Source organism: Lederbergia wuyishanensis, assembly GCF_022900255.1.
Classification (GTDB): Bacteria; Bacillota; Bacilli; order Bacillales; family Bacillaceae_C; genus Lederbergia; species Lederbergia wuyishanensis.
The window spans coordinates 115,344-213,830 of record NZ_JALIRM010000012.1 but is presented as its reverse complement, the minus strand read 5'-3'; the positions used below and the strand labels follow the sequence as shown (position 1 = coordinate 213,830).

The following is a 98,487-nucleotide window of genomic DNA, read 5'->3' as shown; positions in this document are numbered from 1 at the left end:
TCCCATCCATTCGCTCGACTTGCATGTATTAGGCACGCCGCCAGCGTTCGTCCTGAGCCAGGATCAAACTCTCATTGAAGTTTGTAGCTCATTTGCTGGCAATGGTTTAAAACCATTGTGTTTAAAAATAATTTAACGTTCGTTTCGTTCAGTTTTCAAAGATCAAACTCGCTTGCTTTCTGACAGCGACTTTTTAATACTATCATTTCGCGAAGCGAAAGTCAATCATTTTTTTATCGCTTTTTTCTAGCGTTTTTTCCTTCTCGCTAGCAGCGACGTTTACTACTATAACAAGATTTTTCAAACTCGTCAATAGAATTTTTAATAAAAATTTAAAAACTATTTTTCGATTCGATAGCAACGTTGAAATAACCCCGGTCCTTTAGTTTCAATCTCTACAACCTGAATAAAGTCTTTTTCAATTAAGTATTCTAATAAAAGACTAAAATCTACTCCATAATTAACTATTTCAGGGTGATTCGATATTTCATCCATGCTCCATTGATCCTTTGTTTCCATAACTTCAATTAAATGAGCAGCTCCTACTGCAGTTCTTGAAAATATTAAAAATTCACTAGCAAGGAATAAAAGTTCCAATCTTTTCTCTATAGACTCTTCACTTTTAATCAATTCCTCGTACAATTTGAAAATTTCCGGCTCTATCTGCTTTACTTGATTCCAAACTGTAAGTTCCGGATGAAAGCCGTTCTCAATAATTGATAGTCTGCCAAGATGATGCAGCGAATGTACAATATGGTTGAAAGCATCTAAATATTGACCCGTTTCAAAAAAGGCTTTTCCGTCCATATACCTTCTAATTAACTTAGCAAATTCCAATCCAATTTTAATTTTCCTTCCATAGAAAGGAAAGTCTCGTAGTTCATTTCTTAAGTTTTCCAAATAATCATTTCTATCAAATAAAATTCTTCCTTCATATATCCACTCAACAATTTTGCGGTTGGAACCAAGCAGCAGCCATTCTTCAAGTTGATGCTTTTTCACAATATGTAGTGCGGCTTTTTTATCCTCATATTGATAATGCTTAATATAAATTGGTTGTGTTTGCTCTTTTACTATCATTAATAAAATTACATCAAATGTATCAGTTAAAGTAGTCGCTTTACGTTTTTTTTCGATTTTTAAAATACCTAATGTATTATCATGACTTGCTCTTTCTTGATAGATTGGCCGTAAGATGTCTTCCATGTTAAACTCCTCCAATATATTTTCCTTATTTCATTTCGACAGTTCTTTCTTGAATTCCTGCAAGTTCAATTTATCGCCTTAATATTGTAAGATGTTTTCTGATGATTGTGGTATAGTTTTTTCAGGAGGGCTTAACATGGCTAGAAAATATTCAAATAAAATTAATAAAATACGTACTTTTGCGTTGTCACTCGTTTTTATCGGTTTTGTGATTATGTACTTAGGGATTTTCTTTAAAACAAACGTCGTGGTTATGACTATATTTATGCTTCTAGGATTATTGGCTATTGTAGCAAGCACCCTAGTTTATTTTTGGATAGGGATGCTATCAACCAAAGCGTTGCAGGTCATATGTCCAAATTGTGGTAAACCTACAAAGATTTTAGGACGTGTCGATATGTGCATGTATTGTCGTGAACCACTTACTGTCGATCCTAACTTAGAAGGAAAAGAATTTGATGAAAAATATAATAGGAAAAGAAATACTAATGATTAATTTAATTTAACTAATCTAAACATACAATTAAACTTTTTGGTGGGACGCAATGAATATATTAAATAGCAGATTGTACAGTATACTTGAAGTTTTATCTTTTTTCTTCTTATTAAATATTATATGGGTTTTGATGTGCTTACCTATCATTACTATTTTTCCCGCTACTGCAGCAATGTTTGGGGTAATTAGACAATGGGTGATGAAAAAAGATACAGCTATATTCATACCTTTTTTCCGGTTCTTTAAAGAAAATTTCAAACAAAGTTTTATTGTAGGTATCATTTTCTTTATCTTCGCTAGCATCTTTTATATTGATTTCATGCTGGTGAATACATTTAATCCAAAATTGCATACTTTATTATTTGCTTCTTTGTTTTTATTAGGATTAATTGTTACTTTTACATTAGTGTATGTTTTTCCGATGATGGTTCACTATCGATTAACCTTATGGCAAGTCATAAAAAACTCGTTTTTCTTTTCTATACGATATGCTCTTTCAACAATTCTCTGTGTAATTTTATTAGTGGCAATGGTTTCATTATTGTTTCTAATTCCAGTTACATTTTTGGTTATTTTCAGTATTACCGCTTATCTAATTTTTACTATTTGCTACAGTAGATTTCGTAAAGAAGAAGTATTAGTAACAGGGCAAAATGAAGAAAATATCGAATAATTGACACAACAAAAAAAGCAAGCAACCGAAATTAGTTGCTTGCTTTTACATTTTTTAGTGTGTTCCTTTATCACATTCAGGGCATATACCATATATTTCCATGCGATGATGTCCTACCTTAAAACCAGTGACACTAGAAGCAAGGTGTTCAACTTCATCCAATCCAGGATAATGGAAATCGACAATCTTACCGCAATTTTCACAAATAATATGATAATGATCTGAAGTAACAAAATCGAAACGACTAGAAGCATCTCCATATGTGAGTTCTTTTACTAGTCCGGCTTCTCGAAATACGCGTAAGTTATTATAAACAGTGGCAACGCTCATATTTGGAAATTTACCTTCAAGTGATTTATATATTTCATCTGCAGTTGGATGAGACATGGATTGAATCAAATATTCCAAAATTGCATGACGTTGAGGTGTAATCCGGACTCCCGTCTCTTTCAATGTATGGATAGCTTCTTTTAATTGAATTTCTGACACCGCCATGCACCTCTTTTCTAAAGTAAAATTGATTATCTATTTATAATTCTTATAATTAGTGTACTAACAAATTGGTTTATTTGTCAATGATTTCACATCATTCATGCAGCTTTAATTCTTCAGCACCTAGTTTATGGTTTACATATCGTGCGGCCACAAATAGGAAGTCTGAGAGTCGATTTAAATAAGAAAGTACTAATGGATTAACCTCTTCAATAGAGACGGTTATTCTTTCAGCTCTTCGGACAACAGTTCTCGCCAAATGGAGAGTTGCCCCGGCAGGATGTCCTCCTGGCAAGATAAAGTTACTTAATGGTGGTAACGCTCCATCCAATTGATCAATTACCATTTCCAGTTCTTTTAAGTCTTCCTCACTTAGCTTCCATTTGACTTCTTTCCCGGTAGGTGTAGACAATTCTGCTCCTACATGGAATAAAGCCGTTTGTACTTTATGAAAAAATGAACGCACTTCTTTAATATCAGTATTATTGGTATTTTCTACATGACTTAATGCAAGTCCAATCATTGAATTTGCTTCGTCACATGTACCATAAGCTTCGACTCTAACATCATTTTTGGAAACTCTGTCTCCATAAACTAATGATGTCGTTCCTTTATCTCCAGTTTTAGTATAAATTTTCAAATTTGGCCCTCCAATAAATAATTATTACATATATATTATCATTAACTGCTTATATATTCTCATTTATGAAATCGCTATTAAGAAAAAAAAATAGGGCTGTATATCACAGCCCACAATGTATTTTCCTATTGAGGAGGTATGCCCTAATATACATTATGCAGACTGTCATTTTTAGAATGGACAACAGCCAAGATATGTAATAAATAGGCCAATTTTTTTATGAATATTCTTCCCTTAAAAACTGAAGTGCTTCTTCAACATGCCCCTTTACCCTTACTTTCCTCCATTCTTTTACAATTATCCCTTCTTTATTAATGATAAAGGTTGATCGCTCAATCCCCATATATTCTTTTCCAAACATTGATTTTAATTTCCACACTCCATACTTTTCTGCCACTTCATGATTTTCGTCTACTAGCAATAGAAAAGGTAGCTTGTACTTTTCAACGAATTTTTCATGTTTTGTCAAAGGGTCGGGGCTTACTCCCAAAATGACGGCATCCAAATCTGAAAAATCCTTATGAAAATCACGAAAATCACATGCTTGGGTCGTGCATCCAGGTGTCATATCTTTTGGATAAAAATAAAGGATCACATGTTTTTTACCTTGAAAGTCACTAAGTTTTACTTGTTCGCCATTTCTAGCAGGCAGACTAAATTCTGGTGCTTTAACTTTTGTTTTATCCGTCATGATTTACGCCTCCCTTACATACTTATTATATCTAGCTTATCAAATAGGAGCATTTATTTCCGCTTCCGAGGTTCATATTCAAGAAAGGAGCGTACCACAAAAGCAGCGGGAATCGTATATCCAAGAAGAGCTTCCAACATGACAAGTAAACGACCCACTCCTATAGGAACAACGTCGCCATATCCAACTGAAAAAAGTGTAATCGCACTTAAATATACGGAAGTTGCAAGTCTTTCGCTCCAGCCTTTATCTTGTACAGCTGTTGTATCAATAATAATGGTCATTCCTCTAAGTTCAAGTAATAAAAACAAGAGACCAAATCCAATCATAATAATGGCATACGTACAAGCAAGGAATACAAAGTTTTCAAAGGACACTTGTTTAAATTTGAATCTATCGGGAATAAACAATATTCTTAATGCCATGAGAAGGCAAAGAATAACTGCAAAAAAGAGGATATACCAAATGTGACATCACCTCTTAAGTTTCTTGTCCATTTAGTTTACGTTATGTAAATTCTACATAGACCATGCTTTTAAGCGCACAGTCAATAATTGCGAAGAATTCATTGAAGGACTACAATGAATAGAAGCTGATATTAATAAGGAGAGTCGTTTTATATGAATTTTACACATTCAGAAGAAATACATAAGGAAGCATTGAAACATATTGTTGGGGGTGTAAATAGTCCTTCTAGATCATATAAAGCGGTTGGCGGTGGCTCTCCAGTAACGATGGAAAGAGCGAAGGGTGCCTATTTGTACGACGTGGATGGAAACCGATATATTGACTATTTGGCAGCATATGGCCCTATTATTACAGGACATGCTCATCCACATATTACTGAAGCTATTAAGAAAGCAGCGGAAACAGGAGTGTTATACGGAACTCCTACCCCACATGAAGTAAAATTCGCAAAAATGATTAAGGAAGCTATTCCTTCACTAGATAAAGTCAGATTCGTTAATTCCGGAACGGAAGCAGTTATGACAACGATACGTGTGGCAAGAGCATATACCGGCAGAGATAAAATCCTTAAATTCGCTGGGTGTTACCATGGGCACTCGGACTTAGTTTTAGTTGCAGCTGGATCAGGTCCTTCCCAATTAGGTATGCCCGATTCTGCAGGAGTACCCGTGAGCATTGCACAAGAAGTCATTACAGTTCCATATAATGATATCGAATCCTTTATTGAGGCGATGGATAAATGGGGTAATGAAATTGCAGCTGTACTAACTGAACCGATTGTTGGGAATTTTGGAATTGTCGAACCGCTTCCGGGATATCTGGAAAAAGTTAAAGAAATTACTCATGAAAAAGGGGCACTTCTTATTTTCGATGAAGTTATAACTGCGTTTCGGTTTATGTATGGAGGGGCTCAAAATTTACTTGGTGTTACACCTGATTTAACAGCACTAGGTAAAATTATTGGCGGCGGACTTCCAATAGGGGCATATGGAGGGCGTAATGACATCATGGAAAAAGTTGCTCCACTTGGTCCTGCATATCAAGCAGGAACGATGGCTGGAAATCCCGCTTCTATGCTATCTGGTATTGCTTGCCTTGAAGTACTGCAGGAGCCTGGTATATATGAACGCCTTGACAAACTAGGGGCAATGCTTGAAGAAGGAATATTAAAAGCTGCTGAAAAATATAACGCACCTATAACAACCAATCGTTTAAAAGGAGCATTAACTGTTTATTTTACAGAGGAAAAAGTTATAAACTATGAACAAGCTGAGGCGACAGACGGGGAATTATTTGCAACATTTTTCAAAAAGATGCTGCATCAAGGGATCAACCTTGCCCCATCTAAATACGAAGCTTGGTTTATTACAACAGCACATTCCGAAGAAGATATTTTACAAACAATACGAGCAGTTGAAAATGCATTTAAATAGAAAAGCTGAAAGCGCCTATTAATAGATATTTGCAAATGTTGACTTAAGATAACAAAAAGTTTACTAGTGGAAAGGCGCTATAGCTATATAAAAGATTTTAGGAAAGGACTTAAAACCCATGAAGCTTGGTGCCCGCATGCTAAAAACGGGAATAGCCATTATTTTAGCACTTTATGTTGCAGAGCTTCTCCAAATACCTTCACCTGTTTTCGCTGGGATTGCGGCGGTATTTGCTATTCAGCCAACGATTTATCGCTCCTACTTAACGTTACTTGAACAAGTTCAAGGTAATATTATAGGGGCAATCATTGCCATTATTTTCGTATTATCCTTTGGAAATCACTTTTTAATTATAGGCTTTGCCGCAATCATTACTATAGGTATCATGGTAAAGGTGAAATTGGAGAATGCAATTAGGCTTGCACTTGTAACAATTATAGCAGTCATGTCGGCTCCTGCCGAAGACTTTCTTCAATTTTCTGTCGTTCGATCGGCAACCATTTTACTTGGAATATTAGCTTCGTTTGCAGTCAACTTTATCTTTCTGCCACCAAAATACGAAACAAAGCTTTTCCAAGGTATTTCCGATGTATCAGAAGATATTATTAAATGGATAAGGCTGACATCTAGATTTGCATCGGAAGATAGATTGTTGAAAAAAGAACTTGGTACAATTAAAGAGCGAATTGGCAGCACGAATCAGTTATACAGTATGTATAAAGAGGAACGGAGATATTTAAAAAAATCCGAGTATTCTAATGCCAGAAAGTTAGTCATTTATAGACAGATGATTCAAGTTAATCAAAAAAGTTTTGAAATCTTAAAACTACAACACCGACATAAAAACATCTTGTACGAACTTCCTATTGCATTACAAAATGATACACGTGAAAGACTTGATTACTTGTTAAGTTACCATGAACAACTGCTTCAAAAATTTATTGGGCGAGTACCTCAAGATTTTGAATTATTTAATGAGAACATTTTTAACAGAGAACAGTTAATGAACGCTTTTCTACAAGAAATCAAAAATAGCGAAACGGAAGATGAATTTCAACCTTTTCATTTAATGCACATTCTTTCCGATATCATTGAATATGAAGAACAACTTGAACATTTAGATAAAGTCATTCGTACTTATCAAAAATTCCATCTTAAAAAGCTCTGAGTACTTTTGTGAACTCAGAGCTTTTCTATTATTCTTTAATTATCTAGTTGTTGTACTTGGAATAACTGATGGTATTTTCCCTGCTTCTTCATTAATTCTTCATGTGTTCCTACTTCTTTAATTTCACCATGTTCAACTAATACAATTCTATCGGCATGTGTAATGGTCGATAATCTATGTGCAATAATAAACGTAGTTCGATCTTTAGCGAGCTTTTCGAGTGCCTCTTGAATAAGGTGTTCACTTTCGAGATCGAGTGCTGAAGTTGCTTCATCCAATATAAGAATTGGCGGGTTTTTCAAAAATACTCGAGCAATCGCAACACGTTGCTTTTGTCCCCCAGAAAGTTTTACTCCACGCTCCCCGACTTTCGTATCGTAGCCAAATGGCAAATCCATAATAAAATCATGAGCATTTGCCGCGTCAGCTGCTAAGCGAACCTCTTCATCAGAACTATTAGGCTTTCCTAGTAAAATATTGGATTTAACAGAATCACTAAATAAAATATTATCTTGAAGAACCATACCGATTTTATCTCGAAGGCTCCTTACTTTAAACTTCCGAATATCAACGCCATCTAACAATACCCTACCTTCATTAACATCATAAAATCTCGGAATAAGGCTGACAAGTGAGGATTTTCCACCACCGCTCATACCTACAAATGCGATTGTTTCCCCTGCTTTTACATCGAGATTGATATTACGAAGAATCGGTTCCTCTTTCTCATCATATGCGAACGTTACGTTTTCTAGTTTAATATTCCCTACTACAGACTTTAATTCTATTGCGTCAGGAGCATCATCGATATCATACTTCTCATCTATTAAACCAAAAACGCGATCCATAGATGCAATTGATTGTGTGAGAGTAGTAGATGAATTTACAAGACGTCGTAACGGATTATATAATCTTTCCACATAACCCATAAATGCGACCAATGTACCAATGGAAAGATTTTCATGAATAACTTGATACCCTGCATAAGTAATTACAATTAGCGGTGCAAGGTCGGTAATCGTATTGACAACGGAAAAAGCCTTCGCAGTCCAGCTTGTATGAGTTAACGCCTTATCTAAAAAATTGGCATTGTTTTTATCAAATTGTTTCTGCTCATGGTCTTCAATTGCAAAACTTTTAATAATAGACATTCCCGCTACACGTTCATGTAAATAGCTTTGAACTTCTGCAAGAGCTTGAGAACGAGCACGAGTTAACTTTCGCAAATTCCCAAAAAAATAGCGTACTGAAAACATGTACAGTGGAAATACAGCAAGCGATACAATCGTAAGAGGGATATCTAATGTAATCATAATTATAATGGCGATAATCACAGTCGTTACATCAAGCCAAAGATTCATTAATCCAGTAATGACGAATTCTTTCGTTTGCTCAACGTCATTTATGATTCTTGAAATGACTTCCCCTGCACGCGTATTTGAATAAAATTTAAAACTCAATTTCTGAATATGAGTAAACATCCTATCACGGATATCGTACAAAATTTTACTAGCGGTCCACTGAGCAAAATATTGGCGATAATATTCTACAGGCGGCCTTACTACTACAAACAAAAGAAGCATTATCCCCATTGTCATCAGCAATTGTGAAGTTTTTTCATCTGCTGACAATCCCTTCGCTCCTATTACATCATCAATAACATATTTCATCAAAATAGGAATTAGGAGAGGAATCGCAAATTTAATGACTCCAATAAACAATGTCCCAACAATTCGCCATTTATAAGGTTTTACAAATTCCATATATCTTCGTATAATTCCCAACTTAAACCAGCATCCTTTCTTATGAGAAAACACAATGCAATGCAGTCGTAGGTGACGCAAAAAGGCGTACTTATGGCCTTGAGCTCCATGAATGAAATAAACCTGTTGAAATAAGATCAACAGGTCATTCCTGTATTAATTTATCGCCTATACATTAAATATCGATCATACCAAGTATCTATAAAATCCGGTGAAAATGGACCTTTTCTTGTTCTGATCCAGCGTACCAACTTATCTACATTCCGTTTTAATATATGGTCAATTACGTCTGGATACCCCATTTGAGTGCGGTGATATTCATATTCATCTTCATCAAGAAGCGTAAACGTCATATCTGGGTACACTTTTACATCTAAATCATAATCGATATATTTTAAAGCTTCTTGGTCATACACATATGGTGAGCCAAGATTGCAATAGTAATATATACCGTCTTCGCGAATCATCGCGATAATGTTGAACCAAATATCTGTATGGAAATAACAAATAGCGGGTTCACGTGTAATCCACGTTCTACCATCCGATTCTGTTACCAATGTTCGATCATTTGCACCAATAACGAGATGTTTAGTTGCTTTTAAAATTTTGGTTTCATCCCAAATTCGGTGTATATGTCCATTATGTTTATAACTATGAATTTGAATGTTATCGCCTTCAACGGGAATACCCATCTCTTTCCCTACTTTCTTTAGAAAAACGCAAGACGCCTCCTACCTTCATCATGTAAATGTGGAGGAGAAAAAATAGCTCTTTGACTTTTGAAGTCGCGGGTTTATATCTCGAATCGATAGCGTCAGAAGCCTAAGACAAACAGCATTTTAAAAATAAAGTCTGTGAAAAATTATACGCTTTCCTATAATGAATCAGACAAACCTTTTAAAGTTCTTTTACCATTATAACGTTCTTTTACCGTTTTTTAAACATTTGAGTTTCGTACTTAACGAATAATAAAAAAATAAGGACCCAACCTTCGCCATGTGAAAGTTAGATCCTTATTATTTCATTACTGTTGACCGAAATTACCTGAGTTTTGACCTTTTTTTGCTTCAGCTTGTTGATTTTGCTGTCTTACTTGTTGTGCATCAGTTTCGCTTGCAAACTCAGTTCCAAAGTTTTGGCCAGTAGCAGATGCTGCGTTTTGTTGTCTTACTTTTTGAACGTTAGTTTGAGATTGTTGTGATTTCTTGTTCATTTTTCTCACCTCCACGTTTGTTAATGTAACCAGAGGGTGAGAATGTTATCCAAAAAATTTAATTATTTTTTGATCGTTTTATTAAACTAAGATTGAGCGTCCACCATCGACTATGATTGTCTGCCCTCTAATCATAGAAGAATCTTCCGATACAAGGAACATAATTGTTTTTACAATATCTTCAATTTCCACCATACGTCCAGCTGGAGTATTTTTTCTTGCATCTTCAAGCAATTCCTCACGATTTGGAAAATGTTTCAAAGCATCCGTATCAATCGCTCCGCCAGACACTGCATTCACAACGATATTTTTTGGAGAAAGTTCTACAGCTAAATAGCGTGTTAATGCTTCAACAGCAGCCTTTGATACTCCAACTGTAGTATAGTTTTCCAAGTAGCGTATTGAACCAAGGGAACTAAGACTTACTATTTTCCCTCCGCCATTTCGCTCCATTAATTTAGCTGCTTCTTGAGCGCAAAATAACAAAGCCTTACTATTAATATTCATCGTCCAGTCCCAATGAGATTCCTCAAGTTCCATAGCTGGTCTTAATACTCCTGATGCAGCATTATTTATTAGGACATCAAGACGACCAAATTCATTATCAATTTCAGCGAACATATTTTTTATTTTTTCGACATCACCTACATTTGCACGAACGAGGAATGCCTTCCTACCTAGTTTTTCAATTTCCTCCACAGTTTCAAGTGCACCTTTCTTGCTGCGCGCATAGTTGACTACAATATCGTAGCCTTCCTTCGCTAGCGCAATCGCAGCAGCTTTTCCTACTCCCCTGCTGCTCCCTGTTACTAGTGCTACTTTATTACTCATAAAAAATCCACCTTTCAAAATTCAATATGTCTATTTTACATTTTCAGAACAAAAGCGCAAAGTGCATAGCCTTAGGAGACAAACAAAATGTTCTGAGACGCAAAAATCTGTTCTTTGACTTTTAGCATATCAGGTTATTTAACCTAGAGCTGTTGGCGCTTGGAGCTAGACAATAAAATACTTAGCTCAAATTAAAGACCGAATAAAATTTTATACTTTCTCATCTACGAACAAAAGCGAAAAGCTTCCGTTCTTTGCCTTTTAGCGAAGAAGGTTTCTGACTCCTAACCGATGCCACTTAAGGCCAGCTGGGTAAAATCTTTATAAAATAAACTCATTTATTTCCCTTTTTCGTGATTTTATGAAGATTTTACAAATGATATTTTTCCTTATACGTTTTCCAAATCGTTTGATGGGATACTGGAAATGCATATTCTTCAAGCTCCTCTTTTGTAACAAGGAGGTAATTGTCTTCAAGTTTAATATCACCCGAAACAGTCCCAGCGAAAACATTAATTGCCCAAGTTAAATGTGAAAAAACATGATCAACCTTAGTAAAAGTTCCTGTTTCCAGTTGTGTATTAACTTTGATTTCCTTTTCTAAGTAGTTCGTTAATGCCGTACGCATTTGCATAAAATTCCCATCTTCAACCATTGGAAATTCCCATAGATTGGCTAGCAGTCCTTTACTAGGTCGTTTACGAATTAAATATTTTCCATTATCCGTCTTTAAAACTGCTGCAATTAAATCTACATGTTTCGTCGATTTTTTGCGTGTTTTAATGGGTAAATCTTTTTCAGCCCCAACTGAAAAAGCAATGCAATGTTCCCTTACTGGACATAATAAACAAGATGGAGACGTTGGAGTGCATATAAGCGCACCTAGCTCCATTAATGCTTGATTAAAATAGGATGGATGATCACGATCAATAATTTCCCTTACTGCATCTTCAAAAATTTTACGTGTTGATTGTTTTGCAATATCTTCATATATAAGTAAAATTCGTGAAAGAACACGCATGACATTGCCATCCACAGCAGGTTCTGGAACACCATAAGCGATGCTTAATACCGCTCCCGCCGTATATGGACCTACTCCTTTTAACTTTGAAATGTCCTTTAGCGTATTGGGAACCTTTCCATTGTATTGTGAAACAACTTCCTTAACAGCAGAATGAAGATTTCGAACTCGTGAATAATAACCTAATCCCTCCCAAATTTTCAGGACAGATTCATCATCTGCATCAGCGAATGCCTCAATAGTAGGAAACTTTTCGAGAAAACGTTCATAATAAGGTATAACAGTGTCAACTCTCGTTTGTTGAAGCATAATTTCCGAAACCCAGATCTTATAAGGATCTGAATCTTTCCTCCATGGAAGATCACGTTGCTCACGAATAAACCATTGGACTAAATCATTTTGAAATTTCGATATTTCCATTTGTTTTAAATTTTGTTGTAACTGTTCGTTCATTTTTATTAATCCCCCTGATGTTAATCAATATGAATTTTAGGGAATGATTCAAATATAAAGGCACTATATTTATAAGCCTTAAAGTTATCCCAAATGATTGCAATTTATTTTTTTATAAAATATGATGGTAAAAATAACTATAGCCATCCCTTCTTGAGGAGGATTTAGATTGGATACAGCTACACACGTCGTTATGGGAATCGCGATAGGCGGACTTGCTACGTTAGACCCAGTAGTGGCTGAAAGTACAGTTAACAGTCACAGTGTACTGGTAGCGGCTATGATTGGCTCCCAAATTCCTGATATTGATACATTTTTAAAATTACGCAATAATGCAGTTTATTTAAGAAACCATAGAGGAGTAACACATTCGATTCCTGCGGTATTATTTTGGCCGATTCTTGTAACAGCTTTTGTCAGTTTATTTTTCCCTGAAGCAAATATACTCCATTTATGGATATGGTCTTTTATCGCTGTGTTTCTTCATGTTTTTGTTGATATTTTTAATGCTTATGGGACACAGGCGTTACGCCCATTTTCAAATAAATGGGTTGCATTTGGCATAATTAATACCTTTGACCCAATCATCTTTAGCATACATGTGATTGGAATTATCATTTGGATTTTCGGTTCACCACCTGGATATACATTTTTAATCATGTATATCGTGATTGTTTTATATTATATTCTTCGATTTATCATGCAAAGAACAGTCAGGTCAGCACTATTAAAAACAATACCTGATGCTGAAGAAATTATCATTGCCCCTACAATGCGCTTTAATCAATGGAGGCTTGCAATTACATCAAAAGATAACTTTTATGTAGGACGCGCATACAAACGATCCATTACAATCTTTGATAAATTTAAACGATTGCCCGTTCCGGAATCTCCTATCATTAAAGCAGCGAGTAAAGATAAAAATATATCAGCATTTTTATCTTTCTCCCCCGTTTATCGATGGGAGATAGGTGAATATGATCAGTATTATGAAGTACGGTATATTGATTTGCGTTATCGAAGCAATGGACATTATCCTTTTGTCGCCATCGTTCAACTGGATCTGAATTTAGACATTATAGCTTCATATACGGGCTGGATTTATAGCGAAGAAAAATTAAGAAAAAAATTAAATATTTTGACAGAATAACTCTGTGAAGCCAAAAGCTTCATGGAGTTTTTTACGTTTAACCTCATAATTTCATCATGAAAAAACCATAATAAACATGCGAGATGGATTTTCTCGCTTGTAAAGGAGGCAGCCTATATGCGAAATAAAGCAAAAGATTTCCCTTACAAAAATGACAACAAATTTGAGGGAGAGCCGAGAGCTAAACCTGAATTTGCCTCGAAACGAGCTAATGGTACAACGAACACTCGTCCTCAAGAACGAATGCGCGCTTCCGGTGCTAGAGAAGATGAAGACCCAAACTAAATTAATAGAGGGGGAACATCATGGCTAACAAAAATGAGAATTCTCACTTAAATCGGCAGCTCAGTGCATTTAATAAGGCTCATTACAACCCGAAAAGAATGTTTAACCAGGTAAATGGTCAAACAGAGCAATCTCAATCACAAATTATTCTTGAGAATATGGTTGTCCAATTTCAAAAAAGATAGAGACAATTGAAGGTTAGCGGGAATACATGTATTTCCGCTAACCTATTTTAGTAAAGAAATCGGCAATGCTTCTTCCTTACCTGAACCATTTAGTCGATAACCCCACGCAAAAACACCTTTCAAATAATCAACTTTGAAATATGTACCTGGTGCTCCTTCAACCGCATATATTTCTCCAGGTGTAAAATCTGCTGGATCTAATAAATATGCTTGCGCCATAACCGCTTTTCTTTCCAACACAGCAAATTCATTTACAATGCCCAATTGTTCCGCTTTTCGAGCTTTTTCCTTCAATTGAGCAATCTCTTGTTTAAGCTCTGCTTCTGTCATTTCACTGTATTTTTTTTCTCTCTCCATATAGGTACCGCCTTTTTCAATTGATATTAGCAATTTGTATGATTGCAGTATTAGAGCCTTCGTATCTTGATAATGAACACAACTAGTTAAAATTTTATATATTTTTTGCCTTCGTCAAAGTGCAGAAAATCAAATTACTCTTTATTCTCATGCAAATAACGGTCAATCAATTCGATAGGAAATCCTTTGCGAAATAAAGTTTGTTTCATTTTTTGTTCGTATTCGAAGCCAGTTAAATTATTGTATTTTCTATGGGCTTTTTCGGCTTGAATTTGGAGGGCACCATACTCATCATCTTCATCTTTTTCATATTCGATTTCTTCAAGAGCGACCCAAATTATACCAAAAGGAAAACCTTTAGTTAATAAAAATTGTTCAATTTTTTGCTTGAGAAATATTTCGGAAAGTTTGCTGTTTTGTTTTGCAACTTTATTTCCGAGCTGAACGGCATGTTCAATTTGTTGAGATTCGCTATATTCGTCTATTGCCTGTTCAATTAATTGGTCCTTAATTCCTTTTTGTTTTAATTCTTTCTTAATGGTTATTGGACCTTTTTTTCCTCCATTTACTTGGGTGCGAACATAGGCTAAGGCAAATTCTAAATCATTAATATATTTTCGATTTACTAATTCCAGCAAAACAGCTTGAATAACGGGCTCTTCCCATTCCTTTTTCTTTAAATGCTGACGAATTTCGTCCTCTGATCTCATCCTGTAAGATAAAAAAACGATAGCTGCATTTAATGCTTTCCTTATTTCATCTTCATATTGAATTTGTGTAATGTCAAATTCAGTTAGCTCTTTGCCCTTCGTCAAGTTATAGCGGATTAAAATCTCTTCATCCACACCGAAAGCAAAAGCTTCGTCTAAATAAATATTATATCGATCAGTACTATTTTTCTGAGTAGTAATTTTCGTGATGATAGGCATTCTACATCATCCTTTTAACGCTTAATAAAAACATTTTATCATATTATCTTCTTTGTATGTTTGAGCAGTGAATGGGCAAAACATTAAAAGAGGAGGTGAAACGAATGAGCAAGCGAAAAGAAATGCAAACGAAAAGCACATTATCAACAACACAGGAAGTATTATACCAAAGAGAATTTAAGAGAGCGGATAAAGCAGGCGGTTACACAGGTGAACGCAAAAAAATCTAATACAGTTTTATAAATACATAACTATTTAAGGAGGTTTTTTACATGGGTCGTGACGATCGAAGAAGTGCTCGAGATAAGAATAAACAGAAACTACCACAAGTACCGAAAAATATGAAATCCGATGGACGAGATGTGGAATTTTCCGAGGAACTAGCAGACCAGGATGACAAGGTAGCAATGGAAAGATCGAAAGCTGCTGATAAAAGAGCGAAAGAAAATAACTAACCATTAATTTAAATCGGGAGGAACACTGCCTCCCGATGTTTTATTCAATCATTTCCCTCAACAAAACCATAGATATCATGCGTACCATAATCAATTTGATGTTTCTTCTTTAACTTATCTATTAATTCTAATGTTTCAATAGTATGTGGACTTGCGCTTGCTTGTCCCTCAAGCCCTTCCAAAGGTTCAAATGAATGCATGATGATTTCTTCAAGCAACTCTCCAACACTACGCTCTGTCTCTCTCGCTAAATCCTCCATTAGCGCTGCTAGTCTATTTTCTAATTTTGCCTTAATTTCAGTTCTATGTATCATTTTTTCTTCAGCCGAAGCCGTTTCAGTAAAACGGAGAATATGCCCATCTGGATCTTTTACACGTAATTCTTTTCCCCATTGCATCATTTTAGGTTCCACCATTATTACGGCATCATTTTTCTTCGCTTCTTTATATAAAGCTTCAACATCTCTAACAAATACATTGATGGAAGTTCCAAAGTTCCCATCGTCTTCTTGATTTAGGAAAATTTCAACCTGATCTCGACTTACTGACCCAAAGCCTGCGGGATTACCCCACTCCCAATTTTTTCTAAAACCTAATGTTTCTGTATAAAATTTCATGCTCTCTTCATAATTTACTACATCTAAAATAGGTACAGCACGACTAAATACATTCATTGATTTTTGTTCATTCATTATAATCACCTCTATCGTATCAAAAAAATCTTGTAAAGAAACATGTTTATAAGAAGAAAACTTTTCTGAAAGAAACTCTAACCTTTGTAATAATGCCTTTTGTTTATGAAAACTATCTTGGACTCGCCGCAAATGCATATTCGTAATTTCAAGCGGAGATAAAGCACTTCCATCCAAAACTTCTTTTATTTCTTCTAAAGTAAAACCAATATTCCGAAGTGACAGGATTTGCTGCAAACGACTAATATCATTTTTTGTATACAAACGATGCCCTGAATCAGAATACTGAGACGGAACGAGCAATCCAATATGATCATAATGGTGCAACGTTCTTACGGAAATATAAACAAGATTTGCAAGTTCACCAATTTTAAAATGCTTTTTTTCCAAAATATTTCCCCTTTACTCATTGATAAGGTCTTGTATCAAATGTACAACATGACGTAACGTTAGTTGCAATATTTTTTTACACATTTACAACCATTCCATCGTAAGCCACTTCAATTCCGAATGGGTTCAAAAGACTTTTTAACTCAGCATGAGAAAGCTTGGTATTATGTGAGAAATGGGTAGCGACCACTTTTGATGTTTCATCGATAATCCCTTTCGCATTAAAAATAGCTTTAATTTCTTTAACGCCCTCAATATTAAGATGATTTCTTTTTTCAGGAATCAATCCGTGTGTACAATCTAGTAAAACAAAATCCAATTTCTTATACTCTAACCATGACCATGTTTGGGGTGGAAACCAACCTGTGTCATGACCATATAGCATACTTTTATTTCCCTTCTCAATATAAAAAATAAAGCAAGTTTCATTTTTATCATGGTCAGCAAGTAGTGGCGTCACTTGAAAAGATCCAATCGTATATGTAATAAACGGAGCGATTCGACGCAATTTAAACGCTTCTTTAGAAAATTGGATTACCTGATTACATTTGTAAATGACTACATCATTTCCATAAATATATAGAGGGTAGTCAATATCATGGGCAAAAACGGGTGCTCTCATCGTAAGATCTTCCGGATAAAAATGATCATGGTGTGAATGGGTACAAAGAAGATGCTGAATTCTTCCAAGATCTAAATTGTATGTAAGTACATGGTGGAAAGAATCTGGGGGAAAATCAATCTTCAGCTCATCATCTATGATAGCAGATGTTCTCGTACGAATATCCTTTCCTCCCAGTTGTCTCGCTCTTATACATGCTTCACATTTACAAAAAATCGCAGGATATCCTTCTGCTGCCGCAGTACCAAGTAATTGAATTTTCATCCATACCTCTCCTTTAAAAATTATTAATCTAGAATAACTTGTTTATGAGGGTCTCTTAAAAATTCAAACAGCATTTTAATCTGTGACTCTGTATTTCTATTTAATGAAAGTGGCGGTAAATGATTCTCTGAAAAAAATTGCACATCATTCGTTTCTATTCCTATGTTTGCTTCTCCCCCAATTATTTCACATAAAATAAAAATTTTATAATAATGATACGGTTGCGGCGGATGTGGGTGCAGATTGGAATCTAATAATGCAAGCAACCTTTCCGCACGGACATCAAAACCAGATTCTTCTTTAATTTCTTTGATGATATTTTCTTTAGGTGAGAAGCCAATATCACAAAATCCTCCCGGCAGAGACCATTTATCATCATAATTTTCTTTAACCATTAATATTTTTTCATTTCTAAATACAACACCACGTATATCAACTTTGGGAGTCTGATAACCAGTTTCATTCGTAAATAAATCTTCTATAATATCTATTTCTAAGTTTGTATGTACAGCCATAATCTCGGCACTAATAGTTCGTAATTCTTCGAAGCGTTCAATATCGTATATATCTTTAGAAAATTCTAGTCCTGCTTGGGCCAAGGCTTGTATTCTCTTAGCCCAGTCGAGCCATTGATAGTTCATCGCCAACATCCTTTACTGGAAGTTTATTCTTTCTTCACTTCCATCATAACATCAATAAAAAAACAGGAGAGCAATTTTTACGCTCCCCTGATTTAAAGATTATTTAATGTGCTGCTGCACCTCGAATTTTTTTAAAGAAGTTTGTATTTTTAAACTTGTTGATTGTTTCTTTTGTTAGTAAGTGATCAATTCCATAATATGTTGTTCCTTTTAGTACGAAGAGAAGAATGACTGCTAATGCTAGTAAAATCGGATTAGTGCTTACAGTTCCGGCAAGCAAGAAGTTCAAGTTCATGAATGCACCAGCGATTAATGCGGGTAGTGTTAATGCACCAACGATAAGTCCTAAGCCTACTAGAATTTCTCCCCAAGGGATGAGGACGTTAATGATTTTTACGTTTGGCAATGCTACATTTTGTAAAAAGTCTGCGTACCAACCTTGAACTGCTGGAAATTCTCCCCCTGCTTTTTCAATTGCTCCTTGTAAGAATCCTGCTGCATCAAAAGCTCCTAACTTGTGCCAACCAGCTTCTATCCATTGTACTCCTAACCAGATTCTTAATGCTGCCCAAATGATTGCGACAAAACGATTTTCATACCATCTTTTCATTGTTCTCACTCCTAATTTTTTATGAACAATTGTGAAGTTCCTCACAAATTTTATTGAAAAAATATTAGTTCTTGATCGGGAAAGATTTATTTATGTCCTTCCTTTTTAACCTGATCAGTGTGCTGCTGCACCTTGAATTTTTTTAAAGAAGTTTGTGTTTTTAAACTTGTTGATTGTTTCTTTTGTTAGTAAGTGATCAATTCCATAATATGTTGTTCCTTTTATTACGAAGAGAAGAATGACTGCTAATGCTAGTAAAATCGGATTAGTGCTTACAGTTCCGGCAAGCAAGAAGTTCAAGTTCATGAATGCGCCAGCGATTAATGCAGGTAGTGTTAATGCACCAACGATAAGTCCTAAGCCTACTAGAATTTCTCCCCAAGGGATGAGGACGTTAATGATTTTTACGTTTGGCAATGCTACATTTTGTAAAAAGTCTGCGTACCAACCTTGAACTGCTGGAAATTCTCCACCTGCTTTTGCGATAGCCCCTTGTAAGAATCCTGCTGCATCAAAAGCTCCTAACTTATGCCAACCAGCTTCTATCCATTGTACTCCTAACCAAATTCTTAATGCTGCCCATATTATTGCGACAAAACGATTTTCATACCATCTTTTCATTGTTCTCACTCCTAAATTTTTTTGAAGTTATTGTGAAATCATTCACATACCATTTTAAAAAAATATTAGTTCTTTAATCAGCTGATATTGCTTCTTTTATTTGTGAATTATTTCACATTTCCTTTACACTCTTAATATACAATGCTTTCTATATTTTAGCAATACCTTTTTTGCATTGTCACGAGGTTGCCACAATAAGGAATTAGTTATGATTTCTTGCCATAAATCCCATTCGTTGGCAATTATATACTTCATACCCCATTTTTCCATACCAGTTTTCAAGATAGGTGTAACCGATATATGAATGAGTATAACCCAGTTTTTTTAACTCTTTATTAACTGCATTTACTAATGATGCACCTATCCCCTGTTCCCTATATTTTTTTCCTACTCCGAGGCATCCGACTCCCCCTACTTTTCCTTCAATCATGCTCTTCCATCGGATTTCTTCCTCATGAAGAACCATTGCACAACCGACAATCGTATCATAAGAACGTGCAACAATAATTTTATCAAAGGACGAATTATCGATCATATTTTGGTAATAACGAACCCATCCAGATAGCTCAGCTTCACTTTGGAGTAATCCAATTAATTCGATATTTTCATGTGGTATCAGGCTTCCAATATTGATGTTTGTTTCTAGATCTGGCACCTGCCATTTCTTCAAGCTCATCAACATATCAATACTCGTCCACGTCCAATGAAAACCTTTTTTCTCAAGAAAATGATCACCACATCCTAACGGAACTCCTTGCCACCAGTATCCCGAACCTATTCCGGCTGTCCATTGATCTCCTGCATTTTTTAAAGCACACTCAAAAAGAATAGTGCCGATGCCGTTGTTTCGATATTCCTCTTTCACATGGAATAACCACAAAGCACTTTTTTCCGTTTCTTCACTTACGAGTATTCCACAAACATCGTTTTCTTTAAAAGCAATATAAATCCATATTTGTTCAGCTGCTTCTTTTGCAAAATATAATATGCTGGTTGCTTCCATTTTCCATTCAGGAATGTGATTTTTCCAATACTCCGTTAATATCGTTTCGTTTCCAATGAACGGTAAACGGTCTATACGAAAATTCAATATTTCATCCTCCAAAATCATTATTTTAAGCAGGTTTGTCCCAACTCTTGCATACAGTTTTAATGTAAGGATACAAAGACTCCAGGAGGGAAAAAATTGATTATATCTTACAAATTAATTCGATATGTAATAGCTTATGTGTTTATCATATCTGGTTTATTGAAATTAATAAATGAAGATCTTGGAAGTACATTTGTTAATTTAGGACTTCCGTTCCCACTCTATTTAATGTATGCAGTTGCACTTATTGAAATCATTTGTGGAGTCCTTATTCTTGCCGATAAAATGGTTCACCAAGCTGTCATTCCGTTGATTGGAATAATGATCGCAGCCATTTTATTAACAAAAGTTCCTTCATTAAATATTGGTTTCATGCAATTTGCGTTTAATGCAAGATTGGATATTGTGATGTTGGTTTTGTTGTGGGTGGTGTATAAGTGGAAGTAGGATTAATTCGTTATTTTCCTTAATACAGTACCAATTTTAGAGTCTTTCTTTTTAAAATAGGAAACATGAATAATGTACCAAATCACATAAACTCCTAAAACATCCTTCATTAAATCTACTATTGAAAAAGAGCGAAATGGCACAAAATGTTGGTGAACTTCATCTACAATTCCATACAAAACAGCAATGGCAAAACAGATAGCTTCTATTCTAGAATCAAGTCTTCGAAATGTAAGAACAGCTAAAATAAGAAACAAATACAAGAAACCAAATTCAACTAAATGAGCGAGTTCAAAACAAATACCTAAAAATAAAATTAAGCTGCTACTAATATAGTTTGAAAGATTTTGTACAGACTCAGGATCAAAGGAACTTGATTGAATCCAAATAAATGTCATGTAAATAATGGGGAGAATTCTCAAGATTAACTTCATGAAGGCACCTTCTAGGAATATTATTAGTTCAAAAATAACTAGTTTTAGCTTGCTAGGGTTTGTATTCGAAACATTCCCACATAAAACAGAAAAGAGAAGGCTATGAAACCTTCTCTTTTCTTAAATACTTGCGTTTTTCAAAATTCTGCTCATTGTCTCTGCATTAGGATAGTTAACATCGTGATACTGCTGAATAACTTTATTCGTATCAAATGGAACTCTAACGATAGAAGCTTGAAAACTATTATCTTGAATATTTACGAGTGCGTAGGATGACTTTTTCATGCCATCAAACGGAAGCCCTACGCTTCCAATGTTAATTACACATTTACCGTTAATGTACCTAATATATGGCTTGTGAATATGGGCGTAAATATACAGGTTCGCTTCTTTTGCCATCAATTTATCACTTATTCTTTCATCACTTTCAGCTGGTGGAACAATCTCAAATAAACTATTGGGCGTTGCGTGAAACGCATGGATTTTCATACCTTCTGCTTCAATTGTTAATTCAGTTGGCAGTTGCTCCAAGTAAGTTACGCTTTCTTGGTTCAAATGGGAATAAATCCAATCCCTCTCTCGATTCATCATATCCAAAGCTTGGTCTGGGACCTCACCTTTATGTACACCACGGACAACCCATTCGTCCGCATTTCCTTTGATGACATCGCAATTTAATGATTGAACTAATTCCAACGAACGCTGCGGTTCAGGACCGCGGTAGCAAATATCTCCGAGAACATAAATTTTGTCTACGTTTTTTTCTTTAATATCCTGAAGAACGGCATCCAATGCAATAGCGATGCCGTGGATATCGGAGAGGAAGGCTAGTTTCAAAATAAAACACCCCGCTAATTTATGTATTTACTTTAAAAGCTTATAGGAAATTGAGGGAATTTTCAATTAGTATCATTGATATTATATTTTTTCTAAATATCATAACCAATTTTTACAAATATAGAGGGAGGAATTTTAGTTTCTAATAACATAGCTACTGCCTTTCCATTTATCACTCTTTTCTTAACATCAAAACGAAAGGTACAAGTGCCGTAGGAAAAGTTGAATGAAATGGTATACTTTTGAAAAAAACTAAAAAACTTGCGATAGAAGAGTTCCCTATTTCCAAATTTAATATGCCAGTCATACAATTATGGGAATTAAAAGTACAACCACGTCAAAAGACCAAAAACCGTCATTGCTAATAGATTTATATAAAGGATCCCTTCCCGGTAAAGAATGAAGTCGTTTAAGACAAACTATCAAGCAAACTTCTATTTAATCCTTTGTACTTCTTGAAATAATAATGATTACCACTATACGTTTTATCCCTCGATTCGCTTTAGGCGATTAATATTCGCAACAGACATTTTATCAATTTGTATACTAATTGGGTTGAAAATCACTTTAATCAGGTATGAAGACATGAGACAAAGTACTATTAACCATGCATATATAAATATTGGATATTTAGGAGCAAAAGTTAATTCACTGAACATCGTCATGTAAAAAAACATATGTGTTAACCATATGTTTGTTGAATGGTTTCCAAAATAGTTTAGTACCTTTTTGATTCTATCTTTTTTATTCATAACATTAAAAAAGCAAATAAATATAATTCCCGTTATAGGAGCAATTATCATGGATTCGTAAATAGAATGAATAACTATTAGTAGTAATATTCCAATAACTGAGATGGTATTTTTGTGTGGAAGTCCGTTCATCTTTTGATGAAATTTAGAATAAATTTTTTCTTTGGCAAAAATTGAACCGATTATAAAAGGTAAAAGCGAAGTCCCAACCAATACTGTTGCATTTACAATTGATAATACTACTGGGTAGTCACTAAAATCTAAAATGTGTTTAATTCTTTGAACATAAGACACGAAATAAATAAAACCAACTATTATAAGTAACAGAAATGAATTGTATTTTATAATCATTTTAAAAATTAAAGGTGATACGAGAACAAGAATAATATAGGTTTGTAAAAACCACCAAGCGCCATTATAAGAATTGGATAAAACAAAAAAATTAAGTGAAAATTCTGTAATGCTACCAGGATATTTTTCGGCGTTTCCGGCAAAGAATCCTATAGCTACAAAAAGAAATAAAATGATCCAAAAATTTGTAAGAAGTTTTGTAATTCTAAACAAGTTTTTCTTTACATTGTAATTTTCTGTCTTTTTATAACTGGTATACAATCCGTAACCACTTGCAAAACAATACATCGGAACACAAGCATCACCAAATAATGAAAAATAATAAAGCAAAGGTACATCGTTAATGTAAATGAAGGTTTCGTACAATCCATTGATTTCTTTTCTACAAAATAAATGAAGGAGTAGCATAAATAAAATGGCTACTCCTTTCGTCATGTTCATATCTGATTTCGTAAATTCCAAATGAGCAACTCCTTATTTATTGTAATATACATATTCCTATCGCTCTTATACCTAGAATTTTTTCCTGTATCCTCTCCTTAGGAAACTCTCATGTTATACTAGCACGATCTTCCCCTTCACATTTTTACTTAAATAACAAATTTCTTCACTTATATTCTGCTAATTATTTGTTTTGCTTTATTATATCCACTTTATTCAAGTTATTTAAAATCAAGCTCTTTCTTAGATATTAGTTTTTCTCAATTTTAGTAAAAGTTTTAATAGACTCATTCATCCTTAATATACCTTCCTCAATTCTATACTTGTTGGTTATTACATCTATTCTATTTTCAATATCTAAATAAATAGATTCCAAGTAAAATAACTTTCTATATAAGTTAAGATCTAAATTAGATTCATTAAATAAATTTTTAATTTTTAATAATATTATTGATTCTAATTTATTTAGTTCAATTAAAAATTTTTTATCGATACCTCTTCCAAGCATCTTATGAATTAACAAATAATAAAAATCATGTAATAAGGACCTTTCTTTGACAGTATCCCAATCTATTACTTTCGAATTGTTACTATATATAAGAATATTCCATGCGTGAAGGTCTCCATGTGTTAATGTCAAATAAATATATGTTTTCTTGTTTTTTTCAATCAAATTATGATAGATATTATCTACAAAAGTGGAAATAGTCCTAAGTTGACATATATCAAATCCTTGCCTCTCAAGATCATTAATTTTATTTAAAATATAATCCCTTTGATTCGTAATGTATTCAATTAAATAGATTGTAGTGAAGGGAGTATTTCTCGTAATTTCCTCCCATACAGGTAAAATCTTATCCATTAAATAATTCGATCCTAGTTCAAAACGTTCCGCTTTATAAAAATTTACAAACTCTTCATAGATACATTTATTTGGAAAATCAACCTCGATTATTTTTGGAGAAATATTATATTTTTGAATAGCCTCAAGCCTTCTTACTAAACTAATAAAAGCTTCTTTTTTATATACTGATGTGTATTGAGAGGCTACTATTTCATTTTTTAAATCAAATACTTTTAAGCCACCTGAAGTTTTTAAAAGTATATGCCCATCTAAATCAACACTTATTGTTGGATAATTTTTTACACCAATAAATTTTTTTATTAACATTAGTTTTCTAATAATATTTAATACTCTTAGGAACTTTAATAAACATGAAGGAAAAAGTTGAAAATATCTTTTTGATGCGGCTACATGTAAATTAAACGGATTTGTTTTATTTAAAAGTAACCATAATAAAATTATTAAATTTTTATCTAAGCTTATAAAAAGCCCATATAATTTCACATAAATTATTTTTTTTTCTACCCTCAAGATATTCACTCACTTTATTTTAATTCATTGAAAATTAAATTACAGATTTATTTACTTCGTTACAAATTGATTTTAACCTACCATTACTAATTTCATAAACTATATCACAGTTTTCTATAGTACTTAGTCGATGAGCAATAATGATTAATGTTTTTTCTCCTTTTAAACCATCAATTGCCAACATAATTTCTTTTTCTGTATCATTATCCAAGGCTGACGTAGCCTCATCCATAAATAGTATTTCCGGATTATGATATAAAGCTCTTGCAATTCCTATACGTTGACGCTGACCACCCGAAAGCCGCACTCCCCTTTCACCTACAGTAGTGTCTAATTTATCAGGGAGACTTTCAACAAATTCTTTAAGTTGAGCTTGCTCTAATGCTCTCCATACTTCTTTTTCATCGATTAAATCGTTTTCTACACCAAAAGCAATATTCCCTTTGATAGAATCATCAGAGAGAAATATAGATTGTGGAATATATCCAATTTTCTTCTGCCAGAGTTTCTTTTGATTGGAGAGGTCTTTTCCGTCAACTAGAACTCTTCCTTGTTCAGGTTCAAATAAACCTAAAATTATATCTACTATTGTTGTTTTTCCCGCACCTGATTCACCTATAAATGCTACTGATTTCCCTATTGGAATAGTAAGAGAGATATTTTTAACTGAGTATTTCTTTTGATTTGGATATCGAAAAGATACATTAGTCAATTGTATTGAATTATTAAATATTCTTTCTCCTTTGTTAACTAAGAAAATTTCATCTTCTTTTACATTCGTTATTTTGCCAGTCTTATCTCGATTATTAAATAAGTCTTCATAGATCACAGTTAAAGCGGGTTGACTATAACGAATTGTTGTAATCATTCCCACTACACGATTTATAGAAGGCATCAATCTGAATGCTGCCATAGAGAATAAAGCCATTGTTGATATTAGTTGCGATGTATTAGTATCTTGAAGAATGATCATTAACATAGTAATAAGTACTACAGACACTAGCAACGTTTCAATAAAAAGCCGTGGAACATTTTCAAGCATTTTTATATATCGACTATTGTTGGCTCTAACTTGACTATGTTTCGTATAAGCTTTAACAAAAAAGTTTTCTTTTCCTGCTACCTTTACCTCTTTACTTGCTCCCAGTCCTTGATTCACCCATTTGATCATCGTACCATTTACTTTTTGTTGCTCAATACCTAATTGACTAATTTTCTTACGAAATATCTTAAAAAATAAAAAAACACTTCCACCTAAAAGGATAGAAGCTGTTAATGTTGCTAAAGGAGCTGTCATTAATAGTAGGATACTAATACATATAATTACAAGAATTTCTGTGAATAATTGGAAGCCAGACAAAATAATTCCTTGAAATACTTTTGAAACCTCACTATTTACATTTCTTAATAAATCTGCAGAGTTTCGTTGTATATGAAAACTAAATGGTTTAGTTAAATATTCTCTAAATAAATCCTGAGAAAGTCTAACTTGTTGATTTAAGATTACTTTATATTGAGCATATTGAAAGAATAGTAGATAAATATTTTTAAAGACAAAAATTAAAAGTAATGTTATTACAGAAAAAATCATAAAAGTAGTAGCCGTTTCAAATCCAAGTAAATTATAAAAAAATGATAGTATTTCCTGTTCTTTAATTATTTTGGGATTAGTAAGTATACCTACAAAGGGAACAATAAGCCCTATACCAACCGTTTCAAACAGCGCTGCTATTATCATCAAAAAAAACAAAAATATTAAATTTTTCTTTTCTCTTTCATTAAACAGAATTATTAGTCTTTTCATTGACTCTTTCAATCTTCTCACACCTTTTTAATTATGTCTGTTAGCTATGATTTCCCTTCCAACCTAAACTTTTCGAACCACATCATCATCTAAGAAATTCTGCCTCTTTAATTTTCTTTCATAATTATCTTTTCATGTTTTTAGGAATGGGTCGAGAAAGCAGTTTAATGTCCTGAAAAACCATTATACTTTCCATTATTGATTTTCTTTATAACTCATTTCAACTTTCTTAAGATAATTCTTATAAATTTTAAAGACCTGCTATTTTAATTAACTTGTCAATTTCATATATATTTGTTTCAATATCTTCTTCTAGATTCTCTCTAATCTTTTTCCTTAAGCTTTGATTATCAATTAATGTTTTAATTCCCTGATACAACTGCGTTTCATCGAAGTTGACAATAATGCCAGTTTGATAATTTTTAATTTGTTCATTTGCTCCATTAAAATTAGTTGTTAGGATCGGCTTATTTAGACATTTTGCTTCTAATATAGTCATACAATATCCCTCATACCTAGACGGCTGGACATATATATCACATTGTTTTATAAACGGATAGGGATTAGTATGGGTTCCTAATAAAATGAAATGTTTTTCCAAGTTGTATTGTGTTATTAATTTTTCATATTCATCTTTTGAACTTCCATCTCCGATACAATACCACCTAATCTTATACCCATCACGTATTAATTTTGAGACAGCTTTAATTGCTAAATCTTGACCCTTTTCCAATGAAAGTCTTCCGACAGTCAATATTCTGTAGCCTTCAAAGCTATCGTTAAATCCCTCTCCAATAATTGATAATTCTTTAATATTTGTTGAAGATATAATATTCAAAAACACATCTATTCGATTTTTTAATGAAGGTAAGAAATCAATCAATTTATCTTTTGCTTCCTTTGAAACAGCAAAGAGCTGATCATATTTCTTAAATGTCTTTATTGAAAATCGTTTATTAAAACCTATTTTTGTAACATCAAAATGAATCCACTGGATTTTCTTTTTCGCTCTAACTTTATGTGCAATAAAATAGCTTATGAAGTCCATTGGGCCAGCATAAGCTACAGCAATATCATATTCAATTTTTTCAACTGGATAATCCTTTAATAAATATTTATAAAAAAGACTCTTTTCGCCAATTATTTTTGTAAGAAAATAAAATAAAAGGAATGTAAATCCTTTTATTACATTTCTCTTTTTTAGAAAGCCTATACCCGTAATATGCAAAGGATGTGTAATCAATTCTTTAATTTTTTTATAGTCATTATAAACCTTTACATTAACATGGATTGGAATTGAGTCTATAAAACCCCCATACCTTTCTAGCATTAATATTGTAATATCAAACTTATCTTTCGGCATTTCTGAAATCATGTTGAGAAGTGCCTTTTCAGTTCCGCCAACATTCATATTAATAACCATGAAGAAGATTTTCTTTTTCATTAGAATCACAAACTTTCTTATCCTATTAATCAATAATATTAATCCATGCCTTAAATAGCATAGATTATAAAACTATAAAATGATCATATCTAACCATTGTTTTGCCTTCTACGTACTCACCTAAATATGACTCATATGGAAGATTCGAAATACCTTTTAAATTACTTATAATACTTTTAATAAAGTTTTCCCCCATTGCATAAGCATATGGATACCCGCCACCAAATCTAGGGTTAATTTCAGAAATGATATATTTTCCATCCACTGTTTTAAAATAATCAATATCAATAGGTCCGCTGGGTTTTAACGTATAGATTAGCCTATAAGTAAGATCGTTCAAAACAGGGTCCTTAATAGCAATTGATTTATCCGTTTCACCTGCTCTCATATTAATTTTCCTTTTACTAAATAAATTTACTGTATCGTTAGTTAATAAGTCTATATAACACTCTACGCAATATTCATCTCCTTCAATGAAAGGTTGTATAATTAAATCATTATCTTCACTCCAAAAAAGCTGAAGGTCATGAAGATTCTCTACAATAAATACTCCTTTACTTCCACTCCCTTTTCTAGGTTTAATAATTAATGGAAATGTTAAAACTCCGTTATTTAAATCTTGTTTTACCAGTTCAAAATCTCTGTATGAAGGAACAAATGGAAGGTTATTTTTTTGTAAATATTTTGACGTTTTGTACTTGTCATAGCATAAGTCAATTACCTCTTTATCAGAAATAATGATACGAATATTATCTTTTTCAAATTCTTCCTTAATACTAGCCAATAGCGTTAATTCAGGATCAATTAATGATAAAACACCGTTTATTTCATACTTCAGACAGATACTTTTGAGTACGGAAATATATTCTGGATGGTCTATTCGTGGAACTATTTCAAAATAATCAGCATGGTAAAGAGCTGGTGCAGTGGGATCACAATCTACAGCAATTACTTTTCCTTCAATCTTATTAAATTCTTTTTTAAAGTATTCTATTAATTGAACTCGTCTTCCTACACTACATATTAAAATGTTCATTTCGTATCACGTCTCCAAAAAAATTTTATACTACTACATTTCTCTACGGAAAACTTATATTGCCGCATTTTTCCTTAGCAAATATATAATTGTTTATTTTCTGTACTTCTAAATTTTTCAAATCAATATATTAGACTTATCTTGGAATATGTCTATTTCAGTAAAACAACAAAGATTAGTCATAATTAAATTTATTTAATACTAATCAACAATTTTTTGAAAGATAAAGAACTAATAATTTTCCGTCTTCATTTACTCTATTATGTACAAGAAAATAGCTTATGAAGTCCTATAGACTTGCATAAGCTACATTTTAGTAATAAGTACTTATATATCTTTTATACTCTCACAAATTATCATTCATTAAATCAGATTTTCAATTACAGTGAATAACTAAATTATGATCCTATCCAATTAATCTATAAAATTTATCAATTTCTTCAATATTTCCTTTTTGTTCAGTTTTTAAGTACTCAATTATATTATTTTTTAGCTTTACATCATTTATCAGTTTTATTATTCCTTCAGAAATAGCATTTGGTTCCATATCAACTACAAGACCATTCTTTCCATCCTTCATTTGATTAAATACAGCATCAAAATTCGTAGTTACTACAGGAATATTAAGCATTCTGGCTTCCGCAATAGCTAGACCAAATCCCTCAAACCTTGAAGTTTGTACGTAAATATCGGAGTCTCTAATATAAGGATAAGGATTTGCTCTAACACCTAACAATTTAAAGTTCTCAGTTAGATCATATTTAACTATTTTATCTTTAATCTCTTCTTCTAATGGTCCTTTTCCCAATGCATACCATCTAAAATTTATTCCCTTTTCTTTAAGGATGGCGCATGTCTCTAAGGCAAGATCATATCCTTTTTGTAGTGCAAGTCTTCCTATCGTAAGAATTCTTAGGCCATTAAACCCATCTTCATAACTATCACCTATTTTTGACATTTCGAAGATAAATTTCGGATTATTAATATCGTAAATTACATCCATTTTATTTACGTACTCAGGAAACGTTTCTAAAAATATATCTTTTGTTGAATCAGAAACGGCAACAATTTTATCATACTGGTCATAATATTTTTTTTGAAACTCTTTTTCTTTTCCACCTAATCGATAACTAACGTTTACCCAGGCAAATTTTTTCTTAGCTTTTACTTTTTCGGCAACATAAAATGTCGGAACACCTTGTGCATAACTAATTGCAATATCGTACTGTTTAGGATTATTTTCTATTACTTTTGAAACATTTTCCCAATAAACCCTTGCTTTCTGTGAGTTTCTTAAGCGTTGCAAACGAATTGCAATTGAATATTTTATCCTAGAGTAAAACATATTAAAATTAGCTTTTTTTATTGAAAGTAAAAAAGCTTCGTTAATACTTAGTGAGGAATATTTTGTATAAGAGAGTGGACTTAAAATATTTACTTTATTTGGTACCAATTTTTCCAAAATATTCCCATGTGCAAATAAAAGAAGATCAACCGAATACTTCGAATAATCCAAAAGAGATAGTAATGTTACTAGACTTTTTTCTGCTCCAGCACAATCTAATGAATCTATAACAAACAATATATTCTCTTTCTTTTTTTGTTCCATTCTATTATCCAATTTTTTTCTCCTTATAAGTACTATTTATCTTTATTTCATCTTCAAATTTACATATGTTTAATATAATATGTTTAGAAAAGTCATTTGCAAACTTTCTTGATTCAAATTGAGTTAATCTTAAATATATATCTTCTAAATAAAATAATAATAAATTTTCAAAGTGAAAGTTTTGGAGATAAATATATAATTGATACTGTTTTTGGTTTCATTTGTAACAGCAAATAAGGTTTTATCTTTAATAAATTGGGGTGATGTCCATTATAAAACTTCCCTTTAATTACTCCGTTTTTTTAACAATATTTAATTTTTCTTCATACGTTTTAGTAAATTTTCGATAATTGAGTTTTTTATACAGCTGCTTATCATAAGTGATTAAAACTGTATAAATAACATCCTTTTTAAAAGAAATAATTTTATAATTGGAATCTCCCACTTTAAAATAAATATCACCATTTACCGGGAGGAAATATTCCTCATGATCTTTCTTCTTATTATTAAATTTAAGATAGTTAAAAATAACTAAAAACCTTTTCAAAGGGTTTTTTGGCATCAATGGTTTACAATGAAACAATAAAATAAAGCTCTTTATTTTTGATATGTTTTCATTAAATCCCAATGAATTAGTGAATGAAATATATCTATTCATGATTTTAGATATTGATTTTCTCCTTCACAATCGTAGAAGAAACTCCTATAGTATACGGGAAATAAACAATATCTACCCCTACATTTTTAAACTTTATTTCAAGTTTGTTAAAAAGTGCATTGCCTTTCCAATCATCTCCAACAAACATGACATTAAATTGAAGATTTTCCCAAGCCAAAAACTTATCTCTATTTGTTTGTGGTACAACCATATCGACGTATTTAATTCCTTTTACAATTTCAAATCTTTCCTGATGAGGGATAACTGGCAATTTATTTTTATATTCCATCACTAATTCATCCGTACTAACTCCTACAATCAGATATTCACATTGTTCCTTTGCTCTTTTTAAAATATTTAAATGTCCTACATGAAATAAATCAAAAACTCCAGTTGTATATCCTATTTTATACGGCTTCATTCATAATCTCCCTACTTTCACCAAAACAGATATTATTAATTCTGCGAACTAAATTTTCACTTGCCTTTCCATCTTCATAGGACCCGATTTTAAAGAAAAAGTGATTTAAATCCCGAGAATAGGCATTGGAATCAAAAGTATTAATTCTAAATAAGAGTTCTTCCTTATTCGTTGCAACTCTAAATGGTAAATCCAAAATATTAAAATATAGGTTTCTATCTTTCTCGACGTAATCTTCATAATCAGGAACATATAAAAAACATGCTTTTCGTGTCATTGCATAGTCAAACATTAAAGAAGAATAGTCCGTAATCAATACATCAGATATTTTTAGTAATTCTTGAATATCGTTATATCTTGTTACATCTTTAACTTGGTTGCCTTGAATGACCTTATTAGATACTGGGATTAAATGTGGATGTAATTTAACTAAAAATATCCACTTCCCACCAAATGTATTTGCTAGAGTATCAATAATTTTTTCATATTCTAATTCATAAACCGTGTAATCTTGATGATTCCTAAAAGTAGGGGCATATAAAATCACTTTAGAACCACTAGGTATGTTCAATGAATTAAATACCTTTGATTTTAATTCTCCTGAATGGCTAAAAAACACGTCATTTCTAGGTGTACCATGTTCAAAAATTTCACCCTCATACCAAAAAGACCTCTTAAAAATATCTGTAGTGTATTTACTTCCAGATAGTAAGAGGTCACATTTTTTAGAATCACGTTTAGCCATTTCAATATAAGATTGTGGAATTTTATCTTCTGCATCTTTTTCAATTTGTTTTAACCTTAATGAACTATGCCATGTTTGAATATAGTATTGATCTTTTCTTTTTATAAACAAATCAGTCGTTCTATAATTTGTAATCACTACTTTTGAAGTGCATAATTCATAAAAGTACTTTAATGACATGTTCTTAACTTTCCTAATATACGGTATGTGTTCAAACTGTTTAATATCATTAAAAGCCCATACGATATCATACTGTTCTTTAACATTCTGAATAATATACTCCGTTATATATTTTGGGTTACATCCATACTGACTCCCATAATAACTTGTCATAATAATTTTATTGTTTTTTATAGGAAAACAATTGAATACTTGAATAATTATGAGGCTAAATATAATTTTTAGTTTACCTATTAGCCGATTCATATATATAATCCCCTTTTTACACTTTAAAACTAAGATTTTTTTTCTCTAATCCAATAGGTTGAGGTAGAAGCTTTATTTTTCTAAATAATTTCCTAATCGCCAAAAAGCAAATATTTATTATGGGATGGACACTGAAAAATTGAAGCTGTATTTTTAGTTCTTTATTTCCCTCTACGGCAAGCTGAAATTCCTTATATTTCAGCTTGATAAATGACCTAATCAATTTCTTACTATTTCCGTCTTTATCAATTCCCCGATTCAAAAGAAGCAAATTATAATGGATTAAGCAATTTGATAAGATAACCTTAAAGGACTCATTAATCAAATTCGGATAATATTGTTCAACAAATTTATGTCTTTCCTTTAATCCCTCAATAATATCCAAGTTCCTCAGTGAATAATTGAATACAATACTCTCACTTCGTTGAAAATAATAATACATTGGTATATGCGTTATCACGTATGTATGAACCCTTTGCATTACAAGATGTGACCAAAATACATCTTCAAACAGAACACCTTTTTTAAACTGGAGATCTTTTATAAGATTCGTTTTATAAAGTTTTCCCCAAGCAAAGTTTTTAACTTTTTCATTACATATCAATTCATACATAAGTTCATGATTATTCAATAATTTGTTAGGATGATTCTTTGAAAAGTAACGATTATCATAGAGCAAATAATCATGATAGGCATAATAAAAAGACGATTGAACAACATCGGCTTGATTATCTAAACTTATTTTTACTAATTCCTCAATCATATTCCTTTCTATCCAATCATCACTATCTACAAAAAGTGTATATTCTCCAGTTACGTATTCCATCCCTTTATTTCTGGCATCTGATAATCCGCCATTTTCCTTATGAACAACTTTAATTCTATGATCTTTTTTTGCATATTCATCTATTATTTGTCCACAATTGTCTGGAGAACCATCGTTAACTAATATGATTTCAACATTTGGAAACGTTTGTTCTACAATGCTATCTATACATCTACGAATATACTTTTGAACCTTATATATTGGGACTACTACACTTACCTTTGGCAACATACAATCCCCTACTTTTACTCTTTACCTTAATTATTTTCATCATTTCTATTTTTCCACTTAATAAATTCCAACAGTGTTTTGTACTCAGCAAATTGTTCCTTGTCGACTCCAGATTCCTTAAGTTCACGAGCAAAATTAACCCACTCCTCATCTAGTTGGATAGACTTTTGATCTACACTGGAATTTAATAACATCCTTACATCAATATCTAATACATTAGCAATTTTTTCTACCACATTAATTGAAGGATTTTTATTTACACTTCTTTCAATATTACTTAAATATGATTTTGCTATTCCCGCTCGATCGGCTAGTTCGGTTAAAGTTAGACCCTTACTTTTTCTAATTTCATAAATATATTTTCCTATCATATATTTTTACCTCTCTCATCCCGTTATAGGATGGGTCATCTCAGTTCTTTGTCTAATTGCTATTTTAAGACTCTCGATCACCCTCATTTGTTCTTGATCATTAATATTAGATCCGGAAGGTAGACATATGCCGGTTTTAAATAACTTTTCAGAAATATTTTTGTATTCTTGATGCGGGTAATATTTCGCTCCATTAAATAGAGGTTGTAAATGGAGTGGTTTCCAAACATGACGAGCTTCAATATGTTTATCCGTAAAAGCTTGAATTATTTCTGCTGCTGATATCCCACTCTTTATCGAGTCTACGGTAAAAGTAGTCAACCATCTATTTGATAATGTACCTTCTAATTCAGGCATAAATTGAATACCAGGCAATTCCGATAATTCTTCATAGTACTTTGAAAATATCTTCCTTTTGGATAGAACTCTTTCATCTAAAACCTGAAGTTGTGCTCTTCCAATGCCAGCTAAAACATTACTCATGCGATAGTTATATCCCAATATGCTATGTTGATAGTATGGTGCAGGGTCCTTAGCTTGAGTTGCTAAAAACCGTGCTTTTTGAATCGCTTCAACATTATCGGATACAAGCATTCCACCACCTGATGTAGTTACAATCTTGTTTCCATTAAATGAAAAAATACCAAATTCCCCTAAAGTGCCACTCTTTCTACCTTGATATTCGGATCCGAGGGATTCCGCAGCATCTTCTATAATTGGTACATTATACCGATTGCAAATAGCTAAAATTTCTTGCATTTTAGCACTTTGCCCGTATAAATTGACAACAATAACAGCCTTTGGTAACTTTCCTGATAAAGCAGCATCGCAAAAAGCCTTTTCCAATGCTGATGGTGACATATTCCATGTTTCAGGCTCCGAGTCAATAAAAACAGGAATAGCACCTTGATAAAGAATTGGATTTGCACTAGCAACAAAAGTAAGAGTCGAGCAAAATACAATGTCACCCGAACTGACTTCTAGCAAAGAAAGAGCTAAATGAATAGCTGCAGTTCCTGAGCTGACAGCAATTGCATCTTTCACTCCTAAATAGTTTGCCATTTCCTTCTCAAATCCATCCACATGTGGTCCTAGAGGGGCAATCCAATTTGTATCAATTGCCTCTTGTATAAATTTCCATTCATTCCCGGACAAATGTGGTGGAGAAAGTAAAACTTTTTCATTTTTCACAGGGTTTTTCATCAATTCCTCCTCCAATTATGTTTTATTCTTATAATTATGAGAATCAATTTTCAATACATTTTTCAAATTTCCAATTGGCTATTTTGTTTATCTTTTTTAGTTATTCAATAATTAAAGTTTCTTACTGTCCCTCTTTTACCAACGATGTTGTTCCTTTGAAACCTTCCATTGTAACTTGTTCACTTTGATTAATTCCTTCCGAAGACAAAACCTTTTTTATCGTCAAAAATAATATCTTTATATCAAGAAGGAATGTTTGATTGTTGACATACCATAAATCTAATTCAAATTTCTTTTCCCAACTTATTGTATTTCGACCGTTTATTTGAGCCCATCCAGTAATACCAGGCTTAACAAGATGCCTTTTTGCTTGTTCTTCTGTATACAATGACAAATATTCCATTAAAAGAGGCCGTGGACCTACTAAACTTAACTCACCTTTTAAAACATTAATAAGTTGTGGCAGCTCATCAAGACTATATTTCCTTAAAAACTTTCCAAACGAAGTCAATCTGATTACATCCGGCTTAAGTTTTCCATCTTCATCCATTTCATCGGTCATTGTACGAAACTTATATAAATAAAATGGTTTACCATTTAAACCTGGGCGTTGTTGTTTAAAAAAAATAGGACTGCCAAGTTTCATTTTAACTAGCAGTCCAATGCAAATTATAAGTGGAAAAAATGTTATTAGCATACATACGGAACATAAAAAATCTAAGAGTCTTTTCATCTATTCACAACTCCTAGCCATTAATTTGCTATTTCTAGCAACATTATTAGTTTTGTTTCTATTTCATCCATAACATCTTCAAATAATAAGGATTCGGTTTCTTGTCCCTTTGTGTATATATCTTCCAACAATTCTCTGAATTGCTTTTGAAACTCCCCTTCACACAAACTCATCTCTATATCTTCCTCACTTTATTCCTTAGCTATATCTTTTATTTTGATAAAACTTCTTGGTTTACTGTGTATCCATTTGGATTTTTACATTGCCATCGCCAAGAGTCCATGCACATTTCTTCGATACCTTTTTCAGCAATCCACCCTAGCTCCTTCAACGCTTTAGACGGGTCTGCATAACTAATGGCAATATCTCCTTTTCGAGGTTCTGTAATTTTATATGGTATTTTGATTTTTGAAGCTTTTTCAAATGCCTCCACTATTTCTAGGACGCTATATCCTTTCCCAGTTCCAAGATTATATGCTTCCACTCCTGTCGATTTGGACACTTTTTCTAATGCTTTTAAATGGCCTTTTGCTAGATCGACTACGTGAATATAATCTCTTACACCCGTACCATCTTTTGTTGGATAATTGTTGCCAAAGATAGTAAGTTCCTCTAAGTTTCCAATCGCAACCTGAGTGATATAAGGCATTAAATTATTCGGGATTCCACTAGGAGCTTCTCCAATTAGACCACTTTCATGGGCTCCGATTGGGTTAAAATATCGTAATAATGCAATACTCCAGTCCTGATCTGATGTATAAAGATCACGTAATATGTCTTCAAGCATTTGCTTCGTTCGACCATAGGGACTCATTGCTTTTATCCGTGAGTCTTCAGAAATTGGAATACTTTCCGGTACTCCATATACGGTTGCCGATGAACTAAAAACTAGATTTTTAATATTATACTTTTTCATAACGTTACATAAATACACGGTGCCAAGTATATTACATTCATAGTATTTAAGGGGAATTTGAACCGATTCTCCTACCGCTTTTAAACCAGCAAAATGGATAACTGCATTAATATTATTTTTCTCGAACACTTTTTCAATTGTCTTTTCATCTAGTAAATCACATTGATACACTTTAAAGTCTTTACCCGTAATTTGCCTTACACGGTTGAGAGACTCAGGATGACTATTCTTGTAGTTATCAAGTACGATAATGTCATAACCTGCTTTTAATAACTCCACACATGTGTGACTTCCTATATAGCCTGCCCCTCCTGTGATTAGTACTGCCATTTTAATCTCCCCCCTTTTTTTACCCCCCGATTAATCGATACAACTTTTCAATTTCTTTTTCATTTCCATAATTACTTTTGCTTACATTTGAAATTAGTTGCCCTTTTAAGTCCAAATCGTCAATTAATCTTTGAACCCCATTTACAATACCTTCAACATTATCGGGTGTAATCAATGCATCATATTCATCCTGTGCTTGGCTTCGTGCGGTAGGAAAATTCGTAATGACTACAGGTTTTTCTAAAATTTGTGCCTCACGGACGGTTACTGCTTTTCCTTCATATCTAGAAGGCTGAACGTAAATATCACATGCTTTAATATATGGATATGGATTAACCTTCTTGCCCAATAAAAAAAATCTCTGATTTAGTCCTAAATCATTTATTGATTTATGAAGTTCATTTTCAAGCGGGCCAAATCCAATAACATACCAAGTGATGTCGTATCCCTTTGTTAACAATTCACTACATGCTTTAATTGCCCGATCAATTCCTTTTGCATGTGAGAGTCGACCAACTGTCACTATTACCGTTTTGCCGGTTGATTTTTCAATTTCTAGTGCTTCCCCACTTTTTGCTTGTTCGTGCACAATTATTGGTGAAAGAATGTTTTCAATAACAACGGTTTTTTCTCTATTATTAGGAAAGAAATTCAAAAAAGTTTCCGAACAATCTTCGGAAACTGCCACAATTTGATTTAACTGATTCCACATTCGATTTTCCAACTTTTTATTTACATGAATATTAGAATAATCTGTATGAATCCAACCAATTTTTTTCTTAGCTTTTACTTTTCGCCCTATAAAATGATGTGGCCATAGGAATCCTATGGCCACATCGTATTCTTTATGTAATTTTGGAAGAAACGCTTGAGCCATTTCCCAACCATATTGGATATTTAAATATCCAGGTTCGTCTATTTTTAATAATTTTCCTTGCATAGTGCTTAAAGTTCTAGCTAGTATTCTTGAAATCCCTATATTGTAGTGACCTTCTTCAATCGTTTCTTTAATCGATTTTCTAAATGTACTATATTGGGGAACTTCGCCTAATAAGTTTGGTCCTGGTGGTAAGAATGAAAGAAACTCACCTTCATGTTTAAAAAGCATTAAATCGACATCATACTTACTATAATCAATTGCTTGTAATAATCCGATTAAACTTCGCTCAACACCACCTACTCCCAGATCAAAGGAAGATATAAGAATATTTTTCTTCATTGTTATTAACCTCTCGTCATGTACTACCTAATCCGTATAATTTTATCCATTCATTCACATTGTCTTTAATATCAAATCCGAGATTTGAAACATTTTTAAAAATGATGTTTCTATTTGGCTTTTTAATGCTTAAAGAATGCAGCAAGCTATCACACCATTTATCTTCACTATCCTCGATTGGTAAATAGGTTACGAGCCCTAGTCCCATATCTGTAGCTTTAGGAACATTATTTGCTACTAGGCAAGGTGTTCCAGCACATTGAGCCTCCAAAAGAACAATGCCGAATCCTTCAAATTTAGATGGAAATAGAAAGATATCGAAGGTTTTCATTAATTTGGGGATATCAGATCTAACTCCTAAAAATTTCACATGCTTTTGTAAGTTTAATCGTTCCGCTTCCAATTCAATTGTATGTCTTAAAGGCCCTTCACCAACTAAGAGTACAATAAAATTAGGATCTCTCTTAATCATCTTTTTTAGCACTTTTAACAGGAATAGATGATTCTTTGATTCAGAAAAGCGTCCAATATGACCGATGATCTTAGAACTAGACGGTATAGATAATTCTTCTAGAACTCTCTCCCTGCTGTCCGTCTCAGCTTGTAAAAATTCATTAATATTAACTCCATTTTTTAGAATTTCTACTTTATTAAAATGTTTGCCGAACAAAAAAGTTGCTGCTTCTTCACTACAGCTACACAATTTTGTTGCAGAAATTTTTATTAATAATTGAAGTGCTTTTAATATTACATATCCTTTAAACCCTTTTTTCATCCAATTATTACTGTGTGAGTGACAGATTCTATGATTGATTTTGCATATTTTCGCCGCCAGAGCTGGAAAACCGCTTTGAAAATCAGTATGTGCATGTACCGCAACATATTTATTTAAAGACATAACTTTTATTAAATCTCTTAAATAGCGAATTGGTCCCGATGTTCCAAGACTAGGAATCTTATAAACATTTCCACCTAATTCGATAATTTCTTGATCAAAATCATCCGTTTTATCACTGTGAGTAATGAAATCAAATTGGACTTTTTGACGATCTAAATGTCTATAAACATTCATAATAAGTGTTTCTGCACCGCCACGATCCATCGAACTGACAACATGCAACACCCTCTTTGGTACATCCATTTATATTCTCCTAACTGCCGAAGTAATTACTTCTATACACTATATTAAGCGTCATGACATTCTCATAAAAAAAATAAAGTAAATAACAAATCACTAATGCAAAGTAGATTAGCCTTTGATCCTGTTTACGAAATAGTAATACTATCCAAGAAATTAAAATTAACTGATATAAAGTAAAGTAAATGCTAAACCTGGCAAATATCCAATTTTGGGTTGAGATAATCATAAACATAAAACCGATTAGAGCCATATTAACGATATAATCACTGCTCGGAAAAATTGTTCTTAGTTTTTCCCTTCCAAGATATGCAATGAATAAAGGCACTCCATGAACGGCAACTCTGACTATATTTGCCCCTCCCTCATCGAAATCTGAATAATGGCCATATTGAGTTTTCTCAATTGCCGCAAATAAAAATGAAGAAAAATACTCATATCCTATAACAATGATAATGGAACTACTTAATAGAATCATGGTAGTTTTCGACCAAGCTCTATATCTAACTATAAAGTAAATAGGTATTAATATTAGTGCGCTTTCATGAAACAATGATGCAAATAGAACAATTAAAATATATTTAATCCAGTTGCCTTCAATTAGAAATTTTGTTGCCGTGAACAGTATGGTAGCAGTCATTACCTGCCTTATACCATTCATTGAGACTAAATATAAACCTCCACAAATATAAACATAAATGCTTAATTCAATCATTTTTGAATATTTATATAAAACAAGAATTATTAAGATATTTGTAATTAAAGCAGCTGTAAAAATTAGTATTTGCGGATCATCAGAAAAGTTTTTCAAGAATTTTTGAAATAACCAAAAGCCAATATTTTCTTGGTTTTTCCAATCACTCCAACTGAAATCATTAATTTTAAATGCATGCTTATAAAAATAAGTATCTCCAATATTTGATCTCAGACCTGAAACCAAAACTAATACTATCATTGTGCAAAACACTAATATTTTATTAGGCTTTGATTGAACTATTGCCCCAGTAGATAATGAAGGAGTAGATGAGTATCTTGCAAAAAAAGCACATATATATACAATAGCAAGATTAAACCATAAAATAGTCATTTGCTATACCATCCTAATAAAACTAAATTAGTTAAACATAATTTTCCCTCTTGTTTTAAGTAAAATGAAACAATACAATAGTACCCCTAATGGACTTGCCAAAATAGTAATCCACTTATTTGGGGAATCTTTTAAAAAATTATTTTTCATTAACATATTGCTAGATACAAAATGGATGGCTTGCCTAAATTTAAATGAAGTAGTTGCAAAAGGTAAATTCATTAATTCCTTTCGATAAAATGCGAATCCTTTGGGATTTCTTCGATATTGCTGGAGCATATTTAGGGATGAACCATCTGGAAGATACTCTACACAACATAGAACTTCATTCATCAAGAGTAATTCAAAATTCTTATCAAGCATATAATATTTGTAATTGAGACCTACATATTTTTCATTTATAAATACTGGGTACTGATACATCTTTGTCAATTCTGTACGATATACAAGTTTTTTATCTCCAGTTACTCTATATTTATTGTAAAGGTCGAACAATGTGGAGCTTTTAATATTTGTTGGTAATTTGGTTCCAATAACTTTTCCATTAGAATATGAATCGAGACCAATTATCCCACTCACATTTTTGTTACCATTTAGTCTCCAAAAATTAACAATATTTTCAACAGCTTTTTCCGGCATGTAGTCATCAGAATCTATACAAACATTCAGTTCTGTTTGAATCATCTCATAAGCCGTATTATGCGCCCCGTGCATTCCTTTATTTTCCTGCCAATGGTAAACTATTTCAATGAGGTCCTCGTATTGCCATGATTCTACTAATTCTTTAGTCTTATCCGTTGATCCATCATCAATGATTAACCAGCTAAAATCCTTGCAAGTTTGGTTGACTAGACTTTTATAACAGACTTCTAAGCAATATGCTCGATTATATGTCGGCGTAAATATAGTTAGTATTTTCAAGTGTACTCACCTCATTACATTTAAAATAGTAGTCTGTCATATGTTTCGCTGTACTTTTAATATCAAATCCTTTATTCAAAAAAACATTTGAGTCAAACGATGCTCTTTGTATAACTGAAACCTTCTCCATTATCCTATCAACCCATATGATAGGATCATTTAAGGGGACAAAATTTATTAAATTTAAGTCTAAATCGATATCTCGAGTAATTTGATCTGAGATAATACAAGGTAATCCAGCAGCTTGAGCTTCAATTAATGAAACAGGAACACCTTCATAAAAAGATGGAAAAACAAATACATCAAGGGCTTGAAGAATTCTTTCGATATCGTTACGGATTCCGATAAATTTAACATTTTTATGTAAATTCAATTCTTTAACCCTTTTTTGAATAGAGGATTTTAATGGTCCGTCTCCAGCAAGTATTAAAATAGAATTTTGGTTGTTTTTATGAAGTTTTGCAAATACCTCAATTAATAAACGATGATTTTTTACATGTGAAAATCTTCCGACATGGCCAATTACGAAGAAATTATCTTCTATCTCTAATTCTTTTCTAACTATCTTTCTCATCTCTTTTGAAAAAGCAAACTTACTAGTATCAATGCCATTTTTTAAAACCTTGGCATTTTTATAATCTCTTGGGAATAACCATTTAGCAGCATGCTCGGAACATGCTATTAAATGAGTAGCACTTTTCTGTAATAACTTCCCTGAAAACCATTTATATAATCGTGCGATATATCCTCCTTCACTTCTTGTACTATGACTATGAGATATTCTAACTGGAATACATGCCTTTTTGGCTGCATTTAAAACAAAACCACTCATCTTATCTAGATGGGAATGAACAATTGTATATTGACTATTTTTTAAGAAAAAATGATTTAACTCCTTTTTGTATTTAAAGTGGCCAACCTCGGAAATGTATGGAATACGATGAATTCTGCCTCCCAAGCTTATTATTTCCTTATCATAGTCACCTTGCTTACATGTCAAAAAATCAAATTGAATCTTGGATCTATCTATATTTCGGTATAAATTCATGATTAAAGTTTCAGCTCCACCTCGATTCATATTGACCGCTACATGTAATACCCTTAATGGACCGCCCACTGAACTTCCTCCACCTCATTCATTACATTTTTATAAATGACTCTTTTTTCTTCCAATACATTATTCAAGCTATATTTTGAAACAATTATTTTTCTACTTTGCGCTCCAAAGCGTTTTCGAATCTCTTTATTACTTGCAAGCTGAATAATTCTATTAGCCATTTCTACTTTATTTTTTCCAACTAGCCAGCCGTTTATATTATGGGAAATGAGCTCCCGATGTCCCCGATTATCAACCGCTACAATAGGAAGTCCACAAGCCATTGCTTCCATAACATTGACTGGCAATCCCTCTCTGATGCTAGAAGCAGCTGTAATATCACTCATTTTCAACAGGAAATCGATGTCGTCGCGCTTTCCTAAGAAGTCGACTAATGCCTCAACTTCAAGTTGTTTGGTAAGCTGTTTACAATGCTCAAGCAGCGGTCCATCACCTGCAAATAATAACTTTATTTTAGGAACATGATTTTTTATTAAGGGCAGCGATTCAATTAACAATTGTTGGTTTTTATTTTTATTAAATTCAGCTGCGTAAAACAATAAAAAAGCATCATTTTGATAATGATACTGTGCTCTTAATACTGATTTATGAAATTCCAATACCGGGGCGAATCGTTCTGTATTCACTCCAACCCCGTGAATATGTTCAATTCTTTTAGCTTTTATATGTTTTTTTGCTAAGTCGAAATCCTCTTCGTTTATAGTCAATAAGCAATCCGTAAAATACGCAAGTGTTTTTTCTATTGGATAATAAAGAAACCAATTAATCAGTGGAGCACCTTTGCAAAAGTGAAACCCATGTGCAGTATAAATAACTTTTGTTCCTTGCCTTCTTGCCTTTATTGCAGCTAACCTAGTTAATACTCCACCCATTGGTGTATGACAATGTATGATATCATAATGATTTTGATTAATGATATTTTTTAATTCCTTATATGCTTTAATGTTCTGATATTTCATTGGTGATCTTTGTATAGATATATTGTATTTCTTATCTACATAAGGGATGTTAGTATATCCCGCCGCGGCAACATGTACTTCCCACCCTTGTTCCTTAAACCACTTTAAGTAAGGAATATGGAAGGAGGTAAAATGTCCATCAATTGTAGCGCAAAATAACACCTTTTTATTCATTATTTTCACCCAATTAATTGACCATCGAGCCTAGTTGTTAAGTATTCCAAAACATCTTTTCTTAAATCTTCTCTTTGTAAAGCAAATTCAATAGTCGTTTTAATAAAACCCATTTTATCTCCGACATCATACCTAGTCCCTTTAAAATCATAGGCATAGACTGCTTCATAATGATTAAGTTCTGCAATGGCATCTGTTAATTGGATTTCTCCACCAGCACCCGGCTTTTGAGTTGCCAATACTTCAAAAATTCTTGGATTTAAAATATACCTACCCATAATAGCAAGATTAGAAGGAGCTTCCTCTCTACTTGGTTTTTCAATTAAGTTATTAACATTGTAAAAACGCTCACCTATCATTTTTCCATTCACAATACCGTATCTCGAAACCTCATTTTTTGGAACGGTTTGGACTCCAAGTATAGAGGCGTTATATCTTTCATATTGTTCAATCATTTGCTTTAAACAAGGCTTTTCTGCTTGAACAATATCATCCCCAAGTAATACGGCAAATGGTTCATTTCCTACAAACTTCCGTGCACACCAGATAGCGTGACCTAAGCCCTTTGGTTCCTTTTGACGAATATAATGGATATCGACTAATTGCGAAGACCTTTGCACCTCATTTAACAGATCAAATTTCCCTTTTTCAAATAAATTTTGTTCCAGCTCAAAAGAATGATCGAAGTGGTCTTCAATGGCTCTCTTTCCTTTTCCCGTAACAATTATAATATCCTCTATTCCCGATTCGATTGCTTCTTCCACTATATATTGAATTGTAGGTTTATCTACAATTGGCAACATTTCTTTCGGCATTGCCTTTGTTGCAGGAAGAAACCTAGTACCTAGACCAGCTGCAGGAATAATCGCTTTCCTTACCTTCATCTATATTTTCCCCCTTATCCTGAAGCCTGCATAATTGGTTTTGTTAGTACTCTGACTTTTCCGTTTGCAAGGCTTATTAATGTTTCTCTTAGCATTTCATTATCTAGTATTTGATATGTTTCAATAATATCTTCAATTTCTTCCGGATATAGCCTTCCGACCCTCCCGATATAAATATTAGGATAAACTTGTTTTTCTATTACTTCTTCATCTTTTAATAATTCTTCGTAAAGTTTTTCGCCAGGTCTAATTCCTGTGAATTCAATTCCAATATCATCCACCGAGTGTCCCGATAATTTTATTAAGTTCGTTGCCAAGTCTATGATTTTTACAGGCTCTCCCATATCTAAAACAAATATCTCTCCACCTTCAGCCAACGCCCCAGCCTGAATCACTAATCTAGAAGCTTCTGGAATCGTCATAAAATAACGAACCATATCTTTATGAGTTACAGTAACTGGCCCACCTTTTTCAATTTGTTTTTTAAATAAAGGAATAACACTCCCTCGACTTCCCAACACATTGCCAAACCTAACAGCAACAAATTTTGTTTGACTTTTTCCATTCATATTTTGAATAATCATTTCCGCTAATCGTTTTGAAGCTCCCATAACACTTGTTGGATTGACTGCTTTGTCCGTTGAAATCATGACAAACGTCTTTACTCCATGCCAACTAGCAGCCTCAGCCACATTTCTCGTACCAATAATATTGTTTTTAACCGCTTCATCGGGATTCCGTTCCATTAAGGGAACATGTTTGTGTGCAGCAGCATGATATACTACATCGGGCTTATACTTATTCATGACAAACATCATTTTATTAGCATCCTGTGTATCTGCAATTTCAGTAATTATTTCAATCGGTAAATGACCAAAGTTTTCATTTAATTCCAATTGGATGGAATAAATACTATTTTCTCCATGACCTAATAGGATTAATTTTTGTGGATTAAATTGTGATATTTGCCTACAAATTTCTGAACCTATTGAACCTCCTGCTCCTGTAACCATCACAACTTTGTTAGTTATGTATTCTGAAATAATTTCAATATCTAATTCAATTGGTTCCCTTCCAAGAAGATCCTCAACTCGAACATCACGAAACTCATTTACAGCTATTTTTCCCGTAACTAAATCCTCCAATAGTGGAAGGATTTGCGTTTTAGCTTTCGTTTTTGCACACTCCAAAAAAATTGCATTTAATTTTCTCTTTGATAAAGAGGGTATTGCAATAACGATATGATCTATATTTAACTCACTTACAGCATTAGCAATTCTATTTATTCCACCAAATACCGGAATACCAAGAATGTCTAAACTATGTTTTTTGTTATCATCATCGATAAAGGCAACGGGTAAAAGGTCAGTGTCATTACTTTTTAATAATTGTCTTGCTACCATTGTTCCCGCGGACCCAGCTCCAATTATTAAAGTCCGTTTTTTGTAACCTTTCCTATTTACATAGTTATCTAGGTAAATTCTCCAACAAAATCTTGATCCTCCAATAAAAAGCATGTGAAGCAGCCAAGTAACAAACAATAATCTAAAATAAATTTCATTCATCATGGTCTTCTGCACAACTGCAGCAACGAATATCGTCAAGGTGACGACTTTAAAAATAATGATTAACTCTCCTATACTCGCATATTCCCATGCTTTTTTATACACTTTAAAAATAAGTGAAAAAATATGATGACTTAGGATGATCGCGAAACAAATGATAATAACTGGTAATTGAATTACATCAAGACTCGCATTAACTAAAAAACGTCCAAAAAATATTGCAGTCAAAACAATAAATGAATCAACAACAATAAATAAAGAAAGTCTTTGTCGATATGTCATTATAAACCCGCCTTTAATAAAATTTTAACTACCTCAAAATATTAAAGATTTTAATGATAAGGTCTTTAGTGCAAAACCTTATCATTAAAATCTTTAAATCATTTTTAAAGAAACTGCTTTATTAATAATAAATTTTTATAACCAAAACTGATTTAAGGTTAGAAAATAGTAATTTAGTACTATTTTAGGAGACCTAAGGAACTCAAGGGCATGATTGGTTGTCTACGATAAGTTCGCAAATAGATGCTATTTTCCTACCAAAATTAAAACTGGGGCATCTAACCCCTCCTCACACCATACTACTGACGACTTGCGTCTAAGGTCACGGACCCACAGCATGATCGAGTGCCTCCTTTGATATTGGCAAGGAGACATCACCGATATTCTTTTAAAACGCATTTAGCATTCTTAATAACGAACATAATTTCAAAAATTTTTTACCTCTTTTCGTTTAAAATTACACCAACTATTTTAGCTTTTGCATATTCCAAAACTTTTTTTGACTCAAATGCACTTTCTATATTGGTTTTTTCCTGCCTTACTACTAGAATGACTCCATCACTAATGTTTGCTATAATTTTTGTATCCGTCACTTCCAATAGTGAGGTTGAATCTATCAATATAAAGTCATAAAAGGAATTTATATTTTTCAAAAAGCTTTTCATTGTTTGAGATGCTAATAATTCAACAGGATTAGTTGGAATTGACCCGCTTGTTAATACATCCAATCCATCGATAACGGAAATATTTACAGCTTCTTGAAAAGTTGCCTTATCCGTTAGAATATCTGTTAATCCTAATGTATTAGGTACTTTAAAAATATTATGAATACTCGGATCCCTAAAGTTTCCATCTATTAGTAGAACCTTCTCTTTTTGCTGGGCCATTGATATAGCAAGATTGGCAGTTGTTGTAGATTTACCTTCATTTTTACCTGGAGAAGTAATAAGAAGAGTATTATTTGTCTTATCCCCAATTAGGAAGTGTATATTGGTTCTAATCATACGATATTGTTCGGAAATAATTGAATCTGGACTAGAAAAAGCAATAAGATTTCTCCTTTTATTCGACTTCGATCGTTTTCTTTTATTTAGAACCAATTGTCTCACCTCTTATAGTAAACTCCGATCTTTTACTTTTTCTTTTTTGCAAATTTTTTTTATTCATTGTTGAGATGCTACCTAAAACATGAACACCCAGTATTGTTTCAATTTCCCTTTCTGATTTTATTGAATCATCAAGTGAATCAATTAAAAATATTAAACCTAAACCAACAAGGATTCCCAAAATAAAGGCAGCAATTATTATCTTATTCCCGTTATCTACTGTAATAGGAGTCTCATTAAGTTTTGCTTCCGATAAGAATTTTACTTCCTCAAGGTCAATAATTTTAGGAACCGTGTCAATAAACACCGTGGCTGTAGTGTTGGCAATATTTACGGCCCTTTGCGGGTTTGAATCAACTACACTTATACTAACAACCTGGGAGCTATCAATACTTGAAACAGTGATTTGTGACGCCAATGAACTAGGAGACCTCTCCAAACCAAGTTCCTTTATAACTTTTTCCAAGACAATTGTATCCTTAATGATTACTTGTAAAGTTTTTCGATACTCTGCATTGGCATTAATAATAATATTTGCAGAAGTTTCGTATAATGGTATGGTTTTATTTTGTTGGCTATAGATCCAGCCAGCAATAGTAGTTATGACTGCGAGCAGCAATACTACCCACCAGCGCTTAAGAATAACTTTATAAACTTCTTTTAAATTTATTTCCTTTACAATGACTTGCTCACCATTATACATTTGATTTAAACGATTCATTTTATCACCCTTAGATATGACCTTTCCTTAATAAAGAACAAATTTTTAAATATTGCAACTCTCGTTTCCTATTTTAGTTCTTTATAAAGAACAAGTCAACACCTTTTTTACATCTTTATAAAACGGCTTCCATCTGTTTTCCAAGAAGGTTGCGAAACATGCCACTTTTTTCTCTTGCTAAATGTCCAAACTCCCCGATTTGTATTATTTCACCTTTATCCAGCACTATGACTTGATCAGCATTCCTAATGGTCGAAAGACGATGTGCAATAACAACAATTGTCATCCTGCCTTTTAATCTTTCGAGTGCTTCTTGAATCTTCGCTTCATTCTCTGTATCTAGTGAACTAGTTGCTTCATCTAATACAAGTATAGATGGCTTTCTTAAGACAGCACGTGCCAGTACTAACCTTTGCCGCTCTCCACCTGAAAGTCGAATTCCTCTATCGCCAATAAGAGTGTCTAGTTGTTGAGGGAGCTTTCTTACAAATTCATCAGCTGCTGCAAATTGCAAAGCTTCCCACATCTGATCCTCGGTTGCATCAGGATAAATCAATTGCAAATTTTCCTTTATAGTAGTATTAAATAAAAAAGGATCTTGTGGTACATAACTAACTGAACGCCTTAATGACAATAAATTATCCTTTGACAACCGAACACCATCTAGTAGTATTTCTCCTTTTTCTGGTTGGTTTAGACCCATCAATAAATCAATTAACGTACTTTTACCAGCACCAGATTTTCCGACTACAGCAGACATACGATTAGACGGAAAAAATACATTTATTCCGTTTAAAGCATAGTTATTTTCATTTGTGTTATATCGAAAAAAAACGTTCTTACATTCAATTCCATCTCTAATATTAATTGGCTGAATTGTTTGGTAATCTAATTCATAAATTTCTTTTGCATTTTTTGATTCATTTATCAATTTGATAACAGATTTTAATGCAGGTACAGTTGTGGCAATTTGTTCTAAACTAGCTTGAATCCCTGTAACCCTTGGCCATAAACGAGTAAATATAATTATAATTAACATTAATTGTGCTGCCTGTGAATTAAAAAGGTTTACAGATAAAAAGATAAAGATTGAGATCAATACAGCGGATGCCATTTTATAATAAAACTGAGAAGCTGTTTTTATTGTTATATATTCCATCTGCTCGTTATACATACGTTGAGAGATGGAGCGAAACCAATTCATACGTGATTGTTCTAATGTATTGCTTTTTATATCTTTAATCCCATTAAAATTATCTGTTATTCCCGCTAAAAAGCTTTGAGCTATTTCGGAAGTTCTACTTCCTAATTTCTGGGATCTTTTAATGAATCCCCGTGAAAACAGAGATAATACCAGCCCACTTAATAATACGAACATAGTTATTTGTGGTGACAATAACAAAGCAATACCAATTTGTATAAAGGTAAAAATAATTCCTGTTATAAATTGAAGAAACGTATTTGTTCCAGCGCTTACACGTGCCAATTCGGCCGTTATCGTATTAATAAGATCCGACTTTCTTCTTTTTATATAAAAGTCCCAATTTGCACATAGCAAATCACGATAAATTTCCAATCGCAAGTGTCGAGCGAAGCCATGCTGAATTTTAACATTTTCAATAGTTATATAACGAGTAATCAAGTTTTGAATAATATTAATCATTAGAAACATTAATAAAATAATTGTTAATCCACCAAACGTAGGGATTTGTTGAAGAAAACCGAACACCTTAGAAATATTGGAATTTCCTGTTTCAAAGTTTGCAATCCCGCTATAGCTTATGACCGGAATTAATAGTAATAACCCTATTCCGTCTAAAAAACTAATAAGAACCATACCAATCAGATTTATATGCAGTTTTTTCCCCGAATAGGCATATAATTGTTTAAAAAAATATAAAACCGGCTTCATCGCAAAATCCTCCTAAGGAGTACATAATTCTTCGTTTTTCTCCAAATCCATAAAAAAGGACGAAGAGGAAAATAAAGAAAGTGAAGTTTTTTAGGTAAAGACAATGTCTCGACATCAGTATGAAATGGATGGAGAATGCTTAAGAAGTAAACTCCTTTTTGTTGTATAGACATTAATGAAAACAAGTGATTCGAATGGTATTTTGCAATATCTTCAGGCACGGGCTCATTATGCAAATTCACCATTTGTTCCAAATAATAAATCGCCGCTTTTGCTAATTTTTTGGGGCGTTTTCTGAGTAGTGGTATAAGTTCTTCATTAATTTGTGTATTAAAAAGAGCGGATGCTAGAATAAGAGATTGCCCCCCTATATGACTACTTTGGGTTTGATTTAAAAGTTGCTTGACAAATGTCCAACTTATTTCTTTTTGCATAATCTGGTTAATATCCTGAAGCCAACGTAAACGTGACCATCCATGCCGTGCCCCATGAGTGATAAGAAAATAAAATAAGTCTTCATATCCCATATAATAGGTTGGATAGCTTGTAAGTGAACTTACTCTCTTTCTTTCCCATAATTCATCAAATGAGGGCTCTTTACTTGGAGATGGATGTAATCTCCAATGAATTTCTATTTTTGTTCCCTTCATAGGATGGAAATAAGTAAAATGATGATGCCTCCATTTCCAATCGTTTAGTACTGTTTGGATATATTCATCTTTATTGTATCCTTGTGCAATAAGCAGCTCATTTGCCTTATCTAAATCATTAATAGGTACAAGAATATCTAGATCGCCGGATGTTCTCTTTGAAATATCTCCATATAGAGTTTCAGCAAGAATAGGACCTTTTAAAAATAGGGGACGAATTTTATTTTCGGTAAACAATTTACATAGCTTTTCCATTTCTCCACTTAAATGGAGCATCCTGAATGTGTTTTGTTGATAATAAATATGTAAAGATTTAATAACTTTTTTTGGAATCCAACTATAATCCAATTTTGCTATTTTTGTATATAACAAAGGATAAAGTCGGTGATGTAATGCTAATTCAAGAAATAGATCCCAATCTGGTTTACTAAAATGTTCGTTATCAACTTCGCTCTCACTCTTAATAATTTCTAATAAAAGTTTGAGTTCATTTGGAATTTTAGACATGTTTAGTTCATGTGTTACATTCATCAACTTCACCTTCTTATTCGTTTGGCAAACATACTTACGATTGTAAATTGCTCCATACCTTCTGCCCCTGAAATATACAATGGTCCACTCCGAAGCCAAGCGTGCGCAATCATTTTTCCATCATTATCACGACCTGTACCTAAATATAGGGTACTGTCAATTCCACGTCTTTCAAGCATTTTCATCCCTGCTATCGCCTTAACAAGACATTGGCTTTCCCAAAATGTATATTTACTCGCAATATGGATAGCGTTTGAAATGTTTTTTATTGATTTATTATTTCCTTCTATCAAAAACTGAGATGTCTCTTTCATATGCTCACCTAATGAAGGTGCAATCTTATTAAATGGGAGTTTTTTTAATATTCTTGCCCAGCCTAAAAAGAAAAAAGCTTCGATTAATAGCAACAAAGTTGCTGGTTTTAATTTTAAAAAAGTCACAAGTTTTGTAAAAGCCTTCATTATTAAGTCACCTAATTTTAATTAAATCTTCTTTATATAAATCCTTCAAAAACGAGATAACCTGATCCTCACATTCTTCCTTTTCGACTTGGAAAACAAATAATAATTTTTGAATTAGTTGATTCACTTCAATTGGCTCCCTTATTAAATCCCAAATTTCTCCACCTATTTCACCTAGATTGTAATACTTTCCATTTTCGATGCTTAACATCACCTTTTCCCCGCCCATATCACTGACGATATTTCCTTCTCCTTGAACAACGATGTTATTAACAAGAACAGTCATTTTTCATTCACCCTTTTTAATTGTATTAAGTATAAGTGATGCTAAATCATTGGCTGAAAAACTATCTATTGGTCTTTGCAATCTATAAATTGGTACGTTATTTGCTATACCTGCTGTTATTTGAAAATGCCATTCTCTCAATCCTAAATCTGAAATGAAAAAGTTGCGATATGTATGATAGAACAACGTATGCAATCTTTCTAGTTTTAAAATTGGGTCTATAATTATTTCGTCGTGATTTGTTTTGATTAATTCAAATACTCCGGCCAATGGAAGTGCTTCTGTTGAAAATTTCGAGGATACTGGAATAGCAAACTTTGATTCCCTCTCAATAATTGGCCGATAATCAGTTGAGGTCATCCCAAAAGCATCTAAGCTTTCCTGCCAAAGTTTTTGTTGCGGATAAGCTGGAGTAACAATAGGAAATCCCTTTTGTGAAATAGTTACCGGAATCACGTCGTCACTTAATAATTGGTAACCCTTATTTAATAATGAAGAAGCAAGAGTCGATTTACCTGCACCTGAATCTCCTACTATTGCATAGGCTTTCCCATTAATTGCGATGGCACTTCCGTGTAATGGAAGGATTTTTCTTTGCAGCAAAATAGCCCCCATGCATGTTCCCAATAAATAAAGTCTTATTTGGTCCTCATGTGCACCAATTGAAGGTGAAACATAGATATTTTTACCGTTCTCTATTAAATAAATTGCGACATTTGGGACATGAAATAATACACTATTTTTTTTCACGCTAAAATACCGATTAGGTTTTGAAGATTGTTCCCAAAGATCAAATAGATCTCGGTATTCTATGACAATATCAACATTATCAATAGAATCAGAAACGATTGATAGCTCTGGTAATGGAACTTCACTTATAATATTTAATCCGAAAGCCTTATTTATAATCATTTTTAATGTAGTAGCCATATTTACCTCCAGGCTTTTAAATAAAGCCCCTATACTATTTGTATAGGGTATAAGGGCATGTTCGTTTTCTAAATCTGTATTAGCTATCTAACGGACCGGTTCCACCGCCTCCGCCTCCGCCGCCACCTTTATCTGTGCAACTAGCATTTGATCTACCAGGATGGGTTTCATGCTTTCCTTCAGATACATCGAAACAATCCGCATTCGCATTTCCTGGTCCATTCATCGTCATACTAATATCAAGAACTTCCAGAACTGGCATTTTCCATTTTCTGCTCATAAATTCACCTCCCCTCAGTTAAACCTTTTTAAAAATCGATAAATAATTAGACTCCGTGATAAGATTTTAAAATCATCACTCCATACTAGTTCTGGGATAGGTTCTTTCCCGAGATTGGATAGAGAATTCCTTATTACATTTACATCCAAAATCTCGCTAAGTAATGAGTCCTTTATAAGCTCTTGTATCTCCTTGTGGAATTCACCCCAGCTAGATTTCATACGATGAATCGTATCTGCTGCTTGAATTCCGCGAATATGATGGTTTAACCTTACTTTATCAGGGAGGATATTTTTAGTTGCCCTTCTTAAAAAAGATCTCTCCATTCCATCTTTTGCATATTGTTCCTCTGGGAGAGATAAGCAAAATTGAATTACACGTAAATCATTGGTAGGATCACGATCCCAAACGGCATTACGTAAAGATAGCTTCGTAGTAGCAGTTCCACTCTTATTCCAAACGTAGAGTTTGTCATAGTATTTTCTTCTATAGTCATTTAAATCCCCCTTAAAACTACCAGTGATACCAATATCACCTTCACGTGTCCTTTCATATATATTGTTTTTTTCTGCAAAGGTTGGATTGATGAAATTAGGAAAATGATAATTGGATTCATGGCTTTTCTCAAACAATGCCATTAAATTTGGAAATGCATATTTGGCAATAGTAGGTAAGATTTTGCGCCTACCAGTTGGAAAGTTCTCACAGTACCTACTCATTTCTAAGTTTAGTTTTAATAACTTTAACCTTTTTAATAAGGAGGCGTAGTATTCATAATTTAATCGTTCAGAGCCCCATGAAATCGAGTGATTGCCTCTAGATCCATTTAAAACGATTTTTACGCCATCTTTACTTGCCTGTTCACTAATTCCCTTTAACCAATAGGCGTTTTCAAAAAATTTATAAGGCATTTCCATTATTTCTAGAAAATCGTCTATATCCATAAACGGGTTTTTATCTTCAAAATTTAAATAATGAGCTTTAATATTTCCAACGTAATTAACCGTCTCCTTGATATATGGCTTTTCATTAGCAATATAATGTTTAGGAGTCCAATCTATAAAATTATCATGTGGTATATAACTATATGTATATAATTCTTTATTTTCTTCCTTAAGGGACTTTGCAGCAAAACTAACTACTGAACCTGAGTCTAGTCCTCCACTTAAATGTGAGCCAACTTTTCCGTATGTACGTATTTTTTCGTTAACTGCTTTACCGAAAACCTCATGAAATGCTTCATAATATTCGTCGTCAGATTTTAAGTTTAAAGTCTTTATTTCTGGTAAACTCCAATATCTATTAAGTGATACTTTACTATTCTTTATTAAGATTGTATGTGCTGGAGGTAATTGATAAATATCTTTATAGACTGTATGATGCATATCTACATTTTCAATAATTGTTGGTATAACGATAAATTCAGCTAACCAATTTTCATTTAATTGCTTTTTAATAAATGGCAAGTTGAATAATGGCTCAATCAGTGTGCAGAAAGCAAAGCAAGAATCATCCTTGTAATAATAAAGAGTCCTTGCACCTGAAAAGTCTCTTGCCCCAAAGAGTGCTTGCCTTCTGACATCCCAAATCATAAATGCAAAATCACCAATTAAATATTTAGGACAATCCTCGCCCCATTTTAGGTAGGATTCCAAGATTAATTCACTATCTGTCATGGTTTTTCTTTGAGAATGATGTATTTGCAATCTATCAAATAATTCATCGCGATTATCAATAATCGCATCTGATGTAATGACGAGTTGTGATTCACTTTCATAAAACGGCAGTGTTTCGTTAACAGATTCTGGAGTAATCCATTGGACATGGCAACTGAGGAAAATTTTATCATTTTTCCATGTTCCTTTTTGATTGGAGGGAAATTGGTCGAAGGACTTCATTAAACTTTCGCCTGAGTAAGGATGAGATTGGTCATTATTAAACTGAAAGATTCCTGCTATTGCACTCATTGCTCCCACCCTTTCCTAAAGCGCATATTTCTTTTAATATGTGCCCTTATACTTTTTATTTTGTATAAGGGCCACAATTTACTTAAGTACGTAAAATCATTAACTATAATGCACTACATCTTTTCCATCTGATGCATCCGGATCCGGTTGCACGGCATCAGGTGTCTTAATTCCTGGTCCTGCCATTGTCATTCCAACTTCTAAAACTTCTAGGTTTGGTTTAAGCCAATCTTTTTTCACTCTTTCACCCCCCTTCAAGTAAAAATATTTTTTATGAAACGATGTAAAATTATGCTTCGCATTAAAATTTTTAGTTCAAAATCAAAAACAAATTCTACTTTCGGTTGGTCTTTTATCTTATTAATACAATCTTTTAACACTTCAATATTGACATATTCTTGCAAAAAAGGATCCTTGGTTAATTCCATCGCTTCATTTGTGATTTTTTCCCAAATACCTTTCATGCGATGAACACCATCAGCACCTTGAACGCCTTTTGTAAGTTGATTCATACGGATATTATCAGGCAAATATCCTTCCGTTGACCTTCGAATCAACGATCTTCCCATACCATTATTTACATACTGATTTTCAGGAACGGATAAACAAAATTTAACTACTCTTAGATCATTAGATGGATCCCTGTCTACTACACCATAATTCAATGACAACTTTGTTCCGTATGTTCCAATAGTGTTCCAATAATATAACTGTTTAAATTGCTGTTTTCTAATTTTATAAGAATTAGTATTTATCCTTCCTCTTGGGTCAATGCCATGTTCTTCATGAAGCTTTTCTAAAACTTTTGTTTTGATAGCAAGATCTTTATTTATAAAAATAGGAAAGTCATCTTCCGTGCTATATTGATTCCTATATAAATACGGAAATGCATTTTTTGCCACAACCGATAAAACCCTTTTTCTACCAGACCCCATATTTCTACTAAAATAGTACATTTCTTGATAAAAACGAATTAACCTTAATCTTTTTAGTAATAAAGCATAGAAATCAATGGTTGGCCCCCATGAAATGGACCAATTTCCCCTCTGACCATTTAAAAGAACACCCACTCCTTTTTTACTTGCTTCTTCGAATATCCCTCTTAGCCAAAATGTATTTTCAAAAAACTTATACGGCGTCTCCATTATTTCAAGCCATTCATCAATTTCTGTATAAGGGTTTCTTTCATCAAAACTTAAATAATTTGGCGAGATATTTCCTACATGTTTAACGATTGATTCAATTTGAGGTCGTTCATTTGCAATCCTACTTTTATGGGTCCAATCAACAAAATCATCCACGGGAACATAGCTAAATGTATGTAAAGTTTTGTTTTGATTTAATAATGGTTTTGCTGCAAAGCTTGCAACGGTTGAAGAATCTAAACCACCACTTAAATGGGATCCAACTTGAAGGTGAGTTCTTAATCTGTCATTCACAGCTCTTTGAAAAACTTCTCTGAAAGCTTCTTCATATTCTTCGTTAGATTTTAATTTTATTTTTTTCCCATCAGGTAGAGTGCTGTATCTTTTAATCGTGATTTTGTTTGTTTCTACTGTGATATGGTGTGAGGGAGGTACTTGGCAAATATCACCGTATACCGTTGTTTCTGGATCAATAGAATCAAACATTAAAGGATTTGCAATAAACTGCGCTAGCCATTGCTCATTCAGTTCTTTTTTTATATAAGGTAAAGTAAAAAACGGGTTAATTACGGTACAAAAAACAAATCTTTGTGGGCTTTTAAAGTAATACAACGTTCTTGATCCCGAAAAGTCTCTTGCACCAAATAGCCGCTTATTCTTCTCATCCCATATCATAAACGCAAAATCTCCAATTAAAAACTTGGGACAATCCTCTCCCCATTTTTCATATGCTAATAAAATTAAAAGGCTATCTGGAATGGTTTTTTGATCGTTTCGATTTACTTGCAACATTTCAAATAATTCTTTTCGGTTATCAATAATGGCATCAGCCGTAATAGCCAATTGTCTCGCATAATCATAAAAAGGTAATTGTTCACCTATCGATTCAGGAGTGATCCATTGGGCATGACAACCAAGAAAAACATTTTCTCTTTGCAGAGTTTGAATATCGTCTGCTGGATATTTTTCAAGTGATTTCATCATTCCAGAACTATGTTCGATAGAGATAGGTTCTCCGCTTAGATTGTAAATCCCAGCTATTGCACTCATTCTTTTCCTCCAGAAAAATACACTTTATATTTTACACTCATCGTTCTTATTAAAGAACAATATAATTAAAAAAATAGTCCTATTAAAAAAATAATTATATATATATTCTGTTATTCTTTATTAAGTATTTAAATTTCACTATAAAGAACACCCTAAAGATAAATTAACAGCTTTAAAAAATAAAGTCAACTTATTTTTCGATGTAAACATTTTATATTTTAGACTTTGAATTAAGCTGTCAATTTAGTACAGAATATAACAAGATTCGAAAAAATAATCTTGGACGGAGTGACATTTATTGAAAAAGAAAACCCCCATCATCAATGAAGAACAAATCACCATTACTTCAAACTTAAACAATCTTAAAGCTGGTGACTCGGTCAACGAACATCGTATGTTCGAAAGAGGAAATATAACCCAAGCTGAAGATGAAATAAAACAACAAAATAACAATTTATGAAATGTAGCCTCCAATTAAGTGTTGGAGGTTATTTTTTGTTTAAGTTCTCTAATATTAAGCTCCCATAACATCTAGTATTGGGGAGTCGAGATAAAAAAAGAGATAACTTATTGAATTGAGAACCACTCCTATATCCCCTAAGATCAATCCTCTTTCCCAACCCCATAGTATTTCACTTTTCACAGTAAAATGGTTTGTAATTTGTATGTATAAGATTTTAAACGCTTCTAATTTTCTTACATCTCCGCCTCGAGACTTAGTCAAAAATAAACCTCCAGCTGGTTATCCAGTACAAAAAAGCTGGCTATGATTGTAATTAGTGTTTCAGTGTATTTCCAACCTTACATAATTCTTTCACCACATTGAAATATAAAAAATTTAAAGGGGTATGAAAATGAAAGCCATTATGTTTATTGTAAAAAGAAAGATTTTAGTTGGATTAATGACAGTCTTAATTATTTTGTTGGGTTGCTATTCAGTTTTCAAATTAGATAAGGAGCTCCTCCCAAATATTAAAATGGACGGCGCATATGTAGAAATTAGTGCCGGAGAAATGGCTGCCGTTGAAGTTGAACGAACGATTACGAATCCTCTGGAGCAAAAGCTAAAGGGCTTAAACGGAATTGAAGATATTCAGTCCACTTCATCCATTGGACGTAGTACTATTTCGGTTAACATTAAACGTGGTAAAGGGGATGAAGTGTTTAAGGAAGTTGAATCAATCGCTAATTCCTTGAAAGGTTCAGTTTCTGGTGTTACTGAAGTCCATTCAGGACAGTATGGAACAAGTCAAAACTACGAATTTTTCATGGATATTTCCAATGGGAATATGGAGGAAATGACCGCTTTTGCAAAAAATGTCTTAGAACCTAGACTTGAAGCATTAAAAGAAGTTAGAGATGTTGCACTTGTTGGTACTGTTGAGCGTGAAGTTTCTATTGAGTTTAGCCGTGAGAAAATGGATAAATATTCGTTGGATGCAACTCAAGTTATTGGTGCATTACAAAACGTAAATAATGAAGCCACTTTAGGTGAATTAAGCAATGATAAAGATACACCATCCATTCGCTGGAATACAAAATTAGAAAATATTGATGATGTGAAGAGTATAAAAATCCCTACTTCAAATGGCAACATTTTGCTGAAGGATATCGCAAATGTTTCTGTTCAGCCATTAGAAAGCTCATCTTATGTTTGGAAAAATGGAACAAAGGATTTTATTTTAGTTCAGGTAGGTCGTACATCTGATGTTTCTCAAATTCAAATGGCCGATGCTATAAGAGCAGAAGTTGAAAACATTCGCAAAGAACATTTAATCAAGGGCTTTGAGATAAATGAGGTAGTCGCACAAGCGGATTATGTAAAAGAATCAATTGATGGTGTAACAGATAATATTCTAATTGGTGGAATTATAGCGGTTGCTGTCCTATTATTATTTCTTCGCAATTTAAGAGCTACTTTTATTATCGGAATATCCATTCCAACATCTGTTTTACTTACTTTCGCAACAATATGGTTATTTGATTACAGCTTTAACATAATTACTTTGATCGGACTCGGATTAGGAATAGGAATGATGGTTGACTCGTCCATTGTTATTCTTGAGTCGATTTATAAAAAGAGAGAACAAGGTTTAAGCAAATTTGATGCAGTTATTGAAGGTACGAAAGAAGTTTCCTCTGCTGTCATTGCTTCAATGTTAACAACGATTGTTGTCTTTCTGCCTATAGGCTTCATCCAAGGAGAAATGGCTCAGTTTATGGTCATTCTTTCAACTGTAGTAGCAATTACGTTAATAAGCTCTGTTATCATTGCTTTTACGATCATACCAGTTCTTTCTGAAAAATTGTTAAAGCTTCGAAACAAGAAAAAAGTTAAAGAAAGTCCTTTTTTACGTAGTTACAACGCACTTGTCGCATGGACTATTAAGAAAAAACGTCGCAGCTTAGGCATCATCTTTACGTTTATCTTTATGTTAGTCGGATCATTTTTCCTTGTGAATAAAATACCGATGAACATTATGCCTGATATGTATAACCGTTATGCCGAACTAATGATCAATTTAGAACCTGGTCTTTCTAATAAAGATAAAGAAGAGGTTGTTCATAAGATTAATGAAAAACTTCAATCGATTAAAGATGTTGAAACAAACTATGTTATGGATAACGGAGGAGCGCTCTACGCCATTATAAATATGACAAAGGGCGAAGATATTGTTTTACCACAGAAGGAAGTAAATGAACAAATCTTAAAAAATCTTCGTGATCTGCGTGAAACAACTCCTATTAAGAATGTTCAAAGTGCTATGGACGAAGGTGGCGGTTCTCCTGTTCAAGTCAATATTAAAGGAGAAAACTTTGAAGAATTACAAAAGATATCAAATGATTTTATGAATGATTTCCAATCCATTGATGGAATTGTGGGTGCTACAAGTTCAATGAAGCGCACCTCACAGGAACAAGTTATACAATTAAAGGAGAAAGAAATCGAAGCAGCAGGACTTTCCCCTATTCAAATTAGACATTTAATAGAACAAGCATTTTTACAAATGCCAGTTGGTGAAATCACATTTAATGAAGAAAATATACCGTTAAATGTAAAATGGGATGAAAAAACAAGTACAAAGTCTGCACTATTGGACTTGAACCTTCCACTTCCAGATGGTGAAAAAAAGTTATCTTCTTTTATTAATTTAAAAACAATTGAAACTCCAAATGAAATTAGACATACAGATGGAGAACGTTTCATGTCCATTACAGCAGACATTGAAGGAAAAGACTTGGGGGGCATTAATCGAGATGTTCAAAGTTTGATCAATGACTTTAATGCACCAGATGGTTACACAATCTCGGTTGCAGGGAACCTTGAGGCGCAACAAGATTTAATGAAGGATTTACTATTTGTTTTCGCAATCGCTTTGTTCCTAGTGTACCTTGTAATGGCAGTGCAATTTAATCATTTAGGACATCCGCTTATCGTTATGTCTGTCATTCCAATGACGATTGTCGGTGTCATTCTAGGATTATTTTTCACACAAATGGAACTAAACTTAATGTCTGGAATTGGAATTGTCATGCTGATTGGAATTGTATTAAACAACGCAATCCTTCTCATTGATAGAACAAATCAACTCCGGAAAGAAGGATACTCGATTGAAGATGCGCTTGTTGAAGCTGGAAAAAATCGGATTCGACCAATATTCATGACAACCTTAACTACTGCAGGCGGAATGCTTCCATTGGCACTTGCCTCAGGTACATCGGGTAATTATCAAGCACCGATGGCAACTGCTATTATTAGTGGCTTGATGTTCGCAACGTTTATCACTTTGTTGCTCGTACCAGCTACGTATCGCCTATTTTCTTTCTCACGAGCTAAAGTAGAACGTGTAAAAGTAAAAGGTAAAAATAAAAAATTACAAGTTTCTGTAACTCCAGATAATGTTTGATAATTATGAAATGGCTTGGAAAAATTTCCGAGCCATTTTTATTATGTGCTATTGAATTTGTCTTTTAGTCAATTTAACTAGCAAACGGCCTAGTGTTATTGGAAAGAGGTAATTAATTTTTATTGAAACTGTATCTTTAAATGAAGGTGTGATGATCATTTTTTTACTATCGATATTTCGAATAAATCCTTTTCCTACTTTTTCAGGTAATGCTTTAAATTCTTTTGGAATTGGCAATGGCGAAGATGAATCTGTGTCTGTAAGGGGTGGATGCATGAGATGAAAAGTAACTCCACTATCGGCATACTCTAAGTTTAAGCATTTTGCTAAAGATTCTATCGCTCCTTTGCTTGATGCATACGAACTCAGATCGATAAATCCAGTAACACTAACACCTGAACTCGTAAAAATGATCTTACCGCGTTTTTGTTTTTTCATTATCGGCAATACCATATTAGTCATATTTATTGCGCCATGAAAATTGGTGTCCATTACTCTATCAAAATCTTCCCTGCTATGTTCCTCGAAGTTTTTAAATAAACACAAGCAGGCATTGTGTATGGCATAATCTATATTGCCAAATTGACGTCTTGTTCCATTCACAGCGGTTTTTACTGATTCCAAATCCGTAACATCGCCTTTAAAACATAACAGAGTTGACGGATAAGCTTCTCTTAACTTTTCAATGTTATCGCAATTCAAGTCAATAACAGAAACACAATTACCCATTCTAAGCCATTCTAAAATCATATAATACCCAATTCCATTATTTCCACCAGTAATGAATAGTGTTTTCATAGTTTCCTCCATCAACTTATCTCTTTAGAAAAATACTATTCTTTTTTGGTTAAAAATTTTCCTATAAAAAGAATTATAATGATTGACGGCCCCCTAATTTTCGACAAAACACTTAGATAGCTCTAATTCATAGTGAATCACCCTCTAACTTTAAGATCATTCATATTCATTGCTAATTATCATCTAATTTCCGACGGAACCCTGTGAATTCTCAATTTCATCGTGAATCACCTTCCAATTCTCGATGAAATCTTTAGATTATTAATGTTCATCGCTAATAACCCTCTAATTCGCGACGAACTCCTGAGGTTTCTCTATTTCATCGTGAATCACCTTCTACAATGAAATTCGGAAATATCCTTATTTAGTTGCGATAACCACATTGCTTCTGATATTGAAAAAAATATAAAACAGAATTACCTTTTCACAAAATAAAAAACTTGTTGAAAATCAGCATTTTCAACAAGTTTTTTCATTCTACTTCGCAGTCGCTTCCCAATATTTCAAATGATTATAAGGGTTCTGTGCTTTCCAATTGCTATCATACAATCCAAAATGTAGGTGCGTGGCAAATTTTCCGCTCGTTCCTTCTGGTCCGTACCCTGTGTTTCCAACATATCCGATTACTTGTCCTTTTTTAACCTTTACGCCATTACTCATGCCTGCAGCGTATTTACTCATGTGAGCATAATAAAGGAAATGGCCTTCAGACGTGGCTACATTTATTCTCCAACCGCCTAATTCATTCCAACCAAACCCGGTAATCACGCCATCGGTAACAGAATAAATTGGCGTTCCCATCGGAGCCATGATATCGACTCCTTCATGTCCGCGATTCCCCCCATATGTCCTTGATTCATTCCACGAATCATAGAATGGAGTATATGTTCCTTTCTTTAAAGGAAAGTTCCCATCCGACAAGAAAGCTGGAGCTAAAGGTGGTTTTATTGGTCCTTCTGACACTTTTAGTTCTTGTCCAATATAAATCATGTCCGATGTTAGTCCGTTTAATCTCTTAATCTCTGAAACCGATGTTCCATATTTTGCAGCGATTAAGTAGAGGTATTCCCCTGCTTGTACCTTATGGATTGTTGCGTATTGAGGCTTTGTTTCTGTTTGATTTGTTCCCTTCTCCGCAACATTATTTGTAGGTGGTTGATTTACCTTTTTATCCGATACTATTTTATTAGAATCGGTTTTAGGACTAGATTTGCTTTCAGTAGTTTTACTAGAGTTATTATTTGTGGCAGGAGCAGGTTTTGCACTATTATTAATTGTTCCTTTACTGCCAGTATTATTAACTGGTTTTGGTATGCTTGTCCCTTTTGAGTTAGTATTTATCGGTTTTGAAGGAGTTTTATTGCTAACAACTTTTTGGGGAATATTAAGCTGTTGCCCAACCTTTATCATATTTCCTTTTAGATGATTAAGTACTTTTAATTCGTTTACGGTAGTATTATATTTCTTAGCAATTATCGATAAGGAGTCACCTTTTTTAACTATATATTTAGTAGACTTTTTTTCAGTATTGCTATTATTTTTGCTAGAATTTGGTTTTACTACATATAGAACTTGTCCTACTCTAATTGTGTCAGTACGTAATTTATTCCATTCTTTTAATTGTGAAACACTGATGTGATGTACTGCGGAAATCTTCCAAAGTGAATCGCCTTTTTTTACTTTATACTGTGCATTTGCTGCATCTACTGATCCTGAAAAAGTAGATAGGACAACAGTTGCTGCTAAAGCAAAGGATACTAGTTGTTTTTTCTTCATGATGTATTTCCTCCATTTCCATAATTAGCAACAAATTCATTATGCTCCAATTTTTTACTATCAACAAGAGGATAATATTCCTATTTTAATAGTTTTATAGAAAGAAAATAAAAAAAGGTTTTACCGATTATCTCGATAAAACCTCAAATATTTTATGCATTACCCTTTTTAATAAAATCTTGATTTTCTTTTGAAGTTCGTAATTCAACCGTCAATGCTCCACCTTTAATAAATGCTTTTATCAATAAAGGGGCACCGGCTTTATTTTGAAATCTGAAATCTTTACCACCATAAGATACTGTTGCATCCCGCCCTTTCGGGACGTATCCAACATTAACGGAATGGTGATGCAGCTCAACATAGGAAACGGCAATTTGATCGACAGCATTAAATAACGTAGAGGAAGTTTGACATATTCCCCCGCCAATTCCTTCTACAAGCTTCCCATTTAAAGCTTCCATTGCTTTTTGATATCCGTGTTCAGCGTCACTTGGACCAACGGTTGTGTTAAAAGAAAAATAATCGTCTATGCCAAGAATTACGTTATTAATAGCGTCTGCTGAAAGCTCGATATTTTTATTTCGGCCATCGGGACTTCCACCAAAATATGTAGTAAACGTAGCTACTACGACTTCATCCAATTGAGATGCTTCTATCTCTTTATATGCACTTTCGGTCACTTGCAAAGGGAGTTCTACTGTCCCGCCTTCGTCAAAAGCAGCCACTATTTTTTCAACTAATTCCGCTTCCTCTAAAATAACTCTTGGGCTACCTTTTATAATTTTTCCGTCTTCTCCAAGTCGATCAGGTATCATTCTTTGGTCGTAGCCTTCTGTTGTATCCGTTCCTCTTGCCAATTCCCTTGCCCAGTTTTGTATTTCCTGCTTATATGTTTCCTCATTTTCTTTTAGATCTTTCCGAATATAATTAAATGTCTTGATGACTTCATTCTTCAGTGGATCTACGACCTCAATATCGATTGGCTTTAACTCTTCTGCTTTAATCCTCTCTTCTTCTAACCGTAATTCCTCTGCTTTCTTCCTTTCCTCTTCTAACTTTTTCTGTTCTTCTTCATACATTTGCTTTTGTTTATCTAATTCAGCAATTTTTTCATCTAGCTCTTTCTGTTTTGCCGCTTGGACTGAGCAACCAGTCAAGCCTAATAAACTACTTACCAAAATAATGGTAAGCACCCCTTTGTACATCCCTTTTTTTCCTCCCAACTCATCTAATATTTTTTTGATTAATCACATTCTCCACTCTATTCAACTAGGCTTATCTTTATTCCCCTATCGTTATAATTGGGCTTTATCTACTTGGGTAATGCTTTAATAAAACAGGATTTGTTTTTCTTATATAATGATAATTCGATATATAACTTTCGAATTCCTTGATTAATATATGCAATAGTCAAATAATTCGTTCGACGGTTTTTTTCGGCATTCTTTTTAGTAAACTTTTTATTTGATTGTAGTATCTGGATTCTCATTTGGAATAAATTCCTCAAAATATTGGACGCAAAAAATGAAAATTTTGATTCAAAAATATTGAAAAATAATATGCATAATAAAATATTACTTTTATGGTATAATTTTCTTAATTTTAAATAGATAAAAAAACATCAAGGGAGTCAACATCATGAAGCAATTGAGAATTATATTTTCATTATTTCTTTTGTTATTTTTATTAGTTGGTTGTAATAAGAAAGATACTTCTGCACCACCAACTAAAGCGGAAAAAGAATCAAGTGTTAGCGAAATGGAGAATAATCAAGAAGAATTACGTAAAAAGCTTACAAATTATGAATCCATTACATTAGAAGAAAAAAACGAAGAACATGAAGTAACGATTGAATATCCTAAGTTTTCATATGAACCTTTAGACGATATTTTATCAAGTCAAATGGATGCGTCTTTTCAGCTGCAAACAAGTGACGACAATGAAGCATTATTCGAATATGACATGGAAGGTATCCAATACATATTTACGACATCTTTTAAAAAACCTGTTATTACTCAGGATTACGTTTCTATTTACTTTGAAGACTATCAATATTGGGGTGGAGCACATGGTATGTCTTCTCCTCATTCATTTAATTTTGACTTAAAAAATGATCGCATAATGACAATCCACGATGTCATGAAAGAACATTCAACGACTTTGCAAGTAATGTCTGAGATGGTTGCACAAAAACTGATTAATGATGAAGGATTTGCTGAATATCGCGAGGAACCTGTAACAGCAGACTATCGACAATCTGTGAAAAGCGAAACAATACCTGTTGAAGAAAACTTTTCTACGTTTACTTTATCTGAAGATGGAATCACTTTTTATAAGCAATATTTCAGCCTTTTTCCAAATGCGATGGGCATTGTAGGAATTGACCTAAAGTGGCTTGATGTTGATAACTATATGACGTCAGAAAAAGAAGAAGCCAGCAATACAAATGATTCCTTTACTTATCAAAATGATGATTACAATTTCGTACTAACCCTTCCTTCTTCGTGGGAAGGCAAATACGTTGTCAGCAAGGGTGACTGGAATATGGATGCCGAAGTTAGCTATGATTTCAATTTTGTCCATAATGGGGAAGTCATCTGCAATCTTTTCAGTATCAACATTTTAAACGAAGATGTCGTCGGCGAAGATCCTGAATTGGGCATGATGACATACATTGATAGAAAAAACAGTAACATTTATACGTATTCAACTATTCCTGAGATGCCTGAGGAATTTATGGAAGGCGGAAAATTAGAGAATTTGCAGGATATGTTGGTAAAAATGGTTAATGATGATGTGCCTAATATTATTGAAACTTTTGACTTCAAATAAGTCTTATGACAAAAACAATTTTCCGCTCAAAGTGTGGGAAATTGTTTTTTTCGTTATCAAAAAATAAAGGAAAATAAAAAGGAATACCGAATATTACTAGTTAACAATTCTTAAGGGGTGTTCTTATAATGGAAGCTGTAATTGTGAATGAAAGTAAAACATTTACATTGTTTGGATTTTCCAAACAACATGATCAAAACAGAGCGTATAGTGAAACGATGTTCGAATTACTAGATAAGGTTTGGGCAGAAGTTAGAAATAATAACCTTTCTCATAAGGGCATTAACCATGTTGTATATGACGCTAATGACATCGTATTTGCAGGGATTGAATTGAACACTCCCCCCCTAGAAGATTCGCCATTAGAAGAAAGAATTGTTCATCTTGATAAATATGCCTACTGTAAACACATTGGACCATATAGCGAATTGGATAAAGCCTACAGAAAAATTGAGTCAATCATACAAACTTCGGGGGAGCTCCATAAGCCACCTTCAATGGAAATTTACGGCCATTGGAACGAGGATGAATCTAAACTTGAGACTGAGATCTTCTTTAATATTACTAATTCTAACTAAACTAAAACCCGATTTTCATTTATTAGAGAATCGGGTTTTAGTTTCAGGTACACTAACATTAGCAGGAATTTCCTTCTTCATAAGTAAACTAAGTTGAGATAATTTCATTTATTATTCAATCATGAAATCACTCTTATTCGCTAGAAAAACAGGGTTAATCAAAATCCGATAATTTAAATCGAACCCCCATTATGTAAGGTTTAGCCTCTGTTCCTAATTTTTCAACCTCATTCTCATCAAAATATCCATAGGAATTCAAAAAGAAAGTTCCATCTTTCATGACTACATTGCCGGCATACCCGCAGTCTCCGGATTTTCTCGAAGGAGTAAAGTCTTCCCCCAAAAGAATACGATACTCTCCTTCTTCTCCATTAATTAAATTTTCATATGTTCCGACCCAAGCAACCCAGTCTCCTGCCATCCAGTCATCATGCTCAATCAATCCATTATTATTATAATCAAGTATAATTTCCCTGAAGGAAATGACAAGTCTACCACTTATCGGGTCATAAGCAGCCTTATGACGTTCGCCATTTAAAGACCCTGGTACTTCCTTAGGCTTTGTCCAACTTTCTCCTTCATCATCCGAAAACGAAATAGTCGATGTATGCATATGAGATTGACTTCGCGCCAATAAAATAAGCTGTCTTTCATCAGGAGAACGGAAAATACATACCTCGCATAATTGGACGGTTTCTTCAATATCACGATACTCTTCTAATAAAGGTTTTGGATTGCTCCATTGCTCTTGTCCATCTTCTGTAAATGTTAGATATGTTTTATAGTTAATAAAATTTGGATCATGATAAACACCCATCCACTTATCTAGCCATCTTCCCTCTTTATCTTTTAGTCTAACAAGGCTGGACATCGCTACAATCGTCTGATTTCCCTTATGCCAGTCTTTATAATCACTCCAAGTCTCACCTTTATCGATGGAAATTGAAGTTTTCCACCCCGTAAATTTATCAGGTCCCCACCCTGGGCCACCAGATATAGAAATAAGTTTTTGACTACCATTATTGAAATTTAATTTATAGATTGTCGGTGTTTCCTGTGAGTCTTTCCATGTATGGTTTGCAGATTTTCTGCCTGACCAAGTAAGTCCTCCGTCCGTACTTTTATTAATTAAAGCTTCTCCTATCCCGTGTCCCTTTGGATATACTGTCAGAATGGTTTGATCATCATCGAGCAAAATGGAGTCAGGTTGTCCTAAATACTGCCCTGGCTCACGATCAACGATCACTTGTTTAGTTGGATCCAATCTATGTATAGTGAGATTATTTCTAATGCTTCTCTGTTTTTTTTCATTAATCTTGTTTTTATTATTTGATTCGGTTGTTAGCCCAATTTCTTTTTTCATAAGTCAATTTCACCTTTCAATCCATTTTCTGTTTTGATCATAATTCCGTATTTTGGAAGTTGTTTTAAAATTGCTTATACTTTGATCTTGGTGAATATAATTTTGTTTTAAATTAAGATTTTTTCCCCTAATATTTTGTACTCCTTTGTCTTTTCATTATAAGGTTCAATGGATACGTCTTTACTCTTTCAGAAATTCTTGTACATACTAAACCTTTCTTCTTATAAAAGCTATTATAGAAATAATTTGCGTTATCTATCAAATAAAAAGGGAACTATTCTACTAAGAAAGTAAGTAGAAGAACAATAATATATAAATATTAGCAAATATTGTGTGGAAGGTGCTATTTACTATCAAGAATATTGCAAATTAAAAACTAGTCACAGAAAACAATTGACAACTTTGTGAACAAATTGAATAATAAATAACAAGGGGGCAATAAAATGAATGATCGTAAAAAATTACTAAATGCTGTAAAATATGTTGGATTTACAGTACTTACAACTGGAATTATTATTTTCTTATACGGATTTTTTGTAAGCGATAGCAGTGCCATAACAAGTATTGGAATTGGTACAGTGATGGGAGCAATTTTTATCTTTTTAATGGGCGTTTTTTTCGTAGCAACAGAAGAATTACAGGAAAAAACGGATAAAGGAGTTAGGATTATTCCTACCAAGGCAGGGACTAGGTAAATGAAAGGGAGCGCCATAAAAGGCGCTCCCTGCAGAATTTACATATCCCATATCAAAATGAGTAATGTACCGAATACAGTAACAAGGGCGATCGCAAATGCATAAAAAAGATTCGTATAAATCGATCCCTTATCTCCTGTTTCACCTGCATGCATAAATACAACTAATTGAACGGCTGCCTGCACAAATGCAGTGATTAAAAGAATGGTCATCGCTACTGTAAATGAAAGATCAAAGAAATACACCGCTAAGGCAACAGCAGTAAGGACTAAAGAAAAGGCAAACCCCATTACTTGCTTCCTCGGAAATAATTCGCTCATATTACATCATTCCTTTCAAATAGACGAAGCTGAAAATAAAGATCCAAACAACATCTAAGAAATGCCAGTAAAGTGAAAAGATGAATGATTTATTAGCTGTTTCCGGAGTAAGTCCACGTTTTTTCACTTGTAAAATGATAAATAATCCCCAAAACAAACCGAGAGTCACGTGTGCTCCATGTGTTCCTAATGTTGTTAATAAAATCGCGGTAAAAGCACTCGTTTGAAGGCCTGCTCCAATATGCACATAATGCGTAAACTCATAAATCTCTACCCCTAAAAAGGTAAGTCCAAGAAGGAGTGTAATCGCAAAGAATGTGATCATCGCATTCTTTCTACCTAATCTCATCGCATGAACACCAAGTCCAATTGTAAAGCTACTTGTTAAGAGGACAAGCGTTTCAATCAGCACTGGAGTAATTTCGAAAATGTCTGCACCTGCAGGTCCGCTTCCTGTGCGATCCACTAACGTAAAATAAGTCGCGAATAGCGTGGCAAATAGCATAATTTCGGCTCCAAGGAAAATCCAGAACCCTAAAATATTTAATTTATTTTGATCTGTACTATATTCAAGTGGAAGCGAGTGATCGATTTTCATTAGCTAACACCTCGCAGCTTTTTTTCTGTATCTTCAACATCTTTAACAGAAATATAATATCCGTCATCCTTTTCAAACGAACGATGCGCCATACAAACAAATATACCGATGGTTGTAATAATCGCTGGAATCCACAAGCTAAATACGAATGAAAATCCCCAGGCAAAGAAAATACAACTCATAATAAAAGGAACACCAGTATTATTCGGCATGTGAATCTTATCTATTTTTCCTTGGAATAAAGGAATATTCTTTTTCTTAGCATCCCAGAATGCTTCAATTGAGTTAACTTTTGGTGTGACGGCGAAGTTATAGGATGGAACTGGACTATGTGTTGCCCATTCCAGTGAGCGAGCATCCCATGGATCTGAACTTATATTTCTTGAAGCATAACGAGTACTGTAATAAACGTTATATACAATTAATGCAAATCCAATGGCAAGTCCTACCGCACCGACAAATGAAAGCAAGTTCAATGGACCAAATCCAGTTGCTTCAGAGTATGTGTACATCCTGCGCGCCTGACCGTCTAAACCAGTGAAGAACATTGGGAAGAAGGTGACATTAAAGCTTATAGCAATAAACCAAAATGCCCATTTTCCAATTCTTTCGTTTAGCATGAAGCCGAACATTTTTGGCCACCAATACGTAAGACCGGCAAGCATCGCAAATACGACCCCAGGAATAATTGTATAGTGGAAGTGCGCGACTAAAAACATCGTATTATGATATTGATAATCGGCGCTTGCCATACCAAGCATAACCCCAGTTACCCCACCAATTGTAAAAATCGGAATAAATCCAACCGCATACAGCATCGGAACTGTAAATTTAATTTTTCCTTTCCACATTGTCAACAGCCAGTTAAAAATCTTTATTCCCGTCGGAATGGCTATGGCCATTGTAGTAATCGAGAAAATACTATTTGTTAATGGTCCTTGCCCCATTGTAAAGAAATGGTGTGTCCAAACTAGGAATGAGAAAAACGAGATAATAACAATGGAAGCGACCATTGATTTATATCCATAGAGATTACGTCGTGAGAAAGTAGAAATAACCTCACTGTATATACCAAATGCTGGAAGAATCAAGATGTAAACCTCAGGATGTCCCCAAACCCAGAACAGGTTCGCCCAAAGCATGTCCATACCACCATTGGTTGTTGTAAAAAAGTTTGTACCAAAAAGTCGATCCATTGTTCCAAGTAAAAGTGCGATCGTTAAAACTGGAAAAGCAAAAACAACAATGGCATTCGTAATGAAAGCAGTCCACGTAAACATTGGCATTTTCATCAATGTCATACCTGGGGCTCTCATTTTTAATATCGTTGTTATAAAATTAATTCCCGATATTAATGTCCCAATACCAGCAATCTGGATCGAAAGCATATAATAATTTGTCCCAACCGATTGACTGAAGTCATTACCCGCAAGCGGGAAATAGGAAGTCCAGCCAGCATCAGGTGAACCACCAATGACGAAAGAAATATTGAACAACATGGCTCCCATGAAAAATAGCCAAAAACTTAATGCATTTAAACGTGGGAATGCCACATCACGCGCACCAATTTGCAATGGAACAACGAAATTCATTAAAGCATAGATAAATGGCATAGCCATAAAAATGATCATAACGACACCGTGGGTAGTAAATACTTCATTATAATGTTGGGCATCTAAAAGCGCATTTTCAGGAACCGCTGTTTGTGCCCGCATCATAAGTGCATCTACGCCACCACGAAATAACATTAATAGAGCTGATATTAAATACATAATACCAATTCGTTTATGGTCAACAGTTGTTAACCATTCGCGCCATAAGTAACCCCATTTTTTAAAATATGTTAGGCCGACGATGATAGCAATAACTGTAAGACCGATGGCAACCATCGAAGCATAAATCGCCGGACTTGGATGCGGAATAGCAAATCGATCAAAGAAATTCATACTTTTTGACTCCTTTCATGCAAAACGATTTGTTAACTAACTCGACATCTATTAATGATGATGTTCTTTTGTTTTTTCATGGGAATCTTGTTTATTCAGTGCTTGTTCATCATGATCGTGTTTTGAACCTTCATGTGAATCATTTGATCCATGATGATGACCGCCATATTCACCTTCTGGAGCAGGTAAAAAGGTCAAATGTGTGCCACTAAACGTTAACTGTCCAAGATGACCTGGTTCTAATAACTCTTTAAATTTTTCTTCTGTTAGTGGTTCGGCAGTCGCTTTTACCTCTTCAACCCATTCATCAAATTCTTTTTGAGGCATAGCTTTCACTTGAAACGTATTTTCTGCGAATCCCTTCCCACTAAAGTTCGCATTTCTTCCCATAAATTCACCAGGTACGCTTGCTGCTAAGTGCAATGTCGTCACCATATCTGACATAGCGTATTTTTGACCGCCAAGCTGTGGAATCCAAAAGCTCGTAATCGGTCCATATGAATAAAGTTTGAATTCTAACGGACGATCAGTTGGGATATATAAATAATTTACTGTTTCGATATTTTCTTCTGGATAACTAAAGTGCCATTTCCAATCAGAAGAAGAGGCATAAATCGTCAATGGCTTTTGGTCTTCATATCCTTTTGGTGTTGCTTCCACTTCATAGGTTGATTTAACAGTGACAATCGATAGAAATATAATGATTACGACGGGAATACCAACAATAATCGATTCAACGACCGGATGTCCTTCAATGTGTGGTGGCTCGTAATCATCACTTTGTTTAGATGCTCGATATTTGGTAACCACAAAAATCAAAAGGGCAAAGACTACTATTACAATAAAAGCCATTGTCGCTATCGAAATCCAAATCACATTGGCTTGTGTTTCTGCTTGAGGTCCTTTCGGATCTAATACCATTAATGGTTCACAGCCAGTTAAAGCTAACAGACATATGGCAATCAAACTTAAAAAAGCCCATTTCATTTTCATTCATGTCCCCTCTTTCTTTGAAGATGAAATCTAAAATGTAAAAATACCATACTATATTTCCTATTTTATTATCATCAAATAATAAAAACACTTAAATGTGATAAAAGTCACAAACTGTTCATGAAGTTCATTCACAGAATGTTAATAAAACCGTCGTAAAATAGATATTATTTCAATATAGCAATCGGTGTTTGTGAAGATGAGGTAAGATAATAGTTTAAATAGTAACGAGATTATCTATTATTAGAAGGATGTAGTAGATTTTATATTTACTTAATGTACACCGAAAAGGCCTGCAAATTGTTATTTGCAAGCCTTTTTTCTATATAAAATTTTGGATAAAGTTGAAATAAATGGTGCGAAACTATGATTACATGTAAATAAGCAACTGCTGCATTCATCAAGTTCATTGGAATCCGGTGATGTAATTTAGGCAAAAGTCTCTAATAGAATTCCTCCGGCCATTCCAATTCAAATCCATCTTTTCTTAATTCTTCTTGAAATGCAGTCAAAAGCTTCTCATCTTCTCGTACTGTTTTTGGATTGATATTGTGTTTTATACAAAAAGCAACTAATGCACCGCAGGCTTCTCCTATATTCCACTCCGCAGGATGCAGGCGATAGCAGCCGTTTGTAATATGTGTAGTTCCGATATTTTTACACCCGGCTAATACGTTGTCCACGTCTTTTGGTAGTAATGCACCTAACGGAATATGATACGGCAATGCTTTAATATCAAGATAATTTCTTCCAGCCATACTTGGATGTAAATCAATACTGTAGGAACCGATTCCCACTCGATCATGATATTTTTTTCCGGTTCTGCCTTTATTAAAATCTGGAGATACGTCTTGTTCCACAATTGTATACTCGGCTTTAATTCGTCTAGCTTCACGAATATATGCCGATTTAGCGAGCCCATCCTTTGTGACAAAAATATCATTTCTGAGTTTCAATCCTGGGTAGCCTTTTCCCCCATCTGGTCGAGGTGCTTCTGTTTGCAGCCAATAAAAAAGCGAAAGGCTAAGCTGTTTTGCCTGATACAAATGTTTCTCCCTGTCTTCTTCTGAAACATCATAAATATTTCCTAAAAAGTAATCATTTTGTGGCCAGTTCATCAATGTAATGTCACCAGCTTTGTATTGCAAATCAAACTTGTTTTTATCAAAAATTCGACGATATTCCCAAAGTGGGAACCCTGTTTCTTCACGAAATAATGTATATTCTCTTTTTTCTTTCGTTATTGGATGCGGGGCAAAAAAACTTAAATATTTATCTGGCCAAATATCAGGATGATATTCTCGCCAAAACTCGTACATTTCGGGTTCTGGAATAACATGATTTTCACCTTCTCGATATTCCATTGCCAACACGTATGTGAAAGCTTGAATATCTTCTGGATTACTCTCTTCTAAAGCATGAAGTTCTCCGGTTTCGGCTTTAGACTCGGCTCCCACTACATATTTAATATCTGCTAACGGCAGAACATCCCCTGTTTCTGTTGCATCAACAAAATATGGAGCTTTTACTTCCACTCTTTCCCTAGTAACCATATTTTCAAATGTCATTTCCCGAATGGTTTTATCTATTTTTTGAACTGAGATAATTTTTGTATTTAAACAAAGTTGTAATTGATTTGTCAAAAGATAAGGCATAAGCATTTCATATAAAACATGCAATGAAACTCGTGGATCATGGCAAATGTTACTTACAAGTCCATTGCCAGGATTAAAAGAAGGATTAGCCTCTTTCACATTAAACACCTTAATATATGTATCTCTTACTTTATTACGGTAAGTCCGATATCTTTTTGTACATCCAAAATCTTCAATCCATGGATGTTCATCTGGAGGGACACCTTGAGAAGTGACTTGCCCTCCAATCCAATCCGTTTCTTCCGTCATAAAAACTCGAAGACCATTCGCACAAGCCGAAAGAGCCGCCGCACAGCCCCCCATTCCTCCACCAACAATCACTAAGTCTACTAGCATGGAAACCTCCTATAGACATTTTTTCGGTGATTTTGAAATCTGCCCATTTATTTATACAGAGTAGATTGTAGCCTAAGGCGCGAGCACTCCTGCGGGAAAAAAAGTGAACGGGAGGCCACTGAGGCATGGAGCGCCGAGGATGCTCCAGCATTGCCCCCGGAAAGTGAGCGCCTGTAGCAAAAATCTTTTGTACAAAATGTTAATTTGAGTAATCAATCAACTTTGTTAAAATGGTCGATCTCTTATTTAACAGACTCTCAAAAACTTCCGTAGCTTCACTAAAAAATACTTTTTCTTTAATAAACGGTTGGACATCAATTCTTTTTTCATTGACTAATCTTAAATACTCACCGATATTTCTGCCTTCTGTCCAACGTATAAAGCCATAAGGATAATCGATGGCTTGTTGCTCGTAAATTTTGTCATAGCGACCAGGTCCACCAGCACGTGAAATTAATATTTGAGCTTCTTTGCCAAACATTAGATCCCTCGGAAAATCAGGTTCGATATCTCCTACAATGACTACTTTTCCTTTATTACGAATCCATCCGAGGCATTGCTTAGTTAAAACTGAACGTTTCCCTCCTGCGCATAATAATACTGCATCCGCCCCGTGATTATTTGTAGATTGATATAAAGCATTTTCCATATTTTCAATGGTTGAAAATGATGCAATATTTTCTAGCATCTCAGATCGTTCATCGGATAGGTCATACGCAATGACATTATAAGCAGCTGCATCAGCTATTTTGGCAATCAGCTGGCCAAGTACTCCTAAGCCTACAACAACAACTGTTTCTCCAAATTGTAAATTAGCAATTCTAAGGGCGTGAATTGCAATGGCACCTAATCCACAAAGGGAGGCTTCCTCAGTACTAACGTTTTCTGGCACTTTGGCGCATAACGTCTTAGGAACAAGTAAATATTCAGCATGATGAACATAAGGAGCACCATAGCACGCTACGATGTCTCCTTTTTGAAATCCCTCACACGTCTCTGCAAAATCCACTACTGTTCCGACTGCGCTATATCCAATCGCATATTCCTTATCAGCACTATTTTCAATCATTCCTAATTCCGTACCAGGTGAAATAGCAGAATACAATGTCTTAATTAATACATATGAAGTTTTGATCTCAGGAATCTTCGTCTCTATGATTTTCACCTTTTTATTGCTTGCAACGATTGATTTCAATGGTTTTCCTCCTGAGTTCAATATTTATTCAAACCATTTTTCTATATGACATTTAACAAATTCATCGTCGTGAAGATGCGGGTATTGAGCGTACACACGATGAATTTCTTCATTTTGGCCAGGGCTCAATTTCTCTTTTTCGAGTAAGCACCAATTTCCTTTCAATAATCCTTGTCTAGCCAAAACCTCATTTATTCCAGCGATACTGCCTTTAAAATCGTTACTTGGGTCAAAAAATGCTGCATTTGCATCAGTCATTTCCTGCCCAAGTGTTAATAATTCTGATGGAATCAATTCTTTGTCTCGAGACGCTTTAATTTCATTAAATATCTCAACAACTCTTTTCGTCCAAACAGACCAATGCCCTAATAATCCACCGACTATTTTCTTTTCTATCTTTTTATCCCCAACGTTTATTCGATAAGTTGTTAAAAGATCGGCTACGATATTGTCATCATTTCCAGTGTATAATGCGATTTCTTCATTTCTATTGGAATGGCAAACGGCTCGTACGACATCAAATGTTTGATAACGATTAAACGGGGCTATTTTTACAGCGTGAACATTTGGAATGTCAGCAAACGATTTCCAAAACTCATAACTTAAAATCCTTCCGCCCACAGATGGTTGTAAGTAAAAGCCAAATACAGGAATAATTTCTGCAACCTTTTTAACATGAGTAAGTAATTGTTCTTCTGTTAGATCATTCAAGCCACCAAGGCTTACTAAACCTAGTTTAAAACCGGCTTTTTTCGCGAAAGTTGCTTCTCTTAATGCTTGTTCGGTTCGTCCGCAGATTCCAGCTATTTTAATAAATGAGTCTGCTACATTAGCTTTTTCAATCTCTTCAATCGCTAACGATAATACTCGTTCATATAAATTAAATTCAGGATCACGAATTTCAAATTGCGTTGTATGTACGCCGACTGCCACCCCACCGACACCCGCGTCAATATAATAGCGAGTGAGTGCTCTTTGGCTCTCTTCATCTAGTTTTCTATTTTCTGTTAAAGCGAGTGGATGTGCGGGGATGACGGTACCATCATGCAATGCTTTTTTCACCTCATGGCTAAGCATTTAAAACACTCCTTCCCGCTCTTGGAAATGAGTTGGCTTATTTAATGTTACGCCGTCTGCCTTAACCCAGTTTGCTACTAATTCAATCATTTCATTTAGAGTCACCTTTGGATACCCAAATAATTTGTGAGCTTTCGAAGCATTATTTAATAGAGCAGTTGGTTGTTCTTCATTTATAAAATGGGCAGTTTTATTAAAGTGTTTTCCAAATTCTTCTGCTAACCAGCGTACAGAAATCGTTTCTGGCCCTGTAATATTTAGTATTTTGGGCGGCGCTTCGCAATGAAATAATGAACGCAATGCATACTCATTTGCATCACCTTGCCATATAACATTGACACTACCCGTCGTAAGGTCAATCCGACTTCCTTCATATACTTGTTTGGCTATTTCAAGTAATACACCGTACCTAAGATCGATGGCATAATTTAATCTATATATTAGGATAGGTGTTTGATTTTTATGAGAGAAATAGGTGAACACTCGCTCCCGTCCTAGACAAGATTGGGCATACTCTCCAATTGGTCCAGCAGGTGTTTCTTCTGAACAATTCGTACTTCCCACTTTCGTGAGCGGATACACGTTACCTGATGAAAAAACAACAATACGTGAGTCTTTAAAGCGTTCCGCAACTTTTCCAGGTAAATACACATTCATTGCCCATGTAAAATGCTCGTTTCCATAAGTTCCAAATTTATTACCGGCCATATAAATAATATTTTTTACTGTTGGAAGTGACTCCATTGCCCCTTCCTCTAATAAATCCAATGCAATCGTCTCAATTCCATAATCTTCGAGTACTTGTTTCAAAGTTCCAGAAGAAAATCTAGATACCCCAATGACCTTTTTTTCCACACCAGCTGCGTTGATTGCTCTTTTTGCAAGCTTTGCAAGAGTAGGTCCCATTTTGCCGCCAACACCTAAAATCATTATATCTCCGTCCAATTTGGCAAACTCCTCAATGAGTTCTGTTGACGGTTTTGACATGAAATCTTCTAATTCCGCGATTGTTTTCATGTTGTCCCTCCTGTTCATTTAAACTATAAAACTCATATCACCCTGTGTTTATTATTTTCTCCCGATAATTTGACGGGGAAAGACCTGTATATTTTTTAAAAGTACTTGCAAAGGTAGTCGCATTCAAATAACCAACTTTTTCACCAATTTCCGCAATTGTCATATATTCATTTTTTAAATATTCTTTCGCATGATTGATCCTAACACGATGTAAATACTCGATAAAATTAATACCAAAAGCATTTTTAAAATACTTGGAGAAATACTTTGGTGATGTATCTGTAACCGAAGCCATATGTTCAAGATATAAATTATCCATGTAATGCAGTTCTATATATTGAGCAATGAAGGCTGGATTTAATTTATTGTCTTGGGCTTTCGCATGGCTTCCTTTTTGTAAAATATATTTCACTACTTGCATAAAGGTACTTTTCAAATCTTCAAGATTTTTGTAGTTCCTTATACTACTGTCAAATTCTAGTTCGAGCATGTGCAAATTTTGTTGTTCTTCCTCATTTAATTGAAGATGTCTTTTCATGTATAGAAGTAAACTTTGCAAGATCGCAACAAATTGATGACGTTGAATATTCAAATCGATATTTTGCTCTATAATGTCCTCAATAATTTGAATGGAATCCTTTTCATTTTTGCCAACTATTAAATTGGGTAGTTTTTCCACATTTTCAATTGGAAAATAAACATGTGCCTTAGGTTGTATTGTTTGGGTGTCATGAACAGAGCCCTCAACACCAATATTTCGGTATATGGTTGAATGAATAATATCCTGGTACGCTAATGCCAAATTTTCAAGCTTTGAATCATATACCTTACTAATAACGGCATTAATGGTGGAATTCATTGATTTTTGAGCATGTTTAATAAATTGTTCAATTGTTTGAATCACATTTTTTCTTTCAGATGAACGATTGATGCCAACTAACACCAAAAATTCCTTGTCTATATGATGGAAATAAGTTACTAAATGTAGATCTTCTTTTAAACCACTTTCAATAATTTTTTTACATTCCTCAATCTGCAGCTCTGCTATCATTTCACTGCTTTGTTTACTCTCAAATGTCAATTGTATAAGCAGGAAGTGGCGATAAGTGAATAAATCTGAAACATAGTCATTTAATTGCGAATACATTTCTACATTGTCTCGACTCTGCGTAATGGCTTGGATAAACTTATACTTACTTAATTCTGTTTGCATTCTTTTTTCTATGTTCTTCGATTCTTGAAAATCTTGTTTTAATTGGATAATCGAATGGAATATGCTTCTCCAGTTTGGTTCTCCACCAATGATGAGACTGGCTTTTTTAATTGGGCGAAACAAATATAGACTAGCGCCGAGCAATAATAATAGAGTTACGAAGCCGCTAATGAGCATAATTGTTTGTTGGTCGTTTGTAATAGATGCAACGGCTGTATACTTAATTGGGATTCGATTAATGTATGTAAATCCGTTATAATCCGATTTATAAACGACATATTCATACTTTTGATTCTTTACTACCGTCTCTTCTCCCGCGCCCAAATATAAACCTCGAACCACCTCACCTAAGCTAATCTTATCCTTTGTGGATAAAACAATATTATTGTTTTGGTCTAATATTAAAAAAGATGTCTCATCCATCATTGTTCTCTGATTTATACTTTCCAATAAAGTATCCACGTTTAAATAAACAAGAATATTTTTGGAAGAGAATTGAGTGTTCCCTGCAATCGTTATCAAATTTTTTGGTCTATAGTTTTTTCCGCTTGTTTTTTTCAAGTACGTCTTTGCAGGGAATATTTCCAACGTTTTTTCATCATTAAAAAAAGATTTCCAGAACATAGCATTATGTTGCTTGTTTTTATATTGCTCATTGAAGAATTCATTTAAATCAATCGTTCCTTGTGATGTTATCGCAAGATCGGAATCATCAAAGAACACAACAACGTCCTCAATATAATCGTGAGAGGATGAGATTGTTATAAGTTTATGCATGTCTTTATATAGCAGATAATGAATATAACTTCCTTCATCTTTATCTTTCGGGTCATATGGTAGAGTATCAATCGAGTAAATTAAGTTATTTATTTCTCTAAACGTATCATCGATCGATTCAATGATCCCACTGACAATCAGGCGATTATTTTCCTTCATTTGCTCGTAAAGTCTTTGTGTAGAGGTTTTCATAAGATAGTAATTGATCGAAAACATGATTAATACAATTATGAGTAAGACGGAAAATATACGCATGAAACCTCTCACAGTGATGAACTTTTCCATTTGTAACACCCCGTCATATCGAATGTAATAATACTTACTACATTCGATATGCCCCTTTATTATCCCTTCTCAGAACCTAACATTACCCCTTTTGCAAAGTACTTTTGGGCAAATGGATAGATAATTAAAACAGGAATCATACTTATGAAAATGGTCGCATTTTTTAATGCTTCAGGTGCCAAAGCAGCTTTGTCAATTAGACTTTCATTTTCGTTATTTGCGAAAATCAGCATATCCCGCAAAATGACTTGTAGTGGATATTTTGCTGAATCATTCAAGTAAATCATAGGTAGGAAATAACTATTCCAATGTCCCATAAAATAGAATAGTCCGATTGATGCTAGAGCTGGTTTGGAGAGTGGAATCATGATGCTGAACAGAATTCTAAACTCCGATGCCCCATCAATGATGGCAGACTCACGAAGTGATTCAGGCATACTCTCAAAGAAGCTCTTCAAAATAAGCAATTCAATGGTCCAAATAGTATTTGGAATGACGATTGCCCAAATCGTATCAATCATGCCTAGACTTTGAACAAGAACATAAGTCGGAATCATTCCTCCATTAAAGAACATCGTTAAAACGATAGCGAGCATAAAAAATTTTCTTCCAAAAAAATTAACCCTTGATAAAGGATAGGCGGCAATAGCTGTCATTAATAAATTTATCGTCGTTCCGAGTCCTGTATAAATAATCGTATTTAAATAGGCTTTAGGGATTTTATTTTGACTTAATATTTCTTTATAAGCGTCTAAGTTAAATCCTTTTGGCAACAACCATACATTCCCTTGCACGACCTGACTCGTCTCACTAAAAGATACGGCGACAATATAAAAGATAGGATATAAAATTGCTATTCCAATAGCGCTTAGGATGATCGTATTTATAACGGTAAAAATTGTAAAACGCTTTTCTCCTACCATAAACTTTTACCTCCAAGCCTTCTACTTAACAAATTGGCAATTAATAGCATGACCAATGCGATAATCCCTTCAAACAAACCAACTGCAGCTGCATAGCTATAATTCGCTTGAAGTAATCCTTGCCGATATACATAAGTAGAAAATACATCAGCAACCTCATATGTCATTGGGTTGTAGATTAATAAGATTTTTTCAAATCCAATTCTGAACATATTTCCTGCCTTTATAATGAATAAAATTAATATGGTCGGCATTAATCCTGGCAAGGTAATATAGCGGATTCGGTCCCATCTTGTCGCACCATCTACCTTAGCTGCTTCATAAAGGTCTGGGCTTATTCCAGCGATTGCTGCTAAATAAAGAATGGATTCATATCCCATTAACTGCCAAATATCAGATCCGATATAAACCGTACGGAACCAGCTTGGTTCAACTAGAAAGTAAATTTTCTCAAATCCGAGTGCAGCGATAATATCATTAATAATCCCGCTACTAGGAGATAGAAAGTCAATCAGCATACTGCTGACAATAACGATAGACAAAAATGAAGGTAAAAAGCTGACTGTTTGGATCGACTTTTTGAACCAAAGTATGCGAACTTCATTCAAGAGAATGGCAAAAATAATCGGAAACGGGAATCCAATTAGTAACGTATAAAAGCCTAATAGAATTGTATTTTTAAAAAGTTTAAAGAAATCAGGACTTGAGAAAAAAGTGCGAAAGTGCTCTAATCCTACCCATTCACTTCCCGTAATCCCTGACCAAACATCATAATTCTTGAAGGCGATAATTAATCCATACATTGGGCCATATCGAAAAAGTGCAAAAAAGACAATACATGGGATAAATAACAGCAACAATTGTCGATCTCGTTTGATATGTCTAAATATAGAGACCCAACGTGATGGCTCTGGTTGTTTAAGTTGAGTGTTATGAGTCTCTGAATATGTTTTTGGCAAACTGGTCCCTCCCAATTAAGCATAAAGTTTGCCCCTTTGTGCAGACGGAACTCTTTATTTAAAAGTGTTCCGCCTAATCGTGAGGAATAAAGGACTGTTACGCTTTTCCAACCCTTATCCAGGGGGCAATCTCTACTGACGTTTTACTGCATTATTCACTGTCAAAACGCTTCTGTGCATCGTTGTAGACTTGGATAAAATCGTCCACCTTTAAACGTTTTGCTTCTTCAAGCCAAGCATCCCATTCCTTATCACCATAAGATTTGGTCATCACGTATTTTGTGCTGAATTCAATTCCCGCCGTTAATAAGTTCGGTTGTAATTTTGCTATAGTATCATTTTCTTTGTCATTAAACTTCAAGATAGGATCAAGTGGCTGCATTTTACCCTGCATCAAGTCCTGAGCCTCTTGTTCTTTTTCAGTGTAATTAAAATACACACTGCGATCATCTGCACGTAGGTACATTCCTTCTACCCACATACCATATTGGTTTTCCAAATCTTTTATACCAACGACGTCAAGATTTAAGTCTGGATACGTAACTTTTCCATCTCCGTCCTCTTTGTAGATTTCGTCCTTAACACCAACCATGATTAACTCTGCACCAGACGGGCTAGATAAGTAATCAAGTAGTTTTAAAGCGATTTCACTCTTATCATTCTTCGTAACAGTGTGTCCCCAATTAGCAATTTTGTCTAAGCTGCGGATTGAATTTTCTGGTCCTACCGGGTTACCGTAACGTAGATCATACTCTGGATTCTCAGCTTTTACTTGTTCGTAGAACATGTCAAGTCTTCCAATCCAGTCAAAGGTTACGAATGATTTTCCAGTAGTCATTTTTGTTGTCCAAGAAGCTTCCGTATCTGTAATAAACTCCTTATCTAGTAATCCCTCATTATATAATTTTTTCATAAAGTCCAACATCTCTTTATGTTTTGGATCTGTAAATTGGAATTTCCACGTCTTATCAGATTCATCATAGTAAGCTGGATATTGGGCTCCCGTAATCCCCCAACCGAATCCCCAGTCTCTATAAATAAATTCGGCTGTTTTAGACGCATAAGGGGCGGAATCCGGATATTCTGCCTTTAGTTTTTTCAACGCCTCATAGAATTCGTCTGTATTGTTCCATATCTCTATACCAATTTTTTCAAAAATATCTTTACGATATAAGAATCCGTGATTAACATCGCGGTTTACACCATATATTGGCCATGTATACATATTGCCTTTATCATCAGAGAAGGATTTCATTACCCAGTCATTTTCTTCAGCGTACAATTTCTTATAGTTAGGAAGTTCATCTAAATACTCATTAATGGCAACGACTGCACCTTTTTGGCCAAGCTCATTTACCTTTGCAACAGGTAAACCATGCCAAATGTCTGGAAGTTGCCCTGATGCAACAACTGTATTTAATTTTTCGCTATAAGTTCCAGATGAATACGCTTGTATATTCAGCTTAATTCCCGTTCTCTTTTCAATTTCTTTAATGACGGCTTTATCCTTTAAGTTGCTTACATCACTTACAAGCATCCAAGTAATTTCTACAGGTTTATCAACTATAGGTAATTTGATACCTCCAGTATCACCATAGTCTTCTGTGCTTTCATTTACTTGTTCTTCAGAACCATTACTATTTCCGGAATTGTTTCCGCTTTCATTTTGATTATCAGTTCCACCGCCTGTTTTTTCTCCGGAATTACTACAACCTGCAAAAATGCCAAAGACAAGAAGTAAAACAAATAACAATTTCGATAATCGACCTAGCATTTAATTTCCTCCCTTTTGTATTTTTACAACTTTTCTTTTTGCCTGTTTTAGGCGAAATTTTTTAAAATAAGATCACATAACATTGATCATATTTATAGTAGTCACCACCTTTGGCAGGCAACTCAACTATAAAATTATCAGTTGCAATTTGTAAACAAATGGTTTTCACTCACTCTGTATTAGATATGGAAAGATATCTATAAAACATTAAAAACCTTTTCGTATCAACGTTTAGGACAAGGGTGGAAAATGATAAATAGGTGGAAATCAATAACATCAGCAGTTTCTTGATTCATTATTTTTTTGTAAAATAATTTGCGAAAACTCAATAAAAAGTGTAAGCGCAAACAAAAATAAGGTCATCTTTTTTATAAAATGACGACCTCACAATAGAAATTTTTTTACAAATTAGTTGTATCCTGATGAGCAGGATGCTGTTGTACTTTGTGTTTTACTTTTTCAAAAGCGCGGTTTGCGGATGCCATTATAATAAACGCAGGTGCACTGACTCCTAGGAATACAATTAACCCTGGCACAATAATCGCTAAAATACATGAAAAGAAAAGGCCGATAATCATAAATACTGTTGAAAGTGGACTTGCAAAAGCAAATAAAAAGCTATATTTAAAATATTGAACTAGCTTCAACTCATAACTTACAAAAACAGGAAATATATATAGGCACATTAAAGTAAATAAAAATAAAATGATAATAAGGAAAAGTGCTAGTATTTGAAAGGATGCTCCTTGAGAAATTAATATAACTCGATAATCAATGTAAAAGATGAGTAACAGAATACCCAATATAAGACCAATAATATTCGATTGAGTAAATTCTTTTTTATATGAATGCCAGTATGTCTTGAAGACGGGGAGATTTTCGTCACCTATCATCCATTTGCGCATGATCGCAAACAAGGCTGCTGTAGAGGGCATAATTCCTAGGGCTATTCCACCAACCAAAATAAATAAAATCCAAAGGATATTTACATAGACGAGACGAATAATCCATTCCCCTAATTTATATAAGCCTCCTAGAAAGCCATTCATTTCCATAGCAAAATCCTCCCTACAGTATTACTTAGTTGTTTCTGTCTAGTACCTTATTTGTTGATTATAGCATAGGCATTTTCAATTTTTCTGATGTATAAGGAATAAAAAATCTTCAAAAAAGAAAGCTGCAAGGCTTACTAAATTAAGCTCTGCTGCTTTCTCAGAATTAAATCATTATTTTTTCTACAACGGGTGATAAGTTATTAGCCATGCTTAAGAAGCCTAAGTCAGTAGGATGGGTACCGTCGACTGTTTTTTCTTGCCACTGCTCCCCGAGTAAATCTGTCCCATCGTAAAAATAAATATTTGTATCTCCTTCTTGCTGTAAACGTAGTATTAGAAGATTTTGAAATTCTAATCGCTCGAGTCGTTCACGATAAAGTTGTGGATCAATTATTTCTTGTGCATACGGAAATTTAGAAACGACCAATATTGGGATTTCTGGATGTTTTTCACGGTAAATCTGAATAAAGCGAGGAAGCGTTTCTTTATATAACTCAGTACTGACACAGTTAGGCTCATAATCTAAAACGAGACAACCAGGATTATCAATTTCACGTATGATACGAGCCATATTTGCCTCGCCCTTACCATTTCCCGAAAATCCTAGATTAATAAACTCCCTATTGATTCTTCTACTCATAATGTTTGTATATGCCATGCCAGGACGTGAAGCGCAGCCCCCTTGAAGGATTGAAGTTCCATAAAAGATAAGCTTTTTCTCATCCTTATAATTGGGTGGTGCTAAAACACTCGCCTCTGCATCGATACCTATAATGACTTCATCTACCCCTTGATAAAGCGGAAAATGTAAAGTGATTGAAAGCATACTTTGATTCGCTCTCTCAAATAATACGACCTCATAATGATCTTCGGTATGTTCATACCTCGATACACTACAAAAAACCTGCTCTCCTGGTTCACCAATATAACAATCAAACCCACATTGGCCTGTGGCAGGCATGTGGAACATATTTGCTTTTCCTTTTAGTGTCACTTTGATTGCTAATTTCCTCGTATTTGTTCGAAAGCGAATCTGTCCACCTGCAGTAGAATCAGCTAAAATGTCAACTGGTTCAGTAATATCGTACTGTGGTTTTAAAGGCAATCTACGATAGATCTTCTCTTCGTTAATCCAAGCAAATCCATTAATACAAAAAGGAGACTGTTTAGGATCAAGCCAGTTCATTCCATCATCTTTAACTAGCAGGGGTTGCATATTACGATCTAGATTTCCAACATTTACTTGATTTCTTGCTCCGTTCATCGAATCCCTCTTTCGATTTTATTTTTATATAAAACTATCATCAAACCTTATTTTTATTAACTGTTGAATAAAACAATCACTGTAAAGTATTGCAGATTATAATTAGCTGTTATTTAGGTAAACATATACGTTCTAGATAGCTTTTATCCTTGTAATGAAAATATATCGAATCAAATATTAAAAAGAGTGTGATGTGTATACATACGTTCGATATGCTATCATTTGTTTTAGAAAGTGAGGATCAGAAAATGCGAGAATTTATAAAGCTTCATTCTATGGAAGAAATAGAAGCATTTATTCTAGAAAATCAATTAACCTTCTTATATATTTCCCGTCCTAATTGCAGTGTGTGTCATGGATTAAAACCACAAGTTCTAAAATTGATGGAACAATATCCAGATATTAAGCTTGGCCACATCAATGCAGATGAAGTGAAAGAGGTCGCTGGAAGATTTTCGATTTTCACTGTTCCTGTTCTGCTTTTATTTGTAGAAGGCAAGGAATATATTCGTGAAGCCCGTATTGTTCATATGGACTTGTTTAACGAAAAACTAAATAAAATTTATAAAAATTTTTAAAATTAATTGCAGTTAAGACCAGATTATTGTTCTTTCTTACTATCTTTTCCAAACGTCTCCTTCATTCTTTCGAATGGATTATCTTCTATCGTTGAATCCCATTCTAGAACTTGATTTACTTTAATTAATTCATTTCTTAAATTGATATACTGGACATCTTGTATTGTCGTGTTATTTTTAAATGCAATACTTGCCGCTATTCCCGCAGATTGACCTAAAATCATAAATGCAGGCTCCATTCTAATCGATCCGAATGCGATATGGGACGATGATAAGCAAACAGGAACGAGTAAATTTGCACACTCTTCCTCTCGTGGTCTTATCGAGCGATAGGAGACAGGATAGGGATTGATTGGAATCTCAACATCCCCTTCATTCACACACTTGCCATCAATTACAACTCGTCTACAATGATGGGAATCCATTTGATAGGAAGCGAGACCAATAGAATCATCGACCACTGATTGACCTAAGCAATTATGATCGGTCATGACATAATCGGAAATCATCCGCCTACTTTCACGTATATATAGCTGGGGTGGCCAATGTCCGGTATCCATAAATTCGTCTTTCGGCAATCCCCATTTCTCTACTTCATTGCGTATATGTATTGGTACTTGTGGATCATACGCTAAAAAATAGAGCATGCCTAAATTATAATTAAAATGGTCTTGGAAAATCCTTTCTCGTGTTTCGTAACTTCCTTCAGGCCATTCATAATTCATCCCAATATAATCGGTTGAAATGCCACCATAGTTATTCAAATCTGTTTTTCCATTGGGCAGCATTGTATGTAAGTTCATCGCATCCCACACACCTGCATGAATATACCTTAGTAAAAGCGTGTACTGATTAGGATCATAATTTGGCGGCTTTGGAAAAGGAATACGGTTTTCTATATTTTGTGTTAAACATATTCTAAAATTATAAGCCTGGATTCGTTTATCTCCTTGACCTTGAGGCTCAATTTCTTGCAATTCCGGTTCAGAAATTCCAAGTAATAAACCGCTTTCTTTTTTCCCTTCTATAACATAAGGATCAATAGGAGCTTCGAATTTATGATGAGGATGACCAAATTGGACACCGTTGTATGTCTCGTTGTATGTAGCATTCGATTCACGCCCAACAAAATAGCTGACCCCAGCTTTAGCCATTAAATCCCCTTCATAGCTCGCATCTACAAACATATGCCCAATAAAAACATTCCCATTTTCCATCGTGATTCTTTTAATCTTTTTATCTTCCATCTCAACTTCTTTTAAATGTTGTTGTATAAAAACAGGAATTTCATTTTCCTCTAACCATTTTGTAAAAATTAACTTTGCTACTTTTGGTTCAAATGTCCATTGTTCTTCTCTATCGTAATATTGGCCAATCCGCTTATAAAATTCTCGTGATAAACCACCAACCGCTTCCTTGGCACCAAAATCGGTGGCACCTAATCCGCTTGCAGTCATCCCTCCTATATGATTACTAAATTCGGCTATAATAACATTTAATCCTAGGTGTTTTGCCTGTATAGCAGCTGTAATCCCCGCAGGCGTTGCTCCATAGACAACTAAATCCGCTGATATTTCACTTGAATGACCACTTGGCTTTGACGGTATGTAATATTTGAGATTTTCGAAGTTCATTTAATCCCTCCGCTAAATAAACATATTTTCTTCTACAAAAAACCTATATCCCAATAGTTTAAGTTCACCTTAGATTAAGTATATCAAATTAATGTTAAAGATTTACATTCTCTTTTGTCTTCCTTATTTTTTGAAGAAATTAAAGTAACATACTGTGCTTTTTATTCTATAACGTTTAGAGAATATGGATTGGAGAGTAATGATCGACTCCCAATAAACGTGTCAGGAACCCATTTTATATTAGTTTCATATCATGCAAAAAAAGATAAATAAAGAAGGTGGTTCAAATCAAGCAGTCTATTTATTTAGAATTCTTGTCCAAATTTGGTGTTGCAAGTGCTCACCCTGGAGGTATGGATCTTACAAAAGAAATATTGCTTGCAGAAAACATTAACAGAACATCAAGTATTTTAGATGTAGGATGTGGAACTGGCCAAACAACTGCCTATTTAGCTGATTATTACGGAGCAAATGTAACGGGAATGGACATTAACCCCATTATGGTTGAAAAAGCTCGAAACAGAATAATGTTGGAAAAGTTATCTGCAGAAATTATTCAGGGCTCTATTGAACAGGCGCCATTCGAAAATGAAGAATTTGATTTTATTTTTTCGGAATCCGTCCTTGCGTTTGTCAATGCAACTAATGCCCTTAATGAAATATATCGTTTATTAAAGAATGGCGGTAGGTTTATCGCTAATGAACTTACACTTAATCAACCGTTCCCTGATAAAGAAATGGAAGAAATAAAACAATTTTATGGTTTTGATTCCTTTTATACTGAAGAGGATTGGGTATTATTATTAGAAAAAAATGGATTTAAAAATATTCAAATTTACAAACCGCAATATTCTCTCCTTCAAAATAATGCAGTTCCCGAATTTCATTACTCAGAAAACATTGATCCACAGCTTTTTATGGTCATGATGGAGCATTTTAATATTATGTATAAATATGAAGGTATTATGGATTATCGTATTTTTACATGCACGAAGGAATAATACAAAAGGCTTGCAGGTCAAATAGCTGCAAGCCTTTTTTAATTCGTATTTTAAATAAAAAATGGAAAAAATGGTCCAAATACTCTTATTCCAAAGAATGGGAAACCAAATAATCCAAAAGGTCCAAAGAACGGAAATAAGCGACTACTGCTTTCATCTGATTCCATTGACATAGGATGATGCATTTTAGGCATAATAATATACATTTTATCATGATCATAACTGTGTAGAATACCTTGGTAAACAGATCCGTCATTTAATTCTACTTGTACAAATTGATACAAATGATGTTTACATTTTTCATGATGATGCTTCATATCCCTTTGATCTTGCACAGTACGTTCCATTGTAGCATACCTCCTCTATATTATCCTTTCAAAATATTCTTGCATGTGGGTATATGTTCCGTTTTTGTAATTTTGAAAGAAAAGTGATATGAATATCTTTTAAAAAAAAATAACTCTACATCCCTTTTACCATCACTACTCATTTACTTCAAAATATGGCCTCTCTCCTAGGAAAGAATTTTAGAGACATTTAAAACTGTCTCAATTTCTTTTCTACTGGATATACGACCTTCTTGTAACTCACTAGGTTATAATTAAGAGGCGTCTCCCTTAGCGTGAGACACCTCTTTTAGCAGATCCGTGATCGTTTATTTCTTTTACTGCTTTCTATTATCTTTGAAGTATAACAATAGTTCAGATACTAAAACGTTCTAGTAATGATAATGATATGGGTAATGATGATGGTGGTGGTATGGATATGGGTAGTGCGGGTATGGATATGGATAAGGGTAGCCATATCCATAACCTGGGCCACCAAAGCCTAAACCAGGGTAAAGCCCGAAGCCCGAACCTGGACCTCCTAAACCTAGACCAGGAGCAAAGCCGAACCCCGAACCTGGACCACCTAAACCAAAGCCTTGACGAAACCCTTCATCTGATAAGTTGTGGGCATTAACATTTATATTATTATATGGAAGCACTTTTATCCTCCTCATTTACTTTGTCAATAAAGACTATGCATTAGCGGATAAAAGTTCTTGGGCATTCGCCCTGACTCTAAAAGATTATATGACAAAAGCGGATACGGCTTTTTCAATAAACATAAAAAATAAAAGGATTGGATTCAATATATATTTAGAATTTATCCTTTTTAAGTCAATGTTTTTCCTTTAATAAAGCAACAATGAAATCAGCTGAATAAATTAGTTTGTGTCATTAAAAAAGAAGTAAAGCCCCCTTCCAAATGTTAGATTTGTGTCTAACATTTGGAAGGGGGCAGTTCATTTAGACAGGGGGGCACATCATTCCACTGTTCCCTAGTCCCATCAACATTCATTCCCAAAGTTATCGAGCATCGCACGCACTTCATCTGTCGACTTAGTGCTCATTAATTGATTTCTTAATTCACTCGCCCCTCGAAATCCTTTGACATATATCTTAAAAAAACGATGAAGAGCCTTAAACGGACGTAATTCTAATTTTGAATATTTATCATGGAGATCCATATGCAATCTTAAGAGATCAAGCAATTCCTCACTGTTATGATCTTTCGGTTCTTTTTCAAAGGCAAATGGATTTTTAAAAATACCACGCCCAATCATAACCCCATCAACACCATATTGTTCTACGAGCTTCAAGCCAGTTTGACGATCAGGAATATCCCCATTGATCGTCAAAAGTGTTTCTGGTGCTACCTGATCACGAAGTTTCTTAATCTCTGGAATTAGCTCCCAATGAGCATCTACTTTGCTCATTTCCTTCCTTGTACGCAAATGTATCGAAAGATTAGCAATTTCTTGTTTCAATATGTGTGATAGCCAGTCGTGCCATTCGTCTACATCCGTGTAACCAAGCCTTGTCTTTACACTCACAGGCAATCCGCCTGCTTTTGATGCTTGTATTAAATCTGCTGCAACTTCTGGACGACAAATAAGGCCACTTCCCTTCCCATGCTGTGCCACATTAGGTACAGGACAACCCATATTGATATCTATACCCCGGAAGCCTAGTTCAGCCATACCAATACTCATTTGTCGAAAGTATTCAGGCTTATCCCCCCATATATGCGCTACAATCGGTTGTTCATCCTCTGTAAAAGTCAAACGCCCACGCACACTCTGAATCCCCTGAGGGTGACAATAACTCTCCGAGTTTGTAAACTCTGTAAAAAACACATCTGGCCTGGCTGCTTCACTCACTACATGGCGGAAAACAACATCCGTCACTTCTTCCATTGGTGCCAGTATAAAAAAAGGTCGTGGTAAATCACGCCAAAAATTATTTATCATATTCAAATTCAAATCCTCTCATTATGAGACACCGTACAAGCCCCTGTCCCCCAAAAATAAAAAGCAAAAATAACCCTGCCTCTTTTACACTTATACCGTGCTTAATAACTTTTTATCAATCTAAAGTAAATTTTGATCATTTTATATATTAATATTATCTAATAAAAAGTGCAAAAAAAAAAATCAAACCAAAAGGGTTTAAGAGATAGGAAAAATAAAATCAAGTTTGTTTTTGCTATTCCTTCGCTTCAATTAAATTAGCTTCTACTTCTTTCTTATCTTGATCCACTATCACCCAACGACTATCAAATATATCTACATCATCAATAATGGTTATCACAAAAGATTTCATGTAGTAAACTCTCTTGCATTGTCCATTATTACTTCTATAATCCGGAAACAAGAGTTCTACTTCAACCAGTAATCACAGAGTAATAAAAAGAGAACCCTTAGATAATTCCTTAGGTTCATTATTATTGGTTCGTTTTTTATTCAATTTTATTGAATTCAAAGGCAAAAAACCCCTATAGGTTAACTCTCGTCTATAATATATACCAACAATGTATAGAACTGCTGGTAATGATATTCTATTTAAATAGCTTAATACATTCTGCATAGCCGTGTAGAGCAACTTTCCCTTTCATTGCCGCTCGTATTTCATGCTCCGTATAATGACATTCATCAATGAGATACTGTTTCATTTCCTGTTCATCTTCTTTTTTAATACCCTCATTGATTAAAAATAGAAATTTATCAAGTATAGCCTCTCTTGCTTCAAAAACGCCTCCAGTTAACGTATTGGAAAAGCCTTTCCTAAAAAATACGTCGTCCATCACCTGTTTTACTATCTTGGTTGCGTAAGATATGATGAATCCTCCCATATATTTTTTTCCAATGTTCTAATTATCACGATTTTCAATTCACCCGTAAATAGGGATAATATACCATTACTAACAGAGCTGACTATCCGACTTATTGCATGTATTGCTATTTGTTACCAAGAAGAACCCGCTTTATTCAAGCGGATTCCATTCTTATCATTACTGCATATTTAATATTCCATTCTGTGGTATCTCAATTAGGAAACGGGTTCCTTCGGGAGAACTTTCAACGATATAGACATTCCCTAAATGCTCAATAATCATCTTTTTGACAAAAGGGAGTCCTAATCCCATCCCTTTATCTTTAAAAGACATAAAAGGATCAAAAACGCTTTTCCAGTTTTCAATATGGATTCCTTTTCCTGTGTCTGAAAAATGTATAACGATATTATTATCAACAATTTCGGTTTTAATGCTTATTTTCCTACTTTCCCTGTTGGCCGGAATCGCCTCGACACTATTTTTGATGAGATTGATGAAAACCTGCTCAAGATATGTTTTATTTATAAAAGCCTTAAGTGGCTTGTAATGGTTTGTGAATTCAATTTTCACCTGGTTTTCATTCAAAATTTCCTGTGAAAAATCAATGGCATTATTAATTACTGACTCTACATCATCTATTTTCAATTCTATCTTCGAAGTCTTCATATATTCTTTATAGTTATCAGCGAGTTTGCCTAAATGTTCCGATGATCTCAAAATCATATCGACAGAGCCTCGATCTCTTTCTGTCATGTAGTCACTCTTGTCCAGCATCTTAGAAAAACCTTTTATGATTTGATTCGTATTTTTGACCTCATGTATTAAGCTCGCAGCCAAACTGCCTGTGTAATCCAGCTTCATTTGTCTTTGCATTAATTGATAGTAGTCCAGCTTCATATTGTTATTCAGCTTTACAAATTCGAACATGATTAACGTACAAAAAATGATTACAGCAATGCTGCTGGATACAGCTCCTGTTTCTGGAGAGAAATTAAGAAACCCCGTAAAAAAAAGCAAAAGGGAATAGATTGAAAATATGTTAACGAAATTCATCATAAAAGTATTTACGATTGTCTTTGAAAGCAAATAAACGGATATCAAAATAAATATAAAACTAGCCTCATACAAAATATATATCAGATGAAATGGTCCATACGCCGGAAAATAAAAACTGATAGATGAATAACTTCCAGTCCTCAGTTCCAAGCCAGAGATTCCTAAATCGGTCCAATTTATAAGATAGATAATGGAACTAAGGGTAATCAGTAGATTGAGAATTTTCTTGTTGAATAGTTTCTTAATGTTTCTATTTAACCATTTGTGATTGCCCTGTGTAGTTGGCTCACCTTCTAAAATCAGGTAGGCAATATAAAAAATCATCACAACCGCAAAAGTAGGACCTATTCGAAAGAGCTTAAAGAGAAAAAGAACCGTTTTTTCACTCCATACTTCATTAAAATAAAGAACCCCTATATCAATCTGCCATACCGTAATAAAGATCATATAGAAAAATAACCCTCTGGACAGTTTGGACTCTCTATATATCTTCTTGATATTAATCGCTAACACAATCGGTATGAGTCCAATTGTGCAAATTAACAATCCGATAACCGTAATAATCACTCCCTGGTCATTACTCAGAACATTTTTTGATATAAGCACATGCATTATTACCACCATATCCATGGTTAGTAATAGCCACTTCGTTTACTTCTTGAAATTTTGTCTGTGTAATAATGTTCATCTCTTCGTAACCAGCCTTTGATGTCCGAATGGTAGGAGGAATAAAGCTATGCTCAATGCTCAGTAGAGAAGCGATAACCTGTAGGATTCCGGTAACTCCAAATGGATTTCCATACATGCTTTTAATCGAAGTGTACGGTATTTTGTGGTCAAATAATTCCTTCGAGCATCTTTTTTCAATCTGATCGTTGATTTGAATGCCAAGTGCTTGACTACTGATGTAATCCGGAACTCGATTCTCTGTTACTTCTTGTAATGCCTGTTTCATTTGGTCTCCTATTTCATCCAAAGAGAAAATATAGATTCCATCATTATTAGAAATAATATCGACAATTTCCCCTCTAATATTAGCTCCTCGATTGACTGCATCTTCTTCCCTTTCCAATACAATGACACCAGATGCTTCGGACATCGCAAACCCTTTACTACTCTCTTGAAAGGGAACCGCTCCTTCTTCTAAGGACTGATCCAAAGGAATGACTCTTGTTTTCGCAAATCCATAGGTTGTTCCTTTGCAAATCGGGCTGTCGCTTCCACCAACAATGGCTACATCGATCTTTCCACTCTTAAGATAAACCATCGCTTCCTCAATCGCTTCTAAACTGGAGGTACATCCAGTCGAAATGGTCCTTGTGATTCCATTTGTACCAATTTCATGTCCGATTGCAGCAGTAATACTGTGATAGTTGCAATAATGAGCTAAGGTGATGGGGATTTTCCGAAATTGATCTTGGTGTGTATAGAGAAGGGAATCCTGGAAAACATCTTCCCGGATGGCCCCGAGTGAAATACCAAAGAAAAGACCAACTTTTTTGTCTTTAACTTCTAATCTAGCAGATTCAATGGCTTCCTTTGCTGCTTTAATACCTAGTTTTGTTATCCTTGGAAGTCTTTTTAGCTTCTTATCCTCATCCAATTCTTCCTTAATCAACCCCAAAATGTTCGTCTCATTATTGGGACCTTCTCCTTCATAAACGTCCAGACAGCATACGCCATTTATTAAGTTAGACAAAAATTGATCTATGTTAGTTGTATTAGGTGCAACAACACCATAACCGGTACAAACGATGTTTATAATGAATACCACCTTTTCTTTTTTTAACTTATAGAGTATAGCACAATTTGTCTGGTTGCCGTATCTTTGATGACTCCAGTTATTTATAAATTACCTCATAAATAAAGGGAATCCATACTAGTAATATATTTTTACTTAAAGGAAAGATAATTTGACCACAAACATCGACTTTACTGCGTTAGTATTGAACTACTTTTCGACATAAATTTCTGATGTTTTCAATCCAATCGATTTCACATTCCAAAATAAATATCCATCCTCGCTGGATTCAATAGTCCTATTCATTTTGTACAATACTCAAACAATCCATGTCGATAATAGATTCATGTAAGGATCAGACAGAAAAAGACCCGGATATCGGAAATGTTTATTTTCACGAATACCGGGTCAGATTGAAGATGTTTATTATTGTTTTACTTTTTTAAAACAAGTTTCGATATTGATTCCACATGTGCTGTCTGAGGAAACATATCGACAGGCTGAATATACTTAACTTCATACATGTGGCTTATGGATTGCAAATCCTTCGCTAAGGTAGAAGGGTTGCAGGAAACATAAATAAATTTCTTCGGTTTTATTTTTAATAGTGTTTGTAAAAATTTTGGATCACAACCTGTTCGTGGAGGGTCGACAATGACTACATCTGGATGCCACCCTTGCTTTAGCCATTTTGGTAAAATATCTTCAGCTTTTCCGGTTTCATATTTTGCCTTAGTAACACCATGTTTCAGGGCATTTTTCTTCGCGTCTTCAATTGATTCAGGTATTATATCCATTCCACGAATTTCTGCGGCATCTTCAGCTAGCCATAAGCCAATTGTACCTGAACCGCAATAGGCATCTACAATTTTTTCCTTTCCGGTAAGCCCTGCTGCTTTTTTTACTTCATCGTATAGCTTCACAGTTTGCTCGGGATTTAATTGGAAAAATGCACGGGCAGAGAGTTCATATGTAAATTCATTCATTTTCTCATCAATGAATTCTTTTCCCGTTATATTAAGTGTTTTTTCGCCAAACACAAGCGATGTTTGTTTTGGATTAATATTTTGCATGACGGATACTACTTCTGGAAGTCGCTTCTTTATTTCTTCAGCTATTACTTCTTTACGTGGAAGCTTCTCCCCAGCAGTTACAATGACTACTTGAACTTGACCTGTTTGCACGCCTACACGGGTTACAATTGTTTTCACAATTCCTTTTTTAGTTTTTTCATTATAAATGGGCACCTTAAAGTCTTCAAAAATTTTCTTCATCACATTGTTCACTTTATTAGTTGCAGGATGCTGGACAATGCACTCAGGTACACTGATTAGTCGATGTGAATTCATACTGTACAATCCTGCGAT

97 protein-coding genes and 1 rRNA gene (1 of these 98 cut by a window edge) are annotated in these 98,487 nt (G+C 34.0%); 17 read left to right on the top strand and 81 right to left on the bottom strand.

Annotation, left to right across the window (positions count from 1 at the left end; genetic code table 11):
* Positions 1-79, bottom strand: a 16S ribosomal RNA gene (locus MT489_RS17020); the annotation flags it as partial.
* A 260-nt stretch (positions 80-339) separates the two neighbouring features.
* The gene (locus MT489_RS17015) at positions 340-1,206 is read right to left on the bottom strand and encodes a nucleotidyltransferase-like protein (protein WP_244682761.1); all 867 of its coding nucleotides are present in this window, start codon (positions 1,204-1,206) and stop codon (positions 340-342) included.
* A 136-nt stretch (positions 1,207-1,342) separates the two neighbouring features.
* On the opposite strand from MT489_RS17015, the gene MT489_RS17010 reads away from it, so the two are divergent.
* Positions 1,343-1,702, top strand: coding sequence for a YgzB family protein (locus MT489_RS17010; RefSeq protein WP_244682760.1), 360 nt, complete (start codon positions 1,343-1,345; stop codon positions 1,700-1,702).
* 49 nt (positions 1,703-1,751) lie between these two features.
* A complete protein-coding gene (locus MT489_RS17005) occupies positions 1,752-2,375 on the top strand; it encodes a YesL family protein (protein WP_244682759.1) in 624 nt (207 codons plus the stop codon).
* 54 nt (positions 2,376-2,429) lie between these two features.
* Here the strand turns inward: MT489_RS17005 and perR are convergent, their stop codons facing one another.
* The 4 genes from perR to MT489_RS16985 all read right to left on the bottom strand — a co-directional run bounded on the left by perR (position 2,430) and on the right by MT489_RS16985 (position 4,608).
* Positions 2,430-2,870, bottom strand: coding sequence for a peroxide-responsive transcriptional repressor PerR (perR, locus tag MT489_RS17000; protein ID WP_244682758.1), 441 nt, complete (start codon positions 2,868-2,870; stop codon positions 2,430-2,432).
* 91 nt (positions 2,871-2,961) lie between these two features.
* The gene (locus MT489_RS16995; protein ID WP_244682757.1) at positions 2,962-3,507 is read right to left on the bottom strand and encodes a cob(I)yrinic acid a,c-diamide adenosyltransferase; all 546 of its coding nucleotides are present in this window, start codon (positions 3,505-3,507) and stop codon (positions 2,962-2,964) included.
* A 217-nt stretch (positions 3,508-3,724) separates the two neighbouring features.
* Complete coding sequence (bcp, locus tag MT489_RS16990) at positions 3,725-4,198, bottom strand: thioredoxin-dependent thiol peroxidase (RefSeq protein WP_244682756.1); 474 nt, start codon at positions 4,196-4,198, stop codon at positions 3,725-3,727.
* 53 nt (positions 4,199-4,251) lie between these two features.
* Positions 4,252-4,608, bottom strand: a complete 357-nt coding sequence (locus MT489_RS16985; protein WP_307416010.1) for a potassium channel family protein — start codon at positions 4,606-4,608, stop codon at positions 4,252-4,254.
* 210 nt (positions 4,609-4,818) lie between these two features.
* Here MT489_RS16985 and MT489_RS16980 point away from each other — a divergent pair, with 210 nt between their 5' ends.
* Together MT489_RS16980 and MT489_RS16975 are read left to right on the top strand one after the other, a co-directional pair.
* Positions 4,819-6,099: a glutamate-1-semialdehyde 2,1-aminomutase gene (locus MT489_RS16980; RefSeq protein WP_244682755.1), complete on the top strand. Its 1,281-nt coding sequence runs from the start codon at positions 4,819-4,821 to the stop codon at positions 6,097-6,099.
* 118 nt (positions 6,100-6,217) lie between these two features.
* The gene (locus MT489_RS16975; protein ID WP_244682754.1) at positions 6,218-7,267 is read left to right on the top strand and encodes an FUSC family protein; all 1,050 of its coding nucleotides are present in this window, start codon (positions 6,218-6,220) and stop codon (positions 7,265-7,267) included.
* A 35-nt stretch (positions 7,268-7,302) separates the two neighbouring features.
* Here the strand turns inward: MT489_RS16975 and MT489_RS16970 are convergent, their stop codons facing one another.
* From MT489_RS16970 to mutY, 5 genes are all read right to left on the bottom strand, one after another.
* Positions 7,303-9,051 (bottom strand): ABC transporter ATP-binding protein, encoded by a 1,749-nt coding sequence (locus MT489_RS16970; RefSeq protein WP_280518672.1) that lies wholly within the window; start codon positions 9,049-9,051, stop codon positions 7,303-7,305.
* Between the two features lie 140 nt (positions 9,052-9,191).
* Positions 9,192-9,722: a nucleoside tri-diphosphate phosphatase gene (gene ntdP, locus MT489_RS16965; RefSeq protein WP_244682753.1), complete on the bottom strand. Its 531-nt coding sequence runs from the start codon at positions 9,720-9,722 to the stop codon at positions 9,192-9,194.
* A 332-nt stretch (positions 9,723-10,054) separates the two neighbouring features.
* The gene (locus tag MT489_RS16960) at positions 10,055-10,243 is read right to left on the bottom strand and encodes a gamma-type small acid-soluble spore protein (RefSeq protein ID WP_244682752.1); all 189 of its coding nucleotides are present in this window, start codon (positions 10,241-10,243) and stop codon (positions 10,055-10,057) included.
* Positions 10,244-10,324: 81 nt separating this feature from the next.
* Positions 10,325-11,074 carry an enoyl-[acyl-carrier-protein] reductase FabL gene (gene fabL, locus MT489_RS16955; protein ID WP_244682751.1) on the bottom strand — a complete coding sequence of 250 codons (750 nt, stop codon included), beginning with the start codon at positions 11,072-11,074 and terminating at the stop codon, positions 10,325-10,327.
* A 370-nt stretch (positions 11,075-11,444) separates the two neighbouring features.
* Complete coding sequence (gene mutY, locus MT489_RS16950) at positions 11,445-12,548, bottom strand: A/G-specific adenine glycosylase (RefSeq protein WP_244682750.1); 1,104 nt, start codon at positions 12,546-12,548, stop codon at positions 11,445-11,447.
* Positions 12,549-12,717: 169 nt separating this feature from the next.
* Here mutY and MT489_RS16945 point away from each other — a divergent pair, with 169 nt between their 5' ends.
* From MT489_RS16945 to MT489_RS16935, 3 genes are all read left to right on the top strand, one after another.
* Entirely contained in the window at positions 12,718-13,698 is a 981-nt protein-coding gene (locus MT489_RS16945; protein ID WP_244682749.1) for a metal-dependent hydrolase, read from the top strand.
* A 117-nt stretch (positions 13,699-13,815) separates the two neighbouring features.
* Positions 13,816-13,983 (top strand): small, acid-soluble spore protein K, encoded by a 168-nt coding sequence (locus MT489_RS16940; RefSeq protein ID WP_244682748.1) that lies wholly within the window; start codon positions 13,816-13,818, stop codon positions 13,981-13,983.
* Between the two features lie 20 nt (positions 13,984-14,003).
* Positions 14,004-14,168: a YpzG family protein gene (locus MT489_RS16935; RefSeq protein ID WP_244682747.1), complete on the top strand. Its 165-nt coding sequence runs from the start codon at positions 14,004-14,006 to the stop codon at positions 14,166-14,168.
* Between the two features lie 42 nt (positions 14,169-14,210).
* On the opposite strand, the gene MT489_RS16930 is transcribed toward MT489_RS16935, so the two are convergent.
* Positions 14,211-14,525, bottom strand: a complete 315-nt coding sequence (locus tag MT489_RS16930; protein WP_244682746.1) for a YfhH family protein — start codon at positions 14,523-14,525, stop codon at positions 14,211-14,213.
* 134 nt (positions 14,526-14,659) lie between these two features.
* Positions 14,660-15,454 (bottom strand): recombination regulator RecX, encoded by a 795-nt coding sequence (gene recX / locus MT489_RS16925; protein WP_244682745.1) that lies wholly within the window; start codon positions 15,452-15,454, stop codon positions 14,660-14,662.
* 104 nt (positions 15,455-15,558) lie between these two features.
* On the opposite strand from recX, the gene MT489_RS16920 reads away from it, so the two are divergent.
* The gene (locus MT489_RS16920; RefSeq protein ID WP_244682744.1) at positions 15,559-15,684 is read left to right on the top strand and encodes a YfhE family protein; all 126 of its coding nucleotides are present in this window, start codon (positions 15,559-15,561) and stop codon (positions 15,682-15,684) included.
* A 42-nt stretch (positions 15,685-15,726) separates the two neighbouring features.
* Positions 15,727-15,909, top strand: a complete 183-nt coding sequence (locus tag MT489_RS16915) for a YfhD family protein (protein ID WP_244682743.1) — start codon at positions 15,727-15,729, stop codon at positions 15,907-15,909.
* 44 nt (positions 15,910-15,953) lie between these two features.
* Here MT489_RS16915 and MT489_RS16910 read toward each other — a convergent pair whose 3' ends face one another.
* From MT489_RS16910 to MT489_RS16885, 6 genes are all read right to left on the bottom strand, one after another.
* A complete protein-coding gene (locus tag MT489_RS16910; RefSeq protein ID WP_244682742.1) occupies positions 15,954-16,991 on the bottom strand; it encodes a glyoxalase superfamily protein in 1,038 nt (345 codons plus the stop codon).
* A 76-nt stretch (positions 16,992-17,067) separates the two neighbouring features.
* Positions 17,068-17,877: an MBL fold metallo-hydrolase gene (locus tag MT489_RS16905; RefSeq protein WP_244682741.1), complete on the bottom strand. Its 810-nt coding sequence runs from the start codon at positions 17,875-17,877 to the stop codon at positions 17,068-17,070.
* A gap of 23 nt (positions 17,878-17,900) precedes the next feature.
* Positions 17,901-18,518, bottom strand: a complete 618-nt coding sequence (locus tag MT489_RS16900) for an NUDIX hydrolase (RefSeq protein WP_244682740.1) — start codon at positions 18,516-18,518, stop codon at positions 17,901-17,903.
* 103 nt (positions 18,519-18,621) lie between these two features.
* The gene (locus MT489_RS16895; RefSeq protein WP_244682739.1) at positions 18,622-19,128 is read right to left on the bottom strand and encodes a DoxX family protein; all 507 of its coding nucleotides are present in this window, start codon (positions 19,126-19,128) and stop codon (positions 18,622-18,624) included.
* A 114-nt stretch (positions 19,129-19,242) separates the two neighbouring features.
* Positions 19,243-19,749 (bottom strand): TQO small subunit DoxD, encoded by a 507-nt coding sequence (locus MT489_RS16890; RefSeq protein WP_244682738.1) that lies wholly within the window; start codon positions 19,747-19,749, stop codon positions 19,243-19,245.
* 202 nt (positions 19,750-19,951) lie between these two features.
* Entirely contained in the window at positions 19,952-20,839 is an 888-nt protein-coding gene (locus MT489_RS16885; RefSeq protein ID WP_244682737.1) for a GNAT family N-acetyltransferase, read from the bottom strand.
* A gap of 96 nt (positions 20,840-20,935) precedes the next feature.
* Between MT489_RS16885 and MT489_RS16880 the strand changes: the two genes are divergently transcribed.
* Complete coding sequence (locus tag MT489_RS16880; RefSeq protein ID WP_244682736.1) at positions 20,936-21,286, top strand: DoxX family protein; 351 nt, start codon at positions 20,936-20,938, stop codon at positions 21,284-21,286.
* Between the two features lie 2 nt (positions 21,287-21,288).
* On the opposite strand, the gene MT489_RS16875 is transcribed toward MT489_RS16880, so the two are convergent.
* From MT489_RS16875 to MT489_RS16705, 35 genes are all read right to left on the bottom strand, one after another.
* The gene (locus MT489_RS16875) at positions 21,289-21,720 is read right to left on the bottom strand and encodes a VanZ family protein (protein ID WP_244682735.1); all 432 of its coding nucleotides are present in this window, start codon (positions 21,718-21,720) and stop codon (positions 21,289-21,291) included.
* Between the two features lie 120 nt (positions 21,721-21,840).
* Positions 21,841-22,557: a metallophosphoesterase family protein gene (locus MT489_RS16870; protein ID WP_244682734.1), complete on the bottom strand. Its 717-nt coding sequence runs from the start codon at positions 22,555-22,557 to the stop codon at positions 21,841-21,843.
* Between the two features lie 485 nt (positions 22,558-23,042).
* Positions 23,043-24,122, bottom strand: coding sequence for an acyltransferase family protein (locus MT489_RS16865; protein WP_244682733.1), 1,080 nt, complete (start codon positions 24,120-24,122; stop codon positions 23,043-23,045).
* 229 nt (positions 24,123-24,351) lie between these two features.
* Entirely contained in the window at positions 24,352-25,476 is a 1,125-nt protein-coding gene (locus MT489_RS16860; RefSeq protein WP_244682732.1) for a phosphotransferase, read from the bottom strand.
* Between the two features lie 34 nt (positions 25,477-25,510).
* A complete protein-coding gene (locus MT489_RS16855) occupies positions 25,511-27,301 on the bottom strand; it encodes an ABC transporter ATP-binding protein (protein WP_244682731.1) in 1,791 nt (596 codons plus the stop codon).
* A gap of 229 nt (positions 27,302-27,530) precedes the next feature.
* Entirely contained in the window at positions 27,531-28,724 is a 1,194-nt protein-coding gene (locus MT489_RS16850; RefSeq protein ID WP_244682730.1) for a glycosyltransferase, read from the bottom strand.
* A 64-nt stretch (positions 28,725-28,788) separates the two neighbouring features.
* Positions 28,789-29,760 (bottom strand): ATP-grasp domain-containing protein, encoded by a 972-nt coding sequence (locus MT489_RS16845; RefSeq protein WP_244682729.1) that lies wholly within the window; start codon positions 29,758-29,760, stop codon positions 28,789-28,791.
* Positions 29,761-30,166: 406 nt separating this feature from the next.
* The gene (locus tag MT489_RS16840; protein ID WP_244682728.1) at positions 30,167-31,381 is read right to left on the bottom strand and encodes a glycosyltransferase; all 1,215 of its coding nucleotides are present in this window, start codon (positions 31,379-31,381) and stop codon (positions 30,167-30,169) included.
* A 650-nt stretch (positions 31,382-32,031) separates the two neighbouring features.
* Entirely contained in the window at positions 32,032-32,448 is a 417-nt protein-coding gene (locus MT489_RS16835; protein WP_244682727.1) for an FAD synthase family protein, read from the bottom strand.
* The gene (locus MT489_RS16830; RefSeq protein ID WP_244682726.1) at positions 32,435-33,619 is read right to left on the bottom strand and encodes a CDP-glycerol glycerophosphotransferase family protein; all 1,185 of its coding nucleotides are present in this window, start codon (positions 33,617-33,619) and stop codon (positions 32,435-32,437) included. The genes MT489_RS16835 and MT489_RS16830 overlap by 14 nt, the downstream gene beginning before the upstream one ends.
* Before the next feature lie 16 nt (positions 33,620-33,635).
* Positions 33,636-34,676, bottom strand: coding sequence for a glycosyltransferase family 2 protein (locus tag MT489_RS16825; RefSeq protein ID WP_244682725.1), 1,041 nt, complete (start codon positions 34,674-34,676; stop codon positions 33,636-33,638).
* 26 nt (positions 34,677-34,702) lie between these two features.
* Positions 34,703-35,047 carry an XRE family transcriptional regulator gene (locus tag MT489_RS16820; RefSeq protein WP_244682724.1) on the bottom strand — a complete coding sequence of 115 codons (345 nt, stop codon included), beginning with the start codon at positions 35,045-35,047 and terminating at the stop codon, positions 34,703-34,705.
* Between the two features lie 15 nt (positions 35,048-35,062).
* Positions 35,063-36,250 (bottom strand): DegT/DnrJ/EryC1/StrS family aminotransferase, encoded by a 1,188-nt coding sequence (locus MT489_RS16815; protein ID WP_244682723.1) that lies wholly within the window; start codon positions 36,248-36,250, stop codon positions 35,063-35,065.
* 121 nt (positions 36,251-36,371) lie between these two features.
* The gene (locus MT489_RS16810; RefSeq protein WP_244682722.1) at positions 36,372-36,983 is read right to left on the bottom strand and encodes a sugar transferase; all 612 of its coding nucleotides are present in this window, start codon (positions 36,981-36,983) and stop codon (positions 36,372-36,374) included.
* Positions 36,984-37,003: 20 nt separating this feature from the next.
* A complete protein-coding gene (locus MT489_RS16805) occupies positions 37,004-37,156 on the bottom strand; it encodes a YwzD family small protein (protein WP_244682721.1) in 153 nt (50 codons plus the stop codon).
* A 38-nt stretch (positions 37,157-37,194) separates the two neighbouring features.
* Positions 37,195-38,229 (bottom strand): UDP-glucose 4-epimerase GalE, encoded by a 1,035-nt coding sequence (galE, locus tag MT489_RS16800; protein WP_244682720.1) that lies wholly within the window; start codon positions 38,227-38,229, stop codon positions 37,195-37,197.
* A 19-nt stretch (positions 38,230-38,248) separates the two neighbouring features.
* Positions 38,249-39,448, bottom strand: a complete 1,200-nt coding sequence (locus MT489_RS16795) for a glycosyltransferase (protein WP_244682719.1) — start codon at positions 39,446-39,448, stop codon at positions 38,249-38,251.
* 16 nt (positions 39,449-39,464) lie between these two features.
* The gene (locus MT489_RS16790) at positions 39,465-40,589 is read right to left on the bottom strand and encodes a glycosyltransferase family 1 protein (protein ID WP_244682718.1); all 1,125 of its coding nucleotides are present in this window, start codon (positions 40,587-40,589) and stop codon (positions 39,465-39,467) included.
* 10 nt (positions 40,590-40,599) lie between these two features.
* The gene (locus MT489_RS16785) at positions 40,600-41,673 is read right to left on the bottom strand and encodes an EpsG family protein (RefSeq protein WP_244682717.1); all 1,074 of its coding nucleotides are present in this window, start codon (positions 41,671-41,673) and stop codon (positions 40,600-40,602) included.
* A 27-nt stretch (positions 41,674-41,700) separates the two neighbouring features.
* The gene (locus MT489_RS16780) at positions 41,701-42,594 is read right to left on the bottom strand and encodes a glycosyltransferase family 2 protein (RefSeq protein ID WP_244682716.1); all 894 of its coding nucleotides are present in this window, start codon (positions 42,592-42,594) and stop codon (positions 41,701-41,703) included.
* Positions 42,560-43,711 (bottom strand): glycosyltransferase family 1 protein, encoded by a 1,152-nt coding sequence (locus MT489_RS16775; RefSeq protein ID WP_244682715.1) that lies wholly within the window; start codon positions 43,709-43,711, stop codon positions 42,560-42,562. The genes MT489_RS16780 and MT489_RS16775 overlap by 35 nt, the downstream gene beginning before the upstream one ends.
* On the bottom strand, positions 43,696-44,847 hold the full coding sequence (locus MT489_RS16770; RefSeq protein ID WP_244682766.1) for a glycosyltransferase family 4 protein: 1,152 nt from the start codon (positions 44,845-44,847) through the stop codon (positions 43,696-43,698). The genes MT489_RS16775 and MT489_RS16770 overlap by 16 nt, the downstream gene beginning before the upstream one ends.
* 2 nt (positions 44,848-44,849) lie before the next feature.
* Positions 44,850-45,728: a UTP--glucose-1-phosphate uridylyltransferase GalU gene (galU, locus tag MT489_RS16765; protein WP_244682714.1), complete on the bottom strand. Its 879-nt coding sequence runs from the start codon at positions 45,726-45,728 to the stop codon at positions 44,850-44,852.
* 14 nt (positions 45,729-45,742) lie between these two features.
* Positions 45,743-47,575: a polysaccharide biosynthesis protein gene (locus MT489_RS16760; protein WP_244682713.1), complete on the bottom strand. Its 1,833-nt coding sequence runs from the start codon at positions 47,573-47,575 to the stop codon at positions 45,743-45,745.
* Positions 47,576-48,012: 437 nt separating this feature from the next.
* Positions 48,013-48,675 carry a CpsD/CapB family tyrosine-protein kinase gene (locus MT489_RS16755; RefSeq protein ID WP_244682712.1) on the bottom strand — a complete coding sequence of 221 codons (663 nt, stop codon included), beginning with the start codon at positions 48,673-48,675 and terminating at the stop codon, positions 48,013-48,015.
* A complete protein-coding gene (locus MT489_RS16750) occupies positions 48,662-49,402 on the bottom strand; it encodes a YveK family protein (RefSeq protein ID WP_244682711.1) in 741 nt (246 codons plus the stop codon). Before MT489_RS16750 ends, MT489_RS16755 begins: the two co-directional genes overlap by 14 nt.
* A 115-nt stretch (positions 49,403-49,517) precedes the next feature.
* A complete protein-coding gene (locus MT489_RS16745) occupies positions 49,518-51,314 on the bottom strand; it encodes an ABC transporter ATP-binding protein (RefSeq protein ID WP_244682710.1) in 1,797 nt (598 codons plus the stop codon).
* On the bottom strand, positions 51,311-52,495 hold the full coding sequence (locus MT489_RS16740) for a nucleotidyltransferase domain-containing protein (RefSeq protein WP_244682709.1): 1,185 nt from the start codon (positions 52,493-52,495) through the stop codon (positions 51,311-51,313). Before MT489_RS16740 ends, MT489_RS16745 begins: the two co-directional genes overlap by 4 nt.
* Before the next feature lie 5 nt (positions 52,496-52,500).
* The gene (locus MT489_RS16735; protein ID WP_244682708.1) at positions 52,501-52,956 is read right to left on the bottom strand and encodes a lasso peptide biosynthesis B2 protein; all 456 of its coding nucleotides are present in this window, start codon (positions 52,954-52,956) and stop codon (positions 52,501-52,503) included.
* A gap of 7 nt (positions 52,957-52,963) precedes the next feature.
* On the bottom strand, positions 52,964-53,242 hold the full coding sequence (locus MT489_RS16730) for a lasso peptide biosynthesis PqqD family chaperone (protein ID WP_244682707.1): 279 nt from the start codon (positions 53,240-53,242) through the stop codon (positions 52,964-52,966).
* A gap of 3 nt (positions 53,243-53,245) precedes the next feature.
* The gene (locus MT489_RS16725) at positions 53,246-54,172 is read right to left on the bottom strand and encodes an aldolase (protein WP_244682706.1); all 927 of its coding nucleotides are present in this window, start codon (positions 54,170-54,172) and stop codon (positions 53,246-53,248) included.
* Positions 54,173-54,251: 79 nt separating this feature from the next.
* Positions 54,252-54,452, bottom strand: a complete 201-nt coding sequence (locus MT489_RS22245) for a paeninodin family lasso peptide (RefSeq protein ID WP_280518669.1) — start codon at positions 54,450-54,452, stop codon at positions 54,252-54,254.
* A gap of 14 nt (positions 54,453-54,466) precedes the next feature.
* Positions 54,467-56,419, bottom strand: a complete 1,953-nt coding sequence (locus tag MT489_RS16715; RefSeq protein WP_244682705.1) for an asparagine synthase-related protein — start codon at positions 56,417-56,419, stop codon at positions 54,467-54,469.
* Positions 56,420-56,518: 99 nt separating this feature from the next.
* The gene (locus MT489_RS16710; RefSeq protein WP_244682704.1) at positions 56,519-56,659 is read right to left on the bottom strand and encodes a paeninodin family lasso peptide; all 141 of its coding nucleotides are present in this window, start codon (positions 56,657-56,659) and stop codon (positions 56,519-56,521) included.
* 14 nt (positions 56,660-56,673) lie between these two features.
* Complete coding sequence (locus MT489_RS16705; protein WP_244682703.1) at positions 56,674-58,614, bottom strand: asparagine synthase-related protein; 1,941 nt, start codon at positions 58,612-58,614, stop codon at positions 56,674-56,676.
* Positions 58,615-58,912: 298 nt separating this feature from the next.
* On the opposite strand from MT489_RS16705, the gene MT489_RS16700 reads away from it, so the two are divergent.
* Positions 58,913-59,074, top strand: a complete 162-nt coding sequence (locus MT489_RS16700; protein ID WP_244682702.1) for a hypothetical protein — start codon at positions 58,913-58,915, stop codon at positions 59,072-59,074.
* 54 nt (positions 59,075-59,128) lie between these two features.
* On the opposite strand, the gene MT489_RS16695 is transcribed toward MT489_RS16700, so the two are convergent.
* A complete protein-coding gene (locus tag MT489_RS16695) occupies positions 59,129-59,338 on the bottom strand; it encodes a hypothetical protein (protein ID WP_244682701.1) in 210 nt (69 codons plus the stop codon).
* A 130-nt stretch (positions 59,339-59,468) separates the two neighbouring features.
* Here MT489_RS16695 and MT489_RS16690 point away from each other — a divergent pair, with 130 nt between their 5' ends.
* Positions 59,469-62,522: an efflux RND transporter permease subunit gene (locus MT489_RS16690; protein ID WP_244682700.1), complete on the top strand. Its 3,054-nt coding sequence runs from the start codon at positions 59,469-59,471 to the stop codon at positions 62,520-62,522.
* A 48-nt stretch (positions 62,523-62,570) separates the two neighbouring features.
* Here the strand turns inward: MT489_RS16690 and MT489_RS16685 are convergent, their stop codons facing one another.
* The 3 genes from MT489_RS16685 to MT489_RS16675 all read right to left on the bottom strand — a co-directional run bounded on the left by MT489_RS16685 (position 62,571) and on the right by MT489_RS16675 (position 66,301).
* Positions 62,571-63,320, bottom strand: a complete 750-nt coding sequence (locus MT489_RS16685) for an SDR family NAD(P)-dependent oxidoreductase (protein ID WP_244682699.1) — start codon at positions 63,318-63,320, stop codon at positions 62,571-62,573.
* A gap of 477 nt (positions 63,321-63,797) precedes the next feature.
* On the bottom strand, positions 63,798-65,096 hold the full coding sequence (locus tag MT489_RS16680) for a LysM peptidoglycan-binding domain-containing protein (RefSeq protein ID WP_244682698.1): 1,299 nt from the start codon (positions 65,094-65,096) through the stop codon (positions 63,798-63,800).
* 152 nt (positions 65,097-65,248) lie between these two features.
* The gene (locus tag MT489_RS16675; protein WP_244682697.1) at positions 65,249-66,301 is read right to left on the bottom strand and encodes a VanW family protein; all 1,053 of its coding nucleotides are present in this window, start codon (positions 66,299-66,301) and stop codon (positions 65,249-65,251) included.
* Between the two features lie 433 nt (positions 66,302-66,734).
* On the opposite strand from MT489_RS16675, the gene MT489_RS16670 reads away from it, so the two are divergent.
* Together MT489_RS16670 and MT489_RS16665 are read left to right on the top strand one after the other, a co-directional pair.
* Positions 66,735-67,928, top strand: coding sequence for a PdaC/SigV domain-containing protein (locus MT489_RS16670; RefSeq protein ID WP_244682696.1), 1,194 nt, complete (start codon positions 66,735-66,737; stop codon positions 67,926-67,928).
* A 128-nt stretch (positions 67,929-68,056) separates the two neighbouring features.
* Positions 68,057-68,506, top strand: a complete 450-nt coding sequence (locus tag MT489_RS16665; RefSeq protein ID WP_244682695.1) for a GyrI-like domain-containing protein — start codon at positions 68,057-68,059, stop codon at positions 68,504-68,506.
* A gap of 154 nt (positions 68,507-68,660) precedes the next feature.
* On the opposite strand, the gene MT489_RS16660 is transcribed toward MT489_RS16665, so the two are convergent.
* Positions 68,661-69,869: a sialidase family protein gene (locus tag MT489_RS16660; RefSeq protein ID WP_244682694.1), complete on the bottom strand. Its 1,209-nt coding sequence runs from the start codon at positions 69,867-69,869 to the stop codon at positions 68,661-68,663.
* A gap of 443 nt (positions 69,870-70,312) precedes the next feature.
* Here MT489_RS16660 and MT489_RS16655 point away from each other — a divergent pair, with 443 nt between their 5' ends.
* Positions 70,313-70,564, top strand: a complete 252-nt coding sequence (locus MT489_RS16655) for a hypothetical protein (protein ID WP_244682693.1) — start codon at positions 70,313-70,315, stop codon at positions 70,562-70,564.
* Between the two features lie 38 nt (positions 70,565-70,602).
* Here the strand turns inward: MT489_RS16655 and qoxD are convergent, their stop codons facing one another.
* The 14 genes from qoxD to MT489_RS16585 all read right to left on the bottom strand — a co-directional run bounded on the left by qoxD (position 70,603) and on the right by MT489_RS16585 (position 87,951).
* Positions 70,603-70,884: a cytochrome aa3 quinol oxidase subunit IV gene (gene qoxD / locus MT489_RS16650; protein WP_244682692.1), complete on the bottom strand. Its 282-nt coding sequence runs from the start codon at positions 70,882-70,884 to the stop codon at positions 70,603-70,605.
* Between the two features lies 1 nt (position 70,885).
* Positions 70,886-71,482, bottom strand: coding sequence for a cytochrome aa3 quinol oxidase subunit III (gene qoxC, locus MT489_RS16645; protein ID WP_244682691.1), 597 nt, complete (start codon positions 71,480-71,482; stop codon positions 70,886-70,888).
* Complete coding sequence (qoxB, locus tag MT489_RS16640) at positions 71,482-73,428, bottom strand: cytochrome aa3 quinol oxidase subunit I (RefSeq protein ID WP_244682690.1); 1,947 nt, start codon at positions 73,426-73,428, stop codon at positions 71,482-71,484. The genes qoxC and qoxB overlap by 1 nt, the downstream gene beginning before the upstream one ends.
* 51 nt (positions 73,429-73,479) lie before the next feature.
* Positions 73,480-74,421 (bottom strand): cytochrome aa3 quinol oxidase subunit II, encoded by a 942-nt coding sequence (gene qoxA, locus MT489_RS16635; RefSeq protein ID WP_244682689.1) that lies wholly within the window; start codon positions 74,419-74,421, stop codon positions 73,480-73,482.
* A 443-nt stretch (positions 74,422-74,864) separates the two neighbouring features.
* Entirely contained in the window at positions 74,865-76,412 is a 1,548-nt protein-coding gene (locus MT489_RS16630) for an FAD-dependent oxidoreductase (RefSeq protein WP_244682688.1), read from the bottom strand.
* Positions 76,413-76,611: 199 nt separating this feature from the next.
* Positions 76,612-77,607, bottom strand: a complete 996-nt coding sequence (locus MT489_RS16625; protein ID WP_244682687.1) for a zinc-dependent alcohol dehydrogenase — start codon at positions 77,605-77,607, stop codon at positions 76,612-76,614.
* Positions 77,608-77,631: 24 nt separating this feature from the next.
* Positions 77,632-78,684, bottom strand: coding sequence for a dihydrodipicolinate synthase family protein (locus tag MT489_RS16620; protein ID WP_244682686.1), 1,053 nt, complete (start codon positions 78,682-78,684; stop codon positions 77,632-77,634).
* A complete protein-coding gene (locus MT489_RS16615; protein WP_244682685.1) occupies positions 78,685-79,701 on the bottom strand; it encodes an NAD-dependent epimerase/dehydratase family protein in 1,017 nt (338 codons plus the stop codon).
* A 37-nt stretch (positions 79,702-79,738) separates the two neighbouring features.
* Positions 79,739-81,976, bottom strand: coding sequence for an AraC family transcriptional regulator (locus MT489_RS16610; protein ID WP_244682684.1), 2,238 nt, complete (start codon positions 81,974-81,976; stop codon positions 79,739-79,741).
* A gap of 59 nt (positions 81,977-82,035) precedes the next feature.
* Positions 82,036-82,899, bottom strand: a complete 864-nt coding sequence (locus MT489_RS16605) for a carbohydrate ABC transporter permease (protein WP_244682683.1) — start codon at positions 82,897-82,899, stop codon at positions 82,036-82,038.
* Complete coding sequence (locus MT489_RS16600) at positions 82,893-83,789, bottom strand: ABC transporter permease (protein ID WP_244682765.1); 897 nt, start codon at positions 83,787-83,789, stop codon at positions 82,893-82,895. Before MT489_RS16600 ends, MT489_RS16605 begins: the two co-directional genes overlap by 7 nt.
* Before the next feature lie 220 nt (positions 83,790-84,009).
* The gene (locus tag MT489_RS16595) at positions 84,010-85,632 is read right to left on the bottom strand and encodes an extracellular solute-binding protein (protein WP_244682682.1); all 1,623 of its coding nucleotides are present in this window, start codon (positions 85,630-85,632) and stop codon (positions 84,010-84,012) included.
* 401 nt (positions 85,633-86,033) lie between these two features.
* Positions 86,034-86,687 carry a YesL family protein gene (locus MT489_RS16590; RefSeq protein ID WP_244682681.1) on the bottom strand — a complete coding sequence of 218 codons (654 nt, stop codon included), beginning with the start codon at positions 86,685-86,687 and terminating at the stop codon, positions 86,034-86,036.
* 163 nt (positions 86,688-86,850) lie between these two features.
* The gene (locus MT489_RS16585) at positions 86,851-87,951 is read right to left on the bottom strand and encodes an SGNH/GDSL hydrolase family protein (protein ID WP_244682680.1); all 1,101 of its coding nucleotides are present in this window, start codon (positions 87,949-87,951) and stop codon (positions 86,851-86,853) included.
* Positions 87,952-88,199: 248 nt separating this feature from the next.
* Between MT489_RS16585 and MT489_RS16580 the strand changes: the two genes are divergently transcribed.
* Entirely contained in the window at positions 88,200-88,529 is a 330-nt protein-coding gene (locus MT489_RS16580) for a thioredoxin family protein (RefSeq protein ID WP_244682679.1), read from the top strand.
* Positions 88,530-88,552: 23 nt separating this feature from the next.
* On the opposite strand, the gene MT489_RS16575 is transcribed toward MT489_RS16580, so the two are convergent.
* Positions 88,553-90,163 carry an FAD-dependent oxidoreductase gene (locus MT489_RS16575; protein ID WP_244682678.1) on the bottom strand — a complete coding sequence of 537 codons (1,611 nt, stop codon included), beginning with the start codon at positions 90,161-90,163 and terminating at the stop codon, positions 88,553-88,555.
* 278 nt (positions 90,164-90,441) lie between these two features.
* Between MT489_RS16575 and MT489_RS16570 the strand changes: the two genes are divergently transcribed.
* Positions 90,442-91,164: a class I SAM-dependent methyltransferase gene (locus MT489_RS16570; RefSeq protein WP_244682677.1), complete on the top strand. Its 723-nt coding sequence runs from the start codon at positions 90,442-90,444 to the stop codon at positions 91,162-91,164.
* Positions 91,165-91,214: 50 nt separating this feature from the next.
* On the opposite strand, the gene MT489_RS16565 is transcribed toward MT489_RS16570, so the two are convergent.
* The 7 genes from MT489_RS16565 to rlmD form a co-directional block, all read right to left on the bottom strand.
* Positions 91,215-91,511 carry an LSm family protein gene (locus tag MT489_RS16565; RefSeq protein WP_244682676.1) on the bottom strand — a complete coding sequence of 99 codons (297 nt, stop codon included), beginning with the start codon at positions 91,509-91,511 and terminating at the stop codon, positions 91,215-91,217.
* 371 nt (positions 91,512-91,882) lie between these two features.
* Positions 91,883-92,152 (bottom strand): hypothetical protein, encoded by a 270-nt coding sequence (locus MT489_RS16560; RefSeq protein ID WP_244682675.1) that lies wholly within the window; start codon positions 92,150-92,152, stop codon positions 91,883-91,885.
* Between the two features lie 345 nt (positions 92,153-92,497).
* A complete protein-coding gene (locus tag MT489_RS16555) occupies positions 92,498-93,460 on the bottom strand; it encodes a tRNA dihydrouridine synthase (RefSeq protein ID WP_244682764.1) in 963 nt (320 codons plus the stop codon).
* Between the two features lie 587 nt (positions 93,461-94,047).
* Positions 94,048-94,341, bottom strand: a complete 294-nt coding sequence (locus tag MT489_RS16550) for a hypothetical protein (protein ID WP_244682674.1) — start codon at positions 94,339-94,341, stop codon at positions 94,048-94,050.
* 159 nt (positions 94,342-94,500) lie between these two features.
* Positions 94,501-95,991 (bottom strand): sensor histidine kinase, encoded by a 1,491-nt coding sequence (locus tag MT489_RS16545; RefSeq protein WP_244682673.1) that lies wholly within the window; start codon positions 95,989-95,991, stop codon positions 94,501-94,503.
* On the bottom strand, positions 95,957-97,153 hold the full coding sequence (locus tag MT489_RS22355; protein ID WP_244682672.1) for a beta-ketoacyl synthase N-terminal-like domain-containing protein: 1,197 nt from the start codon (positions 97,151-97,153) through the stop codon (positions 95,957-95,959). Before MT489_RS22355 ends, MT489_RS16545 begins: the two co-directional genes overlap by 35 nt.
* A 401-nt stretch (positions 97,154-97,554) precedes the next feature.
* Positions 97,555-98,487, bottom strand: the 3' portion of a protein-coding gene (gene rlmD, locus MT489_RS16535) for a 23S rRNA (uracil(1939)-C(5))-methyltransferase RlmD (RefSeq protein ID WP_244682671.1). The gene runs 450 nt beyond the window's last position; only the last 933 of its 1,383 coding nucleotides appear in the window; its start codon lies off the right edge, out of view; it ends in the stop codon at positions 97,555-97,557.

Bases quoted from the DNA above. Each gene is read 5' to 3' on its own strand.
- MT489_RS16845 (WP_244682729.1), bottom strand. From the start codon at position 29,760: ATGAACATTTTAATATGTAGTGTAGGAAGACGAGTTCAATTAATAGAA.
- MT489_RS16805 (WP_244682721.1), bottom strand. From the start codon at position 37,156: ATGAGTTTGTGTGAAGGGGAGTTTCAAAAGCAATTCAGAGAATTGTTG.
- MT489_RS16905 (WP_244682741.1), bottom strand. From the start codon at position 17,877: ATGAAAATTCAATTACTTGGTACTGCGGCAGCAGAAGGATATCCTGCG.
- MT489_RS16670 (WP_244682696.1), top strand. From the start codon at position 66,735: ATGAAGCAATTGAGAATTATATTTTCATTATTTCTTTTGTTATTTTTA.
- MT489_RS16575 (WP_244682678.1), bottom strand. From the start codon at position 90,163: ATGAACTTCGAAAATCTCAAATATTACATACCGTCAAAGCCAAGTGGT.
- recX (WP_244682745.1), bottom strand. From the start codon at position 15,454: ATGCCTATCATCACGAAAATTACTACTCAGAAAAATAGTACTGATCGA.
- MT489_RS16815 (WP_244682723.1), bottom strand. From the start codon at position 36,250: ATGAAAAACCCTGTGAAAAATGAAAAAGTTTTACTTTCTCCACCACAT.
- qoxC (WP_244682691.1), bottom strand. From the start codon at position 71,482: ATGAAAATCGATCACTCGCTTCCACTTGAATATAGTACAGATCAAAAT.
- MT489_RS16750 (WP_244682711.1), bottom strand. From the start codon at position 49,402: ATGAATCGTTTAAATCAAATGTATAATGGTGAGCAAGTCATTGTAAAG.
- MT489_RS22245 (WP_280518669.1), bottom strand. From the start codon at position 54,452: ATGAGCAGAAAATGGAAAATGCCAGTTCTGGAAGTTCTTGATATTAGT.
- MT489_RS16545 (WP_244682673.1), bottom strand. From the start codon at position 95,991: ATGCATGTGCTTATATCAAAAAATGTTCTGAGTAATGACCAGGGAGTG.
- fabL (WP_244682751.1), bottom strand. From the start codon at position 11,074: ATGAGTAATAAAGTAGCACTAGTAACAGGGAGCAGCAGGGGAGTAGGA.
- MT489_RS16550 (WP_244682674.1), bottom strand. From the start codon at position 94,341: ATGGGAGGATTCATCATATCTTACGCAACCAAGATAGTAAAACAGGTG.
- mutY (WP_244682750.1), bottom strand. From the start codon at position 12,548: ATGAACGAACAGTTACAACAAAATTTAAAACAAATGGAAATATCGAAA.
- MT489_RS17015 (WP_244682761.1), bottom strand. From the start codon at position 1,206: ATGGAAGACATCTTACGGCCAATCTATCAAGAAAGAGCAAGTCATGAT.
- MT489_RS16595 (WP_244682682.1), bottom strand. From the start codon at position 85,632: ATGCTAGGTCGATTATCGAAATTGTTATTTGTTTTACTTCTTGTCTTT.
- MT489_RS16610 (WP_244682684.1), bottom strand. From the start codon at position 81,976: ATGGAAAAGTTCATCACTGTGAGAGGTTTCATGCGTATATTTTCCGTC.
- MT489_RS16830 (WP_244682726.1), bottom strand. From the start codon at position 33,619: ATGAATCGGCTAATAGGTAAACTAAAAATTATATTTAGCCTCATAATT.
- MT489_RS16810 (WP_244682722.1), bottom strand. From the start codon at position 36,983: ATGAAAAGACTCTTAGATTTTTTATGTTCCGTATGTATGCTAATAACA.
- MT489_RS16915 (WP_244682743.1), top strand. From the start codon at position 15,727: ATGGGTCGTGACGATCGAAGAAGTGCTCGAGATAAGAATAAACAGAAA.
- MT489_RS17010 (WP_244682760.1), top strand. From the start codon at position 1,343: ATGGCTAGAAAATATTCAAATAAAATTAATAAAATACGTACTTTTGCG.
- MT489_RS16725 (WP_244682706.1), bottom strand. From the start codon at position 54,172: ATGGCTACTACATTAAAAATGATTATAAATAAGGCTTTCGGATTAAAT.
- MT489_RS16790 (WP_244682718.1), bottom strand. From the start codon at position 40,589: ATGGATGTACCAAAGAGGGTGTTGCATGTTGTCAGTTCGATGGATCGT.
- MT489_RS16960 (WP_244682752.1), bottom strand. From the start codon at position 10,243: ATGAACAAGAAATCACAACAATCTCAAACTAACGTTCAAAAAGTAAGA.
- MT489_RS16980 (WP_244682755.1), top strand. From the start codon at position 4,819: ATGAATTTTACACATTCAGAAGAAATACATAAGGAAGCATTGAAACAT.
- MT489_RS17005 (WP_244682759.1), top strand. From the start codon at position 1,752: ATGAATATATTAAATAGCAGATTGTACAGTATACTTGAAGTTTTATCT.
- MT489_RS16735 (WP_244682708.1), bottom strand. From the start codon at position 52,956: ATGAAGGCTTTTACAAAACTTGTGACTTTTTTAAAATTAAAACCAGCA.
- qoxD (WP_244682692.1), bottom strand. From the start codon at position 70,884: ATGAGCGAATTATTTCCGAGGAAGCAAGTAATGGGGTTTGCCTTTTCT.
- MT489_RS16680 (WP_244682698.1), bottom strand. From the start codon at position 65,096: ATGAAGAAAAAACAACTAGTATCCTTTGCTTTAGCAGCAACTGTTGTC.
- MT489_RS16665 (WP_244682695.1), top strand. From the start codon at position 68,057: ATGGAAGCTGTAATTGTGAATGAAAGTAAAACATTTACATTGTTTGGA.
- MT489_RS16585 (WP_244682680.1), bottom strand. From the start codon at position 87,951: ATGAACGGAGCAAGAAATCAAGTAAATGTTGGAAATCTAGATCGTAAT.
- MT489_RS16875 (WP_244682735.1), bottom strand. From the start codon at position 21,720: ATGAAGTTAATCTTGAGAATTCTCCCCATTATTTACATGACATTTATT.
- MT489_RS16630 (WP_244682688.1), bottom strand. From the start codon at position 76,412: ATGCTAGTAGACTTAGTGATTGTTGGTGGAGGAATGGGGGGCTGTGCG.
- MT489_RS16935 (WP_244682747.1), top strand. From the start codon at position 14,004: ATGGCTAACAAAAATGAGAATTCTCACTTAAATCGGCAGCTCAGTGCA.
- galU (WP_244682714.1), bottom strand. From the start codon at position 45,728: ATGAAGGTAAGGAAAGCGATTATTCCTGCAGCTGGTCTAGGTACTAGG.
- MT489_RS16660 (WP_244682694.1), bottom strand. From the start codon at position 69,869: ATGAAAAAAGAAATTGGGCTAACAACCGAATCAAATAATAAAAACAAG.
- MT489_RS16745 (WP_244682710.1), bottom strand. From the start codon at position 51,314: ATGAAGCCGGTTTTATATTTTTTTAAACAATTATATGCCTATTCGGGG.
- MT489_RS16605 (WP_244682683.1), bottom strand. From the start codon at position 82,899: ATGGTAGGAGAAAAGCGTTTTACAATTTTTACCGTTATAAATACGATC.
- MT489_RS16685 (WP_244682699.1), bottom strand. From the start codon at position 63,320: ATGAAAACACTATTCATTACTGGTGGAAATAATGGAATTGGGTATTAT.
- MT489_RS16975 (WP_244682754.1), top strand. From the start codon at position 6,218: ATGAAGCTTGGTGCCCGCATGCTAAAAACGGGAATAGCCATTATTTTA.
- qoxA (WP_244682689.1), bottom strand. From the start codon at position 74,421: ATGAAAATGAAATGGGCTTTTTTAAGTTTGATTGCCATATGTCTGTTA.
- MT489_RS16850 (WP_244682730.1), bottom strand. From the start codon at position 28,724: ATGAAAAAGAAAATCTTCTTCATGGTTATTAATATGAATGTTGGCGGA.
- bcp (WP_244682756.1), bottom strand. From the start codon at position 4,198: ATGACGGATAAAACAAAAGTTAAAGCACCAGAATTTAGTCTGCCTGCT.
- MT489_RS16825 (WP_244682725.1), bottom strand. From the start codon at position 34,676: ATGTTGCCAAAGGTAAGTGTAGTAGTCCCAATATATAAGGTTCAAAAG.
- MT489_RS16820 (WP_244682724.1), bottom strand. From the start codon at position 35,047: ATGATAGGAAAATATATTTATGAAATTAGAAAAAGTAAGGGTCTAACT.
- qoxB (WP_244682690.1), bottom strand. From the start codon at position 73,428: ATGAATTTCTTTGATCGATTTGCTATTCCGCATCCAAGTCCGGCGATT.
- MT489_RS16835 (WP_244682727.1), bottom strand. From the start codon at position 32,448: ATGAAGCCGTATAAAATAGGATATACAACTGGAGTTTTTGATTTATTT.
- MT489_RS16565 (WP_244682676.1), bottom strand. From the start codon at position 91,511: ATGGAACGTACTGTGCAAGATCAAAGGGATATGAAGCATCATCATGAA.
- MT489_RS16940 (WP_244682748.1), top strand. From the start codon at position 13,816: ATGCGAAATAAAGCAAAAGATTTCCCTTACAAAAATGACAACAAATTT.
- MT489_RS16620 (WP_244682686.1), bottom strand. From the start codon at position 78,684: ATGCTTAGCCATGAGGTGAAAAAAGCATTGCATGATGGTACCGTCATC.
- MT489_RS16920 (WP_244682744.1), top strand. From the start codon at position 15,559: ATGAGCAAGCGAAAAGAAATGCAAACGAAAAGCACATTATCAACAACA.
- MT489_RS16675 (WP_244682697.1), bottom strand. From the start codon at position 66,301: ATGTACAAAGGGGTGCTTACCATTATTTTGGTAAGTAGTTTATTAGGC.
- MT489_RS16785 (WP_244682717.1), bottom strand. From the start codon at position 41,673: ATGACTATTTTATGGTTTAATCTTGCTATTGTATATATATGTGCTTTT.
- perR (WP_244682758.1), bottom strand. From the start codon at position 2,870: ATGGCGGTGTCAGAAATTCAATTAAAAGAAGCTATCCATACATTGAAA.
- MT489_RS16760 (WP_244682713.1), bottom strand. From the start codon at position 47,575: ATGACATATCGACAAAGACTTTCTTTATTTATTGTTGTTGATTCATTT.
- MT489_RS16705 (WP_244682703.1), bottom strand. From the start codon at position 58,614: ATGAGTGCAATAGCTGGGATTTACAATCTAAGCGGAGAACCTATCTCT.
- MT489_RS16740 (WP_244682709.1), bottom strand. From the start codon at position 52,495: ATGAATGTAACACATGAACTAAACATGTCTAAAATTCCAAATGAACTC.
- MT489_RS16690 (WP_244682700.1), top strand. From the start codon at position 59,469: ATGAAAGCCATTATGTTTATTGTAAAAAGAAAGATTTTAGTTGGATTA.
- MT489_RS16890 (WP_244682738.1), bottom strand. From the start codon at position 19,749: ATGAAAAGATGGTATGAAAATCGTTTTGTCGCAATAATATGGGCAGCA.
- MT489_RS16730 (WP_244682707.1), bottom strand. From the start codon at position 53,242: ATGACTGTTCTTGTTAATAACATCGTTGTTCAAGGAGAAGGAAATATC.
- MT489_RS16900 (WP_244682740.1), bottom strand. From the start codon at position 18,518: ATGAACTATCAATGGCTCGACTGGGCTAAGAGAATACAAGCCTTGGCC.
- MT489_RS16615 (WP_244682685.1), bottom strand. From the start codon at position 79,701: ATGAAAACAATCGCGGAATTAGAAGATTTCATGTCAAAACCGTCAACA.
- MT489_RS16795 (WP_244682719.1), bottom strand. From the start codon at position 39,448: ATGAAGAAAAATATTCTTATATCTTCCTTTGATCTGGGAGTAGGTGGT.
- MT489_RS16555 (WP_244682764.1), bottom strand. From the start codon at position 93,460: ATGATAAATAATTTTTGGCGTGATTTACCACGACCTTTTTTTATACTG.
- ntdP (WP_244682753.1), bottom strand. From the start codon at position 9,722: ATGGGTATTCCCGTTGAAGGCGATAACATTCAAATTCATAGTTATAAA.
- MT489_RS16930 (WP_244682746.1), bottom strand. From the start codon at position 14,525: ATGGAGAGAGAAAAAAAATACAGTGAAATGACAGAAGCAGAGCTTAAA.
- galE (WP_244682720.1), bottom strand. From the start codon at position 38,229: ATGGCAGTACTAATCACAGGAGGGGCAGGCTATATAGGAAGTCACACA.
- MT489_RS16590 (WP_244682681.1), bottom strand. From the start codon at position 86,687: ATGGAAATGAATGGCTTTCTAGGAGGCTTATATAAATTAGGGGAATGG.
- MT489_RS16655 (WP_244682693.1), top strand. From the start codon at position 70,313: ATGAATGATCGTAAAAAATTACTAAATGCTGTAAAATATGTTGGATTT.
- MT489_RS16580 (WP_244682679.1), top strand. From the start codon at position 88,200: ATGCGAGAATTTATAAAGCTTCATTCTATGGAAGAAATAGAAGCATTT.
- MT489_RS16895 (WP_244682739.1), bottom strand. From the start codon at position 19,128: ATGAAAAGATGGTATGAAAATCGTTTTGTCGCAATCATTTGGGCAGCA.
- MT489_RS16715 (WP_244682705.1), bottom strand. From the start codon at position 56,419: ATGAGTGCAATAGCAGGAATCTTTCAGTTTAATAATGACCAATCTCAT.